This is a genomic window from Vibrio hepatarius, assembly GCF_018860525.1.
Lineage (GTDB): Bacteria > Pseudomonadota > Gammaproteobacteria > Enterobacterales > Vibrionaceae > Vibrio > Vibrio hepatarius_B.
Genome location: NZ_JAHKPM010000067.1, coordinates 1 through 112,060, shown reverse-complemented (window position 1 = coordinate 112,060; position 112,060 = coordinate 1). Strand labels below are relative to the sequence as shown.

Below are 112,060 nucleotides of genomic sequence, written 5' to 3'. Positions count from 1 at the left end.
ACCCTTATTAGATATTAAATGTCCACTAGCAGCGGTTACTGCGCCTGCCGATATACCCGTAAGAACTTGCGTCGCAATACCTGCGGCTGTATTAGCTAATACACCAGCGGTTGTCATCGTCGCGCCAGTGACGCCCATGTAAAAATTGGTAAAGTATGTCGTAGCTGCTGGACCAACAACCCAAACTGTCACCGCCATAGCGAGCACCATTTCGGGGTTTTCTTTGATCATTTGACCAACGATCTTAACCCCATGGCGCACATCCGATTCCCAGCGACCAACTTCATGACGAGCCCGCCTTTCGAAGCGTTTCGCTTCGTGACGAATTTGACGCTCTACCCTCTGAACTTCATTACGAACACGGCTTTCGGCACGTTTTACCTCGTTACGTATTCGGCTTTCGGTTCGCTTGACCTCTTTTTTAACCTTATTCCACCCACGCTTGAATGCTTTTCGGATTCTTTTGAATAAATAGCCGCTTGGGTCAATAGTGTTGACTGGATTATTTAGGTTAAAAGTGTAGCGATTGTAATTCGCCACTGACTCTTTGCCTTTGATAAAGGGGTCAGCTTGAATAAACCGTGCTAGATAGGGGTCATACACTCTACCCTTCATATGAATCAGGTCAAAACCTGCAACACCCACATGACCGAACATAGAGCTATAAGTTGGTGAAACGGCAAACGCATCATCCATTTCTGGCATGAGTACGTTATGCGATGAACCAAACGGGTCAGTGAAGGTTTGTGAAGTAATGGTGCCTTCAGCGTTGGTGACCATTATCTGCTGACCGAGTCGATCAGTATGAGAGTACGCAACCGAACAAGAAGACTCACTACAGGTTAGCGCAAAGCCATTGCCCCCATAGGTCTCGTATTGTTTGTTACCAGAGGTTTGGTTATAGGTATAAGCGCCAGATGAGAACGATTTTTCGGTTACCCACTCAAGACTTGATACATCAAAACGCTTATCGGTGCGGACAATCTGTTGACCGTCTGGTCCGTAGGTAAAGCGAGTTTCATCTCTATCAACGACTGTGTTGTCTTGATTGTCTGAGACGCGACCAACATAGACAAGGCGATTGCTCTCGTAACGGAACTGTCTAAGTCCATCTGATAACATGTTGCCATTTTTGTCATAAGTAAAGTGACGAGTCTCACCATTTTCCTCTTCAAGGCGAGTCAGCTTAAACGGATCAGCCGATTCATAGTAATAATCACCCACACCAGTTTTGTAAGTAATGTTGCCATACTTATCATATTCAAACTCGGAAGTGGCTGAGATAAACCCGTTTGCGTTGATCTCTTGGCAAATACCGTTGGCACAGAATTGCTTAATGGTATGAGCTTTTAGCCTGTCTTGTTCATCATAACTGTATTCATCTTCAAATGAAGTTTCGCTACGATTACGGTAGTAAAAATGGCGTTTACGGCTAGACAAGAGATCGTTAGAATTATACCGATATTCATAACGGTACACCAATGTGCCACTGCGTGTTGCCGATTGCTCTAAGAGTTGGCCTGATACACGATCATAGCGATAAAACTCTTCTAAACCATTACCAAAACGCACATTAGTGACACGTTGCTGGGCATCTTTGGCTAGGACTTCTTTATACAGTTCACCGGTTTGAGCATTGGTCCACTTATATGGCGAGCCATTGCTGTAACCAATTTCAAGTGCAAACTCATTACCTAGACGAGAGGGTGTCGTCTCCTTTTTAACTTGACCGTTACTGTTATACTCGTAGTGAGTCGTCTGCGTGTAGCCGTCTTCTAGAGTAATCTCTCGTTTTTTAAGCCAGCCATTGGGCCACTCGTAGGTGTTAACTTCCTCGTATACTGTCTCTTGATTAGCACAGGTTTGTTGTCTACCTGCCACCTTAACAACACGCTTTGGCTCGGCAAGTGGCAGCTTAGTTGGGAACTCGTAACACACGGTTGACTCAGGAGTCGACATACGTATTACGCGGTTAAAATTGTCGTAACTAAACTCGGTGCGGTCGCCGTTAGCATCCTGCTGCCAAGCAAGCTGTCCTTTTAGATTGTAGTGATATTTCCAATGTCCACGAGATGGGTCAATGGTTTGTGTTCTTTGCCCACGCGCATCATAAACATAAACAATCTTGGTTTCTGGGTTACTGTTAAGTTCAGATGACGTCAATTTACCCATCGCATTGTAGGTAAAGCGAATGGTATTACCAAGATGATCATCAACCTGATATAAAAGCCCTGTAATGTCATGATAACGACGGAAAACATTGCCCCACTTGTCATATGATTCGGTCACATTATCAAGTAGCTCTGAACGACTTTCACTTTGGCCATTGACCTCATATTCGATTTCGCGTGTTTCAACATTGCCTTTGACAGCGTATGTTACTGCTTGATCACCTTCAAAATGCGGTAATAGTAGCTGCTTCGAATATTTGTCTTGTTTGAGTTCGGCAGAGATGATGAACCTGTCGTCCATCCCTTTTAGGATTTGGTACTGACCGCGACTAGTCACACACGTCATTGCACTTGGTGTAGCGTTATATACAACCGAGACTGTGTCACTAGGACAAACTGCCACCCACTCATTCAAGCGTGCTGGCACATCGTCAATTGCGTAAAACTCTGTCTTTTTAGTGATACCACGAGCTGTTTTTGCAACCACTCGGTTTTTGTCATCATAATGGGTTTCCTCATAAGGAGTTCCATTAATTGACGACGTTTCCACTCGACCTGTCGCTGTAGTTCGATACTGATAGTCTATACATTGACCATTTTCACATCGCTGCGTGAGGTTATCACCTGTATATTTGCTTGTCTCACGCAATACGACCTGACCATTGACCTTTCTAACTCGCGCCGTCACTCTGCCTTTCGCATCCTGAGTGACTGCATCACTTGTGGTATAGCCCCCCTGACGCGTGATCTGTTCAACCAGTTTATCGTCTCGATAAACATACTCAAACTCTTTAACCAATTGATCGCTAACGCCGTTTTCATAGGCCGGACTGATGATACTACGACGTTCAATCTTACCCACTGCATAATCATTTTCAAATCGATACTCGACTTGGTCTTCGATTTGCTCACCATTGTTGTTATCAGTAATGGTGATGCGTTTTTCTAGGCGGTTTTGGTCGTCATAGCTGTTTTCAATCGTTTTGGTTTGGCTGACATTGCCATCAATATCAAACACTGACTCAACAACACGCGCTTTCTGCGCTTGACCATTGGCTGTCAGTCGCCATTCGATATCGGTTTCAGACAACCGGTATTCGGTATTATCAATATGACCAAAACGTTCGATTTTATTGGCAAGCCCAGCGTAATCGCCATGAGCGATATAACTTGTTAGATTGCGTGTGTTGCTACTTGGATTCGGTATATTCTCTTGGCTCAACGATTTAGGCTGCCCTGACTCATTGAGCACATAAGTGTAGGTGGATTGTGTTCTGCCCGAGCCAGAAACCTGTTTGGTATCACGGCTGACAATCGCCATCACACCACCCTGGTTACTGCTTGTTTATCGTCTTTCCAGCCAGCTAAGTAAGGGAATGAATTAAAGTTGGTTGTACGCGCATAATCAAGATGAATAGGTTGATAACAAGTTGGCTCGGTTTGAGATTTTAAGCGTTCACATTGACCAATCGCCGATAGATAATCAGCTTGATATGGCGCTTTTGCCCAGCCAGAACCATTCGCATTCTTAATGCCAGAGGCATCATCGACCCAAGTTTGTGTCTTGAAGAAGTATGAGACAACCTTATCTTCATGCTCAACATCGATAGTGGTGAGATTAGCTGCTGTATTAACCGTTACGCTAGGATCGGCTTTTAGCGACTCTAGCCCTTCAATTCGGTGGCTGTTTTCAACAAAAGATAAACGAGCCTGTTTTTGCGCAAAAGGAATCGATAAAGAGAGCGCAGCTTGGCCGCTATCGGTCACATAAGAATCAACACTGATACTGTTTTCAGTTTGGGTAAATGAGGCATAAGGATAAGCAAACTGACTATTAATCAGGCCAGAAACAATGCCTGATTGAACAACACTGGGAGAAGATTTGTAATTATTAATCGAAAACTTATAGCTTCCCATCCTTACATATACGGATGAGCTTGAACTATATGAGTTGTGTGCTGCGCGCGCCAATTTATTGTTTTGGCTTGTGCGAACAAACTCATTATACTTAGCCGTTTGTTTGTGAGTAAAATGCTCCGCTTTCCACTGACTGCCCTGTTTCCACACTCGTAGATAGCTGGTTCTATCAATTTCTGGCGTTTCAGGCCCTAGAGGGATGGGAATAACAACCTCGCCATGAATTAACATCATGGGCCTAGGTTCGACTAACTTGGTATAAAACTGGTACGTGTCCCTACTGACATCTTTCATGTACACATCAACACGCGTTGCGTGCGCTGATGAGACGGCAAACATGAGTAGGAAAAATATAAATTTATGTATTTTCATTTTATTTTCTATTTATCCAATAATTTCCACTGCATTATGTAAAGTAACAACCTTAAAGTTTGCGTTCCCTCCAATTCAAAACGTGTAGCCAACCAATGATTAACCAATCAGAGCCATCGACATAAAAAAAAGTAAAATAATATCATTGAGGCGTAGTATTTTCCATATCAATAGCTCGATAAAATACAAAGTATCAGCATTGAGAAAAACGATAATTATCATTTCATTACAGTAAGGAGATGGGCTGAAGGGTGGTTGGAAAAACAGCATTTGAACCTAGAGAAAAGAGGGGTATTAGTATTTGGGAGTAATAACGTGAAAGATAGCAACATTTTTGACTGAACTGGGGAAAAACAAAAGCCTTAAGTAAGATCCCTCACCCAATAAATTATTTGGTTTGAGCTGCCACGCCATTTTAAAGTGAGATCTTTTTTGTCTTGTTCAAACTTGCCGTCAATAAGAACATCGACTTGTTTAACAATAGCGCGTTGCGTTGGAGACAGTGACTTGAATGTATAACCCGTCCATAACCAAATATCTTTATCAAGACATTCTAATTTTACTCTTTGAACAAGCTCCTTAATGGCGAAAAGATTTGCATGATGGAGCGGATCGCCACCAGATAAAGACAGCCCCCTTTTCTTTATCCGCGTATCATTAAGGTCAGCGATGATCTGGTCTTCCAGCTCTTTTGTAAACAAATGACCAGAATCAACACGCCACGTTGACTGGTTATAACAGCCTTTGCATTGATGCTCACAGCCAGACACAAATAAGGTGCAGCGCGTACCCTCGCCATTGACAACATCCACTGGATAATAGGCGTGATAATTCATTATTTATAAATGCTTTACTCGACGAATGACTTCTTGCTGCTTACCCGCGTTGAATGGCCGTGCATCAGGACTGCCTAAATAGCCACATACTCGCCTTGTCACAGACACTGTAGGCGAATCATGATTGCCGCAATTAGGGCAGCAAAAGCCTTTACTTGTGCAATCAAACTCCCCCCTATAGCCACACTCGTAACATTCATCAATTGGTGTATTGGTGCCATAGTAAGGCACGCGTGAATAACTGTAATCCCAAACATCTTCTAAGGCTTCTATGTTGGACTCCATGTTTGGAAATTCGCCATAGCAAATAAAACCACCACTTGAGAGCTGAGGGTAAACCATTTCAAAATCAATTTTATCGTATGGGTTAACTTTTTTTTCTACATCTAAGTGAAAGCTGTTGGTGTAATAGCCTTTGTTCGTCACACCTTCAATCACGCCAAATTCTTTGGTATCAATACCACAAAAGCGGTGACATAGGTTTTCACTTGGCGTGGCATACAAGCTATAACCGTAACCAGATCCCTTATTCCACTGGTTAACTGCCCGTTTAAGATATTTCACTATCTTAAGTGCTTTAGCTTGAAGATTAGCACTGTCATAAATATGGGTCTCATCACCATACAGAGCGTTAATGGCTTCATGCAGACCAATATAGCCAAGCGAGATAGAGGCACGACCATGCTTAAAGATGTTCGATATAGGTTCGTCCGCTCTTAGCCTTACTCCGCAAGCCCCTTCCATATACAAAATGGGCGCAACGCGAGCTTGAACATTTTCTAGCCGAGCAATTCGAGTCTCTAACGCCCTACGAGCAAGAAGTAGTTTTTGATCGAGTAGCGCATAAAAGTCTTCTTCGCCTTGCTTTGATTGCAAGGCAATTCGAGGAAGGTTTAGGCTTACAACGCCTAAATTATTGCGCCCATCATAGATAAGCTCACCGTTTTCTTGGTAATCACTAAGAAAGCTACGGCAACCCATTGGTGTTTTAAATGACCCTGTCACTTTAATCACTTGGTCATAATTAAGAATATCTGGATACATGCGTTTTGAGGCGCATTCTAAGGCTAACTGTTTGATGTGATAATTAGGGTCTTCACTGTTACGGTTCAGCCCTTCTTTGATGGTAAACACCAGCTTAGGAAATACCGCTGTTTTACGATTTTTCCCAAGCCCCGCCAAACGGTTTTTTAATATGGCTTGCTGGATTAAACATGATGCCCAGCAGGTACCCAAGCCAAAACTAAATGTGACAAAAGGTGTCTGGCCATTTGCTGTATGCAAAGTGTTGACTTCATATTCCAAAGATTGAAATGCATCAAAACACTCTTTTTCAGTGCGTTCACGAGCAAAACATTCTACATCGTCAATTCCCCACTCTCGTGCAACTGCAAGATGCTTTTTGTAACTTGCCATTACATATGGTGACAGTACTTCATCGATTCGGTTAACCGTTGTTCCTCCGTAGATATGGCTTGCTACCTGGGCAATAATTTGCGCTGTGACCGCAGTCGCAGTAGAAATTGATTTTGGCGTATCTATTTCAGCATTGCCCATTTTAAAGCCATGGGTCAGCATGCCTTTTAAATCAATGAGCATACAATTAAACATTGGAAAGAAAGGTGCGTAGTCTAAGTCGTGATAATGAATATCACCACAGTCATGAGCGGCCACAATATCACGAGGGAGAATGCGGGTTTTGGCATAGTGCTTAGCTAGTATTCCAGCGAGCAAATCTCGCTGTGTGGGAATAACTTTACCATCCTTATTCGCATTTTCATTGATCAAATCAAGGTTACTTTGTCCTATCAAGCCTTCAATATCTCGTGTTAAGTCGGTTTGTTTTTCTCTCGCAACATCACGGTCATGGCGATACTCGATATAAGCTCGAGCAATCGATGGAAATGGGCCTTGCATCAATTCATTTTCAACTCGTGTTTGGATATCAGCAATATCAATTTTTTGATGTTCAATCAATTGTGACTCTATCGCCAACGCAACATTTTGCGCGTACAGCGCCATATCCTTATTTTTGCATTCAGCCGCAGCCTCAACAGCTGATTGAATGCGTCCCCGACAAAAATGGACTTTTGAGCCATCACGCTTGATTACCATTGGTTGCATCATTTCTCCTTAACCTCAGCCCACAAACAGATCATTGAAATCACAATATGAGATGGTTTTTAATACACAAAGCCCTATATATTGTGCTTTATTAAACGAAAGTTGATAAAGGAGTGTATTGATGCCGATCAACAAACTTATGGGCTTGATGAACAACACGCCAATCTTATAGATAGGCTAACAACTTGGTAAATCATCACGGTATCGGAGTAAAGTGTTCATCACTGAATCACATTGAATTTGCTGTAAAATGAATTCTTTGGGTCTTATATACTGTTTATCTATGACTAAATTTCACCATCACTGGCAACATTTAATACTCACATTAGCACTCAGTTGTGTTTCAACGTCTATAACCGCAACTCCATTGTCTTTGACAACATGGAATATTGAATGGTTAACTTCTAAGCCCTCCAAGCAATTTGTTCAATCAAAACGAACACAAATAGACTTAGAGGCACTAGCCAATCATTTTGAATCAACCGACACTGATATTCTTGCCTTTCAAGAAGTTAATGACTTAAAAGCGATCCGAAAGGTGGTTGGACAAGACTATGATATTTACTTATCACAACGCGCAAGTAACAGTAGGGTTAAACAGCAATTTAAAGATATTAACCAATATACGGGATTTGCTGTGCGAAAAGGAATACCCGTTGAGAATCTCCCCGATATCCAGCTAGATAAGCGCAAAAACAGCAAACTCAGGTTTGCTACATATATTGTTATTACACCTAACCAAAAGCCGCCAGTACACCTCTTATCTGTTCACTTAAAGGCGCGTTGCAGCGGTGCGTACAATAATAATCGAGATTGCCAAATACTAGAGTCTCAAGGTAAGGCACTAAACCAATGGATACTAGATCGCGAAAAAGCCAAGCAGCAATATATTGTATTGGGTGATTTTAACCACAACCTCAGCTACCAAGGTGACTGGTTATGGGGGGAGATAACACAGTCTTCTTCTTCGATTCTAGCGACTATCTCCACCCAACCAAGGTGTAAGGTGCGTTCAAGACATCATCCTGATCGGCTTCATCAGTTTCGCTCTTTGATTGACCACATCATCATTAGCCAAAAACTGACACTGAGCACACCAGAACAAATGGTTTTTCCAAGTGAACAAGTACTCAAATATCACTTAAGTGATCACTGCCCCTTAAGAACCACATTAGAATAAAAAATCCTTAACACCAGAGCTTAAGGCTGCGTTAAATATTTGGATAGCATGGAACCCGCTAACATTGCGACAATGAAAATAACAATATCCAAATTACCGAAGCCTAGGCTTGCGATCGCTGGGCCTGGGCAAATACCAGCTAACCCCCAACCTATGCCAAATGTTATTGCGCCTAATACCAATCTGGTATCTATAGCCTTATTGGGTGTAAAGCAATAAACTTCTCCTGACAAAGCGTGTGTTTTTTTGCTTTAACCAAAAGTGATAAAGTGGTGTATAAACCACTAAAGCGCCACCCATTACCAATGCTAAACTTGGATCCCACTGCCCTGTAATATCAAGAAAACCAATCACCTTGGCAGGGTTTACCATTCCTGAAAGTGTCAACCCTATACCAAATAACAGCCCACTCATGAAAATAGAAACTCTGAGTAATGTCAGTTTCATAGCACTACCTCATGAGTCAGCCAAACTGTGACCATGGCAGCAAAAATAAACACACCAGTTGCCAGCAATGAACGAAAAGACAATCGCCCTACTCCACATATTCCATGCCCGCTAGTGCATCCATTACCCAACCGAGTACCAAAACCGACCAGTAAACCGGCTAATATTAGAATATGAATCGGGACTCCATCCGTGTTAGGTGCTTGAATGCCCATACTGACTAGGCCGAATGACCCACCAATAACAAGCCCTAACAAAAAAAGCGTTCGCCATAGTACATCTCCCTTCGCTGGAGAAAGTAAGCCATTGATAATCCCGCTAATACCCGCTACTTTTCCACTGATGAAAAGTAGAAAAATAGCAGATAAACCAAGCATCATTCCACCAATTAATGACCACCAAAGCATCGTGCTTAACATACTTTTTCACCTATATCTGAACTTCAATCATGCTTATCAGAGAATATCGTCAAATCAAGATTAGTAATTGCTAATATAATGAATGCGTATTCAGTGCTCGTCAAGTTAACATTAGGTTGTGCTAATTTACTTTGGGGTTATAGATCTACTAGACAATACCCATGTTAGAGGCATCGTCTAGTTTTTCTTCAAACCATTGATAACCGACTGAGGAGCAACTTTAGCTAATTCATTTAAGCACTGATCGATCTTAGGGTTTTCATGGCGAGCGTATATATCGCAAACCGCATAAAGCTGCTCAGGCGCACCGGATATTAAATAGGCTTGCTCAAAAGATGTTACTGATTTTTTCAAATCATACTCCTCTTGCAACACGCCATTAAGATACCAAAAGTAGCTGTTGTCCTCTGCTATTTCAGCTGCCTGTTCAATTTCTCTTGCAGCACTTTTCTTATCATCAAGCCTCACTAGTGCGAGTGATTTTGAATAATGAAGAGCGGCGTTATCAGGGTGAAGTTCAAGGCCGTTATCTAGTGTTTGTATGGCACGACTATCTTGCTCTTGAGCACGATAGTTATCCGCCAAACTCAGCCAAACCTCAGGATTGCCTGGTTGTTTTACCACTAGTACTTGATAGATTTTGTCGGCTTGGTCCCATTCATGATGCCAGCGATAGACATCAGCAAGCAGTAATTGAGAATTCTGATCTTGCTCAGCTTGTAAGTAAGTGATGAGCTCAGCAACTGGCTTTTCTAATATTTGTTGCTGTTTTGGGTTTAAATTTGCAAAGTCTCGCACCAAATTGGTCGCCGCCATAATACGCACCTTGGCTTCTCTATCAGTCAGTAAAGGCTCAATCATACGCCAGCGATGTTCTATGGTATAAGGCGCTGCTCCAATAATCGCCGCTTCTCGAACGGTTGGCTCATGATCTTGTAAACTACGCACAACAGCAACAAGCGCATTTTGACTGGGATAGTTAGCCAGCTCGCGCAAAGCTTCAATACGATGTTGCTTAGGTTGCTTAATATCCTGCGCTCGGTAAGAAAGATAAGCCCCCCTTTGCTGTGAAGTCGCATGCGGCGGCTGCTCAGCTGAATTCAATGCCCTTTCTTGACTTGGTACATTTGGAGCTTCACCATCTGCAATAGCTAATGGGCTCACTGACAATCCCATAACTACAGCAACAATCAGCTTACAAAACCACTTTTTGTTGACTACTTTTGATGCTGAATGAGGAAAATTTTTTGAAAGTAATCGCATAACTTCATCCTTAAAACTTTGCTTCAAATGAAGAACGTTTATTAGTCATATGATCGTGTCGTAATGCATCGCTGTATTTTCCATGAGCAACAGGGTTGCCGGTAGCGCGAAGAATATAGGCCATCGCCTTATCTGCATGAGCAAAAAACTTCTTCCATCCAGAGCATAAGTAGTTCAATCCCGGCTCACCCTCTTTGGAACGAATAAAACGATTCTTAGGGCACTCACCATGACATGCAAACTGGTAATCACAGCGCTGACATTGCTGAGTCAAAGTACGTTTTTTTGCAAAGCCAAACTTTTGCTGTTCTGGGCTATAGGCTAATGTTTCCAATTTCTGGTGGTGGATGTTACCAATCTTATATTCTGGGTAAACATAATGATCACACGAAAATACATCACCATTGGGCTCCATTGCTAAGCCCTTACCGCAAATTTCACCTAATGTACACAAAGGGTTTTTTCTGCCCATCCAAGCTTCTGCACTGGCTTCAAAGTATTGCACGAAGACTCTACCGATGTCGTTTTGCACCCATTCATCAAAAATCGCAATAAGGAAATTTCCCCAAGCCTCATCTGCCACACACCATGGTTCAACAACTGAGTCTTTATGACCGGGAATCAATCGCTTATCTCCTTGTTTTAATTGCTCTTGTGGCTGCCACGTTTGTGGTGCTGTAGTGCGAAAGGTTTTCTGCTCCACAATGGGAATAAACTGCATTTGAGGTGAACGCACTTCATCTCGCAAAAAACGATAAACCTCTAGCGGATTACGGCTGGTGAGATTGTTTACACACGTCAACGTTGCAAAGTTCACTTTATGACTATGCAGCCGATCGACCGCATTCATGACTTGCTTAAACGTGCCTCTCCCTGCACGATTAGTTCGATATGCATTATGTAACATCTCTGGCCCATCAATGCTTAAACCCACTAAGAAATTATTCTCTTTTAAAAATACACACCATTCATCGGTTAGTAATGTACCATTGGTCTGCAAATCATTAGAAATAGTAATACCTTCAGGTTTGTACTTGGCCTGAAACTCAACAATCTTGTGAAAATAATCCAAACCCAACATGGTCGGCTCACCGCCTTGCCAAGAGAAAATAATTTCTGGCGTGTTTTGTCCTTCAATATATTGCCGAATATACGTTTCTAATGTGTCATCATCCATCACCGGCGAACAGCCTTGCTTATACTCAAGTAAGTCTTGTTTACTGAGGTAATAACAGTAAGTGCAATCAATATTGCACACCGCTCCAATGGGCTTGGCCATAACGTGTAAACGTTTAGATGCTTTGCCATTATATTGAGGGCCTTGAGTAATATGCATAAATCACCTTTTTCTTTATGAAATTTAGATAAAAATAACCTTAAGCCCGCTATTTTTACTTCGGTGGTTCAATCATAAATAGCATTAATGTCACATGCTTGTTATACCCGATATAACCTTTTTTCATAGTGATTGTTGCTAACATTATTTTTCACTAACCGGATGAGAATTCATCGATGAAACACTTTAAAAGCAAACCTTTACCTGCCATTTTCATTGTCTCATTCAGCTTTTTAATCAATGGCTGTACTACTCCCCACCCTATTGCGCTCGATATTGAGAAAAATATGGTTATGGTTGAAGGTGGTACTTATATAATGGGCTCGAACACTGACTTGGCAAACAAGGCTGAAAAGCCCGCAAGAAAAGTGACAGTGAACACTTTTTATATCTCTAAATTCGAAGTCACGCAGGAGCTGTTTGAATCTGTAATGGGTTCATCATTCAGCTATTTTCAAGGCAAAAATAGCCCCGTCAACAATTTGAGCTGGCAACAAGCTAACTATTTTATCGACAAACTTAACCAACTAACGGGTGAGCACTACAGGTTACCAACCGAAGCCGAATGGGAATTTGCAGCCACAGGGGGAATTAAAAGTCACGGATTTGCATATTCGGGATCTAATAATATTGGTGATGTCGCATGGTATGCTGCTAACTCGAACAATCAAGCGCATCCTGTTGGGAAAAAGCAACCTAACGAACTTGGACTTTACGACATGACAGGCAATGTTGGAGAATTTGTGATTGATGCCTATGACGATACATTCTACCGATTCGGTCCTACTGACAATCCCAACAACGCCAAACAAGAAAAAGCAGGCTTAGCCCACAAGTCGGTTCGAGGTGGAAGTTTTTCCTATGATGCTGATGAATCAGAAAATTTCCGCCGCGATTTCGCAAGTCAGTCTATTATTATGTCGGACATGGGACTTCGTCTTGCTAAAAGTGTTGAATAGTCACGATAAAGGTAGGCGTAAGCCTACTCAATCCCGATTTGATTTAATAACAGTACGTCTATGGTCAGGACATGGTTAAGCGCATAGAAACAATAGGCATTTAGCCTCACTGTATCGGCGGTAAACAATAAATACAAAGGTAAATAATAAAATGAAAAAACACATCTGTACCCTCGCAGTCTTATCTGGTTTATCATTCTCAGCTTTAGCTTTAGATTGTGATCCAAGTTTATTGCCTTCATGGAAAGATGGCGTAAGCAAAACTGAGATCACCCAGTTTGTCTCCCAATCAACTGATAAGTCGAAAAAAACGTTTATCCCAAAACCAGACCGAATTGCCGTGTTTGATAATGATGGAACGCTTTGGTCAGAAAAACCTTATTACTTCCAACTCGCCTTCGCTTTTGACCAAGTAAAATCTATGGCCAGTTCTCATCCTGAATGGAAAGCCGAGGAACCATTCAAGTCTGTACTCAAAAATGACATACCGGGTGTTTTAAGAGGAGGCGAGAAATCACTGCTTAAAATAGTGACTGCAACCCACAGTGGAATGACTGTCGATGAATATCAAAGCCGCGTAGCAAAGTGGTTAGAAGCGGCCAAAGATCCACGTTTTAGCAAAGCTTATACAGATCTCACTTACAAACCAATGCGTGAGATGCTGACTTACCTGCAAGATAACGGCTTTAAAACATACATTGTCTCTGGCGGTGGTGTTGATTTTATGCGTGTATGGGCCCCAGACGTATACAACATTCCTCAAGAGCAGATCATTGGCAGCGCACTCAAATATCAATACGACTATAACGACGGCAACCCAACGGTCACTAAGCTCAATGAGATCCTCAGTATTGATGATAAAGCGGTCAAAGTTGAGAACATTCAACATGTGATTGGTAAGAAACCAATCCTCGCTGTCGGTAATTCAGATGGTGATCATGCCATGATGCAATGGGCAACGAGTCAGCCTAATTCTATGGCAATGATCGTTCATCACACCGACAAAGACAGAGAGTGGCAATACGACCGTAAGTCGAGTGTTGGCCACCTCGACAAAGCGATGGATGAGGCCATCCAACGAAATAACTGGCACCTTATCGACATGCAAAAAGAATGGTGCACTGTTTACTAATTGACTTATTACTCCCCTATTTGGGGAGTTTTTCCGTAGGATAAAATACGATTAGATTCGCTACTTTCTTATCGCTTTACCAGCCTGCTTTATTTGTTGTCTTAACCATTGATGTGCACTTTCATTAGTACGACTAGAGTGCCAAATAGCATACAAGTCATGCACACTATCACTAAATGGTAAAGGAAGTGCTTTAAGGCTATAGGTATTTGAAAAGTGCTCAATGGTTGATTGTGGCAGGGTGCCGATAAGATCACTATCATTGATCACCGGTAACATTTCCATTGCACCAGCAGCACGATAAACAATGCTTCTCCTTGCTAAATCCTCAATATCTTCACCAGTAAGTAAGCTATCTCTCGCTTGCCAACGGGCGACCACTACATGCTTTTCAGCCAAAAATTGTTCAACGCTGCAAGACTCTTTGATGCGCGGATGTTCTGCACTACAAACCACCATTAAACGCTCTGAAAAAACAGCTTCCATTTTTAATACCGTGCGCCCGCGCGGCGGTAAATCTATAATTAAGTCATAACGTTGTAAGCGCAAATCACTTTCATAATCTTTGGTAAATAGCGGATGGACTTCCAAAGCAATATTTGGTGCTTGATTACGAATTTGACACAAAAGCTGCGGCATTAATTCATAGCTTGCCACCGACAAACAGGCAATAGAAAAAATTCGATTGGATATTTTAGGGTCAAAGCTACTTGAAGCGGATAAGGTTGAGGTAAAGTTCTTCAGCGCCGTCAACATCGCAGGATAAATATCTATTGCAAAGCTGGTTGGATCAACGCCAGAGCTACTGCGGTGAAACAAAGGTTCGTCATAGATGTCTCTGAGGCGGGCAAGCGCTTTACTCACGGCAGGCTGGCTAATGTCTAACCTAGCCGCAGCCTTAGACAAATTCTGCTCTTCGAATATCGCCACAAAAATTGGGATAAGGTTTAAGTCTGTACTCTTCATTGCGCCAACATAAAACCAAGTAATACCCCATTCTAACTAACTGCTTCACACATAACGACTTAGAATCAAGAAACTGAGTGGCAATACATGTTTTAGTCCAAATTGGACCACTTGTATCAACTCTCTATCGAATCTTCATTCAACGTCGATTCAAACGGTTTATACATTCCCATTCCACTTTGCTGGACCTAGACCAAAAATATAACAAAAAAAAGGCAATGTCACATTGGGTTAACTCAATACTATGATAATCATCTCTCTAGTAAAAACAAACATATAGGGATATATATGAATAAGTTTAATGCAGTGTTATTAGTACCAGCAATCCTATCTATAAGTGCAAATGCCGCAACGGAAACCGTTAAAGGAAACGTTATTGGTTATGTTCCTAGCTATCGTGTTGAAACAGTAAAGAATATGGATATCTCCATGTATACCCACGTTCATCTATTCTCAATTACGCCTTTAGCAGATGGTCAATTAGGTTGGCCTGATGGAAAGACTAAACAGCAAATGGCTCAATATTTTGAGGATTTGAAGCGACAGGCCGGAACCAGTACTAAATTGATGCTGACTTTTGGTGGTACGTCCGAAAAAGGATCGCAATACTTTCCAGAAATGGCGGCTGACCCAGAGACAAGAAGCGTATTTGTACGCAACGCCATAGAGCTAGCGTTGGAATGGAAAGCAGATGGTGTCGATATCGATTGGGAATGGGGTGAACCCGATACTGATGAGCGTTACAAGCAAGCCTATACCGACCTTATGGCTGAGCTCAATTCACAAGCTGACGAAAATAACCTTTTAGTTTCAAACGCTATTTCTCCAAGCAGTTATATGGGTGATAATACGCCAACAGCCGCATTAACTCACTCTGACTATCTAGTCGTTATGACCTATTCGTATTCAGGCGGTTGGTCTCCAACCACCAAACATCACTCTAGTTTACTCGATGGAGCCGGAGGATTAGATTATTGGACAGAACGTGGCATACCAGCAGAACAACTCAATTTGGGCGTAGCATTTTTTGCCAGTAAGTTTAGTGGCACAACAACACCAAACAGCGAATTTGACGACTATGAAGCGGTTACCTACGCAAGTGTAGAGCCATCCATCAATCAGAGTTATACCGTAGTGGAAAACAATTGGGAAGGAACCTACGCCTATTCTAATGCTGAAAATAACATTATCTTTTATGACAGCCCACAGAACATAGATGCAAAGGTTGATTATGCTGATGCTAATGGCTTTGGAGGTATTGCTGTATGGGAAGTTGGCCAAGATTCAGCAAGCCAGACTTTATCTAACGCCGTTGCAACAGCGAATCAAGAAATTCCTTCACAGCCCGAGCCTAACCAGTGCCAAGATATTGATGAATTTGAACCTGGTCAATATAGACCAGACGAAGAAGTCGTTTACCAAAACAACTTGTATCACTCAAAGCGTTGGACAGACGTAGGCAAAACCCCTGCAGATGAATACTCCGGTTGGGTATTTATAAAAAACTGCGATTAAAAATCAAAAGCAGCCCGACTGGGCTGCTTTACCTATTCTAATACGGTTACATTTGATATTTTAACGTCAAAGCAATACTTCTCTCTTCACCATACCAGCAATTGGTATTGTTATTATCTAGTGGAGTGTTGAGATGTATTTTTACCTGATGACTTATTTGTTTCTCTTCGCCTACTATCTAGTTGGGGTAGTGCTTTAGGAGGCACTGATAGACCTTTATGATTGTCCTTCATTTTACCAATTGCTTTCCACATAGATCTGAACAACTTTCTGTCCTGTAACCCATTTTGAATATGGTTACACCAACCCTTCCAAACATCTGAAGAATCCGCTTTACCCATCTCCAAGCTATTTGAATTGACCCTTAATTGCTTATAAAGAAGGGCTCGCGCTGCGCCCCAACGTTTATCTCTCAGCATCTGATTAAACACCCACCAAGGAGGAATTGGGTGTTTACGATAATACTGACGAATACTAATGACCACCAGCACCATGGCCACAATGAAAGTCATACCACTAACAAGCCAAAAAGCATGAGCATGCACAAAAGATTTCAGTGTGTGTGTCGCCGTAAAAATTTTCCCAGCAATAACTTGTGTTTCAATCTGTTTTGTTTTGCTATTCCACCACTGAAAATGATATTCAGGTAGCTTAATTTTACCTCCTTGTTGAATCACATAAACCGTTTCTTCGCTTCGGCTTGATTGATAATCACCGCGGGTTTGCATGTCTGAACGTTTATTAGGTTGCGGGTATGCTTGATATTGAGTTGTAGAGCCACCGGATAACAGATCAGGCAGTAGGACTGATAGGGTGTCATTTGCATCAATAGTAATCGTTCGAGTAATCGCATCACCGACTTTGAGCTCATCATTTGAGGTTGACCAAGTCTGTTTTACCTCGACATTTGTTGCTGAAAACCACTGCGATTTGTCACTGATCAACACTGAAGGCATAGTAGCTTCAAAACGAATCGGTTGTGTATATAAAGTACCAACGACTTTAGCGCCGTCAGACGCTGAAACTTGAACTCCAACAGCAATAGGTGGAATCACATATGTACCTGGAGACTGAGGGTATATCGTCACTTCCCAACGTTGTCGAGACCATGTTTTTCCCTCTTTTCGCTCAGTATAATTGGTGGCTAACTGGTTTCTTTGCTTAGCAATCACATTGGGTATTTCAACACTACCAATACGAGTTCCACCGGTAAACCAGCGTGGCGTTGCAACCTCAATGTACAAAATAACTTGCTCATTAACACTAAATTTAGATGTCTTGTTATTACTAGAATCTTTACTTTGTTTACCAACCCAAGCTAATAGCTCAATTTCATTGCTACGTTCAAGCTCGTGGATGTTTTGGGCATAGCATGAGCTGGAGAGCAATATGCTAAGTAAACATAACAACATAAAAGTTATTGATATCAAGTAGGTAGAAGCACTATGCTTTAATGCGACTGTCATTGCGCTTGCCCCTCTATGGTAGCATTGCTGGTAATTACTGTTGTTTCACGCAACTGAATCTGGAACTTAGCCTGTAAGAAGTATTTAGGATCTGCTTCTACCCCTTTTAGCCATTTATTGGCAATGGTTTCATCTGCAAGGATCTCGTCGGCACTTAACGTCTCATTAATCATTAATTCAGCAGAAGTTTTTTCATCTGCCCCTTCTGCTGTCTGTGGATTATCACCCAGTTCTTTTGATGCATCATTCTCTGTTCCTGCTTGGCTTTCGCTCATTTGGTTTATTTCTTTGACAATTCCTTTAATCACAATCAGGTTATGCTCAACATCATTTCTTAGGTGGCTGTCTAGCTCTTCTTTGTCAGCAAGTGACTGCAATATATCGCGCGCAGCTAAATATTCACGCTGACGCGCAAGCGTGCTTGCCACATTATATAAACCTAATTCTCTGCGCGCTTTTGACGGAGCATTCTGCATTTCCAAAAATGTACTGTGAGCGAGTTTATACTCAGCTGCATAATAATAAGCGGTTCCTTTTCTTAGTGGATCGGTAAAGTGCTTTGCCGCTTCTAAATATTCATTTTGATTAAACAAACGCTGCCCTTGCTGGTTAGGTGTCAGCCATAAATCCCACCACCATTGAGACACTTTGTCCCAAGTCGTCACCTCTTTAACTACCTCGGGAATATCTGCTTTTAGTGAAACTGTCTCCGCTTTGACTTGCTGAGGAAAAAATACAGTTGTCGTGATGACGACAATCAAGCACCATTGGACTAGCCAACCTTTTCGAAACCAGAACAACATCAGCACCATGATAGGGAGTAACAGCTTATACCCCATATCTTCCCATGGCATGGAAGATTCGCCATTCAGTTGCATGTTACGCTCAATATAGTGGCTTAAGGCATTGATGTCGGAACTATCAACCGTTACTTCAACTAGATGACCAGATGTCACGCTGGCAAGTTGGCGTAGTGAATGTAAATCGATAGGACGATCTGACACAAGCTCAGCATTACCAGCAGCCAGAATCAAAAGCTGATAAGGTTTATCAGCAAAATAAACTTTATACGCTTCGATCGTTGTCGGGTTAACACCATCAGTGACCAAAAGCACTGTTGAACCAAGCTGTCCCTTCAATTGCTGATCAATCAGGGGGAGTGCTTTTTCCGCCATCTTTCCCTCAGCTGGCATGATCTCTGGTGTGATAGCGGCAAGGAATGGAGCAAATACCTGTCTATCTCGAGTAATAGGCATAGCAACATGTGCTGAGCCTGAATAAACAACAAGCCCTGTACTCCCTCCTTTTCTTGCTGCTAATAAATCACGAACCTTTTGCTTGGAGCGCTCTAAACGACTTGGAGGCAGATCTTTTTGCAGCATAGAATCGCTGTTATCCATTACTACCAACATAGATGCCTTATCTTCGCCAAAAGGTGAGGCTTGACGCTGCCAGCTTGGTCCTGCACAAGTGATGATGGCTAAGCCAATAATTACCGCTAACAGTTTAAGGGGTAATTGTTTACGCCAGCCGTGTTCTCCTATAGTCAAAGCTTGGCGTAAGTGCTCCGGTAATATGTCTTTCCAATTAGGTTTACTCTCTTCTCTCCATCTTAACAAAAGCAATAAAAACATAGGGATAAATGCCGATAACCACAATGGGCGAATAAAATGAAACTGAGTAAAAAACGGCTCTAAATACAGTAAGTCAAACATGTTTTTCCCCCGCTACCTTGCTCTCTTTATCTTGCCGAGAAGAAACAGATCTTTTTGCCATAACTTGCTTACGTCTCAAGGTCGCTAAAGAAAATGCCATTAAGTACATGATCACAACCCAAGCCATTAAATACTGATGGATACTTTGCTTTGGCCGATAGGCAGTACTTTCATAAAGCTGCGGTTCCAGCTCCCCAATTTGGGCATAAGCCTTGGCAAGTTCATCACGATTTAATGCCTCAAACGCCTCACCACCTGATTCTTTTGCGATGCGCTCTATAGTGTCTGTATCTAGAGCTGTTTCTCCGACTGTTTTGGGGTTTCCCATGGCAATCACATGAATACGTACCCCTTTCGCCTTCGCCACTTTCGCGGCATCAATCGGCTCAACAAAACTGCCTGTATCATTACCATCAGTAAGCACTATAGCAAGCTTTTCACGCTTGTTTTTACCTTCAACTTCCAGCGGTTCACTTTGATCAAAGACTTTTATTGCCAAGCCAATGGCATCACCTAAATGAGTACTCTGCCCTGCCATCGCAACATCTGTTTGTGTTAGTAGATCAAGCCATACTTGTTGATCTGAGGTAAATGGTGTTTGAACAAACGCAGCATCACCAAACAGAATCAAACCAAGCCGATCACCTTGACGTGTTTTCACAAAATCAGTAAGAACCTCTTTTACCGCATCAAGACGAGAGATTTTGGCCCCCGCTTTTGACATAAAGTCTTGCTCTGCCATCGAACCTGACAAATCCACCACCACCATGACGTCTCGACCTAAACTTTCACGAACTTGTGGCGGACCTAAAATGGTTGGTTTAGCCATAGCGGTAACAATCAATAACCAAGACAAAATTAAGGTTGCTCTCTGCCACCAACTAGGGGAAAGTTGGCTCGCACCTTGTTTGGGTGGCTCGCCGATCGCATTCACTAGCTGGCTGAAGAAGGGCACTTTAATCGCCGTCTGCTTGGTACGGTATGCAGGAACGAAGTAATAGATTAAAACAGGTAAAGGGAGTACTAAAAACCACCACGGGTGTTCAAATTCAGCATTCGATACAGTCGCTAATACGCTGAGAAACTCATTCATTATCTCCTCCCGAACACCGTCGAACCGTATTTAGCAATGTTGGTATTTTGACTTTATTATCATGATGTTTTACCCACGTAATTGCACGTTTAGTTAGCAACAAGCATTCTGATGGTTCCAGTTGAATAGTCGGGTTAAAAACACTCTTAACCCAACGTTTTGATATGTCATCATCAAAGTAAGCACCATTAGGGTTTAACTCATCCAGTTTTTGCAGAAATTTTTCTTCGTACAAAGGGCCATTAGTATTATCAAGATAAATAAGGACAATTTTTAGAATTGAAAACAGCTCTTGAGGCTGATTAACATCACCAGACTGTAATTGTAAAATCGCTCGTATTGCCTCACTGCGATAACGATTAACCCACCATTGAATAGCTTTGCGGTATAACCAATACATTAATAGTGCAACCCCCAAAACAGCCAAAGTTTTCCAGCCAATGGTCTGAGGGAGCCAGCTAACACTCTCGGGAACAGCCACATCATGAAGTTCACGTAAAATATAAGTACTAGGAGGATTATGTAACTCTGCCATCTATCTGCCTCCCACCAACTTTTGAAATTGAGCAATATGCTCACCTGATGTATTCAACTCAATATGAGGGAGCCTTTTCATTGCCATTAACTCAACTAGTGACTTTCGCTGCGTTTGTGTTTTTTCTTCTAAACTGGCTCTTGCCATTGAAACTTTGGCTTGACTATCGAGATTTAACTGGTGGTAACCATCCCCAATCACCCAATTAATGTTGGCTAAATCTTGGGGTAAAGATTGCTCTAAAGGATCACTTATCGTCACCGCAAGCACATCGTTGTGTTGCTGCAATTGCTTTAAGTGATCAAGGTGATGCTCTTCGCAGTCCCTCCAATCGCTTATAATGATATAAGTCGACTGTTTCAGCTTCATTCGTTTTATCAGCGCAATCCACTGGCCAAAGCTGACGTTGTCTGAATTTCGTGAGTTGACATTTAGAGCCTGGTTCGCTTGTGATAATCGCTTAAGTTGAGCCAGTAGATCATGCTGGGAACGCTGCGCTTTACTTTGATATAACAGAGTATCTGAGGCAATAATAAAACCAACCCGGTCAGAATCTTTTAACACTCGCCAGCCACACATAGCGGCCACTTCAGCAGCCACAACAGATTTCATGACTTGGGTAGAAGAAAAAAACATCCCACTTCGTTGATCGACACAAATGATCACATTACGATCTTTTTCTTCTGTATAGCTGCGCACATGGGGTTTACCGGTGCGCATCGTGACTTTCCAGTCAAGGTTTCGAATATCATCACCTAATTGATAGTGGCGTAATTCTTCAAAATTCAAGCCTCGACCTCGAAAAAGTGAATTATGCCGCCCCGATAACACGCTACCTGAATTCAAGTGAGGCAGTAAACTAAAAGAAGTTACTTGTGCTTGTAAACGCACTAAACGTGAATATTCACAATACAAACGAGGATCAAGTCCTTGATTCTGAGGAACAATCGTTGGCTGTGCCATAATCTCTCCTGCTTATCCAATTTCTACGTAATCAAGCAGCTCTTGAACAACACGTTGATGATCCACTCCATCTGCCAACGCATCATAAGAAAGAGAAAATCGGTGGCCAAGTACGGACGGAACCATAGCGCGAACATCATCTGGCGTTACGTGGTCACGCCCCTGTAACCATGCATAAGCTCTTGAGCACTTATCTAATGCAATAGATGCGCGAGGGCTAGCCCCAATTTCAAGCCATTTGTGAAGGTTTGATTCTGAGTACCGGTCTGGTTTACGCGTCGCCATCACCAAAGCAACAATGTAATTTTCTACTAACTCAGAAACGGCAACGCTAGGCAGCTGACGGCGGGCTTCAATAACAACGTCAGGATCAATATGCCATGATTGTGACTTATCTTGAGATCGAGAACTTGTCTCTTCACTGCGTACCAATCGAACAATGTCACGTTCGGCCTCATCTTGTGGATAATCCACCGTGACTTTCATGATGAATCTGTCCATCTGAGCTTCTGGCAATGGATAGGTGCCCTCTTGCTCTACTGGGTTTTGCGTTGCAAGCACCATAAACAGTTCAGGCAGTACATGGGTTTTATCGCCAACCGTAATTGTACCTTCAGCCATCGCCTCAAGCAGGGCTGCTTGCACTTTAGCCGGTGCGCGGTTCACCTCATCGGCTAGCACAATGCTGTTAAAGATTGGTCCCGCCTGAAAGGTCAGCCGAGGTTTACCTTCGAGTTCTTGATACACCTCTGTTCCGGTGACATCTGACGGCAATAAATCGGGCGTGAACTGAATACGGCCAAAACTGGTATTAAGCCTCTCTGCTAACGACTTTACTGAGCGCGTTTTGGCCGTACCAGGAAGCCCTTCTAACAGCACATGTCCGTTGGTAAGCAAGCTTATCACTAATGCCTGAACCACATGGCTTTGTCCGATGACACTTTTTTCAGTCTGTTTGATTAATTCATTCATGGCTTGCTGTGCGTGGTTCATCCTATTTCCTTAATATGGATAATCTTGGCTGTGTACATCCTACTCACAAGCTCTATAACTATTGGTTATAAACTTAATACCTTACGAATTTATACTGTGGCTAAGCGCAGGTTCTACCCGCCCCAAGTACTAGGTACTCGAGCTCTAAGTTGTTTAATAACCTGTGGGGGAACAAGTTTACTCAGTTGATTGACACACTTTTCAAACGCAAACGCGATGCCGCCAGCTTTATAGTTACGTGCTAATACTTCACATTCAGCGTATAAATGCTGGGGATCACCGCCAACTTTATAGGCCGTATGAAGTGCTTGACTGGCTGTCACCACATTAATTTTTTCTAGCGCAAGACCATAAACATACCAGTAATGTGGATTATGCTCAGCGATCTCAGCAGCTTGTTTTAAAAACTTAACTGCTTTGGTATTGTCTTCAAGTCTCAGCCACGCTAAACCTGCGCTGTAAGGTAACGCACTTGATTTGGGTTGAGCTTTCATACCGGCGACAAGTGTCGCTATAGCTTTACTATCATGACCTTGCGAGCGATATAGATCGGCTAAATTGACGTAGCTATTTTCAAAGTAAGGCTCAATGTCAATCGCTTGTTGATAAAAATCAATGGCTTTAGCCGTTTCACCAAGATCCCGATAGACGTTAGCAAGGTTCGTTCTGCCAAAACCTCTATCCAAATTAAACCTCTGAATATCCATATAGTCATTGAGTGGAGATTGGATTTTTTCGCGCTGAAGCGGATTCATCTCAACATAATAACGAACCAAAGCGCCCGCCGCTTCTGCTCTAACAGACAGTACTGAATCGCTCAAAAGCGGCTCTAATATTTGCCACCTATCGCTAAATGGATAACCTGAAGACCCCGCTATAGCACCGAGGCGTATCATGTCATTTTGATGCTTAACAGAACGTGCCAGAGAAACCAGTGTATTCTGACCAGTATTTCCACTCATATGCTCTAAAGCTGACGCACGGATAATGTCACTTAATGAAGAGTCCTGTGCAGAATATGCCAAGGCATCCGGCGCTCCGCTATGCCCAATTGAATCGGCATAGAATGCCAATGCAAAATGGCGTTGGTTACGATGCGTAGAGTTTGGGAACCACTGACCGATTTGCTTATCGGCCCATTGAGACGTTTTATCTTCGTGACAAGAAGTACAGACATTGGGCGTATTAATATGTTGACTCACGTCAGGGCGAGGAACATGCCAACTATGATCACGTCGTGGGTCAACCTCCATATACGTAGTTTCAGGCATATGGCAAGTGGTACACTTTGACGCTTTGGTATTCGCGGTATGATAAGTGTGTTTTTCTGGCGTATAATCAAATGCAGAGTGGCATTGCAGACATACCGCCTCTTCATCGATCTTAAGATCAGCGCTATGCGGATCGTGACAGTTGGTACAAGTTACTCCTTTTTTCGCCATTTCTGATTGTAAAAAAGAACCATAAACATATACCTCGTCATAGATTTGTCCATCAAAATGATAAAGTTCTGGAGTAATTAAACTCAGGCGATATCTATCAAGAAAAGCGCCATTGATATGGTCACCCATTTCGTTAAGCTGTGTACGGCGACTGTGGCATTGAGCACAGGTTTGCACTTGCTGCGTGATAGTAATATCTTTAGGCTGTAACGTACTATGCCCTTCTTTTTCAACCCACTCTTTAACGGCTTTAGATAAATCTCGATCAAAACCATAATTCTGTTCTTCACTATCCCACGGCTTCTGGGATTTACTCAATGCAATGTGCTGACTTGCTGGCCCATGACAAGCTTCACAACCAACATTAATCTCAGACCAAGTGGTAGAATAGGTATTTAACTGCGCGTTATAGTTTTTTTCTACATTGGTTGAATGGCAATCAGCGCACATGAAGTTCCAGTTTTGCCCTGAGTTGGTCCAATAGAATTCGTCTGTCGGAGTGGTATCTGGGTAGAGGTGGAACCAACGTTGTCCCCCCTGTTCTTTTAGCCTTGAATCCCATGCAAACGGGAGCAATTGTACTCTTCCATCTTCAAACTCCACCATGTACTGTTGCAGTGGCTCCCAACCAAAGGTGTAGCTGACATTATAATCATGCCAATTCCCGTCAGGCCCTTGGACATTAACCCAATATTCTTCGCCCTTACGGAAGAAACGATTCGGTTTACCTTGTAAAGTAAAAATATGGTCGTTGAAGTCACCTAATACCGATTGTGAATTGGCGTGTTTCATCGCCATGTCATGGTGAGAACCTTTCCATGCCTGCGATTCTTTGTGGTGGCAGTCAATACAGGCCTGACTGCCAACATAGCTAAGACGACTGGTAGAATGGCTTGATTGCGCGGTTTCTGCGAGCACTTGCTGCGCTAATATATACATAATGATGAGCATGAATAGACACGTTACTGCCTTACCACCTTTTGCCCACTGAATCATAGTTGCCCTTGTAATAATTGTTATTATTTCCCAAGCCAAGATAGAAGAAGTTCCCTTTAAAATACAATAAATTGCATAATGTGAAGATGGAACTATTATCAAGATCAAATAAGGGGGCCATAAATAGCCCCCTTTTAGTAATGATGTATTTACTTATTATGGCTTTCTTGCAACTTTTCCATCACTTGATCAAGTGAAAAGCTCGCCGCTTTCTGTCTTGGTGGGAATTCTTTAAACGTTTCCAGGAATTTACCAACGTAGGTTTGTGCTGGAACCAACATATATGCTCTATCTATCATCCAATCATAATAAGTATTCGATGTGATATCTGCGATTTCATATGGGTCCATACGTAGATTGAAAATTTTTGGTAAACGTAACTCTACAAAAGGTTCCGCCCAGATACGCAAAGTACCTTCTACCCTCTGCTCCAAAAAGACTATTTTCCAGTTGTTATAACGAAGCGCGGTTAAATCACCATCATCGGAGAAATAAAATACTTCTTCACGAGGGCCTTTTCTCTCTTCACCGGTCAGGTAAGGCAAGAAATTATAGCCATCAAGGTGCACCTTATAGTTTGTACCGCCAACAGAGTCGCCTTTGACAAGCTTCTCTTTTACATCGTTTTGACCTGCTGCTGCTAGGAAGGTTGGCATCCAATCCATATGATGCATGATTTCATTTGAAACACTACCGGCTTGGACTTTACCAGGCCAACGTACCATGGCAGGAACACGGAATGCCCCTTCCCAGTTAGTATTCTTCTCGCCACGGAATGGCGTAATACCAGCATCAGGCCACGTATTCATGTGAGGCCCGTTATCCGTAGAATAAAACACAATTGTGTTATCTTTGATGCCCAGCTCATCGACTTTCTTCAACAACTGACCAACATGATTATCATGCTCTACCATAGCGTCAGCGTAGTAACTGATGCCCGTTTTGCCCAAGTTATCTTCTTTAACATGGGTGCGAAAGTGCATGCGAGTCGCGTTCCACCAAACAAAGAAAGGCTTCTCTGCTTTTACCGAACGATCCATAAAATCAAGCGCGGCATCTAAGGTTTCTTCATCCACGGTTTCCATCCGCTTACGCGTTAATGGGCCAGTATCTTCAATTTTGCCATCGGCAAAGGACTTAATGACGCCGCGAGGACCAAATTTCTTACGAAACTCTGGGTCTTTCGGGTAATCGACATTTTCCGGCTCTTCTTCTGCATTCAAATGGTAGAGGTTACCAAAAAATTCATCAAAACCGTGGTTAGTAGGAAGGTGTTCATCTTTGTCACCTAAATGGTTCTTACCAAACTGCCCCGTCATATAACCGAGTGGTTTTAGTAATTCAGCAATAGTCACATCTTCTGCTTGTAGACCCAAATCGGCACCAGGAAGCCCGACTTTACTCAATCCAGTTCTTAAAACCGTTTGGCCAGTAATAAAAGAGGCACGGCCAGCGGTACAAGATTGCTCACCATAGTAGTCAGTGAACATCATGCCTTCTTTTGCGATGCTATCAATGTTGGGAGTTTTGTAGCCCACTAAACCAAATGTGTATGCACTGACATTGGTTTGACCAATATCATCACCCCAAATGACCAGGATATTGGGTTTTTCTGCCGCGATACTGCTTGTCGTCGCGCCAAGTAAAGCAGCGGCAAGAATCGCTAGCCGGCGTTTCACGCCATATTTCACTGTCATATAAACCTCTGTTTGTAATAGAAAATGCATTGCGCACACAAACTTATAGTCGACAATACATTCCAATGCGAACCTAGTAGCATAAAAAAGCCTAAACTCAAACCTAGATCTTATAATCGTGATTTATAAGTGAATTAACGTGACTTAAGTCGAGCTTCAGCTCTGCCACCAAAGTAGGGCTTATATCAACAACCCCTTTATAAACAATGAGTTAAAGGTCAACATAACTTATGGTTATAAACAGTATAAAGCGACACAACCCAATAGCAGTATTAACTTATTCACCTGCGAAGTACGGAACGCACCGTACTCGTTTTCACCTTACAACCAATTTGGAGTTTTTATGGCTAACCAAATAAGCAAGCTTGCTGTTGGTATCGGCATACTCGCGACCTCAGGCGCAGCATTAGCCGCAGACAAACCTAATATCCTAGCAATATTTGGTGATGATGTGGGTTACTGGAATATCAGTGCCTACAATCAGGGCATGATGGGTTACGAAACCCCGAATATTGATCGCATTGCCAATGAAGGGGCCTTATTTACTGATCATTACGGTCAACAATCTTGTACGGCAGGCCGAGCCGCATTCATTACTGGCGAAGAACCATTTCGCACAGGCTTACTCACTATCGGTATGCCAGGTTCAGCTCATGGAATACCGGATTGGGCACCAACCATCGCCGATCTTCTAAAAGAGCAGGGCTATATGACCGCTCAGTTCGGTAAGAACCATTTAGGCGATCAGGACCAACACCTTCCAACTAATCACGGCTTTGACGAATTTTTTGGTAACCTTTATCACCTCAACGCAGAAGAAGAGCCAGAAACCTATTACTACCCTAAAGATCCAGAGTTTCGTAAAAACTATGGCCCTCGTGGCGTCATTAAATCCTTCGCTGACGGCAAGATTGAAGACACCGGCCCAATGACGCGTAAACGCATGGAACATGCTGATGAAGAGTTCCTAGAAACCTCGCTCGCCTTTATGGAAAAAGCCGTTAAAGCCGACAAGCCTTTCTTTATTTGGCATAACACAACGCGAATGCATGTCTGGACCCGCCTACAAGAGAAATACCGAGGTAAGTCTGGTGTAAGTATTTATGCTGACGGCATGTTAGAGCATGATGATCAAGTTGGGATCCTGCTTGATAAGTTGGACGAGCTCGGCGTAGCAGATAACACCATTGTTATCTATTCAACCGACAATGGTGCTGAAACCGTGACTTGGCCAGATGGCGGTGCTACACCGTTCCATGGAGAGAAAGGCACCACTTGGGAAGGTGGCATGCGTGTCCCTCAGCTTGTTCGCTGGCCTGGTGTTATCAAACCTGGTTCCAAATATAACGATATGATGGCTCACCAAGACTGGTTGCCAACTCTTCTTTCTGCCGCGGGTGTCCCCGATGTAAAAGAGAAATTAGCCAAAGGCTATAAAGCCAATGGTAAAGACTTTCGCGTTCATATCGATGGCTATAACTTCATGCCTTACTTCCAAGGTAAGCAAGAACAAGGTCCACGTGAATCTCTGATGTATTTTTCATCAAATGGTGAGTTAAATGCCGTGAGATGGAATGACTGGAAACTCAACTTTGCCACTATGGAAGGCAATATTTCAGATGCCACACGAGCGACACCTAACTGGCCTCAAATCATTCACTTACGTGCAGACCCATTTGAAAAAGCGCCCAAAGAATCAGGCATGTACCTGAGATGGATGGCAGACAACATGTGGCTATTTGTTCCAATTCAAGATGTAGTTGGACAATTCACCAACACATTGGAAGCTTACCCACTGCAGCAAGGTGAAACTATGAACCCCGCTGATATGAGCTACCGCTCGCTGTCTCTACAGAAAAAGCTCAAGCAGCTTGATCAGCTCAAAAAACAGTAATCCAAGAATAGGTCCTAAGCGCATGGACGCGCTACCTTAAACTCGAGATGACGTCGCTCAAAGAGTCGGCGTCATCCACCATCCATTTACATTAATGGTATAGATATTTGCAGGTTTACCATGAAAGCTATTAACAACATCGTTGCTGTAGTGCCAATGATACTTATCACCAGTGCCCACGCTGGAGGCCTTTATCTTTATGAAACATCAACTACTGATATCGGGCTAGCATCAGCTGGTATGGCGGCCCGAGCTCAAGATTCATCGGTTATTGCGGCCAACCCAGCTGGCCTTGCCAATGTAGAGGGACAATCCTTTTCAGGTAACTTTATTAACCTCTATGGCGATGCCACCTTAGACACAGTAGGAGGCGGTAACGCAGGAAACACTATCCAATATGTTCCGTTAGGCTCCGCTTTTTACAGCCAACAGCTGAACGAAAATTGGACAGTTGGTGCAGGCATATACGGCAACTATGGATTAGGCCTCCAATACGAACACTTATTTTCTCAACTTGAGGTACCGAGTGCCACGACTCAAGCACTCACTTTCCAACCATCAGCGTCATACCGCATTAACGACCAATTATCGCTTGGTGCCTCTTTGGGTATCCATTACGGTATTTTTGACCTAGAGGCACACTCAATCAATTCCAATGCAGTAAACATCAATCAACACGACACTGATGTGCAAGTTAATGGCAAGCTTGGCCTATTATATGAATTTAGCGCAGACACTCGCATCGGCGTGTCTTACACCAATAAAGCAGAGTTTGAATTTGATTCAAGCAATGCAGTAGCCCCTCAGAAACTAGTGTTTAGTGCCTTTCACAATATTAACGATAAACTTGCCGTCATAGGGAACGTTAACTGGCAAGATTGGAGTGATTACCAAACTATGATGGGCGCAGAAACTCAAGATACCTACCAAATCGCACTTGGCACTCAATATAAAATTAATCAGCGTTTAACATGGAACGCCGGCTTTGCTTATGATTCGAGCATGTATGCCAATCAATCCCATGGCGATATCACTATCCCTGCTGGCAAAGCTTATAGAATCGGTTCTGGCATTGATTACCAATTGGATGGCTCCAATACCATCTCAATCGCCTTAGAAGCCACCTTGATTGATTCTTCAGAATTCGAAGGTCCACTTGGCAATACAGTCGCACAATTTAATGACCCCGCACTTTATTTCCTAAGCCTTGGATACAGTTGGAGCAGCCATTAACTCGCCTTATTCTTAACAGCACTATTCAACCGTTATGAAATAGACTGGTGAATAGTGTTGTTACCTAATTATTTTACCACTGCATTTATCCGGCCTATTTCTCACTTAATCAGCCCTTTTGCCTATACTTCATCTTAGTTGCAGACTATTTTGGCATTGTAATGACAAGGATACAGTTGTTTCTCATATGTACGCTGATCGCTCTTTCCTCTAAAGCTTATGCAAGCAATCATCTTCAACAAGTAAAAATTTGCTTAGGCGATGACAACCCATTGGCACCGTATACAATATGGGATGAGAAGCTTCCTGAAGTAAAAGCGGTTGATATTACTGGAATTTTGCCAGATTTAGCCCAAGAGATATTCAGCAAAACGCGCTACGAATACACCATATCACCCATGTCTTGGTCAAAAGTGATGCGAGACATGAAAGCCAAAGGCTCACAATGTGATGTGGCTATATCTACAAGCCTTAAACACCAAAATGTCGAATTGATGGACTACGCATTTCCTCTATATAAATCCAGCCTTGGTTATTTCTACACCGGTAGTGATAGTGTCTGGGTAGACTTATCCAATATCAATAAAAATCAAGCCTGCGGTATAGTAGGTTATAACTATGAACATTTTAACTATAAAAATGAGATAAATCTTGTCGATAGTACCTCTAAGGCTCTGAGTCTATTAAGTAAAAACCGCTGTCAGATATTTCTAAGTGAAATTGAACCTATTTTATATGGAATGGAAAAAGGCCTTTATCTAATCGATCAAAAAATATACGACTCGCAAGACAACCTACTGTACAAAGTGATTGATGAGAAGGCCTATTATCTAATTGTTAATAAACAGACTCACAATGCCGAAGCAATATTAGCAGACCTCAATCAAAAACTTACTGAAGTGCATCAAAATGGTACTTTCGATGCTATTAAATCAAAGTACTTAAAAAGTTATAAGTGAAAACCTCAGTATGAGTTACTGCTAGAAAAGCCATTAATTCTCTCGTCTTCTATTTATATTCATTTATTACTATGGTCAATCACCAGTTAGGAAAATAGCTGGTGATTTTACAATTATCTTCATCCACTTATTTCAAGAGTTGAATAAGAATTAGTGATATATTGCATGGCAAATTATAAATCTTAGGCTTTTATCCGTGCATCATTTATTTTATTTGTTCATTTTACTGTTTTCGTTTTCAACTAAAGCTATTGAGGGAATAGCCACTCGTTGGGAAAGCGATAACCCAAACCCTATTCAAACTGAATTTGATAGTGCTCCACTTGAGCAAACGAAACAAGCAGCAAATAGTGGCAACGACTCAGCGCAACTCTTCCTCGGACAAGCTTATGAATTTGGCAACCAAGTTGAACTCGATTACCACAAAGCCAAAGATTGGTATCTTAAAGCAGCAGAACAAAGTAACAAGTATGCTCAAAACAAGCTTGGCTGGATGCATGAAAGCGGAAATATGCCATTTCAAAATGTCGCTACTTCAGCTCGCTGGTATAGAAAAGCCGCTGATCAAGGTTACGCGCCCGCACAAAACAGCCTAGCCTTTACTTACAAGCGAAGTGGAACTCAACTTGGCTACCAAAAAGCCATGGCTCTATACAAAAAATCCGCCCAGCAAGACTTTGCACCTGCACAACGAAATATTGGTCTTTTATACGCAAACGGCCAAGGGGTCGAGCTCGATTATACCAAAGCCAAACATTGGTATTTGCTAGCCGCAAACAATGGAGATGGCGTAGCCGCGAATTTGTTGGGCTTGATGTATCAAGATGGCCAGGGTGTGAAGCAAAATAAAAAAATTGCCATAGAGTGGTTTCAAAAAGCAGCAGAGAGCAACAATTACCAAGGAATGCAAAACTACCTTGCTCTTAACCAACTGACTTACAAAGAAGCTAATGCGCAGGCAAAAGCAGGCGACCCGAATGCCCAGCTGCAACTATGTCATATGTACTTTAACGGAGATGAAACAGAAGTGAGCTATAAAAAAGCAGTTCACTGGTGTACTCAGTCTGCCATCGGTGGCCAAATTAATGCTCAACAAGATCTAGCGAGAATGTTTTTTGGTGGATTGATTGTCAAACAAAGCTTTAAAAGTGCCTATGTATGGGCAAAAATCGCATCAACCAACAATAGAGATATGGACTCACTTCTAAATACGATTAAAACAGAGCTTTCCAAAGAAAAAACTGCCCAAGCAGAGAAAACCTATCGCGACTGCGTAGATAACCAGCTAAGTAAAGCTTATTGTCCTATTCCAATACTGCTAGAGTGAGTTAATACTGGTCATTGGCGCTAAGGTCGAAATCACTCGTATTGTTTAAACCGTTGCGCCAAGGTCAGTCTGAAAGTTATCAACAACCTAGTCTTGGAATGCCAATAAAATCAATACAGGTAGACCTGTCAGCCAAATATTGCTCAATATGGTTGAAAGTCGGTATACCGGATAATCGCTACCAAAAACTGATTTAATGCTAGCGTTCCAATTTTGTATATCATTTTTAGGTATTCGCCAGGCAAATCTCAGCATAAAATAGGAATACCAAATATACCCAACCGAGGTTGCAAATATCCATGAAGCGTTAGTGTCGATAAGCAGTATTAGAGTAATGACTAACTAAAGAAATAAATATATGATACCACTATAAAAAACAACCAGTTTAGCCACATAAAAATATCAAATGACCAAGCTTTATTTCTCCTACGATGCCGTATAAATGGATAAGCAAGAATGAAAACCGTAAAGATTCCACCCGCACCAATACCGCTTAGTGAGTGTTGGTGTCTATCTTTAAACAACTCAGGATTTTTGGCCAGACACTCAACTAAATTATTTACATGCCTTCGGTCCCCAAGCCCAAATACCAGAGAGTAATAAAAGTACACAAACATCCAGACAAGGGAGAAAATACCGATACATTTACCAAATATGAGAATACCTTATAAATAGTTTCGTACCGGCCATAAGACCTTCCTGCGCGTTTACGCCAATCCAGAATCTCACATCTTGGAATGTTCCAAACGAACCTCAGCATTAGATAAACATACCACGCATAGGCAGCTGAGCTGGCAAAAACCCAAGAAAAATTACTGTCTAGCATTAATTTTGCTCTTGTACGGAATTTCTTTGGTGCACTAACAGCGATAGCTTCAATCATCTCGAATCTTTTATGCCTAAGCTTAAAAGAGAGAAAAATATTAATAAAAAGCCAAGGAAGAAATGTTGGTAAAAACAACGTGAAACCAAGTTTGAAAAGAATATCAATCAAAGGTAATTTCCTCTAACTTTTACTCCCTTGAATTCAGGTATATTATTCGACTTTACATCAAAAATAGTAGTCAAATAAAGTTTCTTAGTAGGTATTCATTGATAACAAACACAGCAATTCCAGCCAATGTTAAGTTGAGAAGCATTGTAGATAACCAATAAAGTCGATAATTGGTCCCTAAGATTTCACAGATATCTTTCTGCCATTTCACAATATCATCAGAAGGTATCTGCCATGCAATTCTCAACATAGGATATACAAACCAAATATAACTACAAGCACTACCAGCTAACCAAGACATGTGACCCTCCATGAGAAATAAAGCACGAGACTTAAACTTTTCAGGTGCACTATCTGCAATTGACCTCATCAAGTCATATTTGAGCGGCTTTAACTTAATCGTCAAGTAAGCATTCGTAATGAAGAATGGAATGACACTAAATCCAGCTATGAGTGCCGCATATTTTGTAACTATATCAGTCAAAAACAAAGTCCTCTACAATACCACCTATCTGGTTCGACACTTCACCACCTTGCATCCCCCAAAGGAAAGCACCTACTCCCACCAAAACAATAGACAAACCTCCAGTTACAGGCATTAGTCCTAGCCCGTAGCCGATCGCATAACCAGCGGCTGCATTTATCCCACCAGAAACAATATTCCTAGTTGCAGAGCGACCGCATGCTTCACTTACAATTCCATTCACATTACATGTTTGATATATATCATTCGCATTCCCATACAATCCTATGCCAACGACTAGCCAACTTGTGCTAGAAGCCATTTTACTAAATGACATGGCTTGTTTATACAACGCTGTCATCTCGATACCTGAAATGGCCTTAGAAAAATCTTTGGCGCGATAAAGCTGTCGCTTACCTACATTGAGATAGTCGTTGATTCGTTTCGCTTGGACCTTTTTGATATAGCCAGGGTTACCAAGCTCTGATAGGACTCCCTTCATCTCACCTTGAAAAGTACGTGCCTCTTTTCGCCATGCTTTATAATCAGTATTTGAATAGAGTGCTTGTCCGGATAGCCCCTTGGTTTTCTCAGCTATATATTTTGAATATTCTGCAAAAGACTTCATCTTTTTACTCAGCTTGTCTCCTTGGACTTGAGCACCAGCAACGACCGCACCAGATCCAGCGATGACATGATTGAGATTAAACTCACTTAAATTGCTTGAAGAAGCTTCGCCTTGATAAACATCTAATCCTGATACAGCGGAAACCAACAACGCATTTGTCGTAGTTTCATGATGCTGAGCAAACCATTTTTTCTCTTCACTAGAGAGCTTTAAGAACTCGTCCATAAGTTCATTTGCTTGGTCTATCGCAAACGTTTCGTCAGGGTGTTTTTCAACCCAAGGCGAGACAACTAAAGGCATCCCCTCCAAAATTTGGCTAAAGCTGCGTTTAAGGTGAGGATTAGAAGACAACACATGTTCAATAATACTGCTATCACTCGAAAGGTATGTTTCTTGAGCAAAGTCTTCAATGCTCATTTTCTTATCGGCAAATATAAGATACACATCATCCACATCCTGCGGTGCAATTGCGGTTAAATTAACCACAGCTAACTCACTAGGCAGCATGTCTTCACTATTAATTGGAGTAACAGAAGTCCCCTGAAAGTTACCACTATAGGCATAATGCGAATTGCTCGCTTGATTATAGAATTCTGGTTCTACAGGCGGCAACTCTCGCATAACCGACTGTGGTTTTTCAACCTCAGTAGGATTTTGTACAGTAAGAATATCTCCGGCTTTTAACGACAAAGGATCAGCATCAAAATTGGGGTTAAACTCAAGTAATTGTTTCGCTGATACTCCATAGCTTTCAGCAATCGCACTCCAAGATTCTCTCTGATTGCTCTTTTTGTCCAACTGCACAGTATGAGTTTGAGGTAAGCTGTCTTCACTTTCACTCTGACTGTTCTGGTTATTGGTTCTATCAGCTACCGACTGTTTGGGGACATCAAGTAACTGCTGAATATCCAGCTTAATACCATTTTGCTCTAGCCAATTATCATTGAGGTCATCAAGTTCCTCGCAGGTAATCTGCTGTTCAAGATAAACCAATCTTTGGCCTTCGACTTCTTTACCGCCGAGTTTCCAATAAACCAAAATGGCACTTGGGACGATATTAAACCCTTGCTCATCATTAAGCTTGTCATGAGTAGAACAAGTGGCATAGAAAGCCCACTTTTTATCTCCCAACAACTTATACTCTTGGACTAATCGACAATTGTGAAAGTGGTAATAATAACCTTGGGTTGGTAGTCCCAGCCGTTCACCCAGCTGCACCGATGGCACCACCGGAATAAACGCTTCTTCAATAATGCTTGACTCAATCGGGTGCACTTTAACTCTTTCTGGAATACTTATCCCCATCGAGTAGGCCGCAACTTTCGCCACAAGTTGCTTTGGCTCATCAACCGCCATTTTCGTGGTGTACTTTGTGCCATGTTCTGTTGTCGCTTGTTCCCAACGCCCCAGAGCTTGTTCTTGCTTCGTTTTAGCTAGCTGAAACTCACAACCCACTCTTTGCTTAAAAACCTTGTCAGAACAAGCAACTTCAAAGCAATACTCAAATTCGAGTGTAGGCTGTAGCTCCGTATTGTCTGGACGTATTGGTTCAGGAGTATAAGTAGCATCAATGCTCGGTGTATAACCCGCACTACGAAAGCCGCCCGCACTGCCTTTGGCAGACCGAGCTAACTTAGCCCGAGACATAAAAGTAGACTTAGCTTCTGGAGAAAGCACTGCTTGCCCCTGTGACGATAGACTCCAAGATTTACTCAATCCATTACGGCACAATACAGGGCTTGCTGGCGAATGAGTCAGCAAGGCTAACTCACCTTGCTTGAGTTTGTCGATAAAATGTCGATAGTTCATTCCATGAGGAATCGCCGATTTTAATTTCCGCTCATCTAAATTTTCAAAGTTGCCTTCAACTTGGCCGAATTCATACGCCATCAACTCAGTTAACCGTACACTTTTATAACCCACACCAAACTCTAACTCAGATTAAACTGCGCCAATAGTATCTAATTTATTGAATTAAAAGTTATTTCCATTAGAAATTTACTGAATTTAGTTTGGGTTTTGTGAGTTTGATTCATGGTTATAATACTTTTATTGGGCTTATTGTTGCGTGGAGCACTGAGATAAGAATAGATGGCACTTGCAAACTCCTTCTATTATTTAAACTACTTTTTCTAATGCCTTAACAGGGGGCCTTTGCTCTGCAAGATTAATCGTCGTGATTATTTGTTTTGCAACCTCTCTGATTACTTTCATACAAACAGAGTTACCGAATTGCTTGTATATTTGCCCCTGTGATACTGCACCTACATCGAACTCTTCAGGAAAGCCCTGAAGTCGCGCGCATTCTCTAGGAGTTAACTTACGTGGGTTTTTACCAATGTGACTTTGATCAATCAGTATCTCTGACCCATCCTTGTAGTAACGTGCACTGATTGTGTTGGTGTATTCACTATTAACGTTGTAAAGCGTATAACCAAAACCATTTCCTTTTGTTTTATGGCCCTCTTTACGCTTCTGATGCCCCTCCCAGAGCTTGTCTGAGATAGTAAAACGGTCTTTACCTACAGCATCAATATCCGCCTGAAGCTCTTCCTGAGACTGAAGTATATCACCTACACGAGTCGGTGTTAGAGGAGGAACCGGCCAAGAAAACAGCTCATCAAAGTTAATATCTTTAAAGTAATCTTTATCAAAACCGATGATAAAAATTCTTTCGCGGTTTTGTGGCGCACCAAAGTCTGCCGCTCGAAGAACTTTAAAATCAACCCAATAGTTAAGCTGTTCGCTAAGAGCATGACGAGCGTCTTCACTCATAGGCACATCTTCAGGGAAATCTTGCTCATGTTTGCCTTCGAGAATATCTGTAATCGTTTTTAACGTTCGGCCTTTGTCGTGGCCTTTCAGTTGTTTGACGTTTTCAAGAAGGAATGCTTTGGGACGTTTCTCTGCTAGAATACGCTGAATTTCAAAGAACATAGTTCCGCGAGTGTCACTAAAGCCTTGCTTAAGGCCTGCCTGTGAGAAAGCCTGACATGGGAACCCACCTAACAGAATATCGTGGTCAGGAATACGCTTTGACTCTATCTGAGTAATATCCCCTTTTGGCATTTCACCGTAGTTATGCAGATAAGTTTTCTGCGCGAACTTGTCCCACTCAGAAGTAAACACACAATGGCCACCTAGCTGTTGAAAAGGTAACCTGATTCCACCAATACCTGCAAACAGATCGATGAATCTGAAATCACAATCTTCTTCCTGCTTTTGTCGAAAAGGTGCATTTTCAAAGCGCTTTTTCAGTTCAGATTCTAGATTAGCAATTGCGTCCAGCTTTGATTTGGTCGGTTTATGTTCACCAGTTTCCCATCCCCTGATTGTTCTCTCTCCAGTTGATGACATACCTAACAAATTTGCAAACTCAGTGCGGCCGAGCCCAAGGTTTTCCCTTATATATCTGATATATTCTGCAGTTGGTTTCATTTAAACAGTGTTCTCAAAAACATTTATCCGGTTTTATCCCAGGATACTAACACTGTGCATTTAGACAGTCAAACAGGTAAATTCAATGCTACCAGACCTTCATAAACTCAAAGAAGAATCTCAGAAACGTATCGAAGATAATCTGTCATTAGAGCTTCGTTTTGATGACGGCACTAAACAAAAAATTCTTGAGCTTTATAACGCAAAATTCTCAGACTACCCAGCATCACTCCAAGATGGGCTTATAAAAATAAACAATAAGCATGGTCAAACAGCATATCTGCCTTTCAATTGGTTCATCAGAATCAAACAATGTAAGCCATTGATTGAAGGACTCTCAGTTTATGGTAGCTATGTTGACCAACTCCGATCGATTCTAGCAGACAAAACCTTACGTGCTCTTCCTAAAGTGGAATGGCTAAGTTCAGCAGAAATACCTCCAGACGAAAAACATGCTTTGCAAGATTTTATTGATAGAACTTTCTCTGAGAAAACAGACAGAGAAAGATTCAATCTGTTCATAGACGGAAGAAGCTGGCTTGAGATTAAGAAGCCTGCAGATAACTCCCTCTCTGGGAAAAAACTAAACCGATCAAGCAGTGATTTCATTGCCTCTTGTATCACAAATCAATGTAAGCTGATCAATGATACCGCTGGCAAACTTGAACACTTTATAAAGCTTTATCTAGCTGTCCCTGACCTTCGAGACATTATCGATGACGTTCCTGAAATGACAGCTTCAGATGAAGTTGAATCTAAAGTTTCGATGAAGGTAACTATAAACCATACAAAGAAAAAGGATTTCTTAAACACGTCATTAAACAAAATCGTGTATGGTGCACCAGGGACAGGGAAAAGCTACTCAATTAAAAATGGCCTCGATGAAAATAACCTTATACGAACAGTGTTTCACCCAGACACGCAATACAGTGATTTTGTAGGGTCACTGAAGCCTATCATGCTTGACGAATTTGTAGGGTACGAATTCCGCCCAGGGCCTTTTACCGAAGCGATTATCAAAGCAATCAATAAGCCAAGTCACTCTATAAGCCTGATTATTGAAGAAATAAATAGAGCTTCAGCTGCAGCTGTATTCGGCGAGATATTCCAGCTTCTAGATCGTGGTAATGATGGACATAGCGAGTACTCAATTGATGTTTCGGACCCTGACTTACTCGCCTATCTCAACTCAAAAACTTACGGGTATTTTAAGGATGGAAAGCTATTTATACCATCCAACCTTGCACTATTAGCAACAATGAACAGTAGTGATCAAGCTGTGATGCCTATGGACACCGCTTTCAAACGTCGCTGGGAGTTCAGCTATCTTAAAATTGATTACGCAAACGCGTCTGAGGGGGAGCTTAATATCCCAGTAAGTTCGATAGACAACCATTCAACGTTAACTATTAAATGGTCCACGTTTGCACAAGTCATAAACGAGCAATTGTCTTTAGAAAATGTTCCGGAAGACAGGCTTCTAGGGCACAGGTTTCTCAATGAAAATGAGTTAGAAAAGGACCCAGAAGGTTCACTCAAAGGTAAATTGTTTATGTACCTTTGGGACGATGTGTTGAGGCATGGCCAGCATAGTACCGTTTTTAAGGAAGACGTTGAATTGAACGACGGAGAGACCACCAGACTAAACACATTTGGTCACCTCGTAAACGCATTCGAAAAAGGTAAGGCTGTCTTCAATGATACAGTTGAACAACGTTTACTGGATGTTCACAACCAATCACAGGCAAAGTAATTAGTAGTTAACTGATATGAGAAGAAAAGTTACTTGTTATGCTGACAGAGATTTAGTTACTCATCTGCCTACAGAATTAAAGGCTTTGATTACTAAACAAAACCTTGTAACGAATAATGGTAAAAAAGTATCGTTCTGTGGGGTCATCATTTGTGACGGTGAAATACATACATTTTTACCTCAAAATTCAAAGAAACCGGTTTCTAACGAGAAGGAATGTTACAGGATATCCTCGCAGCTAATGAAATCTGTACATCTCTATTCTACAGATAAAACAAGCAAAGAGTTTACTCTGGATGAAGGTAAAGAATGTATTGGTGACGACAGGTTAAGTCTCATATCAGAACTGCTGCGTGACTACTGTGCTAACGGACTATACTCTCGACGTATATCGCAGAAAGTTCTAAATACAGGGAAAACTGACTGGAGACGCACTATTACAAACCAGCTGCCATATCAGGGAAACAAAGGGCCAGTTTACCTCGACTTTAATGGCACAAAGCGTCGCTACGCATCAGATTGCGAGATAGCGAGAATACATGCATGCATCATAAGAGAACTTGATTCTTCTTTTGATTGGATAGTTACGGGCTCCGACGTTTCCGTTGCTAAAAACATAATGTCTGTACCTGCACCCAAAGGAACAGACATAGCAATGATCAACACGCTAAAAAAAGAACTCAGGCTGGTTTATTCCGATAGAGAAAAAAGGCTTCTGAAACTTCTTATCAAGCATCTGGAATCAGAGCATGGCAGAGATACTAGCAACTTCATAGCAGGGCTCAAAAACTACCATGTCTTATGGGAACACATGCTTGATAAATCGCTGGCATGGGGTTTTAAAATTAACAAGCTGGTCTCATCTCCTGCGTATAAAATCAATGGGCAAATTATATCTGCAAAAAACAAAGGCCAGAGAATGGATACAGTCCTGCACCAACCTCATACAAACAAGTATACGGTTGTTGATGCTAAATATTACGAAGCACAAAGTCCACAAGGTGCCCCTGGTTGGCCAGACCTAGTAAAACAGTTTTTCTACGCTAAAGCTCTAAGCGTATACGATCCTCTCGCGCAGATTAATAATGTATTTATTTTTCCAGGTACTGGGCCTATTGAATCTGCACATATGCGAGATCCAATAACTAAAAAACTCCAAGATAAAGATTATCCTCCAATACTCTGTGTATACGTAGAGCCTACCTTATTGATTGACCACTACGTAAAAGGAAAGAAACTGAAGGGTTTGAGTAATGAGTTAATGGATTTTTAACATTTACACTGTTAAATCAATTTCAGACTATCACTTCATCTGCCTCCATTTTTACACAATATCGCGACTTACAACAAAAAAAAGCCGCAAACGCGGCTTTTTATATGTAAATGTCGTTTTTACTAAAACGTTGGAGCTTTACTCTCTACCAAATACGTTGTTTTCTTGCTCTTGTACTCGGATGAAGGTTGTGCGCTTGGTAAGTTCTTTAAGCTTTGCTGCGCCTACGTAGGTGCAGGTTGAGCGTACACCGCCAAGGATGTCTGAGATAGTGTCGTGAACACTGCCACGGTAAGGCAATAATACGGTTTTTCCTTCGGCTGCGCGGTACTGAGCTACGCCGCCCGAATGTTTCTTCATGGCAGATTCTGAAGACATGCCATAGAATTTCATAAAGGTTTTGCCGTCTTTTTCAATCAGCTCGCCGCCCGATTCTTCATGGCCTGCTAACATGCCGCCAAGCATAACAAAATCAGCACCGCCACCGAATGCTTTTGCCACATCACCCGCGCATGAGCAACCACCATCACCAATGATCACACCGCCAAGGCCATGGGCAGCATCACCACATTCAATAATCGCTGATAGTTGAGGGTAACCAACGCCGGTTTTCACACGCGTGGTACACACAGAGCCTGGGCCAATACCCACTTTTATAATATCTGCGCCCGCTAAAATAAGCTCTTCACACATATCGCCAGTCACGACATTACCCGCAGAAATCACTTTGTCTGGGAACGCTGCTCGTACTTTTTCGATGTATTCAACCAGATGCTCAGAGTAACCATTAGCAATATCGATACAGATAAAAATAAGCTCATCACTCAGCGCCATGATGTCTTTGGTCTTTTGGAAGTCGGCTTCAGATGTACCCGTTGAAACCATGACATTTTTCAATGTGGCTGCATCGGCTTGTTTAACAAACTGAGCCCAATCGTCCACCGTGTAGTGCTTGTGAACCGCGGTCATAACACCATGTTCAGCCAGCGCTTTTGCCATATCAAAGCTACCAACCGAGTCCATATTCGCAGCAATAACAGGGGTTCCTGACCATTGACGGCCACTATGCTTGAATGTAAAATCGCGGGTTAATTCAACTTGAGAACGGCTTTTTAGCGTTGATCGCTTTGGGCGAAAGAGTACGTCTTTAAAACCTAACTTAAGTTCTTGTTCAATACGCATTGTGCATTTCCTTGATTCAATAGTGTAAGTGTCACTGACAAACTGCGATGTAAAAGCGTTGGCAGACGCGATTACTGTTTCTCGGACACAAAAAAACCGGAGCGTTGGCAGACGCTCCGGTTTTCAACATTATAGGCTGTGATTTATTTCCCGCAAGACTGATAATTGCAATTATTTTGTGGTACCATTTCGAATGTCTGCAAACCAAATTTCACCTCAGTAATACGTCATATCACACTCACCCAACTACTCTAATCATTAGCCAAGATGCGTATATATGACAACAAATCGCTGGCACACAAACCACGTTCTCCATTAGTTTTCGCTTCTTTATCTGCTGCAACACTATGAATCATCACCCCTTTTACCGCAGCACTAATGAGATTTTCGCCTTGGGCTAATAAGCCAAGAATAACACCTGTTAATACATCCCCCATACCTGCGGTTGCCATCCCTGGATTACCTGCATTGCAAACAAAGGTATGCTTACCATCAAATACTAAAGTGCCTGCGCCTTTTAGCACCATCACGCCGCCATATTGATCATGTAGTTTCTTTATTGCCAAATACCTATCACCTTCGATTTCATCAATTGAACAGTTGAGTAATCGCGCTGCTTCGCCAGGGTGAGGCGTTAATATTCGCAGGTCATCCTTATTTGGATTACTCGCCAGCAAGTTGAGGGCATCAGCATCAAGCACTTTATTGAGATTTAATGCGCAGAACCTGTCAAACATCTGCTTTGAGACTTCATTTGTGCCGAGACCTGGCCCAATGGCAATACAATCACACCATTGGTTAACTCGGTGCTCCACAGACCGTTCATCTTGCCATGATGAAGCCATCACTTCAGGGCAAGTGATTGTCGATGCCATAGTATTTTCTGAGTGCGTCAGCAAAGCGGTTAACCCAGCACCAACGCGCATACACGCTTGGCTACTGAGCAGGGCAGCACCGCCCATTCCTTGGTTGCCACCAATGATAAGTGCTTTGCCATGATGACCTTTATGGGCCGCTTTATTTCGCTTTGCTAAGGGGCCAAAATCGTGGGCAGAATTTAAAAGATAGGCTTTAGGTAGATTTTGCCGATCAAACACATCTTCAACATCCAAACCATTAAAATGAACTTCACCGGTATACACTCGTGCTTGGCCAGTAAATAATCCACATTTTAGACCAATAAACGACACCGTATGTTGCGCTTTTACACTCACACCCAAACAGCTTCCGGTATCACTCGATAACCCTGAAGGCAAATCGACAGAAATAGTTTCAATATCACTATTATTAATTTTTTCAATAATTTGAGCCGTATTTTCCCGCACTTTTCCATTAATACCCGTACCTAATAGGGCATCGATAATACAGTCAAAATCTAAATTTTTTGAAAAGTCAGGCGCACCAATTACACCACCAAAAGAGAGATACTCATTATAAGCCGCCAAAGCGTCACCAGAGAGTTTCTCTTTATCAACACTTTGCCATACTAAGACCTGCATTCCGGCTTCGAGCGCCAGCTTTGCCACTACATAGCCATCTCCCCCATTATTGCCGCCGCCACAAACAACCAGTACACGCTTACATTTTGGGTATTGCTGGAGCATTACCTCAAACACTGACTTTCCTGCTTTGAGCATGAGCTGATACATAGAGATGGATTTAGTGTTCGCGGCATCGACTTCGCCAAGTTTGACTTGCTCAGCACTATAAAGTGGTATTCTTGATGGCATTCATTCTCCTAAATATAATAAGGGCCAGACTAATGCTGACCCTTGTTTAACTCTATATCACTAATTCTTTTAGTTATACGTCTAAGTTACTTGTGTGGGTTAAGTACACTTAATGCTTCAGAAGTAGCATCCTGAATGGATAAAAACAATGACTTTATTTCACCTGTAGGCGTTCTCATTGGATTTAATGCAACGTTTTGATACATATACCTTGCCTGTTGGGTCACAGGGCGAACATTTCGACATTTAAATAAATATTGTCGTTGATGCCATGTAATAAAGCTTCGGCAACCAAGATCGTATACTGGCTTGGTTTTCATTTTAAACCAATCTTCTGGGATTTCTGGGAAGATCTCAAAAATGGTTTTATCAATCGCATCATGACCATGAATACCACTGTGGTGGGTCATGAACCCATTCCAAACTTGAACTTTGTATTCTCGGTTAATAACGATAAGACCCAAATCGACATTTTGCACCATATCGACCATCCAATGAAACTGCTCAAATTCAGCAGGAAGATTAACCATCAGAAGTCCTCCATTAAATATGATAACTTGTCGTCGAGTAATGGAAGAGACTCATCCACAAACATGAACAATAAATCACAACGTATTGCTGTCCCATCAATGTTATAGCTCACTTCAAATGTCATGGTTTGTTGAAATGAACCTTCTGTATTTTGAATAATAGAATCAATCGAAATATGTTGTCCTAACAGTACTGGAGGGCTTTGAAAAAATCGAACCTCAGCTTGCTTGCCCAAACCGTTTAGAAACGAACCTACCAATATATTGGATACGTCCATCAGTAACTCTAGTTCCTGAAGTTCCTCACTTTCAGTCGGCACTTTCATCAACTTTTTCAAGTCACAAACGCTAGAGTCACTCAATATAACAAGGGCTTCTCCAGCGATGCCCTCACCACTAAAACCTTGGCAAACTCCAGAAACTTGGTCATTGTCGGCAAGATCTCTCAATGCCATTTGCAATTCACTAACTTCTAAAATATTCACATTGGGTAAAGGAAGGTGAACAAACACATCAAAGTGCCTGGCAAGTGCATCTGCAGCCACACCAATTGCTACGTTTGCCACTTCACGATAGATATCTCGGCGTTTAAGCACCGGAAGATCAAGCGCAGGTTGTGCTATAAGCTGAGGCTGGGACGGGGGTTCGACAAGATCTTTAAGCACGCTGTTAAGTATGCCTTTGTCTATAGGTTTCTGGATAAAGGCTTTGGCACCAGAAGCCATGACACGTTCTTTCGCTTTGGGCTGAATGTCACCTGAGACGACCACAACTTTGATATCAATCCCACGAGCCTGTATCTCATCCAAAGTGCCAAACCCATCAAGCTCAGGCATGGTCAAATCAAGAAACATGATTTTGAATTCGTTTTGTTCTAATTGTTCTAAAGCATCGAGACCATGGACAGCAAACGTGATTTCTGCATTGAGAGAAGCTGGCAATGAACGAGCCATTTGCTTGCGAGCAAGAGCAGAGTCATCACAAATTAGAACAGGTAAAGACATTCACGCACCTATCACTGTTATAGTTATCAATAATTTCAGTGTAACAGATGATAAAATTATCGAAGGGCCTAAGAACAAAAAATCCCAAAACTCTTAGAAGATAATTTTACATTACCAAACAACACAGAATCTACTAACAAATGTTCAAACCAAAAAAGAAAGATCATCTTCAACAGACTACTCTTCACCGGACTGGAAATTAAAGGTTTCATCATCAAAGCCTTCGTCCTGATACTTATTCGCTATTTCCCTAAACACATGTTCAATATTGAGAAAAGCTTCAACGACAATAGGTTCAAAGTGGCTACCTCCTCCCTCTGCGATTATTTCAAGTGCCTTATCGTGAGGAAAAGCTGGTTTATAAACACGCTCGCAAATTAGAGCATCATACACATCTGCAAGCGCCATTAAACGAGCACTCAAGGGTATGTTTTTTCCAGAAAGCCCTTCTGGATATCCACTACCATCCCATTTTTCTTGGTGACTATAAGCAATTTCTTTCGCTATAGTTAAAAATTCACATTTAAAATCAATCGAATCTTCCACCGACATCAAAACCGCTCGGCCAAGTATAGTGTGACGCTTCATCACATCAAATTCTTCTACTGTTAACTTGCCTGGCTTCAAAAGTACTCCATCAGGGATCCCTACTTTACCAATATCATGCAGCGGTGCTGACTTATATAACAAGGTAATGATTTCCGGCGTTAACTCATCCGTGTAGTGCCCCATGTTGATTAATTCTTCTGCTAACACTTTTACATAGTTCTGAGTACGGCGGATATGGTTACCCGTTTCATTATCTCGTGTTTCCGCAAGTGATGCCATTGCGCCAATCGTCGCATCTTGAATCATCTCTAGCTCGTAGGTTCTCTCTTTAACTCGCTCTTCAAGTAGTTCATTTTGCTTAGCTAATTCTTTAACCGCATTTTTCAGCTTTAAATGGGTATTAATACGAGCTATCAGTATCGGAGGGCTTACTGGTTTGTGAATATAGTCAACGGCACCTATTTCAAACCCCTTTTGTTCATCTTCAATTTGTGATTTTGCAGTTAAGAATATGACTGGAATATCACAGGTGTCTGGATCAGCCGCTAGCCGTTCGCAGACCTCATAACCATCCATTTCTGGCATCATGATATCCAAAAGTACAATGTCGGGCTTTTTCTTCTTACAAATATTAATCGCTTGCAGACCACCTGTCGCAACAAACAGACGGTGATGGGGCTTTAATAACCCACTGAGTAGCACTCTATTTTCAGCATTATCATCAACAATCAGTACGCTAGTAAGATGTTCACTCATGCCCACTCCCGGGACTTGTCTGCACTAACAACCTAATAATGATGCAGATTAAATTAATTACTCTAGAGCCATATGAAATTTGCACTTATACCCAACCGACCATGGGTTTAATCGAATTTTTTAAGTATCGAAGTACAACTAGCAATCGTCAAGGTCTTCTAATCTGCATTAATAGCGATATTAATAAAAAGGTTAAGATTGATTAGAGAATGAAATTATGCGGCAAAAGCTAAAGGCTAGATTAACTAGCGACATCTACGTTCTCAAATATCCATTTTTCTGCATATACTAATGACAAATGCATTAATTCTAATGCAATAAGACTAAACAGGGTTAGCCCAATGCGCGTAAATGAACCCGTGACTCAAAAAGAAGTCATGTATCCGCCAGAGTTTAACTTGCTTTCTATAACGAAAACGAGCAGTCACATCACCTATGCCAGCAAAGAGTTTTGTGACGTTGCAGGCTATACAATCGATGAGCTTATCAATCAACCTCATAACCTTGTTCGTCACCCAGATATGCCACCAGAAGCATTTAAAGACATGTGGGACTTTTTGAAATCAGGTAAGTCTTGGATGGGGGTTGTCAAAAATCGCTGTAAAAATGGCGACCACTACTGGGTTGACGCTTTTGCTTCCCCCATTAAAGTGAACGGGAAAATTGCAGAATACCAATCGGTTCGTTTAAGCCCGAGTCGTCAACATGTTGCAAATGCTGAAAAAATCTACGCCCAGCTGAAAGCGGGTAAAACACCGACCACGTTAAAAATGCCTCGGACACGCTTATGGCAACGTCTAGCAATTGCATTCTTAGGCTCTGGAATTATTGCTACCGCCATAGTAAGCATCTCTCCTATTGCCGCAATTTGGGTATTTTTTGTATTGGCAACACTTTCAGGCTTTTGGCTAACTAGGCGTTTAGAAGAACTCTCTAAACAAGCTCGAAAAGTCTTTGACAATCCATTGATGGAGTTAATCTATAACGGTTCAGTCGATGATATCTCAGAAATTGCGTTAGCAATGAAGATGAGACAGTCTGAGCTCAATGCGGTCGTTGGCCGAATTCAAGACTCAAATCAACAAATTGCTACAGCTGCGCAATCTTCTGCGGATAACTGTGAAACAACGGCTGAGAATCTATCAGGGCAAACTTCGGAAACAGAACAAGTCGCTGCAGCAATCAACCAAATGCACTCAACCGCGCATGAAATTGCTCAAAATGCGCAAAATGCTTCTGATGCAACTGAAAAGGCTAATGCAGCGGTCGTTGAAGGCAAAACATCGGTGGAACAAACGCTTACATCCATGAATGATCTTTCCAGTCAGTTAGAGGTCGCATCAGGTGTTGTGCAGCAGCTCTCTGAACATGGACGTACCATTGGTGAAGTACTCGTTGTTATCCAAGGAGTCGCCGAACAAACAAACCTTCTAGCTCTTAATGCCGCTATAGAAGCCGCTCGAGCTGGTGATCAAGGCCGCGGCTTTGCCGTAGTTGCTGATGAAGTGCGCAAGCTCGCTCAGCGAAGCCATGAATCGACAGAAGAAATTCAAAACATCATTAAGCTCATTCAAACCAGTACAGATAAAGCCGTCCAGGCAATGGATGAAGGTAACAAGCTCTCTGAAGTATGCGTAAGTTGTGCTGGTACTTCTGGGGAAAAATTGGATGCATTATTTGGCCAAGTGACTGATATATCTGATCGCAATAATCAGATAGCAACCGCAATTGAAGAAATGGCTCGTGTTACTGAGGATATGAATTCCAGCGTTCAATCCATTAGTGAGGTGTGTTCAGCGACCAATATTCTTGCCAGTGACACGAAAGAAGAATGTGAAGGCTTAGTCGACAACTTAAAATCACAAGGCCAATTGGTTAACCAATTTAGAAAGATATAAGAAGGCCTTCCAAGTGGAAGGCATTTCGAAGTTCAGTTAATCTTTTGCTGTTAAACTTCGTTCAAATCAAAAGATCAACAGACCTTAGTAGTATCTGTAGGTACTGCTAGTTTATTTTGTCATCCGTACCAGTGACTTACCAATTAGCCACTCGACTTCTTTGGCACTATTTCCACCAAACTGAGACTCTACCGTTTGATACAAACGCTCAATGCCAACCTTGGCAAAATCATGCGTATTCTGTGAGATCACAACGTGGTGGAACAGTAAACGAAGTATTGCCAGAAATTCTGAGCTGTCTAAAGCTCTATTCCAACTATCTGAAAAGTCTTGCAAACTACCATCTAAGCTAAGATGTTCAACAAACATCTTAAAAATTCGCCCGTCCAGAGCAGCCGTGAAATCTGTTTTTTTAGGGAAGTGATGGCTAATGCCTGTTCTCGACACACCTGTTTGCTGGCTCAGAGTGGTGTATGACATTTTGTCGTACCCTAAACGCAACAATTGGTCCACGACAGCATCCATGATCTTCTGAATCGTGATTTCGGTCTCTTCTTTACTACGCTTTGGCATGTTCAGGCTCTTCTCTCTGTAAATCCATCTGACTTAAGCAAATTCATTATGATGCCTATTAATTATCCTATATAACATTAGTCAAAACCTTTGAAGGGATAACAACAAAAGTACTATCGAATCTGAGGTAGTCCTCTAGTAAACCAATGTTTATAATGTCAATTAAGATAGCTTTTGATACATCACGACATCATCTAAATTTATAAAAATAATAAGTGATATCTTTCATTTATATAATTTAGCTTCCGATAATCATATAAATTAACGTTGCTTACAACTCGGTAAGCACTATCCTCAGCCGACAAGTACATCATATTTATTAATATATGACTAAAATCACATTATCTGACATGTCTATCAATTCTAAAGCTTTTTTATAACCTTCCCATAACATAGCATTTTGATAAAAGCATTTATGAAGGCGAGTGGATTTTTGTGGATCACTCTCTGATATATCGATAAAATAACCTTACTTTTTGCAAGAGGATTACTGTGATGAGCACAAAACAGGAAAGCGCCGAGATCTGTGAGGCATGTGGCTGTGCTGGTGAAATGGGTTTTATTATTAAAGAGGGTGATGATATTGCAGAAGTCACCATTCATGCTGAAAACAAAGCTATGCTAGAGGCTGAATTGGAAAAGTACATCAATTTAGCTTACCAAGTATCAAAAGGCGTTCAATACCACGTAGCAACGCTAGCAAAAGACTCAACTTATCTTAATGCCAAATTTAAATTTAGCGTCAGCGCTGAAAAATTAATTTTCGAACTAAAGACTCGCTCACTAGCCAGATAAAATGAAAAAAGCGGGCGATATGTCCGTTTTTTCTTTCGATCTCGGCACATAATATTGACCCAGTATTGTCGCATCGTTAATACTTGTATCAAATCACTTTCAGGGTCACGATATGAAACAATGGCTCGCCATTATCATAGTAGGATTGTTTACCTCTAACGCGCTAAGCGAACCAATCAACCACTACCACATCCTTAATCATATCGACAACTACGGTAATCTGGACTTACGTAACAAACCCTATTCTGAGCTGCCAGCAGGTTTAGTCGTCAAAGGGAATCTCAATATAGCCAAAACAAGTATTAAAGAAATCCCAGCAGATGTTGATATTCAAGGAAGCCTAGATGCTTCAAATAGTGCATTAAAAAAGATAGCTAAAGGTGTCAACATTAAGGGCTATGCGAACTTACTCGCTTCACAAATGACTCGCTGGCCCGGAGGCGTAAAGGTTGGTGGATACATAAACCTAACAGATACACCTCTGACTAAACTTCCACCACGTTTAAAAGTAAAAGGTGATCTGAGTGTCATTAGAACGCCTTTAGATGCATTACCTGAAGGTATTGTCGTTGAAGGTAACCTATATATTGGTGGTTCAAAAATCACTGCATTTCCCGATAAAATGACCGTAAAAGGAAATATTTTTCTCGGTGGTAACCGTATTTCAAAATGGCCTAAGAATTTAAACTTAGGAGGTGCTGTTGCGCCTTAGCAAAATGGGAAATAAAGACGCTAATTCAAACGCCCTTATTTTTAAATGGGTTAGCATAACTTGCTAGCAAATGAGTTCGCGCTCCGTTTGGTAATTGACTAACTTTGCTAGCGAGTACATCTTTAACACTCTGTTCAACTTGTTCATTACCTGCTGCTAATTCATTGATTGGATATAGCTTATAGTTAGCATGGATTTGGCGGTCAACTTCTTCAGCCAGAGCTTCTGGAGAGTCAAAACTACTATTAATCACATCACCAAATGCCACATGTACGCGCCCTTTTTCACCAACAATACCTTGAATAATACTGTCGATATCTTCAAACTCACTTTTTTCATAGCTGCCACGAGTCTCAAGTTCATGCAACTCTAATGCTTTAGCGATATCGCAAGGGTCATTTTCATATGAAATAGAGACGGGAACTATTCTAAGAGACTGTATATATTCGGAGAATTCAATTTTTTGCTTACGACCCTCAACATGAAACATTTTCAGAATAACCGGGTCAGTAAAGTCATTTCCATCTTTAGCTCGCCCTTCTTTCTGCGCAATCCAGATCGAGTTTCCTGAGTCTAATGAGTGTTTTATATAACTGGATAAGGTACCTAATGCTTTCATCATTTCCCGCGGTCCCTTAACAGAGCGCTTAACAATGAAACTTTTATTCAGCCTCATCAACTCGGTAGCGCATGGCTTTTTCAGCAGGTTATCACCAATAGCAATACGAACTGTTTTGTGTTCACTTTTGCTCAAACCATAGTTAACCAATGCTGGATCCATCGCAATGTCTCGATGATTAGAAATAAAGAGATATGACAGCTGTTTGTCCAACTTATCCAGACCAGAGTAAGTCACTCCAGACGTTGTTGTATTAAGTGTTCGCTCAAGATACTTCTTCACTTCCATCTGAATATTATCGACAGAATTGAGCTTAGACCACTTCATTTTAAGATAGATTTTTACCAGTGGCGACATCAGAGTCTTAAACCAACCTGCGTGGCGAGCAAATCTATGCTGAAGAATTGCACTGATAAACTCTTCATCAGCAATCAAGCGATTGATCGCAGCTGGGATTTCATCGTCATTGTATGGACGAATGTCAAAATACGGGTCTTTATTAGCAGTCATGTAGTACTTATTCTCGTAGGAAACATGCCTATTCTACGCTGAGATAGGGGGATTAGCAGCTATAGTTCGTGATAATATCTAAGGTCCGACCAGCGCAACTTTGCTGTATGGGTTAAAACTCATTGTTAAGTTGGTTTTTATCATTAGAAACGTTACCCTTAACTTTTCTTGCACCATAAAGAGTCCAAATCAAACTATGCATTACACAATTTCGAATCATAATGATGATTTTCCATATCTAGTAGTGCAACCTAGAAGAAAAAGCTTTAAACATATATTGCTAAAAGTAGTCCAAGGAATGGCTTTACTAAAGTTCGGTAAAGTTGAATATGTCATTGAAAAGGGTCAAACCGTCTGGATCCCATTTGATTCATTATGTGCCCTTACTTTTTTCCCAAGAACTCAAGTTCAAAAAGTTGAAGTATCCTCTCGAGTTAAAGCATTGCTACCCCAAAAAGGGGGCTACGTACAACTCAACGAATTAACCTCAGCAATCCTTACTAGACTTTTAAATAGTCGGCAATCTCATGAGTCGCACCAAAAGCTCCTCGCTGTACTATTAGATGACCTTGTAACCTTAGAGCCTGAATTAAGAGAAAATAGACTGACTGCCTACCTTAAACAGTGGTCACCATCAATAAACGGCAGTAATCTATTGGCAGAACAGCACCTAGCACTCAAGGTAAGAGAAGCGACCAAACGAATGCAATCAGGTGTAAAAAGGTCCAAGGTTATCGCCGATTTATTCGAAAACAATGACATTGTTTATACTCAATTAGAACAAAGCATTCTTGGGTATACGACTCATACAAATTCGTAGCTTTGTAGTGCGATTTACGTTCAAATGTCATGTAAGCATCTGAATATTAAGCCAATATAAATGGTTATGACGTCACCTATAAACAACTATAATAAGCAGACACAACAAAATAATTCAGGCCACCCTTCTCTATTTAAAGAAAAAATAGCATTTGCCACATACTGATAATAAGCATTTGCTCACTATAGCACTATAATAGAAGAAATAAGCTTTAATGACATGGGAAGTCGACAATGAAATTCAGCCATAAAATAGTGGCGGCATCATCTCTTCTATTTCTAGCCACGGTATCATTACTGACACTCCAGCAGTACTACACAGTCCAAGCCGAAGTCAAATCACTCGTAACCTCTAGTGTTGCTGAAATTGTTGACGGCGTGAGGGACACAACTGAAGCAGAGATTAATAGCCGAAAGACTATTGCTAATTATGCGACCAGTATGTTGGAAGCTAATCTTTCTCCGAGTTCAATAGAAATGGTCATTACTCGCCCCATTGTAAAAGAAACCTTTCTTTTAGCTGGGTTAGGATTTGAAAAGGATGGCTCCAATATTAATAATGACCCTGGTTGGAGCCCAGGCCCGACTTGGGATCCACGTGCCCGACCTTGGTACATAGATGCAAAAAAATCTGGAAAGCTAATTATCACTGCCCCATATGCAGATTCAGCAAGCGGTGAGATTTTGGTTTCTATCGCAACTCCAGTTTATGACAATGGTAGCTTTGTCGGCGCTATTTTTTACGATGTGAGCTTGGCAGGATTAGCAGAGCTGGTGAATAAGGTTCAACTTTTTGATGCCGGTTATGTATTTATTGTATCAGGTGATGGAACAACTATCGCTCACCCGAATACCGAAATGAATGGCAAACCGATGAAAGACTTCCTCGGTGAAGTGACTATTAAAGAAGATCCTCAACAAATAGAGATTGAAGGTAAAAAATATACTCTCGACTATTCAAAAGTACCTGGAGAAAACTGGTATATTGGTGTCATTTTGGATGAAGAAATCGCCTACCAATCACTCTCAGACTTACGTAATAGCTCCATAATATACACGGCAATAGCTTTGGTGATCAGCGTGGCTATTTTGCTTGTGGTAATCACAGCGCTTATGCGTCCTTTAGGCACGCTTAAAAACGCGATCCAAGATGTAGCTTCTGGTGATGGTGACTTAACTCAACGTTTAGACACGGCCACAGACCAAGAGTTTTCCCAGTTAGCGGAGGGCTTTAATTCATTTGTTGGAACTCTACAACAGCTCCTGACTCAATCGAAATCAATTGGTGAGGAAATCCTTAGAGGATCAGAAATGACCTCATCGGGCCTACAGGGGTCAGCTAGTGCGATGCAGGATCAGCTTCAAGAGCTTGAACAACTCGCAACTGCTATGCATGAAATGACAACAACATCAGGAAACGTAGCTGATAACGCCCAAGGAGCAGCAGCAGCAGCAAAAGACGCCGATGACGCAACCCAAGTTGGCACACAAGTAGTCAGTGATACCTCTGCATCAATCAGTGAACTTTCCCAACGGATTGATGAGGCAGTAGAAGAAGTCAAAAATCTAGAGTCAGCAACAGATAACATAGAAACCATCCTTAAGGTTATTAATGACATTGCCGATCAAACCAACTTGCTAGCACTTAACGCCGCTATTGAGGCCGCACGGGCGGGTGAGTCTGGACGAGGCTTCGCCGTGGTCGCTGATGAAGTAAGAACCTTGGCTCAGAGAACCCAAGAGTCAACAACAGAAATTCGTAGTATGATCGAACAGCTGCAATCTGGTGCCACATCAGTAGCCAATGCAATGAACATGAGTAAAGAAACGGCCGATAGCGCAGTATTACGCGCAGAAGAAGCCAATAATGCACTGAACAGTATTCGTGGTGCCATTCAGAGCATCAGTGATATGAATATGCAAATTGCATCGGCGGCTGAAGAACAAAATTTAGTCGCCGAGGAAATCAATAACAATACAGTTAAAATAAAAGATCTATCGGAGCAAGTCGCTGAAGCAGCAGAAAATGCCAATGTTGCTATGAAAGCTCAGACCGAAAATATTAGAGAGCAAGATGCGATACTCAATAAATTCAAGCTTTAATTGTGCTAAAGCCCTCCCTTAATTAAAAGGGCTTTAGCCGCTTCTTAATAACAGACCTCTCAAACCTTTTTTTTCTTAATAGAATCAAACAGGGGGCTAACCGTCAAAAATGATTAAAAGTGTCCGTATCGATTTCGTATCAGATATTGTATGCCCTTGGTGCATCATAGGCTTTAAAAACCTTGAGAGCGCCCTTTTGACATTGTCTGATAGCCTCAAAGCTGAAATCTACTGGCATCCTTTCGAACTTAACCCAATGATGAAGCAAGAAGGACAGAACCTTAGAGAGCATATTGCCGAGAAATATGGTACCCCGTTTGATGCCAGCTTAGCGGCTAGACAAACCATTACCGAGCTAGGTCACGATTTAGGGTTCAAGTTCAACTTTACAGACGACATGAGGATTTATAACACCCGTAAGGCTCATCAGTTATTGCTTTGGGCACAATCGAAAAATCTACAATTTGAGTTAGAAATGGCTTTGTTTCAAGCGTATTTTACCCACAACAAAGATATCAGCAACCCACAGGTATTGCTTAAAATCGCCGATTCCCTTGAACTAGAAAGAAAACTTTGTGAACGCATCTTAGAAGATGAGAGTTGGGCTGAAGCTGTTTCTTCCACCGAGCACCAGTGGATTGAAGCTGGCATTAATGCTGTACCAGCAATGATAATAGACAAAAAACATCTACTTTCTGGCGCACAACCTAGTCAGGTGTTAGTCGAATCACTCATAGACATCACAGACCTATGACCAGCTTGGAACATCACACAGATAGTGAAGCAGTATGATCTATTAGACGACCTTAATGTCTGTGGCGAACTTTCTCTATACCTGTCCACACAAGTAGTACCATAGCCCCTGCCAGCACGCCTATCAAACCATTCAGAATTGATGGCATCAGAATATCTGCTAAAGGTACATTGGGCAGATTCAATAGCACCGGCTCTATCCAGTGATGTATCGCAGGAACATTATGTACAACAATGCCACCGCCAACTAAGAACATGGCTGCTGTCCCCACAACTGCAAGGAATTTCATTAACTTTGGGGCAAAGGCGATAAGGATTTGACCAAGGCAAGCTCTTATTCCCTTACCCTGGGAAATGCGATTTAAATAAAACCCCAGATCATCAAGTTTAACAATACCTGCTACCAAGCCATAAACACCAATGGTCATTAGTATCGCAATAAAACTGACGACCATGACTTGTGTCATCATTGAATGCCCCTGCACAGTACCCAAAGCAATGACAATGATTTCAGCCGATAAAATAAAGTCAGTACGTACCGCCCCTGCAATCTTGCGTGTCTCATATTCTTCAATCGACCCGGTCGGAACCTCGTCTTCTTCAACGTGATCAGTATGGAATAGGCTTTCCGCTATTTTTTCTGCACCTTCAAAACAAAGAAATAAACCACCAATCAAGAGCAAAGGCATAATTAACCAAGGAGCAATAGAGCTAATGAGGAGCGCTGTTGGTACTAAAATTAATTTATTGCGAAAAGATCCCTTGGCAACACTTAGTACAATAGGGATTTCTCGTTCCGCCGCAACGCCAGATACCTGCTGAGCATTTAATGCTAAATCGTCACCGAGCACTCCAGCAGTCTTCTTTGCGGCAACTTTCGACATCAAAGCAACATCATCTAATACTGTAGCAATATCATCCAATAACGTTAATAAGCTCGCACCAGCCATAAGGGGCCTCTTTAAACATACTGATATGCTGTTAAATGTACCACCTAGATTCTCATACTTAAACTCAATTACTGATATAAATACTATAAGCTCAATAATATCGATGGAGATTATATGAATTGCTTCTGTTAGAAGAGCATTTTATGCTGCATTACTAATGCTCAAAAACAACAGGATATGTAATGCAGGCTAAGGAATTTTATCCAATCGGGATTACTGGTAAAAAGTGGCAAGACGCTGAGTATCAATTGTGGCGAAATCAAACCTCCGTGAAACGTAACTACCAACAAGAAGTGGTCACCAAAATCCACGCACTCGCAGACCGATTTAAAGTCGAACAGTATGGCGCGTTATCTTATGACTCAGAGCGCTATCCTTTGTTTTGTATAAAGAGTAATAGCTGGGAAAGCAACAAGCCTGTTGTGTTAATTACAGGTGGAGTTCATGGCTATGAAACTAGCGGTGTTCATGGTGCACTTCAATTTGTTGACACCCAGATGGAAAACTACAGCAGATATTTCAATATCATAGTCGCCCCCTGCATTAGCCCTTGGGGTTACGAGACAATAAATCGATGGAATCCATTGGCGATAGATCCAAACCGTTCTTTCTTCACTGACAGTCCTGCCGAAGAATCAGCGAACCTTATCAAGCTAGTAAATACAATAGGACAGGCTATTCTGGTTCATTTCGACTTACATGAAACCACCGATACTGATGAAACTGAATTTAGGCCCGCTCTAGCAGCTCGAGATGGTGCAGACTTTACACCAGGAACAATTCCAGATGGTTTTTACACCGTCGGTAATAGTGAAAACCCTCAATCCAATTTTCAAGCTGCGGTTATCCAATCAGTCAGCCTTGTAACTCATATTGCTCCAGCAGATAAAGACGGGAAAATTATTGGTTCACAAGTCACCCAAGAAGGGGTAATTAACTATCCTATGGTGAAACTTGGACTATGTGGCGGCGTAGCAAACTGTACCTATAGTACGACGACTGAAGTTTACCCTGATAGTTCAAAAGTAACAGCAGAGCAATGCAATCAAGCTCAAGTCGCTGCCATCAAGGGGGGCTTAGACTATGTGCTGACTAAAATATAATCACCTCTGCAAAGGCTATTTTTATTAGCGAAGTTTATTTTTGTATTGTTCGGGAGTTTGTAAAGCGTACTTTTTAAACATAGCGATAAAAGGGCTGGCTTGGTTATAACCGAGAGTGAGTGCCACTTCTTTAACCGAGTGGCCACTTCTTAGCAGTTCCATCGAGTAGAGATAACGAACTCTTAGCCTCCACTCGGTAAAACTCATTCCGAGCTCAGACTGACAGTGCCTAGCCAAAGTCCGCTCAGTGGTATGCACTTTTTCTGCCCATTGCGCAAGACTGGTGTTATCAAGCGGGTTCTCCTCTACCTCAGCTAATATTCTGACTAAATATTTATTGTCGGAAGAGGGTAAAAAATGATGTTGAGTATCTTGAGTTGCCAGCTGATCAAGTAATACTTGCATTAACCTCTTGTCTTGATCACTTTTAGCTATATTAATCGCTCTATTACGAAAGTCATCGATTATCGAAGACACAATTGGCGTGATTTTTATCAAACTAGTAACACTTGGAAAATTTGTTGTTAGTCGCTCAGCAATATTTAACGAGCAGTATGATAAAGGCTTTCGATTATAACTGGTATGCAAAACTCCAGCTGGGACCCAAATCGCGAGATGGGGAGGAGCAAGAAATCGAGTCCCTTGAGCTTCCATTTCAAGAATACCACCACTAATTAACTGAACCTGCCCCCAAGGGTGGCTATGTATTCGTGTTTCCGTATTAGATAGAAAAGCTTCGAAATTCATAAAAAAGTCCGAAGGTGCTCTATTAATGGTTAACGACGGATGCAGATGTTTAACCGACTTTCTCACATTTTTTATCCTATCGATAAATGTCCCCTACAAAGACACTTGATATTATAAAGACCGATGCAGATAGTCGTGCAGTTTAAGATATTATCGAGGCGGTGTCGAAAAGCTTAATGTTAGAGAATAGCTGACAATTACTAATTCACAGCGTAAACCTCTGTTGCAAAGCACAAAAGTTTAACCCCTCAATAAGAGAATCTACACTTTCTAGGCTTTCTTCTTCAAACTTGACACCATACTTATAATAACGCCCCATTTGCGCGATGTTTTTCACTATAGCCTGAAGAGTGCCATCAATAATGGGGACATCTTTATTTGAACTGCAGATATTGAGGCTTATCAAAGAACCAACTCGGTAACTAACATTATCCCTTTCAACAACGATTAAGCATCCTTGGTGGGAGATATCTCTAATTTGGCATGGGTACTTTTTGTCTGAGGGCTCAAGAACACCATCAAGATCGATTTCTAAACGGGCACTTTCACGCAAGCCAACAACAACCTGTGTCGCAGAAGGTAAAGTAACGAGCAGCAAATCAGTATCGCCACCACTTAATACATATTCGATCTTAGTCTTAAAATAGACTCGAGCCCCTTCCCCTTTAGAAGAAATAACACAAGCTTTAAGGGGATACCCTTGTCTCATAAAAACTGATTTTTCCTGAGGCGAGACCAGTGGCATTTCAAGTAAAAGAATACTTTTAGAATGCAAACCTATATATTTAGTTCGGCACTTAAGTACTTTCCCAGTTGGTGTTGAAACAATGCAGGCAACATCACAAAGTGGCATCACTTTATCGAAAGCATCTTCTCCGAGACAAATTGAACTTGCCGCTTCTGGCGAGGAACTACTGAAATCTTGATGTTTTTCAGTGGATGCGGCTCCTGCGCTATCCGCATTTTCAGTACTTAAGTCCTGTTGACTATTTAAGTGTTTTTGTTCTGCAACTTCCAAAGTCAAACCTCCTCGAATAGGTATCCGTGCTTATTATTATAGTATGAATAAGGACGCATATGTTGATGGCAGAAAAATTTTTGAGCACAAATACCCCAATAAAAGGGGTAAACCAAGGTTATCGCGAAATCTTATCCCTCTAAAATACACACGATAAAACCTCATCCAAGTCTCATTTCCAAACGAAAGTTTCAATGTCAAACACCTAATATACATCTTGAGTCCTATAGTTTTCTTGCGCTCTGAGAAAACACTTTTTTGATAAGAAAAATGGAGATTCATGATGTCATTACGACTCAGGTTCATACTTGCTATATTAGGTGCAATCGCTCTTTCTCTTGGAACCAGTACATCCATCAGTACTTATTTATCGATGGAAGAAATGCGCTCAGTATTGCTCCAGCAGTCTCGAGAAAAATTGACGGCCACAAAAGAACTTGTCCGAGCCGAAGTAGAAAACTATTTCTCAGATATTGAGGGACAAATCACTTCCATGGCTAACAATGTCGCAACGAAAGAAGCCGCTGTTGATTTCAACCAAGCCTTCTCAACATATGAACCCATTCGAAAGATCAACAACTCAAAGCTCAGAACGACTGTTAATGAATATTATACAAAAGAGTTTGCCATTCAATATAGCCAGCTCAATCAAGATACTGTAAACGTTCCTGACATGTTTTCAGGTTTATCAGATTTGACCTATAACATGCAATTTGACTTTATTGCCGACAATCCAAATCCACTCGGTAACAAAGATAAGCTTACTGTTCTGGAAAACTCATCAAGATATGCTCGAGAACATGAGCATTACCATGATACTTTTCGTCAGTTTCTACAAACATTTGGTTACTATGACATATTTATCGTAAACCCTAAAAGTGGCCATATTGTTTATAGTGTCTTTAAAGAACTCGACTTTGCAACAAGCTTAAAAAGTGGCCCATATAAAGATTCAGGGATAGGACAAGCTTTTAAACAGGCCTTATCTCTCAAAAAGGGAGAAGTATTCCTAACTGATTTTGCACCTTACCTTCCCTCATATAACGCCCCCGCCAGTTTTATGTCGACCCCAATTTTTGACAAAGGAAATCTAGTTGGCGTACTCATATTCCAGATGCCAATCGATGAGCTCAATAAAATTATGACACAAGAAGGTCAATGGAAAGACCGAGGGTTTGGTAACACAGGTGAAATATATCTAGTCGGATCTGACGGTACATTACGCAATGAAAGCCGATTCCTAATAGAAGACAAAAGTGCCTACCTTGATACTATTCGAAAAAAAGGGATTTCTGCGGCTAAGAATATCGAGTTAAAAAACACCAGCATTTCTTTACAACCGGTAAGTACTCCAGGCGTAACAGAAGCACTGAGAGGTATCAGCAGCTTTGATATATTTGAGGATTATCGCGGCGTTCCTGTATTATCAGCCTATGGCCCTGTAAAAGTACCCAACCACACATGGGCTATCATGTCTGAAGTCGACGAAAAAGAAGCTTTCGCACCCAAAGAGCAACTTGGTAATTACATTATTTCAGCAGGTGCTGCAACAACAGTGATGATGATCATTGTTTTTTGGGGAATATCTATCGCTTTAGTCAGTTATTTACTTAAGCCACTTTACGTTCTCAAACATCAGTTTAACGAACTGAATTCCGGAGATGCGAATTTAAATACTCGCCTTAAAATGTCAAATATTCCTGAATTTGACTCGGTCACACAAAGTGTAAACACCTTTATCGAGCACATAAAAGTGATCATTGATTCAGTAAAAGCCAGTACCGATGTAATTACACACTCAAGTAAACAGCTGAGCAAAATTACAGACAACTCTTACAAAGCGGCGGAGGATCAAACACTACAAGCGAGCAATGTAACAGAGTCTATGATGCAATTTAACGAAGCATTGCTCGAAGTATCTCAAAGCAGTGCGACTGCTTCTGACTATACACATCAGTGCCGAGAAAGCGCATTACTTAATTCAGAACAGGCTCAGCAAGCTGCACAGTTTGTAGAAAAAACTGGTCATGAGGTACAATCTTCTGCAGAAACCCTTTCAGAGCTGCAAAATGAAGTGGAAAGAATTAACAGCATTTTGAAGGTAATAACGGGTATTGCTGAACAGACTAACTTGCTCGCTTTGAATGCAGCTATTGAAGCCGCAAGAGCGGGAGAAAGTGGACGAGGTTTTGCTGTCGTAGCCGATGAAGTTAGGCAGTTGGCAACCAAAACACAAAACAGTACAGTCGATATACAAAGTAATATTTCTCGCTTGTCCGAAGTAACACGCTCAACAGTTAACTCGATGGAGAGAAGTAATCTTTCGGCTCAAGAAGGTATAAACCTTGTTAATGACGTAAGCATTAACCTACGTAATTTAAGTACAAAAATCGATGAACTAGCAACCATAAATGCGACTGTGGCAGCGGCTACTGAAGAACAAAAAGTGAGTTGTGATGAAATCAATAGAAACATTTCAAATGTAAAAGATTCATCGGGTGAGCTTAGAAATGCATCTGAGGAGATTGATTGCGCCGCACTTGGGTTAGCTGAAGTATCAGGTAGCTTGCAAGACTTGGTCAATCGTTTCAAAGTGGCATAACTTGTCATATACCGCAATAACAAAAGGCTCAACTAATTATTCAGTGAGCCTTTTATAATATATATTGTTTTGGTCATTTACGCTGCAAAGTCATTTATCCAATTATTTGCCTTGTCTAAACATGTCATTATCGTTTTATCGTCTATTGATGTTCTAGATTGTAAATGTTCAAGGGTTTTCCAGTCCGACCTCTCAATCGCTTCTGCTATGCCCAGTAAATCTCCTAAAGCTCCTTCATTATTAACTAAAGCTGAAACAATAGAATCTGAGAGTGTTAGAGATGCAAGCACATCTTTTAAGGCCATATCCAACAAACCCTCAATCAAAGACAACATCCCACACAAATAGGCAGATTCAGATACAGAGGGATCGTTCACATACTGAGAAAGACACTCCATAAGTTTGGCTCGTGTCAGTAAATTTCTAACTAGAATAGATGGTTTGCTTGGAGAAAGTGCTGAGGCCATTGAATAGGTCACATATTTTCTCACCCTATCTCCACCAAGGTACGAAAGTGCCTGCATTGTACTTTCGATTCTAGAACTCACTCTAGAGTCACTATTAACAAAGTTTAGTAATTGCACAGAAAGTACAGGATTACGTTCAACAATTTTATTCACTTTTAGAAGATCAATATCTTTTTTGGCCACCAGCGCTGAAAGCTTAAATATATCCATAGCAGATGCTGTTAACTTCTGTGTTTTTATCACTTCAGGTTTTTGATAAAAATATCCTTGAAATAAGTGAAAACCACATTTCTGTGCTTGGATAAACTCTTGGTGATTCTCAACTTTTTCAGCGATAAATTGGATATCTGTATTTTTAAAATCACGAATAATGCCTGCGCAATCTTTAAATGATAACTCCCTTACATCAAGTTTGATAAAATCAACGAGCGGGTAAAATCGATTCCACGCGGGAGTGGGTACGAAATCATCTAATGCAACAAGATAGTTTTTTTGTTTTAAGTCAACAATAGCGTCAAATAACTCTTGAGTTGGTGAACACGTCTCTAGCACTTCAACGACAATGTCATCGGGAGAAAAATCACAGGGTACGCCTTCTATCAAATCAATATATTCAAAATTAACAAAACCCTTTTTGTCATTGAGGTTTCGCTTTTGAAAAGTGAGAAACTGCTCCGATAATAAACGCATCGTAGCCCTCTGCTCGTAAGGCGTATTAAACGAGTTTGTGTCACCTTCTCGATACAATAACTCAAAGGCAAACAACTCTTTGTTAATATCAATAATTGGCTGCCTTGCAACAACCGACACTTTATTTGGCCGAGTATTCGTAGTGATTTGATTCATAGTATTACCTGACGCTAGTTAATTGATGCAATATCAGCATCGTATATTAGTTATTGTATTCAAAAGTGTAGTATAGGATTCCTACTGCATATTGTGCCTGTCGCAAACTTTGATTAATTGATAGAAAAGCCGCAGGTAGAAAGTCAACATTCCACTATCTAATATACTCATCTGACGATATAAATATTGACATGCGGCTTATATTATTTGGTCATTGCCCCATATAAAACGTTGCTTTAGCTGACGTAAGACGTAAACTTGCGCCATTCCCTCACATAAGGACATTGTTAGTGAAAGCCATTAAGCGTCATCAAGAAATCATCGAACTTGTTCAGACACAAGGTTTTGTTAGCACCGATGAGTTGGTAGAACGTTTCAACGTCAGCCCCCAAACTATCCGCCGAGATCTCAATGAATTAGCCGATGAAAATAAGATCCGTAGAAACCATGGTGGCGCAACCATCACATCAAGTGCAGAAAACTCATCCTATCAAACTCGCCAAGTCGCATATCACAAAGAGAAAGAAAAAATTGCACTTGAGCTAGTAAAACACATCCCAGATGGGGCAACGTTATTCATTGATATTGGGACAACACCAGAAGCCATTGCTCGTGCTCTACTTAGCAACCATCATCATTTACGTGTCGTGACCAATAATATTAATGTAGCAACAATTTTAATGTCCAAGCCCGATTTTAAAGTCATTTTGGCTGGGGGTGAAGTGCGAGGTAAAGATGGCGGTGTAACGGGTGAAGCGACGCTTGATTTTGTATCACAATTTAGACTGGACTTTGGTATTTTAGGTATTTCTGGCATTGATTATGATGGTTCCCTACTTGATTTTGATTACCATGAAGTTCGGGTTAAACGTGCTATCATCGAAAATAGCCGTTCTGTTTTTCTCGGGGTTGACCATAGCAAATTTGGCCGCAACGCCATGGTAAAATTAGGTACTATAGCCGATGTAGACCTTGTTATTACCGATAGAAAAGCACCCAAAGATATTGAAAATTATGCCAAGGATAATGACACCACACTTCAAGTGGTCGTATCATAAACCAATAACAGCAAGGAGAGCATATTTTGGCAATAAGCTCTCTATTGAGTCGCTAAGACACCGAGGATAAGCCTTTAGCTAGTAACCTCAATATCGGTTTCAGGCACGCAGCAACATGCTAGTACAAGACCCATATTACGTTCAGAGTCCTGCAATCCAGGTACATCAGGCTGGTGCACTTTACCTGATTCAATAGTGACTTTACATGCACCGCATAAACCCGCTCTGCAGCTGTTAGCAATGTTTATTCCAGCATTTTCTGCTTGTTCTAGCAACGGCTTTTGGTTATTTCCAGTAAACACACTACCATTGACACTCAGTTTAAGCTCTTGAAATGGTCTAGTACTAATTTGTGACACCCCAAATGCTTCTTGATGGTAGTGCTCTTCAGGCAAACCTTTGTTCAACAACATATTTTTAGCCTTCTGCATAAAACCGTCTGGACCGCATACAAAAACCTGCCTTTTTTCTACCTCTTTTATCTGCTTAAGATGAGACAAGGTCAAACGGCCACTCAAGCCAAACCAATCAGCAGGTGGTTGAGATAAAGAAATTAATACTCTTAGTCCGGAATGCTTACGCTTAAGTTCATCAAGCTCCTGTTTGCATGGGATATCTTCGACACTCCGACATTGATGATAAAAAATCACATCATCGGCTTGGTTATTATCAGACAAATACCTCAACATAGAAAGCATAGGAGTTACACCACTTCCCGCAGACAATAACAAGATTGGTTTACCATGCTGCTCTCCCAGATGGAAGCTCCCCTTTGGAGACTCACACTCCAATGTGCTACCTACGTTAAAATGATCATGAAGCCAATTAGATATTCTACCTTGTTCTATACGCTTGACTGAAATCGACAACCTTCCTGGTCTTGATGGGGTAGATGATAATGTATAATGCCTTGCAACATGCTCATCACCTATTTTTATCGAAATCGGCAGATGTTGACCGGGTAAGTAGTTAAGCGTCAACCCTGGTTCAGGCTCTAGCCAGAAAGTCACAAAATCCCGAGCTAAACGCTCTTTTTCAACGCATGTCATACTAAATCGCTCGGGTGAATTATCTGGATAGAACTCTTTTTCCTTATATTCCAGCACCTCAACAACGTCCCCCTGTCGAATCATGCCTTCATTCTTGGCGACAAGGTTTTGACCAAAAAATACACCACCTCGCTCGTTTGCTCTAAATTGAGACAAGGTTTTAAGTGGCTCTTTAGTCTCGCGGAGCTTACCTATACTCACATCTACCGTGGTCATGATACAACGTTCACAAGGCTTAACAGATTCAAACTCTACTTCACCAATTCGAATACGTTTCCAACTGTCCTCAGCAAAAGGCTCAGCGGTTGAAACAATAAGATTTGAGCGAAATTGGTCCATAGCGTGCAATTCTGGACTACGGCGATTCAGTTCATCAAGCGAGCCTTGTCCGATAACTAGCATAGGGTAACCATCGGCAAAACTGACATTGTGGCCGACTTTTTCGCGTACTCGGTTCGATTGCTCACCACTAAACAGCAGTTCAACCCTTAGGTTCAAGACATCACTAAACCAATCGTCAGCTTCATCCGTTGTCGTGTAAGCAGTGAAAGTATCTTTCCAAACCTGAGCTGGCGCTTCTTGCATTTTAAAATCAGCATATCGCAACTTGAGCGGAGGCTTACCTTCGGCAACAAAAATTAAACCTTCGGCTGTTAAACTTGATTGGATGGTCACCATTTTAGGATATTTTCGTGCTGTAACCATGGAACCATCGGCTAACGCTATCATAAAACGGCGATCAAACATAAGGCCTTGCTTCTCAACCCAACAAGTAGACTGAGTAATACCACCCAAAGACTTAACCGGATAAACATTTATTTGTGAGAGAATTGGAGCTGACATTGCTATCCCTGAGGATTTAATTATTTTGGCTATTATACCTAAGTATTATAAGGTTTGTTATCTAGATGTGAACATTGATAAAAACTGACACAAAAACTCGTTTAGGCCGATAAATACAATTCATAACACGAAAAAATAGATGCATTTACCAGCACTTTGCTCTATCATCCTGTCGCCTAAACGTAAGCGTTTGCCTTCACATTTATCGCTTTCGTTTAGGCTCCAATCAGACAACTAAAACTATGGTGGGAGCAACAATGACAACACTTACGATCACTCGTCCCGATGACTGGCATGTTCACTTGCGAGATGGCGATGTCTTGGCAGATACCGTGCGCGATATAAGTCGCTATAATGGCCGAGCCATTATTATGCCAAATACCATCCCACCAATAACTGACACCGAAATGGCAATGGCATATCGTGAGCGCATTATGGCTCAGCAGCCCAATTCACAATTTGAGCCTTTGATGGTTTTGTACCTAACAGACAATACTTCGGTTGATGAGATAAGAAAAGCTAAAGCAAGTGGACAAGTCGTCGCTGCAAAACTATACCCCGCAGGAGCAACAACGAATTCAGATTCAGGAGTAACTTCTGCCCAAAAAATCTACCCCGTGCTTCAAGCCATGCAAGAAGTGGGAATGCTGCTCTTAGTTCACGGGGAAGTTACGCATCATGACGTAGACATTTTTGATCGTGAGAAAGCATTTCTTGACTCAGTACTTTCGCCTATCGTCCAAGATTTCCCTAATCTCAAAATTGTCCTTGAGCATATCACAACAGCGGACGCTGCTAATTTCGTTAAGAATACTGATGGCAATGTAGCTGCAACTATTACCGCCCATCACTTGCTTTACAATCGAAATCATATGCTCGTCGGTGGGATCAAACCACACTTTTATTGCTTACCTATTCTTAAACGCAATACTCATCAAGCAGCTTTGATTGAAGCGGCTACCAGCGGCAGTAATAAATTCTTCTTAGGAACAGACTCTGCCCCACATGCAAAAGGTATGAAGGAGGCAGCATGTGGCTGCGCAGGTTCTTATACTGCCCACGCTGCACTAGAGTTATACGCCGAGGTGTTTGAACAAGAAGGAAAACTAGCAAACTTAGAAGCTTTCGCCAGCCATAATGGTCCTGATTTCTACAACCTCGCAAGAAACCATGATACCGTAACACTCACAAAAGAAGAGTGGCTGGTTCCTGAGTCAATGCCATTTGGTCAAGATATTGTTGTTCCCATTAGAGCAGGCGAAATGGTCAATTGGACAGTTAAGTAGTAAGCCTATAATTAAAAATATGGCCACTAGATGTGGCCTTTTTCATTCAACACTTAATTAACTCATTTTTGGGCTTGAAAACAAGCCAATCAATCAGTCCAAATAATATAATAGCCACTGCAGCGAGAGGGAAAAACACAGCGACTAAAGCTAAGCTCACAATACCCGTTTTCCACAGTCCATCACTTGCAAATTTCGAGGGTATCCCTATACGAGTTTTCCCATATGGCCTTCGAATCCACCACATTAGACAACCTAAAATGGCTACCAAAGCAAACACGATACAAAATAGTGTATTTAATGCCTTGTTAACAATGCTAACATCCCCTTGATGGAGGGATACCCCAGCTGCCATCAACTTAGACAATATTGTGTAATCGTCCCAAGTAACATCCACTAAGACATCCCCCGAATACTGATCTATATGAGTTGTCTTATCCAAACGGGGATCACTAATATCTCCTCCCATTGAATTTGCCGCTAATGTGTAGACTCCCTTTGAAGACTGAGGTAGGAATAACTTGAATTGGGTAAACCCAAGAGTTTTTGCTTGTTTGATAACAGCATCAATCCCTATACTTTTCTCCGCAACAACGTCACTCCCATCAGCAACAGGACGGATCGTTGCCCCATGGATATGCTCAGAGGATTCAGGCAATGCAGATTGTTCAAGATTCCACGGCAGTTCTTTCTCACTACCGTGATTAAGATCAACATGATTAAGATTGGATTCAGGTTTATCTCCCCAAGTGTAATAAACTGGGAATGTATTCCAAGCCTGAACCAACTTCCCACCCCACACACTCGTCCAAGCTAAGCCAGAGAATAAGAACAACAACAAAATAAGAGAGAATAACGCACCAAAATTAGCATGCACATCTCGCATGAATAAGCGCATACTCGAAAAACGTAGCTTTAAAAAACCTGCTTTACTGGCATTATCCCGTGGCCACCATAAATACACTCCTGTAATGATCAACAATATACTGAGACTAGCGGCTATTTCGATTAGATAATCCCCCCATTGACCCATTAGCAAAGTCCCATGGACATTATTTGCAAGCTGATACCAGCTATCACTCCGGTCAATTTCACCTAATATTTCGCCATTATATTGATTAATAGTTACCAATATTGAACGGCCGTCAGCCAACCGGACATCAAACTTATTCGCCAAATTATCAGCCTTAGAGGGAATGTACTGAGTGACAGCGCCTAGTGGATAAGCTCCTTGTATTTTATCTAACTGCTGAGAGGCAGGAAGGGTTGTAGATTCTGGCAGCACGACTAGCTCATCATGGTACGTTATCATCTCAATTTCATCGTCAAACAACATAACTAATCCTGTAAGGCTGAGCATGAGAATAAATGGAACAACATATAAACCAGCATAAAAATGCCAGCGCCAAACCATAAAATAACGAGATTTAATTTTGGTCTTGTCCGCAACTGAACTTGACGCTTCCTTAGGTGAGGTCGTAGTTTCACTACCCAACATTGTTCTTTCCTTTTTATAACGCGCAGCTAAGCACTTAGATTACGGCCTAATCCCTTGCTAACGCGCAGATTACTTTCATGTGTATTTTGATTTTGATTTTGATTTTGATTTTTAAAGTAAGAGCAAAGGTGGCGCTCGTGGGAATGCAAGCTGATATTGTACATTTAGAGCCAAGTAGGCATAAGGTTCACTACTTATGTATACGCAGCGTAATACACAAAATGGGGTTGGAAAAGTGATTTGATGAAAACAAGAAAAGTGACCAAACGGACAAGCCTTACCGTGTTGAGTTTCCGGTTGCCCTTCTTCGATTTGAACCAGCTTAAAGCCATTGAGCGTACATAAGCTTGCCCAAACTCCAGCATTCGAACCATGAGCATTAATAACCGGCATCAAAACAATCAGCGCCCAACTAAGAGCACTGATAATTAGCATTACCTGATTAAGTTTCCTTGGCAGAAGCATAGTTACTATAGTCAGTTAACGGCAACAAATCCGTATAGAGCCAAAAACGGAACTAATGAACCTTTCACATTTAGCGTAAATATCTGTAAGCCCCTCCGCCAAATATAAGCAAGAGGGCATACTAGCCAAATATCTTACTCCAGATACTTGGGTTACGTTTTTCATGGTATTCGACACGAAGTTCATCGATTTGGCGCAATGATTCTTTGGCGGCAGTGAGGTCCCCTGCATCAAGCTGAGATTCAATTTTATCGATGGTTACGGAAAGTTTACTAAAACCCTCAAAATATGTGTCGAACTTCTCTGGTGGGTAATCCCCTTTCTTAGCTTGTTCAACGAGCTGTGACATACTGCTTACAGACGTTTTCATATCACTAACAGTCGTCGCTTGTATCGCTTGTTTAAACTCAACTTTCATTTGTTTCATCGTGGCTTTCAAATCGAAGTCTGACGCCAAAACCTGAATTGAGAATATAAATGTAAAGGCAATAATTATTTTTTTCATTGTATGATTTTGCTTGATTGCAGCACAGAGTAAAACTCTATTTTACCAAACTAACGACCTTGTTGCTCGCTTATTACCTTTATCAATGGGAAGGCTTTCTTCCATCCATCATCAAGCATATCAACAAAGTCTGGGTGTGTATCAATCACCACCTTTAAACTCACAGACTCTTGATTAGGCGTTATCTGATAGTGCTCCCGAGTCCCTATCCATTTTTGAGCTGTATCGCTATCAAGATCTTTTACGTGCTCAGGATTAGAAATAGCAATATGTGTATATGCAATCTCTCTATAGGTTTCTATTCGATCAATGATCGCTCGCGTACCGCCAAGATCTGGGTCGAAAAAGTAAATACTACTTCCCTCCTTCCACTCACCTTCAAACTGTGAACGTGGAGAAAAGGCTTTTGCCCATTTTTCATATAATTTTTTTTCCGTTAGCACTTGCCAAACTACCTCTGGTGTCGCCAACACTTCAACTTGATACGTCCGAGTTAACATCTCATCATTTCCATTTAACTACTTCAATACTAGTTATAGTCGATATAGCAATAATTTAATCTGAATTTCATCAAACTAAGGACACGAGTGTTAAGTCATTAATCTTTACTTTTGCATGATTGGCATATTGGTCGATACTTATTGGGTAATCACTAAATGGTAATTCAATGAAGAAGCACCACTATTCGCTTAGTATTCACATCACAAGCTTATTTCTAGTACTGACAACTCTGGTCGGTATCGTTCTTATTGCTATTAGTTATCACCATTCTCAAGAGCTTTTAGCCGTCAGTGCTAAGGAGCTGAGTAACGAAAACAGCCGTAAACTCGAATCCACTTTTAAAGTACGTGCTGGCCCTATTCTCACCACGCTTGATTTTATGGCACTAAGTGCCGTGATTAAAGATCGAAAGCCACCTATAGAGGCAAAGCGCTTCCTTGCCTCAAGCAATCTTATATTTGAAAGAAATCAAGGACTTGTTGCTTTGTTTTACGGTAATGAACATGGCGAATTCATTATGATTCGTCCTCTTCATGACGAACAATCACGTAACAGGTTTAAAGCTCCACCAAACGCTAGGATGATGATTAATTTCACACAAGCGGAAGGGCTGAATGAATTTCACTTTTTAGATTATGATTACAATCGAGTTGGCTATAAGAAAACCAACGATAATGAATACGATCCACGAGTAAGACCTTGGTATATCAATGCAGAATCTGATGGAGAAATACGCCTAACAGAACCCTACTTCTTTTATTTTTTAAAGACCAATGGGGTGACTTTGTCACGAAAATCTGCAGATGGCCAGGAGGTCGTAGCGGCAGATTTTACTCTCTCATCACTTTCAGACCAGATTGCTGAACTCAGCCTGTCAAAAACAACTCAAGTTGCTTTGTTTGATACTCAATTTAGACTTTTGGCTCAACATCAAACTAGTATCGATTTAGACCAAAAACCACCAGTCGTTCAACAAGCCATCCAAGATAGTTTATTTGAACCTATTCTAAACCGACACAGCACCCAAACACTCTACGAAGTAATTGAACGGGATGGAAACAGCTGGTCTGTCACTCTAACACCAGTATGGTTAAACGAACATGTTCGCCTTCTTCTCGCGGAAGCCATTCCACAAGAAGAATTACTTGGCGATTTATTGTCAATGCGAAACAGACAGATAAGTGTAGCGATAGCAATGCTGGTCATAAGCTTTATGACCGTTTGGTTAGTCGCAACCAAACTATCAACCCCTTTACAGAATCTAGTCCAACTGACTGATAATATCGCTCGTTTTGATTTCAAAAAAACTCGCTATCCGAAGAGCTTAATTCGTGAAGTTTCCAATCTTACTGAATCTATTGAATTAATGGAGCATACATTACATGACCTTCTCCGTTTGCTGCGTGAAACCGCCAGTAACAAAGATTTTTCCGTTCTAGGTAAAACCATTACTCATCAAAGCTACCTGGTCACTCGCGCTGAAACTATTGTTCTGTTCTCTGTACAGGAAAAAGAGAACAGTTTTGACATTGTCGCAAATCACGCCATCATTCCATTTAAAATCGATATCAATAAATTTCTTAAAGATACAGCATGGCTTGAAAAGGATTTACGACAAGGTGAAATTGTCCACTTGAACCGCAGTGATAACGCTTTCAGTCGATATATCGATAATCTCTATAACTCAGATGTCTACTTCTTCCCTTTGCTTAATCGTGAGTCTCAACTTGTCGGAGTATTGCTTCTTGGCTATGAAAGAGCCATTACTAAAGAACAAAGTGATAAACATGCTTTCTTAAAAGAACTCTTGAGTTTTGCTGAAATTGCTAAAGAAAACATTCATCAAATGCAGCAGCAAAAAGATATGATGAATGCCTTTATCGAACTTATCGCCTCCGCGATTGACACCAAATCACCGTACACAGGAAGCCACTGTCAACGCGTACCTGAACTAACCCAAATGTTAACTAATGTAGCCCACAAAGATAAAGACTATTTCCCGCAGTTCGCGATGACTGAAGACCAATGGGAAGAATTAAATCTGGCCGCTTGGCTTCATGATTGCGGAAAAGTCACAACACCTGAATATGTGATAGATAAGGCGACCAAGCTTGAAACTATTTATGACCGCATACACGAAGTAAGAATGCGCTTCGAGCTCCTTAAAGTTCAAGCAGAAGTCGATTATTGGCAAGGTCTACATAATGGAGGTGACGCTGCTAGCTTAAAGAAAACACTTCAAGAAACACAAACCTCGCTGGATGAGGAGTTCCATTTTATTGCCGAATGCAACATTGGTAGTGAACAAATGGACGAGAGCGCCATAGACAAACTTAAGCAGATCGCGCAAAGGCAATGGAAAAGGACGCTCGATGATCAAGCTGGCGTATCTTGGATAGAAAAACAACGTGCAGGAGAGAAACAACCACTCCCTGTTTTAGAATCGATACTGAGCGATAAAAAAGTTCATGAAATACCTTGGTCCAAAGGTGAAAGTCCACAAGATGTTTGGACAGAAAAGTTTGTCCTAGAACCGGGTAAACTTAAATACCATCGTGGAGAGCTTTACAATCTATCGATTCGTTACGGAACTCTGAATGATGAGGAACGTTTTATGATTAACGATCATATCATTCAAACCCTAACCATGCTGGGCTGCCTTCCCTACCCAGAACATCTCAAAAACATTCCAGAAATTGCGGGTGGGCACCATGAGAGAATCGATGGCCAAGGCTACCCGAGAGGTTTAAGTGAAAATGAGCTTTCGATCCCAGCCCGTGTCATGGCAATTGCTGACGTATTCGAAGCATTAACATCCAGTGATAGGCCATACAAAAAGGCCAAAAACCTTTCCGAATCACTTAAAATAATGACCCATATGGCCACATCAGGACATATTGATCCTAAGCTATACCTTCTCTTCCTTGAACACGAAATTGACCAAAAATACGCAGAAATGTTCTTAGACTCGTCGCAAATCGTACCGGTCGCTCGAGAAGACTATATAAAAGAGGTTAAAGCTCATTTAAAAGCATCGTTCTAAAAACATCATCTAAAATAGAATGCGCTCTCGCAACACGAAACGAGCAACCCAGCGGTAGCAAAGGTGGCATTAACATCTGAATCAGCCAATATTCAGTCAATATTTAATCGATTGCCTTCACAGAGGTTGATGTATATCCAATACTCATGGACAATACGCTGCCTAGTTATGATTTATCTCATAGCTCGAAATAATTCATTTCAAGCTATTAGACTAATAGGCATGACCAATTATCAATTTTAAATTGTCGTTGATAGGGTTGGCTCTCTGAGTTCACTGTATGAACGACATATGATAACTACCTCGTTTCTAAGGGAAAGATGATGGTAATACCAGAAAACAGCAGCATCGTTATTTTTGGTGCTTCGGGAGACTTGACATATCGTAAGTTGATCCCAGCTTTATACCACCTTTACGCGAGTAAGCAGCTTCCAACAAATTTCGCCATCCTTGGTGTCAGCCGCACGGAATATAGCGATGAGTCTTACCGCGAAAAACTGAAGCATTCACTTCAGGAAATGGAAAAAACAGAGCCTGCAACGCTCAATGCGTTTATTGACCATCTACACTATCAAGCCATCAATACCTCTGATACCGCAGACTACAGCATACTGGTTAACCGCCTCGATCAACTGTCACAACAGTATCATTTTGAGCAACATAATACTCTCTTCTATCTAGCCACTCCACCAAGCTTGTACAGTGTGATCCCAGCGAGCTTAGCAGCACATGGCTTAAACAAGGAGACGAATGGCTGGAAGCGTCTTATCATAGAAAAGCCATTCGGCTATGACTTAAATTCAGCAAAAAATCTCGATAAAGAAATCCACGGACATTTTGAAGAACACCAGATCTATCGTATCGATCACTATTTAGGTAAAGAAACGGTTCAAAACCTACTTGTATTTAGGTTTTCTAATGCCATGTTCGAGCCACTCTGGAATCGTAACTTTATCGATTACGTGGAAATTACCGGAGCTGAGTATCTTGGCGTCGAAGAACGCGGTGGTTATTACGATGGTTCCGGAGCGGTTCGTGATATGTTCCAGAACCACTTACTTCAAGTACTCGCTATGGTTGGCATGGAGCCCCCCGCGCAAATCAATGCTGACTCAATGCGCGACGAAGTGATTAAAGTGCTGCAGTGCCTTAAGCCTCTAGATGAGCAAGCACTTAGAAATGACTTAGTCCTCGGACAATACACTGCATCGGATGTTCGTGGCCAACATCTTGTTGGGTATCGTGAAGAAAACGGCGTTGCCGATGACTCTCGAACTGAAACCTACATTGGTCTAAAGGCCTATATTAATAACTGGCGTTGGAATGGTGTACCTTTCTACGTTCGCACTGGGAAACGGCTGCCAACTCGAGTCACTGAAGTCGTCATTCACTTCAAACAGACACCGCACCCCGTTTTTGGTCAAAATGCGCCTGAGAATAAGTTGATCATTCGAATCCAGCCTGATGAAGGGATTCAGATGAGCTTTGGTCTTAAAGAACCAGGGGCAGGATTTAATGCAAAAGAGGTGAGCATGAACTTTCACTATGCTGATCTACCCGAAACTCAAATGTTAACGGCCTACGAACGCCTGTTACTTGATGCACTTAATGGTGATGCAACTCTATTTGCTCGCAGTGATGCCGTTGAAGCATGTTGGCAATATGTGCAGCCAATTCTAGACTTCAAACAAGATCCACAAGCCTTATTCGGTTATGCCTGTGGTACTTGGGGGCCAAAAGAGTCAGATGAGCTCTTAAAACGTGACAATAGAGCTTGGCGTTTCCCATGCAAGAATTTAACAGATACGGATTATTGCGAACTATGATCAACCATAAGATTTTCCAAACGGCTCAACAGGTCGTTGAAAGCCTAGCTAACGATATTAAGGTACTGAGCGAGCTTAGCCGTCCTGTACATATTTCTTTATCTGGTGGCAGCACACCAAAAATGTTGTTTAAGTTGTTAGCATCAGACACATACGCAACGTCTATTCAGTGGCAAAACCTTCATTTTTGGTGGGGAGATGAGCGTTGCGTTACTCCTGATGACGAGCAAAGCAACTATGGTGAAGCGAACACTTTACTTTTTAGTCAAATCGATATTCCTGCTGAAAATATCCATCGAATTCGTGGTGAAGAGAAGCCCGAGCAAGAAGTTGAGAGATTTGCTATAGAGATGAAAGAAGTCATTCCAACAGATAACGGCACACCTGTTTTTGATTGGGTATTACTCGGTGTTGGCTCAGATGGCCATACCGCATCCTTATTTCCAGGCCAGACTAATTATGAGGAACAGAAGCTCTCTGTTTTAGCTTCCCACCCAGAGTCAGGCCAAATTCGTGTCTCTAAAACGGCCAAGGTTTTACAAGCTGCCAAACGAATTAGCTACCTTGTACTTGGTGCTGGAAAAGTAGAAATTGTTCACGAAATTCATACCACTCCTGCAACAGAGTTGCCCTATCCCGCAGCGAAAATCCAGTCTCAAGCTGGTGACACGGAGTGGTACTTAGATTCTGACGCTGCAGAAAAAATCGCGTAACACGAGCGTCTATTGAAAAATTGGAGAGAAACAATGAAAGGTGATATCGGTGTTATTGGTCTAGCAGTAATGGGCCAGAACCTTATCCTAAATATGAATGACCATGGCTTTAAAGTGGTCGCCCATAACCGTACTGCTGCTAAAGTAGATGAGTTTTTGCAAGGCCCCGCAAAAGACACTAACATCATTGGCGCTTATTCACTCGAAGAGTTGGTTGAAAAGCTTGAGACACCTCGCAAAGTGATGTTAATGGTTCGTGCTGGCGATGTAGTCGACAAATTCATTGACGCTTTAGTCCCACTGCTAGACAAAGGTGACATCATCATTGACGGTGGTAATACCAACTACCCAGATACTAACCGCCGTGTTGCTGCCCTTCGTGAAAAAGGGATTCACTTCATCGGTACAGGTGTTTCCGGTGGCGAAGAAGGCGCACGTTTTGGGCCATCTATCATGCCTGGTGGTACACCAGAAGCTTGGGAAGCCGTGAAACCAATCTTCCAAGGAATCTCTGCAAAAACCGAGGCTGGTGAGCCATGCTGTGACTGGGTTGGTAATGATGGCGCTGGGCACTTCGTTAAAATGGTTCACAACGGTATTGAATACGGCGACATGCAGCTAATTACAGAAGCTTACCAATTCATGAAAGATGGCTTGGGCATGTCCGCTGACGAAATGAAAACCGTATTCACTGATTGGAACAAGACTGAACTTGACAGTTACCTAGTTGAAATAACGGCTGATATCCTTGGGTTTAAAGATACCGATGGCGAGCCATTGGTTGAAAAAATCTTGGATACCGCTGGTCAAAAAGGCACTGGTAAATGGACAGGCATCAATGCGCTAGATCTTGGCATTCCGCTCACTCTGATTTCAGAGTCTGTATTTTCTCGTTGCTTATCTGCACTGAAAGACCAGCGTGTACAAGCAGAGGCGCTATTTAGTAAAACCATTGCACCTGTTCAAGGTGACAAGCAAGAGTGGGTCGACGCCCTTCGTCAAGCCCTACTTGCCTCTAAAATTATCTCTTACGCTCAAGGCTTCATGCTAATGCGTGAGGCTTCAAATGAGAATGGCTGGGATCTAAACTATGGTAACGTTGCGTTAATGTGGCGTGGGGGTTGTATCATCCGCTCTGCATTCTTGAGCAATATCCGTGATGCATTCGAGAAAAAACCTGAACTTGCATTTTTAGGCTCTGACGACTATTTCAAAGACATCCTACAAAACAGTCTGACAGCATGGCGTAAAGTGGCGGCTAAGTCTCTTGAAGCGGGTATTCCAATGCCGTGTACCACTTCAGCCCTGACTTTCCTTGATGGTTACACTACAGCACGACTGCCTGCTAATCTACTTCAAGCACAGCGAGACTATTTTGGTGCGCATACCTATGAACGCATCGATCGCCAACGAGGGGAGTTCTTCCATACAAATTGGACAGGGACAGGCGGTGACACCGCATCGACAACTTACGACGTATAATTAATACTACTCAAAACAGCCAGTGCCACCACTGGCTGTTTTTTCATCTCAAATCCATTCCCTTACTTCTGCAAGTATTCTTTACCACGCTTTTTAGCAATCATTACAAATAATACCTATTTGAAACTAGATAAAATTTTTTGAAAAAAAACTAATGACATAAGGATGAATAAAAAGATCATAAAAGTTCATTTATGTTTATTACTCATAATTAACCGCCTAATTTAAGCTCTGCACCTGAGTAGTTAAAAGTACAGGGAGTAATAGTACAGATTAAACAACATACAGGTGTATACATGGTGACAATTGAACTCGAAGATTTAAATGCTCTGCTGCCAATACTGGGCGAGATCTGCGTAGCAAGTGACGTGGAGTTATGCTTCCAAGGACATTTTTTATCAATAAAAGATGTACAGCCTTTAGTCTCAAACGTTCAACAATCTGGGCAAAGTCGCACAGTGGAAACACACTATCAAGTAACGTTAGGATGTGGCGAAGCGTTGATTTTTCCAATCATTGAAAATAGACCTGTGATTACCAAAAGCGTAATAGAAACGTTGATCTCTATACCAGAATTTACTCTTTCACAAACAGCCAATTTGGCGTAACTAACCATCATTTAAAATCATTACGCACAAATAATCAGTGTTTAAGGGAAAGATTATGGATAAAGAATTAATTAAAAAACTCGAAAAGACTGGGCTGACTAGTGTCAAAAATGAACTAATGTCAAAAGCAAAACAGGCTGAAAGAGAACTAGTACTTCATGCTTTGGTACAAAAAGCAAAAAAGATTTCTTTCTCACTAGAATCAACTCAGGCAAGATCTGTAATAACGGCATTGAGCGTATTTACCACAATCCCTAATTCTGCATCAGCTGAAAGAGCACTTGAACACTACAGTAAACTCAGTGGTAGAGAACAACTTGAATTCAGAGAACAGATATATGCTCAGTTTATACGTCAATCAACGATGTTTAATAAAATTATAGAAAAAAACTAATGTGACAAACAGCAGAGCTCTGTTACATGTCCTTTTTTAGAGGAAAATGACGACGATCTCCAGTTTCATCTTAATAGTGTTCAATACCAATCACTCGTTATTCCTAGATCCGAGTTCCCGCTAAATCATCGGTAGGAAAACCAATCCGATAGCCAAATAGCCAAATAGCCGAAAATCTATCTCTCTAGTCTTTAACATCCAACCTATTAACATAAACAACACTAAACACCTACACTAACGACTAACACAGTAGTAATGATTAATAAGTATTCAGTTGAATCTATTTAACATTTTACTTCGTGAGTTGGATCACCATAATGTATAAATTGCATGATAATTATTAACAAAATATATAGCCTTTGCGACTCCATGATAGACAAAGGTAACGCGCAAGTGAGCGACATTCAAAATACGTTAACAGCTAAGAAAAGTACGTGGACATCCTATGACACTCAATGGGTTCTGAGTTTATTTGGCACTGCAGTCGGTGCAGGTATTTTATTTTTACCCATTAACTTAGGTATAGGAGGAATGGTTCCATTAATCATCATGGCCATACTTGCCTATCCAATGACTTACCTAGCACACCGCGGTTTTACCCGCTTTGTTCTCTCCTCTCGCAGACCTGATGCCGATTTTACCGATGTAGTGGTCGAACATTTTGGCCCGGCCGCTGGACAGGGTATCTCTCTACTCTATTTTCTCTCAATTTTCCCGGTTCTACTAATATACGGGGTTGGTCTCACCAATACCGTGGATAGCTTCATGGTTAATCAAGCAGATATGGCCTCTATGCCCCGAGCTTGGCTGTCTGGTGTTTTAGTCGCTGGATTGATTGCCATCATGCTAGCCGGTGAGAAAGCGATGCTTAGAGCATTCTCAATAATGGTTTATCCATTAGTTGCCATTTTGCTATTTTTGTCAATTTACCTGATGCCAAGCTGGCACGTACCTGAATTCATCATTCCATCATTACCTTCTTTAACCAGTACTTTATGGCTAGCCACTCCTGTGGTGATTTTTTCCTTTAGCCATGTCGCCGCTCTTTCTTCATTCGCTCATGCTCAACGTCGACATTACGGCAAAGAAGCTACTTCTAAATCGGAAGATATCGTTCGACGTACCAGCATAATGCTGATTGTGTTTGTTATGTTATTTGTTATCTCTTGTATATTAACACTGTCACCCGATCAATTAGCACAAGCTAAAGAGCAGAATGTATCGGTTTTATCGTATCTAGCCAATGCTACAGATAATCCCTTTATTGCAACGCTTGGGCCCATTGTCGCCTTTATTGCAATCACTTCTTCTTTTATTGGGCATTTTTTGGGTGCGCGGGAGAGTCTAATTGGTATGTTGACAAAAAGTACTTCTCTTTCTCAACGTCACGCACATGGTATATGTATATTAGTGCTCTTTTTAAGTATTTGGGCTGTATCCATTATCAATCCAAGCATTTTGGGGATGATGGAGGCATTATCTGGCCCTGTAATTGCCATGATTCTGTTTATAATGCCTATGATTGCGGTCTACAAAGTAAAAAGCTTGCATATTTACAAGGGTAAATTATCCACTTTCTTTGTGCTCGCAACAGGTGCCGTCGCGGTAAGTGCTTTAGTGTTTAAGTTAGTGCAGTAGTTCTGACTTTCAGTCTGAAGAACATAACGAATCGATAACTAAAACAAAAAAGGACTGATAGTTTCCAGTCCTTTTTAACTCAATGAATAAACTTCGAGCAAATCATTCAAACACTTCATAGTAGCGCTGAACATGAGTGGTTATTTTTCCCCATTGAGATGCTTTGACTCGTTCTTGGTGATAGTCAAAAGCTGCCCTATCGATAAACGCTTCATAAACGTCAAAACGCAGCGGATTTTGCGAGTTTTCAGTCACCTGAAAAATAATACAGCCCTCTTCTTCTAACGTAAGGCGTTTATGGTCGATAAGTTCACTGTTAACCAATCCCAATTCTGATTCAGGGACCAAAATAAAGCCCTTTAAAACGACTTTTGACATCAATATCCTTATTGTTCAATATGAGTAGCGCAAAGTTTATTGCCAGCAGGATCTCGCAAATAAGCCAAATATAATTTCCGCCCTCCGCCTTCACGTATACCAGGAGGCGCTTCACACGCTGTGCCACCATTTTCTAGACCAGCGGCATGCCATGCATCCACCAGTTCAGGACTGCTGACTTTAAGCCCGATTGTCATTCCATTGCCATGAGTCGCCTGTTCGCCATCTATGGGGTTGGTAATACCCAATACACCCTCCTTTGTTACATAGAGGCAGCGACCTTTGTCATCAATTATACCTTCTGAATATCCTAAAACGACCATCACGGCATCATAAAAAATTTTGGATTGATTAATATCATTTGCGCCGACCATAACGTGACTGAACATTGCTATTCCTTTTTTAGCTATGAAGTTAAAAATACTGTGCAATATGAAACACATAATGTCTAGCGATAATAGTGATAAGAAGCCAAGGTTTTTATCGTTCTACTATCCGTAATACAGCCTACCTGTATTCATACATGATTAATATTGGGGCAAAAACCGTTTCCACTTAGCTAGGGAAAAGGGGTATTCGCCCGTCACATCAACCGTTGAATACCAGCTCTGTTTTGCACCAGTATTAATGCCCTGATAATTAAATATCAGCTTAGAGACCAACCTATCACCACTCCAATCAGTAACCACCTCCACATTCACCAACTGGTAGCCGTTGGGGTTTGGACCACTTGGGTTGGGGTTAAAACACAAGTTCTGCAACAAACTGGCGCATGCTGTCTTCTGAATCGGTAATTAGGGTATACACTTCATTGTTGTCGACATTACTCAGCAGCCAGTTCATCTCTCGCGCCACATACTCATTTTGGGGTTGGCCTAGCCCTTTAAAGAATAATGGATTTAATTCGGTATCTTGATTGAGCCAACTGACACGTGGAGTTGCCTGTCAGAGCATTCGTTTGCCAACCTTTCTTGGCTAAGGCCATTTTTTTTCTTAATAGTTTCAAGGATTCACTATTTAAGGCAATGCGTCCATGGTTTGTTTCCATAACAAGCACTCAGTTTATAATCTTGTGCTGTATAGAACAAAATATAACCGCCCCGATCAAGTATCACTAGTTGCTTACAAGAGGTATTTCAAACTTAAATTGATTACTTTTTAAGTACCACTAGTAAATTACCAGTAAAACCATTGCTTTTAATACATTTGAGAAAATTAATTATTTGAAGTAATAAAAGATCATAACTAAGAGGGGAATAAAAAATAAATATTTATAGATAATCAATAAAAAGGAATATGGTAGATTTTAAACAACATTTAGAAAGGCTAATACTGAAAATATTATTATTTCTATCAGAAATAATAATTAATGTGCTTCGAATGGGGAATAAATTGGAGCGTGCAGTGGGAATCGAACCCACATCATCAGCTTGGAAGGCTGAGGTAATGCCATTATACGATGCACGCCGCATCGCTGGAACACGTCTAATATGCCACAGTAATATGAAAAGAAAAGTTTTTTTTCGCTATATTGGTCCGTTTGATTGCTTTGTGCGCAAACTGGCCTTTTTTCAACCTCAGCAATGCTTCAATAGCGCATTAAGTCGCCATATTACGTACTACAGCTCTATCTTTTCCTTGTTCTTTGGCTTGATACATTAAATCATCAGCATCTGACAGCTGTATATCAGCGCTTGAGTTTGGATAATAGGCGCAGCCTAAACTAAGTGTCACCTTGTGAGGCGCTTGGCCGTCAAAATCAAGATTTCGAATCAAATCACAGATAGAATGGGATAACTCTTTGACTCTCAGCTCATCTTGGTTGTTCATGACTAAAGCGAATTCTTCACCCCCAATTCGCCCCAAGAGCTGTTCTGAACCTGCACTACCTTTAATCGTCTCAGCAACTGTTTTAATAACATGATCGCCAACTTGATGACCATAGGTATCATTGATCATTTTAAAATCGTCTATATCAAATACCATAACACACACATCACCCGGCCTACCAAGTCGCTCATGAAACTCCGATACAAAATGCCGACGATTACTCAAGCCTGTCAAATAATCCGTTTCCGACAATTTTTTTAATTCTTCATTTGCCTCAGCCAGCTCACGAGTTTTCATCCGCACAGAATACCTAAGAGCAACAATATATAATGCAGCACCAACGACAGCTATCGCGATTAAAATTGGCGCTAAATAAGCAGGATACACGGTATTTATGTGCATCCAGCGGCTGAGTATCCTTTGTTTTTCGCTTATCGTGATCGCTTCCTGACCATTGGTGACCTGATCCTGTAGGACCTTATTGCCCTCTTTAACCGCTGCTCTAAGATCGCCTGAATAAAGGTTTCTTACACCAATAAAAGCATTGGCTTTATTGCTGGTGAGCAAATAAAAATTACCCACCTGTAGATCAGCTACAAAGGCTGAAATCTCCCCACTAAATGCAGCATCAATCATTTTTTGGTTATTTCTAAATGATACCAGATTGAGGTTTGGATAAGTTAGGCGAGTAAACTCTTCTTCGTATCCCCCCGATACAACCCCTACCTTATATTCATGTAAACCTGACATAAACTCGTTTAGATCCAAACCAATCAATTCTCGGCTTATATACATCTGGGTATCGATGGTGATTATCGAAGGTGTGTAATCTAGATAGGCTTCCCTTCCTTCAGACCACAAAAGACCTGCATGTACATCTGCTTTTCCGGTTCTTACTGCTTCTAATGAATCATTCCAATCAAGTAGAAGGAATTCAACTTCAATGCCATTGTTCTGAGCGTAAAGTTTCCAATAGTCGATTAGAATGCCAGCTGGGTTCTGATCATCATCTATATAAGAAAATGGTTTCCACGCTTTGGAATTGGTTACAATCAAAGGTTTTGGTTGTAACTGCTCAGCGATTAAATTTATCGGAAACAACAAGGTGCAAATAAATAGACTAATACGCACCATCACATTGCCCTTTGAACATGGTTTGTTATTCCTTAATTGAATCATTTAGGTCGCTTACTTTTTCCTGCTTTTTGTACGCACAAATGACATAATTGATATTTATAATACTAGTAGTAAATCACCTATGCGCCAGCTTGCTAATTTATCATTCTCAAGGTGAAAAAGGCTGAACTGTCAACATTTGCATAAACACCACTTGTAGAAAAGTATTCCATACAAAAAAGTGATTTCAATCACTTCAATATTGGGTATAATCCGCGCCCATTACGCGTTTTGTTGATAAGCGCAAACTAAATTTGAATAAATCTACCTTAACGTTGGCCTCTGATTAAAGAGGTAAAATGAGATGAAAAATGAGCAAGATTGATAAAGCGACACGAATACTATTAGCTGGATTCTGTATCAACCTTTGTCTTGGCATTCTGTATGCCTGGAGCGTATTTAATAAAGCCTTAGTTACTGAGTCAGGTTGGAGCGCTGCTGAGGCTTCATCACCCTATGCCATTGCGACCATTACCTTTTCAGCTTGTCTTCTTATTGCTGGGATCCTCCAAGACAAAATGGGCCCACGTAAAATCCTTATCCTTGGTACCACTTTGACTGGATTTGGCATGATAGCATCTGGTTTTGTAAGCTCTCCACTGATGTTAAACCTCACCTTTGGTGTGTTGACAGGTGCTGGAATTGGCTTTGGTTATGCTTGCCTATCTCCGTCAGCAATGAAATGGTTCCATTCATCGAAAAAGGGAATGGTTAACGGCCTCATAGCCGCCGGATTTGGTCTGGCAGCTATTTATCTTGCGCCACTGACATCAGCTCTAATAAATAGCATGGGTTTTCAATCTAGCTTTATTGTACTCGGGATTGGGATTTTAGCTATTACTGTCCCTCTTGCGGCGACAATCAACAATCCACCTACTGGCTATACACCAGCCTTACCAAACAATAAAACCGGTAATTCCTCAGCTAAGTGTACTAATACTCATGATCTCACTTGGAAGTTCATGCTGAAAACGCCTCAGTTTTACTCACTATGGATCATGTATGCGTTTGCGGCATCCGTTGGTCTTATGATCATTGGAAACATTACTACAATCGCCAGTGTACAAGCAAACTTACCAAATGCAGTTTATCTAGCGTCAATCCTCGCCATATTTAACTCTGGTGGCCGAGTTGTAGCTGGCATCCTTGCTGACAAGATTGGTGGCATCAAGACTTTATTGCTGGCTTTTATTCTGCAGGGTATCAATATGGTTTTGTTTGCTACATTCGATAGCGAGTTCACACTGATTATTGGAACTGCCATTGCTGCAGTCGGTTACGGTACGTTATTGGCTGTATTCCCAACGATTACCGCTGAGTTCTATGGCCTTAAAAACTACGGGACTAACTACGGAGTGCTATACACAGCATGGGGAATCGGAGGTGCAATTGGTGCAGCAGTAGTAGGGCTTTCTGTGGCTAATGGTGAGAACTACAATCTCGCATATACGATTTCTGCTTTCATGATGGCAACCTGTATTGCGATAGCTCTTTTCACCAAGCCGATCTCAATGGCCAAGCTAGGCCGATTAAAAGGCGCCTAACTACATATATAGCAAACCACTATTCTAACTCTCCAAAGGCTTAACAGAAATGTTAAGCCTTTTTTATTGCAAAAAAACAAACGAACGCTTTGTCATCAAAACTTGTGGCTTATAGCGTTGGGGGTGGTGATTTATTTGCTAATTCAGTATCCTTCTGCTGCAATTATTACACTGGTTTGAGTCATTATTTATCCTATGAATATACGTAAACTTTTCATTTCCTCACTTATTACTGTATTTGCAGGTTGTGCCTCTTATGCAGGGCTTAATTATGACAAACTATTTGGTGATGCCTACCCCAGAGAGAGGCTCACCAAAGTATCTAACACATCGAGCGAGTTTTTTCTTAACAAGGTCAAACCTATCATAGATAACCGCTGTGTTGTCTGCCATGCTTGTTATGATGCGCCATGCCAATTAAAGCTGTCTTCTACTGCTGGAATTGATCGCGGCGCAAGCAAAGCAATTATTTATCAAGGTTCGCGTCTGGCTGCCGCAACTCCAACTCGCTTATTCGAAGATGCTCATAACACATCTGAATGGCGCGCTTTTGGTTTCCACCCTGTGCTTAATGAAAGACAGCAGTCACCGATTGCCAATATAGAAGCTGGGTTGGTAGCAAAAATGCTGATGCAGAAGCAAAAACATCCTCAACCTGAACAAACACAATTGGAAGGGTTTGATTTTTCAATCAATCGAGAACAGCAGTGTCCCACAATCGAACAATACAATAAATACGAAGCCGAGTACCCCGACTGGGGAATGCCTTATGGAATGCCTAATTTAACTTCGGCAGAATATTCAACTTTGATGTCGTGGCTTCAAGATGGCGCCATTATGAATAACCCACTTCCGGTGACCCTCAAACACCAAAGTTTAATCAATAACTACGAATACTTCTTAAATGCAGGTTCAAGTAAAGTACAACTTATGGCAAGGTATATCTACGAGCACCTATTTCTATCACATTTGTACTTTTCTGAACTCAATGAGACCACGCCACGCTTCTTTACCTTAGTTCGCTCTTCAACGCCACCAGGGCAGCCAATAAATCGAATATCCACACGACGCCCTTATGATGATCCAAAAGTCAATCGAGTCTATTATAGACTGATTCCCGTCGAATCAAGCATCGTCGATAAAACACATATGCCTTTCGCATTGAATAAGCAACGCCTATCTAATTGGCAACAATGGTTTATCGATTCAAAATATGATGTCGCTAAACTACCCGACTATTCAGTTGAAGTGGCAGCAAACCCAATGACCGCTTTTATTGATTTACCAGTAAAAGCACGTTTCAAGTTCATGCTAGATAATGCACAAAATACCATTAACGCCTATATCAAAGGCCCAGTATGCCGTGGTCAACTGGCACTCAATGTCATTAACGACCGTTTTTGGGTATTCTTTTTAGACCCAGATAAATCGGATGTGCCCGAAGTAAACGAGTTTTATCGCTCTCAAGCCGACAATCTTAGACTTCCAGGCGAACTAGAAAGCAATGCCGTTCCTATCACAAACTGGGTGAGTTATGCTCGTCAGCAAGCTCGGTACCTAAAAGCAAAATCAGAATTTATCAATCATTGGTTTGAAAACGGGAAAAACTTAACGACCGATGTCATTTGGACAGGTAATAAAACAAATCCAAATGCTGCATTAACCGTCTTTCGACATTTTGATAGCGCTTCTGTCGTACAGGGGTTGGTTGGAAAACCGCCCAAAACAGCTTGGATACTCGATTATACTTTAATTGAAAGAATTCATTACTTACTCGTTGCTGGGTTCGACGTATATGGAAACTTCGGTCATCAATTAATGACACGTATGTTTATGGATTTCCTCCGTCTCGAAGGAGAAAGTAATTTTGTGGCTCTATTACCAAAAGATATTCGACATGCAGAGCAGTCGAGTTGGTACAAAAACCAAAGCACGCAACTTAATGACTTTCTCCAGCGTAATATAAAACCATTTAATCAACCAAGTCAGGTCCCTTACCAGTCTGATAACCCAAAGCAGGAGCTGTATAACATACTAAAGACACATCTTTCTCCTGTTTTAAATAGCCGCTACTCAATTAAAAATACCGGTCTATCTCCACAACACGAGGAGTCTTTGAGATCAATTGACAATTTAAAAGGAAAGAACGTCGTTTATTTCCCTCAAATTGTCACTTTATTAATCGAATCTAACTCAGGACAAGACCAAGTATTTACTCTACTGCATAATAACGCTCATACCAATATTTCTAGTTTATTCGATGAAGAGAATAACCGAGACTTCAATAATGACGATTTTACATTAGTTCATGGCATCATAGGTAGCTACCCAGCCGCATATCTTTCACTAGCTGAAAATGACATTCCACAATTGGTAAACATGATTAAAAAGATTAGGTCGGAACAAGATTACGTTAAGTTATTGGATAGATTTGCAATCCGAAGAAGCTCAAACAACTTTTGGCCTTTTAGTGACAGAGTTCACCAATGGTACAAAGAAAATCATCCTATCGAATTTGGCCTCCTTGACTATAATCGTTTTGAGAATAGATAAATCTATTCGGCCGGCCGTTTTGTTAACGCAGGAGGTAGGGCATGAGTATTCGGGATAGTATTCGAGCTATCGAGCAACACATATACATCGCTTGCTCAGAGGGTGATTACGACACTGTCCAAATGCTTGAACATCAATTAGAGTACTTGCGAGACAAAGCTGAGCACTCTAATAATAATGATGATTCCTATGCACCTGAAAGTAAGGTGCGCCCTGAAGGTTTTTGGTATTAAGTGTACAAGCCCCGTTCAAACTAACGGGGCTTTTTTATGTGTGAACGTTGAATGGGCCTAGGTCAACTACCTAGTTACTATTGCCTAGAAGAAATCAATATCAGTACGCCCTATGTCATTTTTCTTTTTGCGCTTTTCTCGCTTCCCTTTATCTGCTTTCTCTGGTTTTGCCGCTTGCATATCATGATCACCACTGAATTCAGAAACACCACCTTCAGAGCTTTCTTGATCACTACTCTGATCATCACAAATCACGACATAAAACTCCTGATTAAACTCAAAAACATCACCATGATACATTTTTCGACGCTTTCTTGTCTCAAGATCACCATTAACGGCAACATAACCCTCCGCTATCAAGTGTTTTGCTTCACCACCACCACCAACTAAATTAGCCAGTTTAAATACCTTATACAACTCAACAGGCTGACTTGATACATCCACCCCAATCGCTTCAATTTCAATTTCTTGAGCATTTTTGTCGTCTTCTGTCATATTTTGCTTAAATTTAAAGGTGAAAAAAGCAAAGTCTAATGCCTATCGTGAAATAAATAAACTAAAGTTAGTACTAGAAGGAGCACATTAAAGGGATCCGCTTTGCTCAAATGGACAATCATTTTACTCATTGCTTCGTGGCGTGTCTTTGCTTTCGAACCACCCGTAAAAGTATTGGTTTATGGCGATGACGCATACCCTCCCTACAGCTATGTAGAAAATGGCATTTCAAAAGGCATCTATAGCGATATTCTTCGTCGGGTTTTTAAAGATATGCCTGGTTATCAAATTAAAATCGTACCCATACCATGGAAACGAGGGCTGAAAATGCTCAAGTCTGGACGAGGGTTCGCTCTATTCCCACCATACTACTACGCCGATAAACGATTTTATATCTCGCCATACTCAACGCCGATTTTAAATGAAGAAGTCGTTGTTTTTTGCAACAACGCCAGTGTTAAAGATCGTCCACTGAGCAAATGGCCAGCCGATTATTTGGGTTTGACTATTGGTGTAAATGAAGCTTTTTCACTAGGTGGCAATGAGTTTTGGAATGCCGTTAAAGCAGGAAAAATCACAGTATCCGAAGCTAAAGGGAGCCGACCCAGTCTTATCAAATTGTACGAGAATAAGATTGATTGCTACATGAATGACCGCTTGTCAATTTTATGGGAAATCAGGCGTATGACGACTGATGGGTTATTACCAAGTGATTGGAAGCTAACATTGGGAGCCGTCGTGAGTGCTGAACAAGGCTACTTAGGCTTTACTACAATTCAACCCGATAAATACCCCTATAAAGATGATTTTGTTACTACTTTTAATTCAGTGCTCACAAAACTAAAAGAGACTGGAGAGTTAGACGGAATTATAAAAGCTTATTTAGAGCAGGATCTATAATCAATATCCATTGAAGCCCTAACTCCATGTTTTAGGGCTGAAGCTTTTACTACTTTACACTCAAAATTTTGATAGCTCGACCAATTTACGCGTATAAGATTGCTGCGGGTTATCAAACAGGTCTAGTGTCTTCCCACTTTCGACAACTAAACCCTGCTTCATCACAATGGTATGATGACATAGCGACTTTACTACGTTTAGGTCATGACTAATAAATAAATAGGTCAAAGCATATTTTTGCTGGAGGGATTTCAATAATTCAAGTACTTGAGCCTGAACCGTACGATCAAGAGATGACGTCGGTTCATCAAGAAGAATGAAGTCAGGCTTGAGTACTAAAGCTCTTGCAATAGCAATCCTTTGTCGTTGGCCACCAGAAAATTCGTTCGGGAATCGGTAGCGCGTCTCTGGATCAAGGTCAACGTCTTCCATTGCGTCACAAATCATTCGCTCAATTGCCAATTCATCTAAGTCATGATGAACATAAAGACCTTCCCCAATGACTTGAGCGACAGACATTCTAGGATTTAATGCAGAAAATGGGTCTTGGAAGACAACCTGCATCTTACTCCGATATGGCAGCAACTCTTTTCGGCCTAGCCCCTGCAACTCCTGTTGCTGATAGCGTATTGAGCCTTCGGAATTGACCAAGCGTAGAATTGCCATACCAGTGGTTGATTTACCAGAGCCGCTTTCGCCAACTAAACCCATAGACTGACCACGTTTTAGGTCAAAGTCCATGTCGGTAACCGCTTTAATATGCGACACTACCCGTTTAAATAACCCACCCGTGATTGGAAACCAAACCTTGAGCTTATCGACCGTTACAAGGCTTTCAGGTTCATCCATTACATCTACAGGTAAACCTCTAGGATCCGAATGAATAAGTGTTTGAGTATACGGGTGCTGAGGGGCTGAAAATAATGAGTAACAATCCGCTTGTTCAACCAGTTCACCATTTTGCATTACAGCCACTTTATCAGCAATTCGGCGAACAATACTTAAGTCATGGGTAATAAAGAGCATCGCCATGCCTATTTCTTTTTGTAAATCTCTAAGTAAGTCCAATATTTGCGCCTGAACAGAGACATCTAGCGCTGTCGTAGGCTCATCTGCAATCAACAGCTCCGGCCTGTTTATTAATGCCATTGCGATCATGACTCTTTGTCTTTCACCACCAGATAACTCATGTGGGTAAGCTTCGATCTTCACTTCCGGATAACGAATCCCTACTCTTTCAAGCCAGTCAATCGCGAGTTTTTGCGCGTTGTTTTGACGAACACCGCTGTGTATCGCCAATGTTTCCACCAATTGACGTCCAACTCTATGTAACGGATTAAGAGAGACCATCGGCTCTTGGAAAATCATGCCAATACGCTTGCCCCGAATACCTCTTAATTCACGTTCAGAACAGTTAAGTATGTCTGAGCCATCAAAGTCAATAGAACCCCCTAAGTAATGAGCAGATCCTTTAGGTAAAAGCTTGAGTATGGCGTTTGCTGTGACTGATTTTCCCGAACCACTTTCACCTACTAATGCTAATGTTTCTCCTTGAGAAATGGTAAACGATACATCTTTTGTCACCTGTTCGATATTTTTACCAACACCAAACCCTACTGACAAATTGTTCAATTTAAGTATTTCTTTTGCCATAGTTAGCTGCCTTGATGGTGAGGGTCAAAGGCATCTCGTACTGCTTCACCTATAAAGACCAAAAGGGTAAGCATAATAGATAATACCAAGAAAGCTGAAAAGCCCAGCCAAGGGGCCTGTAAGTTCGCCTTACCTTGAGCCAGTAACTCTCCTAAAGAAGGTGAACCAGCAGGAAGACCAAATCCCAGAAAGTCCAAAGATGTCAGAGTGGTCACTGAACCTGATAATATAAAAGGCATCATAGTCAAAGACGCTACCATCGCATTGGGCAACATATGCTTTCTCATAATTCGACTATCACTCACTCCCATAGCTAGTGCAGCTCTAACATAATCAAAGTTTCGACAACGCAAGAATTCAGCCCTCACTACTCCGACCAAACTCATCCAACTAAACAACACCATAATACCCAGCAGCCACCAAAAATTTGGTTCGACAAAGCTGGATAAGATAATCAACAAAAACAGTGTTGGCATCCCTGACCAAACTTCAATAAAACGCTGTCCAAACAAATCTAACCAGCCACCGTAATACCCTTGTGTTGCGCCAACAATGACGCCAATAACACTCGAAATCACAGTCAGGATCATGCCAAATAGCACGGAAATTCGAAAACCATAGATAATGCGTGCAAGTACATCACGACCTTTATCATCCGTCCCCAGCCAATTAACATTATCGGGAGCAGAAGGAATAGATCCGGATGTATTATAGTGGATACTACTATAGCTAAATCGAATAATAGGCCAAATCATATAACCTTTTTCTTCAATTAACTCTACGACATATGGGTCTTTATAATCAGCTTCGGTTTCAAACTCACCACCAAAAACGGTTTCGGAATACTGAGTGACAATAGGAAAATACCAAGCATCTTCATATTCAATTAGTAACGGTTTGTCATTGGCAATTAATTCAGCAAATAAACTGGCGACAAATAACACCATAAATAGACACAGCGACCAGAAACCACGTTTGTTGGCCTTAAACCTGTACCAACGTGCCTGATTTAATGGATTAGTCACCTTGTTTTTCTTCATTTAACGGGCCTCAAAGTCTATTCTTGGGTCAACCCAAGTGTATGTTAAGTCTGAAATAATACTCAACACCAAACCCAATAATGTCATGATATAGAGTGAACTAAATACCACTGGATAGTCTCTTTGGATAGTGGATTCAAAACCGAGTAAACCGATACCTTCGAGTGAAAAAATAACTTCAATCAGCATTGAACCTGTAAAGAATATACTGATAAATGCTGCAGGAAAGCCAGCAATAATAATCAGCATAGCATTACGAAAAACATGCTTATACAGAATGCTGCTCTCATCTAAACCTTTGGCCCTAGCGGTAACAACGTATTGCTTATTAATTTCATCAAGAAATGAATTCTTAGTTAACATACTTAAAGTAGCAAACCCTCCAATTACCATGGCGAGTATTGGCAAGGTCAAGTGCCAGAAATAATCAATAATTTGCTCATACCACAGCATTTGATCAAAATTACTTGAAACAAGGCCACGTAATGGGAACCAACTAAAGTAATTACCGCTAGCAAATAAAATAATCAGTATAATAGCAAACAGAAAACCTGGTATCGCATAGCCTACAATCACCATAGCACTCGACCAAATATCAAATCTCGACCCATGATGTATTGCTTTCATTACACCTAAGGGGATCGAAATAAAGTAGATAATCAGTGTGCTCCACAAGCCTAAAGAAATAGAAACAGGTAAGCGTTCAACAATTAAATCGATAACATTACCACCTTTAAAAAGGCTTTCTCCAAAGTTAAAGGTCGCATAATCTTTAAGCATATCTATGTAGCGCTCAAGGATAGGTTTATCAAAACCAAACTGTTTTTTAATTTCTTCAACGACTTGAGGGTCCAACCCTCTTGAACCCTTATATCCACTTAGGCTAACATCGTTTTCTAAATCAAGAGAAACTTCACTACCCCCACCTGCAAAACGCTCCATAATTCCGGAACTGTGCCCTTCAATTTGAGCAATGGCTTGCTCGACTGGGCCGCCTGGAGCTATTTGAATAATAAAAAAATTAATCGTTATAATCGCCCATAAAGTGGGGACAACCAATAATAGTCGGCGAAAGATATAAGCTGTCATATATATCCCTCAGCGTTAACGTCGTTTTACAGGTAATTTGGCCGCTTTATCTTTCGAGACCCACCAAGTGTCAACCCCAAGATCGTATTTAGGTATCGTTTCAGGGCGAGCAAATTTATCCCACATGGCAACACGATATGTACTGACGTACCATTGTGGGATAATGTAAAAGTTCCACTGCAAAACACGATCAAGCGCTCGCCCTAAAGTAAGCAAAGCTTCTGGGTCCTGCTGCTTTTTGGCAATTGTCATCGTCAAGCTATCAACAACTGGATCCATCACTCCCGCAAAGTTGTAACTTGAATCGATATAATTAGAATTCCATATAATGAGTAAGTTAGGGCTAGGATATGGATTTGCAGAATAAGCTCTGGAGATCATATCAAAATCTCGATCCCTTAATCGCTTTGTATACTGCGTGGTATCAATGGTACGAATTTTCATGTTAATGCCCATACGCTTCATGTTATTTTGCAGCGGTGTAGCAATGCGTTCATCCGTCGGGCTGTAAATCATTAACTCAAAGCTAAAGGGCTCACCCGTCTTACTGTTGGTAAGCACTTTATTTTTTAATTCCCAGCCCGCTTCTTTTAACAATTTGAACGCGACTCTCATCTGCGCACGGATATGCCCCGAACCATCGGTTTTTGGTGGCTCAAACTCTTGTGTCAAAGCTCGTGGAGGAATAGCATTTTTGAACGGTTCCAAAACCTTACGCTCTTTCTCACTGGGTAAGCCTTTGGCTTCATAATCGGTATTTTGAAAATAACTACGAGTTCTAGAATACTGCCCATAGAACATGTTTTTGTTCATCCACTCAAAGTCCATCGCATAACTCAATGCTTCTCTTACTCTTGCATCCTTGAACACTTCCCTCTGAGTATTAAAAACAAATCCTTTATTACCTTCAGGCTTTTGATGGGGTATTTCCTGTTTAGTGATAAAACCTTTATCAAAGTTGGCACCAGTATATGAATTGGCCCAAAATTTCGCCGAGGTTTCGAGGCGAAAATCAAATTCACCCGCCTTAAATGCTTCAAGCATAACGGTATCATCACGATAATAATCGTATTGAATTTGCTTAAAATTATGTCGGCCAACATTAACTGGAAGATCCTTAGCCCAATAATCCTCTACCAAAGCATAGGTTACACTTTGGCCAGCCTTATAATCAGAAATTTTATAGGCAGAACTACCCACGGAGGGAGTAGATAAAGGCTCTGAAAAGTTTTTATCTTTCCAAAAATGCTCCGGTAATACTCGAGTGGATTGAGCAAAACTGAAAAGTTTTTCGCGATTTGGCGTCGCCATCTCAATCCGCACTGTATATTTATCTTTTGCTGTAACGGACTTGATATCTTTGTAATAAGAACGATATTGAGGCACCCCTTCGGTCATAAATTTATCGAAGGTAAAAGCGACATCTTCCGCTGTTATTGGCTCTCCATCATGAAATCGAGCCTTGGGATTAATATCCAGTTCAAGCCAAGTAAAATCATCGGAATATCTGACTCTTTGGGCGATTAAAGGATAATACGCATCGATTTCATCACTGGGGGAGTACATCAAAGAATCATACAATTCTCCAGTAGCTGCAGCTGGGACCCCTCTTGATGCATAACGATTGAAGTTATCGTAGGTTCCAATATTGCCATAAGTTATCTTGCCATATTTTGGGGCGCTGGGATTTACATAATCAAAATGGGTAAAATTATCTGGGTACTTAGCTTTACCAAATCCGACCAAGCTGGTTGTTTCGATCACTTTAGCTTGTCCGATGGAACTTAAACTCGCGAGTATAGCCCCCAAAAGAATGCAGCGTATTTGCTTCATAAGCAATATCCTTCCCAACCTCAGGTATATTATTATTAATTCAGTTACTTAAATAAGTATAGGTACTTATACCGCACCCATAGAAACACTCGCAACAAAAATGTGCCTTGGCACGAATAATAAAGTACACCAAGTGCAATATGTCGCTTAAAGCATTTCTTTGGCAATTAAATGTAAAAGAAACGTTTCACGTTCAATACTCATACCTTTTTTAGGACTGTTTGCAATGGTTTTTTCATTGTGGGCGATAGCAATGTGGATATTGATCCACATCGCTTTCATTCCGTTTTTGATCTCGTAATCTTCATAAGCTGGTTTTCCCAACTCACGATCAACCTTGCAGGTATAACAGTAGGAGTGCATATGCATCACATCAGCCTCTGGCTTATGCCATGGGCGAAACTCTTCATAGATGCCAAATGGTTTTATAGTATGGATATTTTGAGCGCCAGTTTCTTCCTCTAGCTCTCTTATCATTCCGGCAATGATATCTTCTCCATCATCAATACCACCGCCTGGAATGGTATAATCATGGTAGCGCTGTGTGTAAAGTAGTAGAATCTCCTCTCCATCAACCACAACTGCTCTAGCCGCATTTCTTTGAATGACAACCTTATCGTCCAAATGGCCAATATCTGGATGGATAGACGTTTTTAATTTTCTCATCAGTAACTTAAATAATGATCAATCTAAGTCGATTCTACCATATCCGTTGAAGGCCTCAAGCTAAGCTAACTTGAAGCGATGGATCATTGACATCAAATTGTCTGAGACACGATCAAGTTCTGTACTCGCACTCGACATCTGTGCTGATTCAGCCGACACCGATGAAGCCATATCACTTAAACTCACCATATTTCGATTCATCTCATTCACTGTCACCGTTTGTTCCTCTGCTGCTGTGGCAATATGTTGGTTCATTTCTTCAATAGTGTGTACTTCCTGATTAATCTTATTAATGGCCGTGCCAGCCTGGCTTGATAGCTTAGATGCATTAGTCGCTCTCGCCGTGCCATTATCCATCGCTTTAACCACATTTTCAGCGCCTACCTGAAGTTTCTCGACAATATTCTGAATTTCAAGCGTCGATTCATGTGTTCTTAAAGATAGGCTTCTGACTTCATCTGCAACCACAGCAAACCCACGTCCTTGCTCACCTGCCCTTGCTGCTTCAATTGCTGCGTTTAATGCCAGCAAGTTAGTCTGCTCAGCGACACCACGAATCACCTCTAAAACGGTGTCAACATTGCGTGCATCTGTGGCCAGTTGCTGTACAACCTGACTGGCAGACTGTATTTCCCCTGCAAGTTCGTTAGCGCCGCCAACATTCTTGTCAATAATGTCATGACTATGGTTGGCCTCCTTGGCAGCCAATCGGCTTGCATCATTAGCTTCAACAGTACGCGCAGCTACTTCTTCCACAGTTGCTAACATTTGCGTCATCGCACTGGCCAAAGTTTCAACGTCACTTTGCTGTTGATTCAAACTATTATCGATATGTAATGCTGACCTTGATAACTGACCGGCAGCACTTGATACTTCACTGCCTGAGTCACTAATATTGAGCATGATGTCCTGAACTGAACCAACGAATTGGTTAAAATATCTTGCCAAAAAGATTAACTCTTTGCTGCCTTTCTCTTCTAGCCTCTGCGTCAAGTCGCCTTCACCTTGAGACAGGGTTTTCATTGCCCTTACAGTTCGGTTTAAAGGGGCAGTGATGGTTTGAATAAAGAATCCTATTGCTAAGGATAATAAAATAAGAATCACTATCGCATAACCAGTTGATGCCGCTTCGGAGCTATGCATATCCGCCTCAAGAGCCACCATATTCATACCCGAGCCAATCATCCACCCCCAAGGTTGAAAGATGGTCGCATAACTGGTTTTAAGGTCAGCTGTTGTCGAATTAGGGTTTTTCCAATAATAGTCAACAAAGCCACCACCTTTTTGTGCTAACCCGTAAAGATCTTGCACAAAATAGCGACCTTCACTATCTTGTAAGTCACGAATATTCTTACCGACCAGTGATTCAACTCCAGACGCAAGTTGAACACCTTCACGGCTCACAACAAAGATATAATTATTGCCATCGAATCGCATCGCTGATATTGCTTTCAGTGTACGCGTTTGTGCTTCACTCTCAGAAATTTTACCGGTTTGGTATTGTTGGTAGTTATATTTCACAACACCGGTAGCTGCCTCGACAAGGGTGGAAACACCACGCTCATAATTTTCCCGCATGTGCTGACGAGATTTATCGATATTGAGAAACGTATTTGCTAATAGTCCAATAGCAAATAAGCCTAAAATGGACCATGCTCGTGTCGCAATAGACACTTCAGATAGCTTTTTTTTAATCATGTTTTATATCCTAGCCAGAGAATAAATACCTTTTAGCACCTAGCTACAACATCAACTTAACTTAATGACAATAAAGCCAAGAGCTATTTAATTTATCTTTAATAATTTAGCAGTAAATCTTGATCTTTATTGATAATTTGTATGTAATTTATACAGTTTTATTTTTAATAACAAAGTTAACATTACAAGCATCAGTAGATATTGCCTTTTTAGTGGACTGTATAAACTTCTATCAATAATTAATTCTTTAACTTTGTGTAATTTCACGCTTCAATACCACTAACCTTTTCCTCACCATCAATTATTTGGGGTTCATATGTTAGATGTCGCCGTTTTCAGTGCTAAGTCGTATGACGAAGTATCTTTTAGCAAAGTAAATAAGCAATTTGGTTTTGAGCTGCATTTTCATGATTTCCAGCTCACGAAAAAAACCGCCAAGATGGCACACGGTTGTAAAGTAGTATGTGCCTTCGTTAATGATGACCTTTCAGCTCCAGTACTGAAAGAACTAGCATTACAAGGCGTTAAGCTAATTGCAATGAGATGTGCTGGTTTTGATCGAGTAGACCTTGATTTAGCTGAGGGTTTAGGCATACAAGTCGTTAGAGTGCCGGCTTACTCTCCAGAGTCAGTTGCTGAGCACACGTTAGGGTTGATGATGTGTTTAAACCGCCGTTTCCATAAGGCATATCAACGTACTCGAGATGCTAATTTTTCTCTTGATGGACTGGTCGGCTTCAACTTCCATCAAAAAACGGTTGGTGTTATTGGTACAGGTAAAATAGGTATCGCTACCATGCGGATCCTTAAAGGACTCGGCATGACGATACTCTGCTATGATCCATTTGAAAACCCAATCGCATTAGAACTTGGGGCAACTTACTGTAGTAAAGAAGAACTTTTCAAGAAAAGTGACGTCATAACGCTGCATTGTCCAATGTCTGAAGATAATTATCATCTCCTCGATAATAGCGCTTTCGATAAAATGAAAGATGGTGTCATGATCATTAATACCAGCCGTGGTGGCCTGCTGGATGCAGCAGCAGCAATTGAGGCTTTAAAAACAGGAAGGATTGGCGCACTTGGGCTAGATGTATACGAAAATGAAAAAGATTTATTTTTCCGCGATAAATCAAATGATATTATTGTTGACGACGTATTTCGCCGCCTCTCTGCCTGTCACAATGTTTTATTCACCGGCCACCAAGCTTTTTTAACTGACGAAGCTCTGGGCAATATAGCCGATACAACTCTCGGTAATATTAATGCTTTTCACCACAATAAAGCATCAGGGAATGAACTGATTAAGCTTTAAATAAAGAAAAGGGCTTTCTAACGAAAGCCCATATCTCTATTTACGTAATGCATTAAGTTTAGCCTGCGCAATACCAAATATAGTGTCAATGGGATAACTGCCTTCATCACTTGGCTCTCCAGCAGGCCTACCCATAAATAACTCTATCGCTTCTGTCACATGGTCAATCGCCCATATATGGAATTCACCACGTTCGACTGCTTTTACAATATCGGGTCTCAACATAAGGTTATGCATATTGGCCCTAGGTATGATGACACCTTGGTGGTCACTGCGACCTTTTATTCCACATACATCGAAGAAACCCTCAATTTTTTCGTTCACCCCCCCGATAGGCTGAGCTTGACCAAATTGATTCATAGAACCCGTAATCGCAATACTTTGGCAATTTGGTTGTTTTGAAAAAGCAGAAACGACCGCGCAGAACTCAGCCATACTGGCACTATCCCCATCTACTCCTCCATATGACTGCTCAAATGTAATTGTGGTTGTGAGAGGCACTTTAGCTGTTTTGCCAAAAACAGAAGAAAGATACGCCGTCAGTATCATCACCCCTTTTGAATGGATACTACCACCCAAATCAACGCTACGTTCTATATCAATAACGTCACCATCGCCGTAGCAGGTCGTTGCAGTAATTCGGTTAGGTGCACCAAACATATATTCACTGGTACTCAGCACCGACAACGCATTAACTTGCCCAGCAGAGTAACCATGAGTTTGTAATAGTGTTGTGCCATTGATAAACCCTTCCATAACACTGTCTTTTAAACGGCTCACTCTTAGCTCTTGATTTGCAAGCGCTTCCTCAACATGGTTCGAACGGATCATATTCGAGTTCGCTTGGCGAGCTACATAATTCGATTCCCTAATCAAATTAGCAATATTTGCTGAATGGAGCGAAAGCTTCGTTTGATCTCCTGACAATCGAGAGCTATGTTCGATGATTCGTGCAATCGCCTTTTTATCACAATGCAGCATATTATTATCATTAACCACACTTGAAATAAAACGAGCATATTGCAGCTCCGACTCTGGGGTACGAACCATTTCATCTTCAAAATCAGCCGTGACACGAAAGAGTTCACTAAATTCTGGATCATAATGTTGCAGTAATTGATAAGTACGGTAGTCACCAAATAAGATAATCTTTACATCGAGTGGAATAGCTTCTGGGTCAAGTGATACAGCACCTGTTAAGGTGACTTCTTTTTCAAGAGAAGTAAAACTTAACTTGCGAGCTCTCAACGCACGTTTTAATCCATCCCAAACATAAGGCTGTTCCAGGACTTTCTGTGCATCCATCATTAACACCCCACCATTCGCTTTGTGTAAACTGCCTGGGCGAATAAGTGAAAAATCTGTGAATACCGTGCCTTTGAACGTTGCCGTCTCGATATAGCCAAATAAACTGTGGTAATTAGGGTTTTCTTCAACAACTATCGGAAAGTCATCTGTCTTTCGGCTTACAAGGACGTTAACCTTATAGCGTCTTGGTAGCTTTTTATCCAATGAGGCGGTTGCAACCTCACCCTGCTCACCGCTTTGTTCCAAAAAAATATCAGCATTATCAACGATATCCTGTTGAAGATCGGTTAGGTATGTTTTTATCGCCGCGTAACCTGAGTAATCTTTTTTTAATTGCTTGATAAAATGAGTAATAACATCGAGGGTCACATCATCATTGAGTTTCTTAATTTTTTCACTGTACGCTTCTTCCCACTCAGTCAATTGACGAACCATATCTCGCAACTTAATTTCAAGTTCATCAATGGTGGATCCAAAGTATTCCTGCTCTTTCTTAGACAGCTCCTCAAACGACTCTTCTGTATGCATTTCGTCATCATTCATTGCAACAAATTGATAGTCGCCTTGATTGGTGATAGTTAGACTAATTCCTTTCGTTTTTGCATCTTTCGTAATAATCGCCAGCTCTGCTTCTTGCTTCTGGGCTAACTGATTTTTTAGTTTATCTGCGCGGCTGTAGTAAAGTTCATTATCAAAGGCTAATGGCATAGCATTAACCAATTTTGACATCAGCTTTTCGATATCTTGCTTAAGCTGATTACCAATTCCACGCGGTAAAGCGAGCACTTTTGGAGTCCTAATATCCTCAAAATTAGCCACATAGCACCAATCAAATAGTGTTTTGACATCATGTTGATGGCGATTTAGGTAACGCAAAATCATAGTGCGCTTGCCCAATCCGTTCTGACCAATAGCATAGATGTTGTAGCCCTTTTCCTTAATGGACATTGCAAATTCTACTGCCTTTTGCGCGCGCTTTTGACCAACAATTTCGTCAATAGGTGCCAGCTCTTTCGTCGACTTGCTTGGCAGCATTTCTAGCTGCGCAGCATGGTACAGCTGGCTTGATTCAAGCCTTTGAATTGCCATCTCTATGTTCCTTATCGTTATATTTTTTAGCTTTATATCGTCCAAGTGTAGGCTAGTTTTATTTATATTTTAGTGACTTAGGCACGCTCAGCGTTCAAGTGGTTAAATATCGTTCAATTTCATTATTAAACAACAATTAAATGATAATTATTTGCAATAGCAAACGAATTACATTTAAATGGTATCAGTAGCAACTTTGAGGGAGTTAATCAAATATGGATCTACAACAATGCTGGACTTATTATCTAAAAGCAGAGCAGTTGTTAGAGCAAGGCCATTGGCCAGAAGCCCATCATTTGTATGATCAAGTTCTCACTCATTTGCCAAGTCATATTCACAGCGCCTTAAATGACAACCAAACTCAGCCATGCCAATTTGGTTGCTTACTGAGAAGCTTAAGGGATGCTGCGATTTCGCAATCGGAAATACTCAATAAAATGGGTCAATACCAAAATGCGTTCGACTTACTAAACCAAAGTTATGGGCTGCTGCAGTTTATGTCGATTGAACCTACCGAACTGGTAGAAGCTACCCATTCAATATTAGATAAAAGTTGTAACGACCTTTTATTACATATGGGCGCATTTTGTAGTGCTCAGCGAAATGCACAGTGGATGTTAGAGTTTGAACTGGTTCAAAAAGCCCATCATCATTTTTCAGCATTAAAGAGCCATGACAATGCTATGGACAGCTTTCATTAAATAATTAATACAGGGAATTTAAATGTCACAGATGCCGATTCTTGAGGTTAAGAACCTCTCCATCAGTTTTACAACCAATGATGGTATTGTTGATGCAGTTAAGAATGTCAGTTTCGAGTTGTTTCAAGGAGAAACACTCGCTATTGTAGGTGAATCTGGAAGCGGAAAATCCGTTTCAACCAACGCTGTAATGCAACTACTGCCTAAAAATGCCATTGTAGATAAAAAATCGGTTGCTGTATTTGAGGGAGAGCAGCTACTGAATATGTCAGAAAAATCCATGCAAACAATTCGTGGCAATCGTATTGGTATGATTTTTCAGGAACCGATGACGTCACTTAATCCATTTATGCGAGTTGGAATTCAGGTGGCTGAAGCGCTCACATGCCACCAGCCTGTCTCAGGATCGCAAGCAAAGCAAAGAGTATTAGAGCTGTTTGAGCTTGTTCACTTACCTAACCCGCAACAAGCATACAGCAAATACCCTCATGAATTTTCTGGGGGCCAACTACAACGTATAATGATCGCTATGGCGCTCATCAATGAACCCGACATACTCATTGCAGACGAACCTACTACTGCGCTAGATGTAACAGTCCAAGCTGAAGTTCTTAATCTAATCAAAGAAATTCAAGTCAAAATGGGCATGGCAATCTTATTTATCACACATGATTTAGGCGTTGTTAAACACCTTGCCGATCGCGTCATCGTCATGTGTAAAGGTGACGTAGTAGAAGAGGGACAGTGTCGCACCCTTTTTAGTGATCCTCAGCATGAATATACCCAGATGCTAATAAACTCTGTCCCTAAGGGTAGCAAGCACCCTATCGAGTCAAATGCATCTCCACTGCTTAAAGCGGATAATATCCGAGTGAAATTCTTAATTAAAAGCCACTTTATCTCGAGTCAAAATCAGTATTTTGAGGCTGTAAAAGGAATATCTCTTGAGCTAAAGCAAGGAGAAACTCTTGGTATTGTTGGTGAGTCTGGATCAGGTAAGTCGACACTTGGCCGAGCTCTTATTGGTCTCCTGCCTTATACAGGCGATATTGCATTTAAAGGTCAAGATATAGCTTTCTTAACCAACAAAGAACGATTTGCACTAAAAAAAGATGTTCAGATGGTCTTTCAAGACCCCTATGGTTCTCTTTCTCCTCGAATGACGGTTGGAGATATCATTACAGAGGGGTTAACGGTACATCAACCTCTGCTAAATAACTCAGAGCGAATGCAGCGTGCGCGTAAGGCACTAGAAGAAGTTCGTTTAGAACCCCATTCGATTAACCGCTATCCACACGAATTTTCTGGTGGGCAGCGTCAACGTATCGCCATTGCTCGCGCTTTAATACTAGAACCTTCCTTCATCTTATTGGATGAGCCGACATCTGCATTAGATCGCTCTGTACAGCTAACAGTAATTGACTTGCTCAAAGATATTCAGCAGAAACACAACATTGGCTTTCTATTTATCAGCCATGACCTCAGTGTTGTTAAAGCTTTATCTGATCGCGTTTTAGTGATGCAAAAGGGCGAAGTGATGGAAGAAGGAACAGCAGAAGAGATTTTCCACTCTCCAAAAAATGATTACACCAAAAAACTGATTGATGCTTCCTTTGATTTAGACGAAGACGACATCGAAGCCGCGTAATCCATACCTAGCTATCTAGTCGATGTAATCATTTATACATCGGCTTTTTTGGTGCTCATAATTTTCATTTAAAACCCTAATTTGAAGCTTTTTCTAAAAATAATGGGCAATTTCAAGATAGCGAGTACGTATATGCTCTATGAGCAATTTCACTTTTTTGGGAGGCTGGCGTGTAAAAGGATAAACCGCATAAATCCCTAAACACTTACCCACTAATTCGGGGAAAACATCAACTAATTGACTATTTCGAATATCATGATAGACCAAACAACGTGGCACGTAGGCAATACCATGCCCTCCAAGAGCGGCTTTTCGTAACGCTATCGCATTGTCGGTGGAAAAGCTTCCTGAAACCTTCACAACATAGTTCCCTGATGATCTTTTAAACTCCCAATCCGACGCTCCAGTAGACTGATATGCATATTGCAAGCAGTTATGACCAATTAAGTCATGTGGATTCATTGGCCTACTATTACGAGAAAGGTAACATGGGGAAGCACACACAACCCATTGAGAATCCAGAATGTGTCGAGCGATTAAACTTGAATCTTCAAGGTAACCAGTTCTAATCACGAGGTCATAGCCACCATCAATGAGATCAACAAAACGGTTATCGAGTGACATATCGACCGTCAATCCAGGATATAAAGTACAAAACTCAGCAACAGCATCTGCTAAGACTAAATCTCCAGAAATACAGGGTACAGACATTTTTATATGGCCGCTGATACTTTCTCCAAATCCAGATACTGAATCAACCGCTTCTTGCGCAGCTTGCTTCACACTTTTTGCACCCTGCACTAGTGCCTTACCAGCCTCGGTTAAGGTTAATTTACGTGTTGTTCTGAATAAGAGTTGAGTACCAACATGTTGCTCTAAACGTGCAATTCTTTTGCTAACTACAGAATTTGTAAGGTTATTTGCCTCAGCAACCTTACTAAAGCTTCCCAGTTCAACAACCTGAGAAAATAGAATAATATCGTCTGCTTTCATATTATTATGCTATTTTTGGAATTAATTATTTTCATTATTTCCCTGTATCCATTAAAAATAAAGCGGTAAATTCACTCTAATTTAACACCCACATCACAATTATAAAACCTGAGAGGCTCTGGAGAGTCCTAAGGCCCACTTGTACGAGGATGTACCTATGAGTGAAACAGTACTGGCCTTGGTGGCCTTCTCACCAATAGTGGTAGCAGCTGTCTTATTGGTTGGCCTTAACTGGCCAGCAAAACGCGCCATGCCTATTGCTTTTGGCTTAACCGTTGCAATAGCTTTTTTCATTTGGAATATGTCAACCACTAGAATCCTAGCCTCGACAATACAGGGCCTAGTTATCACTGTATCGGTTCTTTGGATTGTCTTCGGGGCTATATTTCTCCTTAATACCTTAAAATATACAGGCGCTATTTCCACTATTCGTAATGGTTTTACCAACATATCCCCAGATAGACGAGTACAGGCAATTATCATAGCTTGGTGCTTTGGCTCCTTCATTGAGGGCGCATCAGGGTTTGGTACCCCCGCAGCGATTGCTGCCCCTCTATTAGTCGCCATCGGTTTCCCCGCCCTTGCCGCCGTACTCATGGGTATGATGATACAATCTACTCCTGTATCCTTTGGTGCCGTTGGTACTCCAATCATAGTGGGGGTAAATAAGGGGTTAGATAGCCACAGTATCAGCCAATCACTCATTGCCAATGGCTCTGACTGGGGCAGCTATCTGCAACAAATAACGTCAAGCGTTGCAATTATTCATGCCTGCGTTGGTACATTCATCCCAGTGCTCATGGCAATTATGCTAACTAGATTCTTTGGCAAAAATAAAAGCTGGACTGAGGGCTTAGATATAATTCCATTTGCTCTTTTCGCGGGTTTATCTTTTACCGTCCCCTATGCATTAACTGGTATTTTCCTCGGTGCTGAATTCCCATCACTAATAGGTGGGTTGATTGGATTATCTATCGTGGTATTCGCCGCTAAAAAAGGAATTTTAGTTCCCCGTACTACTTGGGATTTTGAAAGTGAGAGCCAGTGGCCTAAGGAGTGGTTAGGCTCACTCAAAATAGAGCGTAATGATTCAAATGGCAAAGTCATGAGCATGTGGTTAGCATGGTTTCCTTATGTAGTTTTAGCTATCGTTTTAGTCGTTAGTCGTGTCAGTAGCAACTTCAAAACTCTACTTACTAACTTCAGTTTGTCATTTAACCAAATACTCGCCCAAGCAGATATCAGCGCTGCCATACAGCCACTTTACCTACCGGGGGGCATTTTAGTTTTTGTCGCTATTATTGCTGTTGTGATTCAATCACGCAGTGCTCAACCATTAACTAAAGCGTTTAGTGAATCCAGTAAAACCTTAATAGGTGCTGGTTTTGTATTGGTTTTCACCATCCCCATGGTGAGAATTTTTATTAACTCAGGCGTGAATAGTGCTGACTTGGCAAGTATGCCAGTCACTACCGCCAATTTCGCTGCAGGTATAGCCGGCGATGCCTTTCCAGCATTAAGTGCTGCCATCGGTGCCCTTGGTGCTTTCATTGCAGGCTCTAACACGGTATCCAATATGATGTTTAGTCAATTTCAGTTTGAAGTTGCTCAAACCTTGTCTATTTCAAGTGCGACGGTTGTAGCCTTACAAGCTGTCGGTGCAGCGGCAGGTAACATGATTGCTATACATAATGTGGTCGCGGCGTCCGCCACTGTTGGGTTGTTGGGTCGAGAGGGAGCTACACTCCGAAAAACCGTGTTACCGACATTATACTACCTCATTCTCACAGGCATCATCGGGCTAGTTGCAATCTATGGCCTAAAGATTACGGATGCATTAATGCTATAAAAATATCCGTCAAGAACAACTTAACTTTATCCGATGTTTAAATCAGGACTACTATCTATGATCATTTCATCTGCAACCGACTATCGAAAAGCCGCAAAATCTAAACTACCGCCTTTCTTATTTCACTATATTGACGGCGGGTCATATAACGAGCAAACGTTAAGGCGAAATAGCGAAGACTTAGCAACAATAGCTCTCAAGCAGCGAGTGCTAAAGAATATGTCTGAAATAGACTTATCAATCGAAATCTTTGGTGAGCCATTAAATCTACCTATTGCCCTTTCCCCTGTTGGTTTAACAGGGATGTACTCTAAACGTGGTGAAGTCCAAGCCGCACTTGCGGCGCAGCAAAAAGGTATCCCTTTTACCATGTCAACCGTGTCGGTTTGCCCAATTGAGGAAGTGACATCCAAGCTTGAAAGGCCGATGTGGTTCCAACTCTACGTACTAAAAGATCGTGGATTCATGAAAAATGTTCTTGAACGTGCGAAAGAGTCGGGGGTAAGTACGCTGGTGTTTACCGTCGATATGCCCATCCCAGGTGCCCGCTACCGAGATTTACATTCTGGAATGAGTGGACCTAACGCCGCGATGCGACGAGTCTTTCAGGCAATGCGTCACCCTGATTGGGCATTTAATGTTGGCGTAATGGGAAAGCCCCATGATCTCGGTAATATCTCTACCTATCGAGGTAAACCAACCAAGCTTGAAGACTACATTGGCTGGCTAGGTGAAAACTTTGACCCTTCAATTTGCTGGAAAGACTTGGAGTGGATTCGTGACTTTTGGCAAGGCCCTATGGTGATAAAGGGTATTTTAGATCAACAAGACGCCAAAGATGCTGTCAATTTTGGCGCAGACGGCATCGTGGTTTCTAATCATGGTGGTCGACAGCTCGATGGCGTACTATCTTCGGCCAAAGCGCTCCCATACATAGCCGATGCCGTAAAAGGAGATGTGAAAATATTGGTCGATTCCGGGATTCGCTCAGGGCTTGATGTAGTCAGAATGCTCGCCTTAGGCGCGGATTGTGCCATGCTAGGACGTTCCTATATTTATGCCTTAGCCGCTCAAGGCAGAACGGGTGTTGAAAACCTGCTTGATCTTTATGAACAAGAAATGAGCGTAGCTATGACACTAACTGGCGCAAATAACATCAATCAGTTAAATCATGATTCGTTAATGCGCATATAAATTCGAATGACTAGCTATCAATCAATTTTTGAGATCTTGGCTGAGGTTATGACTCTCAGCTCTTTTTTCGAAAAGCACAATGCAATAAAAGTATGACTTTCAGTAGTGACCATCACATTACAGCAATGTAATGCATTACAATTCCCATTGCCGTGCATATGATGCCTGTAACAACCATGTAAGACACAAGGGATTAGATATGGAACTCGAAATATTTATCTGCGATGCATTCACCACTCAACGTTTTAAAGGCAATGCTGCAGCCGTAGTCCCTTTAGGTGAATGGCTGTGTGATGAGATCATGCAGAATATTGCTTCTGAAAACAACCTCTCTGAAACTGCTTTTATCAAGCCGACGGGGGCTAACCAATACGCCATCCGCTGGTTTTCACCAAGTTCTGAAATAGACTTCTGCGGTCACGCCACTCTCGCCTCTGCATTTGGCCTCTATCAATTCTTTGATGTAGAAGGCAAGATTCTATTTGATACTCTCCAAGTTGGTACTTTGGAGGTTGAAAAAGACCTTTCTGGTCGAATTCTAATGACGTTTCCTAATAGGTTACCAATAGAAACCGAATGCCCGGCCGAGGTCTTTGAGTCACTCTCCATCCGCCCAACAAAAGTACTCAAAACACCACAGGCTTATTTTGCCGTTTTTGATAATGAAGAGGAAGTAATACAGGTAAAAGTGCGACGAGAGTACTTAGAGAAACTTGCTCCTTATGATCTTATCGTTACAGCTAAAGGTCAGAATTACGACTTTATATCGCGATACTTTTGGCCTGATGTCGGTGATTGTGAGGACCCTGTTACAGGTTCAGCTCATACATCTCTTGCGCCATTTTGGGCCAAAGAGTTAAACAGAAACCATTTAAAAGCCTACCAAGCATCACGACGTGGCGGCGTAGTCTATTGCCATGTGAGTGATGAAAATGTGATCGTTTCAGGTGATGTTGTCCTGTATTCAAGGGGCAAGATTTATATCTAACCTCAGGCTTTTACTCGCTGATTATTTTAATAGAACATTTAATTTTTAAAAGTGACCGTTCTATTAACCTAAACCGTTAAAAATAGTCTACACAAATAGTATAAATCATAAGTTAGGATGTGTTTCTATGTAAAAAATCCTGATTTTAAACTAAGGCTATGGATGTCAGTCATAATCAGAATTAAATCATTTTTATACTAACTTATTATATCATTATAATGAGTTATAATTTTTTTAAAAAAATTATAACAATATGGGTTTATATCTATCCCCTAAACACTTATCTCTCCATATCATAGCTTTCCTTCTCGATTCCTAATCAAAGCACAATATCTTTAAGCACTACAACAAAAATAATACCCTTTATTTTCAATAATTTAATTAGAAATAAAAAGGGAAATATAACACGTATCGGTTAACTAAATATCGCCATTTGTTTTTATTTTTTTGGGTGATAAATCATACTTTAGATGTTTTTAATTTTGTTTACAGACTAAATTTGGTATTTATTTAATAAATAAAAATTTGCTCTCATTTTTTTATTACTACAAAGAGGTAATTTAAATGAATAAATCAAAGATAATATTTCTCCTAACCGCATTATATTCAACACATTCTCTAGCCATAATCGACCTTACCCCTAGCCATATTGAAGTACAGGGCGAGCAATGTGAAAATGGCTATAGACTAATAAAGCCAGCAGAGGCTAAAGAATTATCTATACAACTATATAACCAAAACAAGATTGATGTTTGGGGTAGGTATTTTTTAGATAATGGTAAAACACTGTCGATCACGCAAGATAACAGTATAAACGTGGTCCATGATGCTTTTGAGTACCTCACTAATATTTCAGACAATGATCCTAGTATCCCAACAGGGCAAAGCCTTTGTACCAAGAAAAAAGGGAATTTCTACGCTATTGATACGAGTAGTGAAACGAAGTACCAAAAAATTATTTACAACGAGCTAGCCATTGATACAGATCTTAGCGATGGCGTATTGCATACGACGACAACGGATCAGGTGTCAGATATCAAGTATGGCCAAAACCTGATTAGCCGAATTAGAGTCCTAGTAAAAGTAGCCACAGATAATCGTACCAGTTTCATGATAAGAGCGGTTGGGGAAAATCCAACACCAGATCCACAAGTCTCTGTCGATGGATATGGAAATTTAGGTTATGTTGGCCTTGCAGGAACAATTAATGGTAAAACGCTTCGAATGCGCTATAACGGTACAGGAGATCGTGCACTTGGTCCAACGCCACGACTTTTAGATTCTTTCCTTTTTACTCCAGGTTCAGGTTACCCTCTTATGAAGTATTGGGAGTTTAAACTGAATCTAGAGGAAAGTATCTCAGAAGGATATGTACTTGCTACACTTAATGTTTTTTCTGATAAAGCGCAAAAACAGCTATTTGAGAAAACGAATATTTCTTTGGAACTGAATGATGCTGAGTATTTCCCTGAAACTGGTGTTACCGTTGTGGGTAACTCACTACTCAGTAGCCCTATCCACTTTAGAACCGATGAGTATTCACAAAATCAGTGGTCTTCTTATCATCTACTTTACAGCGCAAGCTCTGAGGCAATCGATGAGCGCTATTTCAGCGGAAAACATATCGGTGCTCTTTCTAATTCCACTCAAGAAAATAAGTATGCCGACGATTTACAAAACCTCATATTAGCTCAACATACTGCGATACCATTGGAGCTTCCCACAGCACATCGCCGACAAAAGAGATGTGTTGAAGATTTCATACAATCATTACAAAGCCTTGGAGCTTGGGCATTCGCAAGGTGGCTGGGAGAGCCAAGCGTCTGTGGTGTTCAAAACCATCAACTAATCGCTAATGTTCCTCCCTTAATTGTTGATGAGCCTCAACCAACTGGTAACAACAGTAATGTGGTTTATGAAGTAATAGAGGCTCAGCCACACAGTGATAACCCCGATGCATTTAACACAGCGATGAATGTATTAGCTTGTGATGACAATGTGAATACCGACGCAGATGAAGGGACATGTACCACAGAGCAAAATGAAGCGATAAACCTTATGGGTGATCTTACCCATACTCAGCTAGGAACTATCATTAATGATGTCCAAGAGCATCTTAATCTTGCAGCGCAAGGAGCAGGCCCCGCGCTATCAGTTGATACTGGCAATCAACACCTCAATGACTTTATCAATCACAACCCTGAAGCGGCCATAGACCTGTTAAATAGCGCTATGCTAGTTGCCAATGCGTCAAATGTGAAACCCGATAAACTCGTTTCACGAAGGAACAAAAAAGGCAAGAAACGTAATGACAATGTTCTTACCGGCTCTTGTGCCAACAACGATCCAGAAGTCAAAGATGACGATGGCTACCAATGTGTTCAGAAAATACGAAGGAGAGCAAATATAAGGCCTACAGAAACAGTGGTGAGTGTGCCTCCACTTTTGCAAACAGGCGGACAGTATTTCACTAGAAGTACTGACTCTTCAAATTTTCACAACATGGTATTGGCCTTTAATAATAGCGGTGTAAGTTCACGTATGAACCGAAATGAAGTCAGTGCTAATACTTGGGCTATTGCCTATGATGGAGCACCTGCGGGCAATAACCGCAGATTTGTGGTTCTATCAGATGCCAATGATGGAAGGCGTGATAGATTTGGCTTTGGCTTAACTCACATATGGACCAACAGAGATGGTGGGCACCAAAGAGACTTTATGCAGCATGGTTTCCACAACCAAGAGATGCTAGCACGCATGATCATGGCAGCACTAACCAGTGTTGACGGTAACCCTAGAATTACAACCAGAACAGGCGAAGGCGGTCAACGCAGAGACTATGCAGCCGTCACTTTTGTGTATGGTCGTTATCATTATCTGTTTACCAATGTCGCCATTGTAGTTGGCAGTGATGGTTATGTTATCACGGCTTTCCCAACCAGAAATTCACGACTTTCGACATTAGAAGATGAGTTGTAACCATTGAGTAATAATTAACATTAAATCGCCAGTTAAGACTGGCGGTTTTGTTAGTATAAGGCGTTTTTGCCCCTTTATTAGCTAGACTTTTTACTCATTCACACCCTGTTCACGGGTTTTTGCAATACTAAAAGGGCTCTTCTCCGCTTAGGTGAGCTTGATATTTGGGTAAAAAGTTGAGTGTGTATCGGGAACCGATGTTTGTCTGATCTTCAATTTGAAATAGTCTGTATC

At 41.3% G+C, this 112,060-nt stretch carries 87 protein-coding genes, 1 tRNA gene and 1 pseudogene; 38 read left to right on the top strand and 51 right to left on the bottom strand.

Going from position 1 to position 112,060, the window contains the following annotated elements:
* From KO511_RS20660 to nrdD, 4 genes are all read right to left on the bottom strand, one after another.
* The coding region (locus KO511_RS20660) for an RHS repeat domain-containing protein (RefSeq protein ID WP_289847803.1) at positions 1-3,492 on the bottom strand (3,492 nt) is incomplete at its 3' end.
* A complete protein-coding gene (locus KO511_RS20655) occupies positions 3,492-4,460 on the bottom strand; it encodes a hypothetical protein (RefSeq protein WP_215989270.1) in 969 nt (322 codons plus the stop codon). The genes KO511_RS20655 and KO511_RS20660, both read right to left, overlap by 1 nt.
* 362 nt (positions 4,461-4,822) lie before the next feature.
* A complete protein-coding gene (gene nrdG / locus KO511_RS20650) occupies positions 4,823-5,296 on the bottom strand; it encodes an anaerobic ribonucleoside-triphosphate reductase-activating protein (RefSeq protein ID WP_215989269.1) in 474 nt (157 codons plus the stop codon).
* A 3-nt stretch (positions 5,297-5,299) separates the two neighbouring features.
* Positions 5,300-7,420 carry an anaerobic ribonucleoside-triphosphate reductase gene (gene nrdD, locus KO511_RS20645; protein WP_215989279.1) on the bottom strand — a complete coding sequence of 707 codons (2,121 nt, stop codon included), beginning with the start codon at positions 7,418-7,420 and terminating at the stop codon, positions 5,300-5,302.
* Between the two features lie 283 nt (positions 7,421-7,703).
* On the opposite strand from nrdD, the gene KO511_RS20640 reads away from it, so the two are divergent.
* On the top strand, positions 7,704-8,600 hold the full coding sequence (locus tag KO511_RS20640) for an endonuclease/exonuclease/phosphatase family protein (protein ID WP_215989268.1): 897 nt from the start codon (positions 7,704-7,706) through the stop codon (positions 8,598-8,600).
* Between the two features lie 20 nt (positions 8,601-8,620).
* On the opposite strand, the pseudogene KO511_RS22645 reads toward KO511_RS20640, so the two are convergent.
* From KO511_RS22645 to KO511_RS20620, 4 genes and pseudogenes are all read right to left on the bottom strand, one after another.
* Positions 8,621-9,047, bottom strand: a pseudogene (locus tag KO511_RS22645) (DUF6691 family protein).
* Positions 9,044-9,466, bottom strand: a complete 423-nt coding sequence (locus KO511_RS20630; protein ID WP_215989267.1) for a YeeE/YedE family protein — start codon at positions 9,464-9,466, stop codon at positions 9,044-9,046. Before KO511_RS20630 ends, KO511_RS22645 begins: the two are co-directional and overlap by 4 nt.
* 177 nt (positions 9,467-9,643) lie before the next feature.
* Positions 9,644-10,642, bottom strand: coding sequence for a HEAT repeat domain-containing protein (locus KO511_RS20625; protein ID WP_215989278.1), 999 nt, complete (start codon positions 10,640-10,642; stop codon positions 9,644-9,646).
* Positions 10,643-10,739: 97 nt separating this feature from the next.
* The gene (locus KO511_RS20620) at positions 10,740-12,065 is read right to left on the bottom strand and encodes an anaerobic sulfatase maturase (RefSeq protein ID WP_215989266.1); all 1,326 of its coding nucleotides are present in this window, start codon (positions 12,063-12,065) and stop codon (positions 10,740-10,742) included.
* A gap of 176 nt (positions 12,066-12,241) precedes the next feature.
* Between KO511_RS20620 and KO511_RS20615 the strand changes: the two genes are divergently transcribed.
* Complete coding sequence (locus KO511_RS20615; RefSeq protein WP_215989265.1) at positions 12,242-13,024, top strand: formylglycine-generating enzyme family protein; 783 nt, start codon at positions 12,242-12,244, stop codon at positions 13,022-13,024.
* A gap of 151 nt (positions 13,025-13,175) precedes the next feature.
* Positions 13,176-14,156: an HAD family hydrolase gene (locus tag KO511_RS20610; protein WP_215989264.1), complete on the top strand. Its 981-nt coding sequence runs from the start codon at positions 13,176-13,178 to the stop codon at positions 14,154-14,156.
* 60 nt (positions 14,157-14,216) lie between these two features.
* On the opposite strand, the gene KO511_RS20605 is transcribed toward KO511_RS20610, so the two are convergent.
* Positions 14,217-15,122 (bottom strand): LysR family transcriptional regulator, encoded by a 906-nt coding sequence (locus KO511_RS20605; protein ID WP_215989263.1) that lies wholly within the window; start codon positions 15,120-15,122, stop codon positions 14,217-14,219.
* Between the two features lie 288 nt (positions 15,123-15,410).
* Between KO511_RS20605 and KO511_RS20600 the strand changes: the two genes are divergently transcribed.
* Entirely contained in the window at positions 15,411-16,637 is a 1,227-nt protein-coding gene (locus KO511_RS20600; protein WP_215989262.1) for a glycoside hydrolase family 18 protein, read from the top strand.
* Positions 16,638-16,750: 113 nt separating this feature from the next.
* Here the strand turns inward: KO511_RS20600 and KO511_RS20595 are convergent, their stop codons facing one another.
* From KO511_RS20595 to KO511_RS20560, 8 genes are all read right to left on the bottom strand, one after another.
* Positions 16,751-18,103: a BatD family protein gene (locus KO511_RS20595; protein ID WP_215989261.1), complete on the bottom strand. Its 1,353-nt coding sequence runs from the start codon at positions 18,101-18,103 to the stop codon at positions 16,751-16,753.
* Positions 18,100-19,818 carry a vWA domain-containing protein gene (locus tag KO511_RS20590; RefSeq protein WP_215989260.1) on the bottom strand — a complete coding sequence of 573 codons (1,719 nt, stop codon included), beginning with the start codon at positions 19,816-19,818 and terminating at the stop codon, positions 18,100-18,102. Before KO511_RS20590 ends, KO511_RS20595 begins: the two co-directional genes overlap by 4 nt.
* The gene (locus KO511_RS20585) at positions 19,811-20,911 is read right to left on the bottom strand and encodes a vWA domain-containing protein (RefSeq protein ID WP_215989259.1); all 1,101 of its coding nucleotides are present in this window, start codon (positions 20,909-20,911) and stop codon (positions 19,811-19,813) included. Before KO511_RS20585 ends, KO511_RS20590 begins: the two co-directional genes overlap by 8 nt.
* Positions 20,904-21,446: a DUF4381 domain-containing protein gene (locus tag KO511_RS20580; RefSeq protein WP_215989258.1), complete on the bottom strand. Its 543-nt coding sequence runs from the start codon at positions 21,444-21,446 to the stop codon at positions 20,904-20,906. The genes KO511_RS20585 and KO511_RS20580 overlap by 8 nt, the downstream gene beginning before the upstream one ends.
* Positions 21,447-22,409: a DUF58 domain-containing protein gene (locus tag KO511_RS20575; RefSeq protein ID WP_215989257.1), complete on the bottom strand. Its 963-nt coding sequence runs from the start codon at positions 22,407-22,409 to the stop codon at positions 21,447-21,449.
* A gap of 12 nt (positions 22,410-22,421) precedes the next feature.
* Entirely contained in the window at positions 22,422-23,402 is a 981-nt protein-coding gene (locus KO511_RS20570) for an AAA family ATPase (RefSeq protein ID WP_215989256.1), read from the bottom strand.
* 113 nt (positions 23,403-23,515) lie between these two features.
* A complete protein-coding gene (locus tag KO511_RS20565) occupies positions 23,516-25,840 on the bottom strand; it encodes a cytochrome c3 family protein (RefSeq protein WP_215989255.1) in 2,325 nt (774 codons plus the stop codon).
* A gap of 149 nt (positions 25,841-25,989) precedes the next feature.
* Positions 25,990-27,537, bottom strand: coding sequence for an arylsulfatase (locus KO511_RS20560; RefSeq protein ID WP_215989254.1), 1,548 nt, complete (start codon positions 27,535-27,537; stop codon positions 25,990-25,992).
* Positions 27,538-27,880: 343 nt separating this feature from the next.
* On the opposite strand from KO511_RS20560, the gene KO511_RS20555 reads away from it, so the two are divergent.
* The 4 genes from KO511_RS20555 to KO511_RS20540 all read left to right on the top strand — a co-directional run bounded on the left by KO511_RS20555 (position 27,881) and on the right by KO511_RS20540 (position 32,950).
* Positions 27,881-29,431: an arylsulfatase gene (locus KO511_RS20555; RefSeq protein WP_215989253.1), complete on the top strand. Its 1,551-nt coding sequence runs from the start codon at positions 27,881-27,883 to the stop codon at positions 29,429-29,431.
* A 120-nt stretch (positions 29,432-29,551) separates the two neighbouring features.
* Positions 29,552-30,664 carry an OmpP1/FadL family transporter gene (locus tag KO511_RS20550; RefSeq protein ID WP_215989252.1) on the top strand — a complete coding sequence of 371 codons (1,113 nt, stop codon included), beginning with the start codon at positions 29,552-29,554 and terminating at the stop codon, positions 30,662-30,664.
* Between the two features lie 161 nt (positions 30,665-30,825).
* Positions 30,826-31,623: a substrate-binding periplasmic protein gene (locus KO511_RS20545; protein ID WP_215989251.1), complete on the top strand. Its 798-nt coding sequence runs from the start codon at positions 30,826-30,828 to the stop codon at positions 31,621-31,623.
* Positions 31,624-31,819: 196 nt separating this feature from the next.
* The gene (locus KO511_RS20540; protein ID WP_215989250.1) at positions 31,820-32,950 is read left to right on the top strand and encodes a tetratricopeptide repeat protein; all 1,131 of its coding nucleotides are present in this window, start codon (positions 31,820-31,822) and stop codon (positions 32,948-32,950) included.
* 559 nt (positions 32,951-33,509) lie between these two features.
* Here the strand turns inward: KO511_RS20540 and KO511_RS20535 are convergent.
* The 4 genes from KO511_RS20535 to dcm all read right to left on the bottom strand — a co-directional run bounded on the left by KO511_RS20535 (position 33,510) and on the right by dcm (position 38,473).
* Entirely contained in the window at positions 33,510-33,833 is a 324-nt protein-coding gene (locus KO511_RS20535) for a hypothetical protein (protein ID WP_215989249.1), read from the bottom strand.
* A gap of 181 nt (positions 33,834-34,014) precedes the next feature.
* On the bottom strand, positions 34,015-34,428 hold the full coding sequence (locus tag KO511_RS20530) for a hypothetical protein (RefSeq protein WP_215989248.1): 414 nt from the start codon (positions 34,426-34,428) through the stop codon (positions 34,015-34,017).
* Entirely contained in the window at positions 34,421-36,925 is a 2,505-nt protein-coding gene (locus tag KO511_RS20525) for a LysM peptidoglycan-binding domain-containing protein (RefSeq protein WP_215989277.1), read from the bottom strand. The genes KO511_RS20530 and KO511_RS20525 overlap by 8 nt, the downstream gene beginning before the upstream one ends.
* 228 nt (positions 36,926-37,153) lie before the next feature.
* Positions 37,154-38,473 (bottom strand): DNA (cytosine-5-)-methyltransferase, encoded by a 1,320-nt coding sequence (gene dcm, locus KO511_RS20520; RefSeq protein ID WP_252724486.1) that lies wholly within the window; start codon positions 38,471-38,473, stop codon positions 37,154-37,156.
* A gap of 85 nt (positions 38,474-38,558) precedes the next feature.
* Here dcm and KO511_RS20515 point away from each other — a divergent pair, with 85 nt between their 5' ends.
* Complete coding sequence (locus KO511_RS20515; protein WP_215989247.1) at positions 38,559-40,226, top strand: McrB family protein; 1,668 nt, start codon at positions 38,559-38,561, stop codon at positions 40,224-40,226.
* A 16-nt stretch (positions 40,227-40,242) separates the two neighbouring features.
* Positions 40,243-41,499, top strand: coding sequence for an LlaJI family restriction endonuclease (locus tag KO511_RS20510; protein WP_215989246.1), 1,257 nt, complete (start codon positions 40,243-40,245; stop codon positions 41,497-41,499).
* Between the two features lie 138 nt (positions 41,500-41,637).
* Here the strand turns inward: KO511_RS20510 and KO511_RS20505 are convergent, their stop codons facing one another.
* The 5 genes from KO511_RS20505 to KO511_RS20485 form a co-directional block, all read right to left on the bottom strand.
* Positions 41,638-42,681 (bottom strand): GMP reductase, encoded by a 1,044-nt coding sequence (locus tag KO511_RS20505; RefSeq protein ID WP_125323218.1) that lies wholly within the window; start codon positions 42,679-42,681, stop codon positions 41,638-41,640.
* A gap of 251 nt (positions 42,682-42,932) precedes the next feature.
* A complete protein-coding gene (locus KO511_RS20500; RefSeq protein ID WP_215989245.1) occupies positions 42,933-44,411 on the bottom strand; it encodes an NAD(P)H-hydrate dehydratase in 1,479 nt (492 codons plus the stop codon).
* Between the two features lie 86 nt (positions 44,412-44,497).
* Positions 44,498-44,941 (bottom strand): PAS domain-containing protein, encoded by a 444-nt coding sequence (locus KO511_RS20495; RefSeq protein ID WP_215989244.1) that lies wholly within the window; start codon positions 44,939-44,941, stop codon positions 44,498-44,500.
* Complete coding sequence (locus KO511_RS20490; RefSeq protein WP_215989243.1) at positions 44,941-45,945, bottom strand: response regulator; 1,005 nt, start codon at positions 45,943-45,945, stop codon at positions 44,941-44,943. Before KO511_RS20490 ends, KO511_RS20495 begins: the two co-directional genes overlap by 1 nt.
* 177 nt (positions 45,946-46,122) lie before the next feature.
* A complete protein-coding gene (locus KO511_RS20485; RefSeq protein WP_215989242.1) occupies positions 46,123-47,250 on the bottom strand; it encodes a response regulator in 1,128 nt (375 codons plus the stop codon).
* Positions 47,251-47,591: 341 nt separating this feature from the next.
* On the opposite strand from KO511_RS20485, the gene KO511_RS20480 reads away from it, so the two are divergent.
* Positions 47,592-49,148 carry a methyl-accepting chemotaxis protein gene (locus tag KO511_RS20480; protein ID WP_215989241.1) on the top strand — a complete coding sequence of 519 codons (1,557 nt, stop codon included), beginning with the start codon at positions 47,592-47,594 and terminating at the stop codon, positions 49,146-49,148.
* 111 nt (positions 49,149-49,259) lie between these two features.
* Here KO511_RS20480 and KO511_RS20475 read toward each other — a convergent pair whose 3' ends face one another.
* Positions 49,260-49,721: a TetR/AcrR family transcriptional regulator gene (locus tag KO511_RS20475; protein ID WP_215989240.1), complete on the bottom strand. Its 462-nt coding sequence runs from the start codon at positions 49,719-49,721 to the stop codon at positions 49,260-49,262.
* Between the two features lie 495 nt (positions 49,722-50,216).
* Here KO511_RS20475 and KO511_RS20470 point away from each other — a divergent pair, with 495 nt between their 5' ends.
* A complete protein-coding gene (locus KO511_RS20470) occupies positions 50,217-50,516 on the top strand; it encodes a YfcZ/YiiS family protein (protein ID WP_215989239.1) in 300 nt (99 codons plus the stop codon).
* Positions 50,517-50,628: 112 nt separating this feature from the next.
* Entirely contained in the window at positions 50,629-51,228 is a 600-nt protein-coding gene (locus tag KO511_RS20465; RefSeq protein WP_215989238.1) for a hypothetical protein, read from the top strand.
* 25 nt (positions 51,229-51,253) lie between these two features.
* Here the strand turns inward: KO511_RS20465 and KO511_RS20460 are convergent, their stop codons facing one another.
* Entirely contained in the window at positions 51,254-52,357 is a 1,104-nt protein-coding gene (locus KO511_RS20460; protein ID WP_215989237.1) for a 1-acyl-sn-glycerol-3-phosphate acyltransferase, read from the bottom strand.
* 298 nt (positions 52,358-52,655) lie between these two features.
* Between KO511_RS20460 and KO511_RS20455 the strand changes: the two genes are divergently transcribed.
* From KO511_RS20455 to KO511_RS20445, 3 genes are all read left to right on the top strand, one after another.
* Entirely contained in the window at positions 52,656-53,177 is a 522-nt protein-coding gene (locus KO511_RS20455; protein WP_252724485.1) for an AraC family transcriptional regulator, read from the top strand.
* Positions 53,178-53,410: 233 nt separating this feature from the next.
* A complete protein-coding gene (locus KO511_RS20450; RefSeq protein ID WP_215989236.1) occupies positions 53,411-55,279 on the top strand; it encodes a methyl-accepting chemotaxis protein in 1,869 nt (622 codons plus the stop codon).
* A 112-nt stretch (positions 55,280-55,391) separates the two neighbouring features.
* On the top strand, positions 55,392-56,033 hold the full coding sequence (locus tag KO511_RS20445; protein ID WP_215989274.1) for a DsbA family oxidoreductase: 642 nt from the start codon (positions 55,392-55,394) through the stop codon (positions 56,031-56,033).
* A 52-nt stretch (positions 56,034-56,085) separates the two neighbouring features.
* On the opposite strand, the gene KO511_RS20440 is transcribed toward KO511_RS20445, so the two are convergent.
* Positions 56,086-56,982 carry a DUF808 domain-containing protein gene (locus KO511_RS20440; RefSeq protein WP_215989235.1) on the bottom strand — a complete coding sequence of 299 codons (897 nt, stop codon included), beginning with the start codon at positions 56,980-56,982 and terminating at the stop codon, positions 56,086-56,088.
* Positions 56,983-57,164: 182 nt separating this feature from the next.
* Between KO511_RS20440 and KO511_RS20435 the strand changes: the two genes are divergently transcribed.
* Positions 57,165-58,085, top strand: coding sequence for a M14 family metallopeptidase (locus tag KO511_RS20435; RefSeq protein WP_215989234.1), 921 nt, complete (start codon positions 57,165-57,167; stop codon positions 58,083-58,085).
* Between the two features lie 24 nt (positions 58,086-58,109).
* Here KO511_RS20435 and KO511_RS20430 read toward each other — a convergent pair whose 3' ends face one another.
* Together KO511_RS20430 and KO511_RS20425 are read right to left on the bottom strand one after the other, a co-directional pair.
* Positions 58,110-58,898 (bottom strand): AraC family transcriptional regulator, encoded by a 789-nt coding sequence (locus KO511_RS20430; RefSeq protein WP_215989233.1) that lies wholly within the window; start codon positions 58,896-58,898, stop codon positions 58,110-58,112.
* A gap of 139 nt (positions 58,899-59,037) precedes the next feature.
* On the bottom strand, positions 59,038-59,850 hold the full coding sequence (locus KO511_RS20425) for a PilZ domain-containing protein (protein ID WP_252724480.1): 813 nt from the start codon (positions 59,848-59,850) through the stop codon (positions 59,038-59,040).
* A 280-nt stretch (positions 59,851-60,130) separates the two neighbouring features.
* Here KO511_RS20425 and KO511_RS20420 point away from each other — a divergent pair, with 280 nt between their 5' ends.
* Complete coding sequence (locus KO511_RS20420; RefSeq protein WP_215989232.1) at positions 60,131-62,452, top strand: methyl-accepting chemotaxis protein; 2,322 nt, start codon at positions 60,131-60,133, stop codon at positions 62,450-62,452.
* Between the two features lie 77 nt (positions 62,453-62,529).
* On the opposite strand, the gene KO511_RS20415 is transcribed toward KO511_RS20420, so the two are convergent.
* Entirely contained in the window at positions 62,530-63,765 is a 1,236-nt protein-coding gene (locus KO511_RS20415) for an EAL and HDOD domain-containing protein (RefSeq protein ID WP_215989231.1), read from the bottom strand.
* Positions 63,766-64,055: 290 nt separating this feature from the next.
* Here KO511_RS20415 and KO511_RS20410 point away from each other — a divergent pair, with 290 nt between their 5' ends.
* Complete coding sequence (locus KO511_RS20410) at positions 64,056-64,823, top strand: DeoR/GlpR family transcriptional regulator (protein WP_215989230.1); 768 nt, start codon at positions 64,056-64,058, stop codon at positions 64,821-64,823.
* A gap of 74 nt (positions 64,824-64,897) precedes the next feature.
* Here the strand turns inward: KO511_RS20410 and KO511_RS20405 are convergent, their stop codons facing one another.
* A complete protein-coding gene (locus KO511_RS20405; RefSeq protein ID WP_215989229.1) occupies positions 64,898-66,715 on the bottom strand; it encodes a hybrid-cluster NAD(P)-dependent oxidoreductase in 1,818 nt (605 codons plus the stop codon).
* 257 nt (positions 66,716-66,972) lie between these two features.
* Here KO511_RS20405 and pyrC point away from each other — a divergent pair, with 257 nt between their 5' ends.
* A complete protein-coding gene (gene pyrC, locus KO511_RS20400) occupies positions 66,973-68,001 on the top strand; it encodes a dihydroorotase (protein ID WP_215989228.1) in 1,029 nt (342 codons plus the stop codon).
* 46 nt (positions 68,002-68,047) lie between these two features.
* Here pyrC and KO511_RS20395 read toward each other — a convergent pair whose 3' ends face one another.
* The 4 genes from KO511_RS20395 to KO511_RS20380 form a co-directional block, all read right to left on the bottom strand.
* On the bottom strand, positions 68,048-69,499 hold the full coding sequence (locus tag KO511_RS20395) for a PepSY-associated TM helix domain-containing protein (RefSeq protein WP_215989227.1): 1,452 nt from the start codon (positions 69,497-69,499) through the stop codon (positions 68,048-68,050).
* Between the two features lie 111 nt (positions 69,500-69,610).
* Positions 69,611-69,964 (bottom strand): hypothetical protein, encoded by a 354-nt coding sequence (locus tag KO511_RS20390; RefSeq protein WP_436840233.1) that lies wholly within the window; start codon positions 69,962-69,964, stop codon positions 69,611-69,613.
* Positions 69,965-70,085: 121 nt separating this feature from the next.
* Complete coding sequence (locus KO511_RS20385) at positions 70,086-70,469, bottom strand: cytochrome b562 (RefSeq protein ID WP_215989225.1); 384 nt, start codon at positions 70,467-70,469, stop codon at positions 70,086-70,088.
* A gap of 50 nt (positions 70,470-70,519) precedes the next feature.
* Positions 70,520-70,969 (bottom strand): SRPBCC family protein, encoded by a 450-nt coding sequence (locus KO511_RS20380; protein WP_215989224.1) that lies wholly within the window; start codon positions 70,967-70,969, stop codon positions 70,520-70,522.
* Positions 70,970-71,136: 167 nt separating this feature from the next.
* On the opposite strand from KO511_RS20380, the gene KO511_RS20375 reads away from it, so the two are divergent.
* The 7 genes from KO511_RS20375 to KO511_RS20345 all read left to right on the top strand — a co-directional run bounded on the left by KO511_RS20375 (position 71,137) and on the right by KO511_RS20345 (position 80,674).
* Positions 71,137-74,013, top strand: a complete 2,877-nt coding sequence (locus tag KO511_RS20375) for an HD domain-containing phosphohydrolase (RefSeq protein WP_215989223.1) — start codon at positions 71,137-71,139, stop codon at positions 74,011-74,013.
* Positions 74,014-74,336: 323 nt separating this feature from the next.
* Positions 74,337-75,839 carry a glucose-6-phosphate dehydrogenase gene (gene zwf, locus KO511_RS20370; RefSeq protein ID WP_185759766.1) on the top strand — a complete coding sequence of 501 codons (1,503 nt, stop codon included), beginning with the start codon at positions 74,337-74,339 and terminating at the stop codon, positions 75,837-75,839.
* Positions 75,836-76,552, top strand: coding sequence for a 6-phosphogluconolactonase (gene pgl / locus KO511_RS20365; protein WP_215989222.1), 717 nt, complete (start codon positions 75,836-75,838; stop codon positions 76,550-76,552). The genes zwf and pgl overlap by 4 nt, the downstream gene beginning before the upstream one ends.
* Positions 76,553-76,585: 33 nt before the next feature.
* A complete protein-coding gene (gene gnd / locus KO511_RS20360) occupies positions 76,586-78,034 on the top strand; it encodes a decarboxylating NADP(+)-dependent phosphogluconate dehydrogenase (RefSeq protein WP_215989221.1) in 1,449 nt (482 codons plus the stop codon).
* Positions 78,035-78,330: 296 nt separating this feature from the next.
* Positions 78,331-78,642 carry a hypothetical protein gene (locus KO511_RS20355; RefSeq protein ID WP_215989220.1) on the top strand — a complete coding sequence of 104 codons (312 nt, stop codon included), beginning with the start codon at positions 78,331-78,333 and terminating at the stop codon, positions 78,640-78,642.
* Positions 78,643-78,697: 55 nt separating this feature from the next.
* Complete coding sequence (locus KO511_RS20350) at positions 78,698-79,036, top strand: hypothetical protein (RefSeq protein ID WP_215989219.1); 339 nt, start codon at positions 78,698-78,700, stop codon at positions 79,034-79,036.
* Positions 79,037-79,405: 369 nt separating this feature from the next.
* Positions 79,406-80,674 (top strand): HAAAP family serine/threonine permease, encoded by a 1,269-nt coding sequence (locus tag KO511_RS20345; protein ID WP_215989218.1) that lies wholly within the window; start codon positions 79,406-79,408, stop codon positions 80,672-80,674.
* A 102-nt stretch (positions 80,675-80,776) separates the two neighbouring features.
* Here the strand turns inward: KO511_RS20345 and KO511_RS20340 are convergent, their stop codons facing one another.
* The 5 genes from KO511_RS20340 to KO511_RS20320 form a co-directional block, all read right to left on the bottom strand.
* The gene (locus KO511_RS20340) at positions 80,777-81,052 is read right to left on the bottom strand and encodes a putative quinol monooxygenase (RefSeq protein ID WP_215989217.1); all 276 of its coding nucleotides are present in this window, start codon (positions 81,050-81,052) and stop codon (positions 80,777-80,779) included.
* 8 nt (positions 81,053-81,060) lie between these two features.
* Positions 81,061-81,441: a VOC family protein gene (locus KO511_RS20335; protein ID WP_215989216.1), complete on the bottom strand. Its 381-nt coding sequence runs from the start codon at positions 81,439-81,441 to the stop codon at positions 81,061-81,063.
* A 138-nt stretch (positions 81,442-81,579) separates the two neighbouring features.
* Positions 81,580-81,816, bottom strand: coding sequence for a hypothetical protein (locus KO511_RS20330; protein WP_215989215.1), 237 nt, complete (start codon positions 81,814-81,816; stop codon positions 81,580-81,582).
* Between the two features lie 629 nt (positions 81,817-82,445).
* Positions 82,446-82,519 (bottom strand) — tRNA-Gly (locus KO511_RS20325).
* 132 nt (positions 82,520-82,651) lie between these two features.
* Complete coding sequence (locus KO511_RS20320; protein ID WP_252724478.1) at positions 82,652-84,061, bottom strand: transporter substrate-binding domain-containing diguanylate cyclase; 1,410 nt, start codon at positions 84,059-84,061, stop codon at positions 82,652-82,654.
* 308 nt (positions 84,062-84,369) lie between these two features.
* Here KO511_RS20320 and KO511_RS20315 point away from each other — a divergent pair, with 308 nt between their 5' ends.
* The 3 genes from KO511_RS20315 to KO511_RS20305 all read left to right on the top strand — a co-directional run bounded on the left by KO511_RS20315 (position 84,370) and on the right by KO511_RS20305 (position 88,388).
* On the top strand, positions 84,370-85,602 hold the full coding sequence (locus tag KO511_RS20315; RefSeq protein ID WP_215989214.1) for an L-lactate MFS transporter: 1,233 nt from the start codon (positions 84,370-84,372) through the stop codon (positions 85,600-85,602).
* Positions 85,603-85,797: 195 nt separating this feature from the next.
* Positions 85,798-88,155: a fatty acid cis/trans isomerase gene (locus KO511_RS20310; protein WP_215989213.1), complete on the top strand. Its 2,358-nt coding sequence runs from the start codon at positions 85,798-85,800 to the stop codon at positions 88,153-88,155.
* A 41-nt stretch (positions 88,156-88,196) separates the two neighbouring features.
* The gene (locus KO511_RS20305) at positions 88,197-88,388 is read left to right on the top strand and encodes a hypothetical protein (protein ID WP_215989212.1); all 192 of its coding nucleotides are present in this window, start codon (positions 88,197-88,199) and stop codon (positions 88,386-88,388) included.
* An 84-nt stretch (positions 88,389-88,472) separates the two neighbouring features.
* Here the strand turns inward: KO511_RS20305 and KO511_RS20300 are convergent, their stop codons facing one another.
* The gene (locus tag KO511_RS20300) at positions 88,473-88,883 is read right to left on the bottom strand and encodes an RNA-binding S4 domain-containing protein (protein ID WP_215989211.1); all 411 of its coding nucleotides are present in this window, start codon (positions 88,881-88,883) and stop codon (positions 88,473-88,475) included.
* Positions 88,884-88,985: 102 nt separating this feature from the next.
* Here KO511_RS20300 and KO511_RS20295 point away from each other — a divergent pair, with 102 nt between their 5' ends.
* Positions 88,986-89,783, top strand: coding sequence for a substrate-binding periplasmic protein (locus tag KO511_RS20295; RefSeq protein WP_252724477.1), 798 nt, complete (start codon positions 88,986-88,988; stop codon positions 89,781-89,783).
* Positions 89,784-89,843: 60 nt separating this feature from the next.
* On the opposite strand, the gene KO511_RS20290 is transcribed toward KO511_RS20295, so the two are convergent.
* The 6 genes from KO511_RS20290 to KO511_RS20265 all read right to left on the bottom strand — a co-directional run bounded on the left by KO511_RS20290 (position 89,844) and on the right by KO511_RS20265 (position 97,762).
* A complete protein-coding gene (locus tag KO511_RS20290; RefSeq protein WP_215989210.1) occupies positions 89,844-91,436 on the bottom strand; it encodes an ABC transporter ATP-binding protein in 1,593 nt (530 codons plus the stop codon).
* A gap of 2 nt (positions 91,437-91,438) precedes the next feature.
* On the bottom strand, positions 91,439-92,476 hold the full coding sequence (locus tag KO511_RS20285; protein WP_215989209.1) for an ABC transporter permease: 1,038 nt from the start codon (positions 92,474-92,476) through the stop codon (positions 91,439-91,441).
* On the bottom strand, positions 92,477-93,565 hold the full coding sequence (locus KO511_RS20280; RefSeq protein ID WP_215989208.1) for a microcin C ABC transporter permease YejB: 1,089 nt from the start codon (positions 93,563-93,565) through the stop codon (positions 92,477-92,479).
* A gap of 15 nt (positions 93,566-93,580) precedes the next feature.
* Positions 93,581-95,398 (bottom strand): extracellular solute-binding protein, encoded by a 1,818-nt coding sequence (locus tag KO511_RS20275; RefSeq protein ID WP_215989207.1) that lies wholly within the window; start codon positions 95,396-95,398, stop codon positions 93,581-93,583.
* Between the two features lie 147 nt (positions 95,399-95,545).
* Complete coding sequence (locus tag KO511_RS20270; RefSeq protein WP_215989206.1) at positions 95,546-96,064, bottom strand: NUDIX hydrolase; 519 nt, start codon at positions 96,062-96,064, stop codon at positions 95,546-95,548.
* A gap of 60 nt (positions 96,065-96,124) precedes the next feature.
* Complete coding sequence (locus KO511_RS20265; RefSeq protein ID WP_215989205.1) at positions 96,125-97,762, bottom strand: methyl-accepting chemotaxis protein; 1,638 nt, start codon at positions 97,760-97,762, stop codon at positions 96,125-96,127.
* 316 nt (positions 97,763-98,078) lie between these two features.
* Here KO511_RS20265 and KO511_RS20260 point away from each other — a divergent pair, with 316 nt between their 5' ends.
* On the top strand, positions 98,079-99,077 hold the full coding sequence (locus KO511_RS20260) for a 2-hydroxyacid dehydrogenase (RefSeq protein WP_215989204.1): 999 nt from the start codon (positions 98,079-98,081) through the stop codon (positions 99,075-99,077).
* Between the two features lie 36 nt (positions 99,078-99,113).
* Here the strand turns inward: KO511_RS20260 and KO511_RS20255 are convergent, their stop codons facing one another.
* Entirely contained in the window at positions 99,114-101,474 is a 2,361-nt protein-coding gene (locus KO511_RS20255; RefSeq protein ID WP_215989203.1) for a Lon protease family protein, read from the bottom strand.
* A 215-nt stretch (positions 101,475-101,689) separates the two neighbouring features.
* Between KO511_RS20255 and KO511_RS20250 the strand changes: the two genes are divergently transcribed.
* Both KO511_RS20250 and KO511_RS20245 read left to right on the top strand, forming a co-directional pair.
* Positions 101,690-102,175, top strand: a complete 486-nt coding sequence (locus tag KO511_RS20250; protein WP_215989202.1) for a hypothetical protein — start codon at positions 101,690-101,692, stop codon at positions 102,173-102,175.
* Positions 102,176-102,197: 22 nt separating this feature from the next.
* Positions 102,198-103,823, top strand: coding sequence for an ABC transporter ATP-binding protein (locus KO511_RS20245; RefSeq protein ID WP_215989201.1), 1,626 nt, complete (start codon positions 102,198-102,200; stop codon positions 103,821-103,823).
* 93 nt (positions 103,824-103,916) lie between these two features.
* Here the strand turns inward: KO511_RS20245 and KO511_RS20240 are convergent, their stop codons facing one another.
* Positions 103,917-104,816 carry a LysR family transcriptional regulator gene (locus KO511_RS20240; protein ID WP_215989200.1) on the bottom strand — a complete coding sequence of 300 codons (900 nt, stop codon included), beginning with the start codon at positions 104,814-104,816 and terminating at the stop codon, positions 103,917-103,919.
* Positions 104,817-104,973: 157 nt separating this feature from the next.
* Between KO511_RS20240 and KO511_RS20235 the strand changes: the two genes are divergently transcribed.
* The 4 genes from KO511_RS20235 to KO511_RS20220 all read left to right on the top strand — a co-directional run bounded on the left by KO511_RS20235 (position 104,974) and on the right by KO511_RS20220 (position 111,826).
* Positions 104,974-106,665 carry an L-lactate permease gene (locus KO511_RS20235; RefSeq protein WP_215989199.1) on the top strand — a complete coding sequence of 564 codons (1,692 nt, stop codon included), beginning with the start codon at positions 104,974-104,976 and terminating at the stop codon, positions 106,663-106,665.
* 57 nt (positions 106,666-106,722) lie between these two features.
* Positions 106,723-107,859, top strand: coding sequence for an FMN-dependent L-lactate dehydrogenase LldD (gene lldD / locus KO511_RS20230; protein WP_215989198.1), 1,137 nt, complete (start codon positions 106,723-106,725; stop codon positions 107,857-107,859).
* A gap of 199 nt (positions 107,860-108,058) precedes the next feature.
* Positions 108,059-108,847, top strand: a complete 789-nt coding sequence (locus KO511_RS20225; RefSeq protein ID WP_215989197.1) for a PhzF family phenazine biosynthesis protein — start codon at positions 108,059-108,061, stop codon at positions 108,845-108,847.
* Positions 108,848-109,411: 564 nt separating this feature from the next.
* Positions 109,412-111,826, top strand: a complete 2,415-nt coding sequence (locus tag KO511_RS20220; RefSeq protein ID WP_215989196.1) for a hypothetical protein — start codon at positions 109,412-109,414, stop codon at positions 111,824-111,826.
* The last annotated feature ends 234 nt before the right edge of the window (positions 111,827-112,060 follow it).

Coding starts and splice junctions, on each gene's coding strand:
- KO511_RS20405 (WP_215989229.1), bottom strand. CDS start 66,715: ATGTCAGCTCCAATTCTCTCACAAATAAATGTTTATCCGGTTAAGTCT.
- KO511_RS20500 (WP_215989245.1), bottom strand. CDS start 44,411: ATGCCATCAAGAATACCACTTTATAGTGCTGAGCAAGTCAAACTTGGC.
- pyrC (WP_215989228.1), top strand. CDS start 66,973: ATGACAACACTTACGATCACTCGTCCCGATGACTGGCATGTTCACTTG.
- KO511_RS20250 (WP_215989202.1), top strand. CDS start 101,690: ATGGATCTACAACAATGCTGGACTTATTATCTAAAAGCAGAGCAGTTG.
- KO511_RS20280 (WP_215989208.1), bottom strand. CDS start 93,565: ATGACAGCTTATATCTTTCGCCGACTATTATTGGTTGTCCCCACTTTA.
- KO511_RS20260 (WP_215989204.1), top strand. CDS start 98,079: ATGTTAGATGTCGCCGTTTTCAGTGCTAAGTCGTATGACGAAGTATCT.
- KO511_RS20240 (WP_215989200.1), bottom strand. CDS start 104,816: ATGAAAGCAGACGATATTATTCTATTTTCTCAGGTTGTTGAACTGGGA.
- KO511_RS20285 (WP_215989209.1), bottom strand. CDS start 92,476: ATGAAGAAAAACAAGGTGACTAATCCATTAAATCAGGCACGTTGGTAC.
- KO511_RS20535 (WP_215989249.1), bottom strand. CDS start 33,833: ATGATTGAAGCTATCGCTGTTAGTGCACCAAAGAAATTCCGTACAAGA.
- nrdG (WP_215989269.1), bottom strand. CDS start 5,296: ATGAATTATCACGCCTATTATCCAGTGGATGTTGTCAATGGCGAGGGT.
- KO511_RS20255 (WP_215989203.1), bottom strand. CDS start 101,474: ATGGCAATTCAAAGGCTTGAATCAAGCCAGCTGTACCATGCTGCGCAG.
- KO511_RS20320 (WP_252724478.1), bottom strand. CDS start 84,061: ATGATTCAATTAAGGAATAACAAACCATGTTCAAAGGGCAATGTGATG.
- KO511_RS20455 (WP_252724485.1), top strand. CDS start 52,656: ATGGCTTTACTAAAGTTCGGTAAAGTTGAATATGTCATTGAAAAGGGT.
- KO511_RS20345 (WP_215989218.1), top strand. CDS start 79,406: ATGATAGACAAAGGTAACGCGCAAGTGAGCGACATTCAAAATACGTTA.
- KO511_RS20355 (WP_215989220.1), top strand. CDS start 78,331: ATGGTGACAATTGAACTCGAAGATTTAAATGCTCTGCTGCCAATACTG.
- KO511_RS20270 (WP_215989206.1), bottom strand. CDS start 96,064: ATGAGAAAATTAAAAACGTCTATCCATCCAGATATTGGCCATTTGGAC.
- zwf (WP_185759766.1), top strand. CDS start 74,337: ATGGTAATACCAGAAAACAGCAGCATCGTTATTTTTGGTGCTTCGGGA.
- KO511_RS20640 (WP_215989268.1), top strand. CDS start 7,704: ATGACTAAATTTCACCATCACTGGCAACATTTAATACTCACATTAGCA.
- KO511_RS20385 (WP_215989225.1), bottom strand. CDS start 70,469: ATGAAAAAAATAATTATTGCCTTTACATTTATATTCTCAATTCAGGTT.
- KO511_RS20435 (WP_215989234.1), top strand. CDS start 57,165: ATGCAGGCTAAGGAATTTTATCCAATCGGGATTACTGGTAAAAAGTGG.
- KO511_RS20475 (WP_215989240.1), bottom strand. CDS start 49,721: ATGCCAAAGCGTAGTAAAGAAGAGACCGAAATCACGATTCAGAAGATC.
- KO511_RS20470 (WP_215989239.1), top strand. CDS start 50,217: ATGAGCACAAAACAGGAAAGCGCCGAGATCTGTGAGGCATGTGGCTGT.
- KO511_RS20465 (WP_215989238.1), top strand. CDS start 50,629: ATGAAACAATGGCTCGCCATTATCATAGTAGGATTGTTTACCTCTAAC.
- lldD (WP_215989198.1), top strand. CDS start 106,723: ATGATCATTTCATCTGCAACCGACTATCGAAAAGCCGCAAAATCTAAA.
- KO511_RS20655 (WP_215989270.1), bottom strand. CDS start 4,460: ATGAAAATACATAAATTTATATTTTTCCTACTCATGTTTGCCGTCTCA.
- KO511_RS20310 (WP_215989213.1), top strand. CDS start 85,798: ATGAATATACGTAAACTTTTCATTTCCTCACTTATTACTGTATTTGCA.
- KO511_RS20265 (WP_215989205.1), bottom strand. CDS start 97,762: ATGATTAAAAAAAAGCTATCTGAAGTGTCTATTGCGACACGAGCATGG.
- KO511_RS20495 (WP_215989244.1), bottom strand. CDS start 44,941: ATGGTTAATCTTCCTGCTGAATTTGAGCAGTTTCATTGGATGGTCGAT.
- KO511_RS20550 (WP_215989252.1), top strand. CDS start 29,552: ATGAAAGCTATTAACAACATCGTTGCTGTAGTGCCAATGATACTTATC.
- KO511_RS20235 (WP_215989199.1), top strand. CDS start 104,974: ATGAGTGAAACAGTACTGGCCTTGGTGGCCTTCTCACCAATAGTGGTA.
- KO511_RS20515 (WP_215989247.1), top strand. CDS start 38,559: ATGCTACCAGACCTTCATAAACTCAAAGAAGAATCTCAGAAACGTATC.
- KO511_RS20595 (WP_215989261.1), bottom strand. CDS start 18,103: ATGACAGTCGCATTAAAGCATAGTGCTTCTACCTACTTGATATCAATA.
- KO511_RS20225 (WP_215989197.1), top strand. CDS start 108,059: ATGGAACTCGAAATATTTATCTGCGATGCATTCACCACTCAACGTTTT.
- KO511_RS20610 (WP_215989264.1), top strand. CDS start 13,176: ATGAAAAAACACATCTGTACCCTCGCAGTCTTATCTGGTTTATCATTC.
- KO511_RS20450 (WP_215989236.1), top strand. CDS start 53,411: ATGAAATTCAGCCATAAAATAGTGGCGGCATCATCTCTTCTATTTCTA.
- KO511_RS20575 (WP_215989257.1), bottom strand. CDS start 22,409: ATGGCACAGCCAACGATTGTTCCTCAGAATCAAGGACTTGATCCTCGT.
- KO511_RS20305 (WP_215989212.1), top strand. CDS start 88,197: ATGAGTATTCGGGATAGTATTCGAGCTATCGAGCAACACATATACATC.
- KO511_RS20580 (WP_215989258.1), bottom strand. CDS start 21,446: ATGGCAGAGTTACATAATCCTCCTAGTACTTATATTTTACGTGAACTT.
- KO511_RS20510 (WP_215989246.1), top strand. CDS start 40,243: ATGAGAAGAAAAGTTACTTGTTATGCTGACAGAGATTTAGTTACTCAT.
- KO511_RS20560 (WP_215989254.1), bottom strand. CDS start 27,537: ATGACAGTGAAATATGGCGTGAAACGCCGGCTAGCGATTCTTGCCGCT.
- KO511_RS20545 (WP_215989251.1), top strand. CDS start 30,826: ATGACAAGGATACAGTTGTTTCTCATATGTACGCTGATCGCTCTTTCC.
- KO511_RS20605 (WP_215989263.1), bottom strand. CDS start 15,122: ATGAAGAGTACAGACTTAAACCTTATCCCAATTTTTGTGGCGATATTC.
- KO511_RS20625 (WP_215989278.1), bottom strand. CDS start 10,642: ATGGGATTGTCAGTGAGCCCATTAGCTATTGCAGATGGTGAAGCTCCA.
- nrdD (WP_215989279.1), bottom strand. CDS start 7,420: ATGCAACCAATGGTAATCAAGCGTGATGGCTCAAAAGTCCATTTTTGT.
- KO511_RS20505 (WP_125323218.1), bottom strand. CDS start 42,681: ATGCGTATTGAACAAGAACTTAAGTTAGGTTTTAAAGACGTACTCTTT.
- KO511_RS20440 (WP_215989235.1), bottom strand. CDS start 56,982: ATGGCTGGTGCGAGCTTATTAACGTTATTGGATGATATTGCTACAGTA.
- KO511_RS20245 (WP_215989201.1), top strand. CDS start 102,198: ATGTCACAGATGCCGATTCTTGAGGTTAAGAACCTCTCCATCAGTTTT.
- KO511_RS20375 (WP_215989223.1), top strand. CDS start 71,137: ATGAAGAAGCACCACTATTCGCTTAGTATTCACATCACAAGCTTATTT.
- KO511_RS20485 (WP_215989242.1), bottom strand. CDS start 47,250: ATGAGTGAACATCTTACTAGCGTACTGATTGTTGATGATAATGCTGAA.
- KO511_RS20585 (WP_215989259.1), bottom strand. CDS start 20,911: ATGAATGAGTTTCTCAGCGTATTAGCGACTGTATCGAATGCTGAATTT.
- KO511_RS20315 (WP_215989214.1), top strand. CDS start 84,370: ATGAGCAAGATTGATAAAGCGACACGAATACTATTAGCTGGATTCTGT.
- KO511_RS20290 (WP_215989210.1), bottom strand. CDS start 91,436: ATGGCAAAAGAAATACTTAAATTGAACAATTTGTCAGTAGGGTTTGGT.
- KO511_RS20340 (WP_215989217.1), bottom strand. CDS start 81,052: ATGTCAAAAGTCGTTTTAAAGGGCTTTATTTTGGTCCCTGAATCAGAA.
- KO511_RS20620 (WP_215989266.1), bottom strand. CDS start 12,065: ATGCATATTACTCAAGGCCCTCAATATAATGGCAAAGCATCTAAACGT.
- KO511_RS20600 (WP_215989262.1), top strand. CDS start 15,411: ATGAATAAGTTTAATGCAGTGTTATTAGTACCAGCAATCCTATCTATA.
- gnd (WP_215989221.1), top strand. CDS start 76,586: ATGAAAGGTGATATCGGTGTTATTGGTCTAGCAGTAATGGGCCAGAAC.
- KO511_RS20275 (WP_215989207.1), bottom strand. CDS start 95,398: ATGAAGCAAATACGCTGCATTCTTTTGGGGGCTATACTCGCGAGTTTA.
- KO511_RS20395 (WP_215989227.1), bottom strand. CDS start 69,499: ATGTTGGGTAGTGAAACTACGACCTCACCTAAGGAAGCGTCAAGTTCA.
- KO511_RS20480 (WP_215989241.1), top strand. CDS start 47,592: ATGCGCGTAAATGAACCCGTGACTCAAAAAGAAGTCATGTATCCGCCA.
- KO511_RS20570 (WP_215989256.1), bottom strand. CDS start 23,402: ATGAACCACGCACAGCAAGCCATGAATGAATTAATCAAACAGACTGAA.
- KO511_RS20460 (WP_215989237.1), bottom strand. CDS start 52,357: ATGACTGCTAATAAAGACCCGTATTTTGACATTCGTCCATACAATGAC.
- KO511_RS20350 (WP_215989219.1), top strand. CDS start 78,698: ATGGATAAAGAATTAATTAAAAAACTCGAAAAGACTGGGCTGACTAGT.
- KO511_RS20525 (WP_215989277.1), bottom strand. CDS start 36,925: ATGGCGTATGAATTCGGCCAAGTTGAAGGCAACTTTGAAAATTTAGAT.
- KO511_RS20490 (WP_215989243.1), bottom strand. CDS start 45,945: ATGTCTTTACCTGTTCTAATTTGTGATGACTCTGCTCTTGCTCGCAAG.
- dcm (WP_252724486.1), bottom strand. CDS start 38,473: ATGAAACCAACTGCAGAATATATCAGATATATAAGGGAAAACCTTGGG.
- KO511_RS20565 (WP_215989255.1), bottom strand. CDS start 25,840: ATGATTCAGTGGGCAAAAGGTGGTAAGGCAGTAACGTGTCTATTCATG.
- KO511_RS20335 (WP_215989216.1), bottom strand. CDS start 81,441: ATGTTCAGTCACGTTATGGTCGGCGCAAATGATATTAATCAATCCAAA.
- KO511_RS20300 (WP_215989211.1), bottom strand. CDS start 88,883: ATGACAGAAGACGACAAAAATGCTCAAGAAATTGAAATTGAAGCGATT.
- KO511_RS20420 (WP_215989232.1), top strand. CDS start 60,131: ATGATGTCATTACGACTCAGGTTCATACTTGCTATATTAGGTGCAATC.
- KO511_RS20590 (WP_215989260.1), bottom strand. CDS start 19,818: ATGTTTGACTTACTGTATTTAGAGCCGTTTTTTACTCAGTTTCATTTT.
- KO511_RS20415 (WP_215989231.1), bottom strand. CDS start 63,765: ATGAATCAAATCACTACGAATACTCGGCCAAATAAAGTGTCGGTTGTT.
- KO511_RS20220 (WP_215989196.1), top strand. CDS start 109,412: ATGAATAAATCAAAGATAATATTTCTCCTAACCGCATTATATTCAACA.
- pgl (WP_215989222.1), top strand. CDS start 75,836: ATGATCAACCATAAGATTTTCCAAACGGCTCAACAGGTCGTTGAAAGC.
- KO511_RS20630 (WP_215989267.1), bottom strand. CDS start 9,466: ATGTTAAGCACGATGCTTTGGTGGTCATTAATTGGTGGAATGATGCTT.
- KO511_RS20390 (WP_436840233.1), bottom strand. CDS start 69,964: ATGCTTCTGCCAAGGAAACTTAATCAGGTAATGCTAATTATCAGTGCT.
- KO511_RS20380 (WP_215989224.1), bottom strand. CDS start 70,969: ATGTTAACTCGGACGTATCAAGTTGAAGTGTTGGCGACACCAGAGGTA.
- KO511_RS20615 (WP_215989265.1), top strand. CDS start 12,242: ATGAAACACTTTAAAAGCAAACCTTTACCTGCCATTTTCATTGTCTCA.
- KO511_RS20555 (WP_215989253.1), top strand. CDS start 27,881: ATGGCTAACCAAATAAGCAAGCTTGCTGTTGGTATCGGCATACTCGCG.